Source organism: Corallococcus sp. Z5C101001 (assembly GCF_007352635.1).
Lineage (GTDB): Bacteria > Myxococcota > Myxococcia > Myxococcales > Myxococcaceae > Corallococcus > Corallococcus silvisoli.
Genome location: NZ_VKLU01000011.1, coordinates 115,344 through 230,686 on the forward strand (window position 1 = coordinate 115,344; position 115,343 = coordinate 230,686).

At 71.0% G+C, this 115,343-nt stretch carries 91 protein-coding genes (1 of these 91 only partly in view); 62 read left to right on the forward strand and 29 right to left on the reverse strand.

The window, feature by feature from the left end:
- The 8 genes in view from FOF48_RS24545 to FOF48_RS24580 are tightly spaced (at most 39 nt apart) and all read left to right on the forward strand, a layout consistent with a single transcriptional unit that may run on beyond the window.
- Positions 1-320: the 3' portion of a cytochrome c gene (locus tag FOF48_RS24545; protein ID WP_143905216.1), read on the forward strand. The gene continues 241 nt to the left of window position 1, outside the view; the window shows 320 of its 561 coding nt (coding positions 242-561); the start codon falls outside the window, past its left edge; it ends in the stop codon at positions 318-320.
- Positions 317-1,516 (forward strand): hypothetical protein, encoded by a 1,200-nt coding sequence (locus FOF48_RS24550; protein ID WP_143905217.1) that lies wholly within the window; start codon positions 317-319, stop codon positions 1,514-1,516. The genes FOF48_RS24545 and FOF48_RS24550 overlap by 4 nt, the downstream gene beginning before the upstream one ends.
- Positions 1,513-1,992: a hypothetical protein gene (locus FOF48_RS24555; RefSeq protein WP_143905218.1), complete on the forward strand. Its 480-nt coding sequence runs from the start codon at positions 1,513-1,515 to the stop codon at positions 1,990-1,992. The genes FOF48_RS24550 and FOF48_RS24555 overlap by 4 nt, the downstream gene beginning before the upstream one ends.
- Positions 1,993-2,031: 39 nt before the next feature.
- Positions 2,032-2,907 (forward strand): SCO family protein, encoded by an 876-nt coding sequence (locus tag FOF48_RS24560; RefSeq protein ID WP_143905219.1) that lies wholly within the window; start codon positions 2,032-2,034, stop codon positions 2,905-2,907.
- On the forward strand, positions 2,904-3,950 hold the full coding sequence (coxB, locus tag FOF48_RS24565) for a cytochrome c oxidase subunit II (protein ID WP_143905220.1): 1,047 nt from the start codon (positions 2,904-2,906) through the stop codon (positions 3,948-3,950). Before FOF48_RS24560 ends, coxB begins: the two co-directional genes overlap by 4 nt.
- Positions 3,934-5,610 carry a cytochrome c oxidase subunit I gene (locus FOF48_RS24570; protein WP_143905221.1) on the forward strand — a complete coding sequence of 559 codons (1,677 nt, stop codon included), beginning with the start codon at positions 3,934-3,936 and terminating at the stop codon, positions 5,608-5,610. Before coxB ends, FOF48_RS24570 begins: the two co-directional genes overlap by 17 nt.
- Positions 5,603-6,265, forward strand: a complete 663-nt coding sequence (locus tag FOF48_RS24575) for a cytochrome c oxidase subunit 3 family protein (RefSeq protein ID WP_143905222.1) — start codon at positions 5,603-5,605, stop codon at positions 6,263-6,265. The genes FOF48_RS24570 and FOF48_RS24575 overlap by 8 nt, the downstream gene beginning before the upstream one ends.
- Positions 6,266-6,275: 10 nt before the next feature.
- Positions 6,276-6,713, forward strand: coding sequence for a cytochrome C oxidase subunit IV family protein (locus tag FOF48_RS24580; protein WP_143905223.1), 438 nt, complete (start codon positions 6,276-6,278; stop codon positions 6,711-6,713).
- Between the two features lie 101 nt (positions 6,714-6,814).
- Here the strand turns inward: FOF48_RS24580 and FOF48_RS24585 are convergent, their stop codons facing one another.
- Positions 6,815-7,870 (reverse strand): DUF481 domain-containing protein, encoded by a 1,056-nt coding sequence (locus FOF48_RS24585; protein WP_143905224.1) that lies wholly within the window; start codon positions 7,868-7,870, stop codon positions 6,815-6,817.
- 169 nt (positions 7,871-8,039) lie between these two features.
- Here FOF48_RS24585 and FOF48_RS24590 point away from each other — a divergent pair, with 169 nt between their 5' ends.
- From FOF48_RS24590 to FOF48_RS24610, 5 genes are all read left to right on the forward strand, one after another.
- Positions 8,040-8,711, forward strand: a complete 672-nt coding sequence (locus FOF48_RS24590; RefSeq protein WP_143905225.1) for a hypothetical protein — start codon at positions 8,040-8,042, stop codon at positions 8,709-8,711.
- A 43-nt stretch (positions 8,712-8,754) separates the two neighbouring features.
- Positions 8,755-9,711: a GNAT family N-acetyltransferase gene (locus tag FOF48_RS24595; RefSeq protein WP_143905226.1), complete on the forward strand. Its 957-nt coding sequence runs from the start codon at positions 8,755-8,757 to the stop codon at positions 9,709-9,711.
- 129 nt (positions 9,712-9,840) lie between these two features.
- Positions 9,841-10,980: a hypothetical protein gene (locus FOF48_RS24600; RefSeq protein WP_143905227.1), complete on the forward strand. Its 1,140-nt coding sequence runs from the start codon at positions 9,841-9,843 to the stop codon at positions 10,978-10,980.
- A 10-nt stretch (positions 10,981-10,990) separates the two neighbouring features.
- Positions 10,991-11,293 (forward strand): YkgJ family cysteine cluster protein, encoded by a 303-nt coding sequence (locus FOF48_RS24605; RefSeq protein WP_143905228.1) that lies wholly within the window; start codon positions 10,991-10,993, stop codon positions 11,291-11,293.
- Complete coding sequence (locus FOF48_RS24610; RefSeq protein WP_143905229.1) at positions 11,290-12,264, forward strand: hydrolase; 975 nt, start codon at positions 11,290-11,292, stop codon at positions 12,262-12,264. Before FOF48_RS24605 ends, FOF48_RS24610 begins: the two co-directional genes overlap by 4 nt.
- Here FOF48_RS24610 and FOF48_RS24615 read toward each other — a convergent pair whose 3' ends face one another.
- Positions 12,265-12,873 (reverse strand): hypothetical protein, encoded by a 609-nt coding sequence (locus tag FOF48_RS24615; protein ID WP_143905230.1) that lies wholly within the window; start codon positions 12,871-12,873, stop codon positions 12,265-12,267.
- 1,390 nt (positions 12,874-14,263) lie between these two features.
- Here FOF48_RS24615 and FOF48_RS37585 point away from each other — a divergent pair.
- Complete coding sequence (locus FOF48_RS37585) at positions 14,264-15,361, forward strand: hypothetical protein (protein ID WP_143905231.1); 1,098 nt, start codon at positions 14,264-14,266, stop codon at positions 15,359-15,361.
- Positions 15,358-15,972: a hypothetical protein gene (locus FOF48_RS24625; RefSeq protein ID WP_255442608.1), complete on the forward strand. Its 615-nt coding sequence runs from the start codon at positions 15,358-15,360 to the stop codon at positions 15,970-15,972. Before FOF48_RS37585 ends, FOF48_RS24625 begins: the two co-directional genes overlap by 4 nt.
- Before the next feature lie 13 nt (positions 15,973-15,985).
- Here FOF48_RS24625 and FOF48_RS24630 read toward each other — a convergent pair whose 3' ends face one another.
- Positions 15,986-16,396: a response regulator gene (locus FOF48_RS24630; protein WP_143905584.1), complete on the reverse strand. Its 411-nt coding sequence runs from the start codon at positions 16,394-16,396 to the stop codon at positions 15,986-15,988.
- A gap of 290 nt (positions 16,397-16,686) precedes the next feature.
- Between FOF48_RS24630 and FOF48_RS24635 the strand changes: the two genes are divergently transcribed.
- Both FOF48_RS24635 and FOF48_RS24640 read left to right on the forward strand, forming a co-directional pair.
- Positions 16,687-18,090: a DEAD/DEAH box helicase family protein gene (locus tag FOF48_RS24635; protein ID WP_143905232.1), complete on the forward strand. Its 1,404-nt coding sequence runs from the start codon at positions 16,687-16,689 to the stop codon at positions 18,088-18,090.
- A complete protein-coding gene (locus FOF48_RS24640; protein WP_143905233.1) occupies positions 18,077-19,288 on the forward strand; it encodes a DUF790 family protein in 1,212 nt (403 codons plus the stop codon). Before FOF48_RS24635 ends, FOF48_RS24640 begins: the two co-directional genes overlap by 14 nt.
- A gap of 20 nt (positions 19,289-19,308) precedes the next feature.
- On the opposite strand, the gene FOF48_RS24645 is transcribed toward FOF48_RS24640, so the two are convergent.
- The gene (locus FOF48_RS24645; RefSeq protein ID WP_120528580.1) at positions 19,309-19,674 is read right to left on the reverse strand and encodes a helix-turn-helix transcriptional regulator; all 366 of its coding nucleotides are present in this window, start codon (positions 19,672-19,674) and stop codon (positions 19,309-19,311) included.
- Between the two features lie 129 nt (positions 19,675-19,803).
- On the opposite strand from FOF48_RS24645, the gene FOF48_RS24650 reads away from it, so the two are divergent.
- The 4 genes from FOF48_RS24650 (at position 19,804) to FOF48_RS24665 (ending at position 23,803) form a co-directional block, all read left to right on the forward strand.
- The gene (locus FOF48_RS24650) at positions 19,804-20,166 is read left to right on the forward strand and encodes a response regulator (RefSeq protein ID WP_143905234.1); all 363 of its coding nucleotides are present in this window, start codon (positions 19,804-19,806) and stop codon (positions 20,164-20,166) included.
- Positions 20,167-20,235: 69 nt separating this feature from the next.
- On the forward strand, positions 20,236-21,075 hold the full coding sequence (locus tag FOF48_RS24655; protein WP_143905235.1) for a metallophosphoesterase: 840 nt from the start codon (positions 20,236-20,238) through the stop codon (positions 21,073-21,075).
- An 83-nt stretch (positions 21,076-21,158) separates the two neighbouring features.
- The gene (locus tag FOF48_RS24660; protein ID WP_143905236.1) at positions 21,159-22,460 is read left to right on the forward strand and encodes a DUF418 domain-containing protein; all 1,302 of its coding nucleotides are present in this window, start codon (positions 21,159-21,161) and stop codon (positions 22,458-22,460) included.
- Positions 22,461-22,522: 62 nt separating this feature from the next.
- Positions 22,523-23,803 carry a DUF418 domain-containing protein gene (locus FOF48_RS24665; RefSeq protein ID WP_143905237.1) on the forward strand — a complete coding sequence of 427 codons (1,281 nt, stop codon included), beginning with the start codon at positions 22,523-22,525 and terminating at the stop codon, positions 23,801-23,803.
- 111 nt (positions 23,804-23,914) lie between these two features.
- On the opposite strand, the gene FOF48_RS24670 is transcribed toward FOF48_RS24665, so the two are convergent.
- A complete protein-coding gene (locus FOF48_RS24670; RefSeq protein ID WP_143905238.1) occupies positions 23,915-26,173 on the reverse strand; it encodes a M4 family metallopeptidase in 2,259 nt (752 codons plus the stop codon).
- A gap of 362 nt (positions 26,174-26,535) precedes the next feature.
- Here FOF48_RS24670 and FOF48_RS24675 point away from each other — a divergent pair, with 362 nt between their 5' ends.
- Entirely contained in the window at positions 26,536-27,510 is a 975-nt protein-coding gene (locus FOF48_RS24675) for an NADPH:quinone oxidoreductase family protein (RefSeq protein ID WP_143905239.1), read from the forward strand.
- A 34-nt stretch (positions 27,511-27,544) separates the two neighbouring features.
- Here FOF48_RS24675 and FOF48_RS24680 read toward each other — a convergent pair whose 3' ends face one another.
- Positions 27,545-27,961 carry a hypothetical protein gene (locus FOF48_RS24680; RefSeq protein WP_143905240.1) on the reverse strand — a complete coding sequence of 139 codons (417 nt, stop codon included), beginning with the start codon at positions 27,959-27,961 and terminating at the stop codon, positions 27,545-27,547.
- Between the two features lie 391 nt (positions 27,962-28,352).
- Here FOF48_RS24680 and FOF48_RS24685 point away from each other — a divergent pair, with 391 nt between their 5' ends.
- A complete protein-coding gene (locus FOF48_RS24685; RefSeq protein WP_143905241.1) occupies positions 28,353-31,346 on the forward strand; it encodes an amino acid adenylation domain-containing protein in 2,994 nt (997 codons plus the stop codon).
- Between the two features lie 18 nt (positions 31,347-31,364).
- Here FOF48_RS24685 and FOF48_RS24690 read toward each other — a convergent pair whose 3' ends face one another.
- On the reverse strand, positions 31,365-32,645 hold the full coding sequence (locus FOF48_RS24690; RefSeq protein WP_143905242.1) for an endonuclease/exonuclease/phosphatase family protein: 1,281 nt from the start codon (positions 32,643-32,645) through the stop codon (positions 31,365-31,367).
- A gap of 289 nt (positions 32,646-32,934) precedes the next feature.
- Here FOF48_RS24690 and FOF48_RS24695 point away from each other — a divergent pair, with 289 nt between their 5' ends.
- Together FOF48_RS24695 and FOF48_RS24700 are read left to right on the forward strand one after the other, a co-directional pair.
- The gene (locus FOF48_RS24695; protein WP_143905243.1) at positions 32,935-34,047 is read left to right on the forward strand and encodes an XdhC/CoxI family protein; all 1,113 of its coding nucleotides are present in this window, start codon (positions 32,935-32,937) and stop codon (positions 34,045-34,047) included.
- Between the two features lie 15 nt (positions 34,048-34,062).
- Positions 34,063-34,650 (forward strand): NTP transferase domain-containing protein, encoded by a 588-nt coding sequence (locus FOF48_RS24700; RefSeq protein WP_143905244.1) that lies wholly within the window; start codon positions 34,063-34,065, stop codon positions 34,648-34,650.
- Here FOF48_RS24700 and rpiA read toward each other — a convergent pair.
- From rpiA to FOF48_RS24725, 4 genes are all read right to left on the reverse strand, one after another.
- Positions 34,625-35,332: a ribose-5-phosphate isomerase RpiA gene (gene rpiA / locus FOF48_RS24705; protein ID WP_143905245.1), complete on the reverse strand. Its 708-nt coding sequence runs from the start codon at positions 35,330-35,332 to the stop codon at positions 34,625-34,627. The genes FOF48_RS24700 and rpiA overlap by 26 nt on opposite strands.
- Before the next feature lie 25 nt (positions 35,333-35,357).
- Positions 35,358-36,551, reverse strand: coding sequence for an AI-2E family transporter (locus tag FOF48_RS24710; RefSeq protein ID WP_143905246.1), 1,194 nt, complete (start codon positions 36,549-36,551; stop codon positions 35,358-35,360).
- Between the two features lie 63 nt (positions 36,552-36,614).
- Complete coding sequence (locus FOF48_RS36785) at positions 36,615-37,601, reverse strand: YgcG family protein (RefSeq protein ID WP_221938252.1); 987 nt, start codon at positions 37,599-37,601, stop codon at positions 36,615-36,617.
- Between the two features lie 196 nt (positions 37,602-37,797).
- Positions 37,798-38,424 carry a LemA family protein gene (locus tag FOF48_RS24725; protein WP_143905249.1) on the reverse strand — a complete coding sequence of 209 codons (627 nt, stop codon included), beginning with the start codon at positions 38,422-38,424 and terminating at the stop codon, positions 37,798-37,800.
- Positions 38,425-38,666: 242 nt separating this feature from the next.
- Here FOF48_RS24725 and FOF48_RS24730 point away from each other — a divergent pair, with 242 nt between their 5' ends.
- From FOF48_RS24730 to FOF48_RS24755, 6 genes are all read left to right on the forward strand, one after another.
- Entirely contained in the window at positions 38,667-39,041 is a 375-nt protein-coding gene (locus tag FOF48_RS24730; RefSeq protein ID WP_143905250.1) for a VOC family protein, read from the forward strand.
- Between the two features lie 140 nt (positions 39,042-39,181).
- On the forward strand, positions 39,182-40,834 hold the full coding sequence (locus tag FOF48_RS24735; protein WP_186002056.1) for a hypothetical protein: 1,653 nt from the start codon (positions 39,182-39,184) through the stop codon (positions 40,832-40,834).
- Positions 40,835-40,898: 64 nt separating this feature from the next.
- Complete coding sequence (locus FOF48_RS24740; RefSeq protein WP_143905251.1) at positions 40,899-41,831, forward strand: vWA domain-containing protein; 933 nt, start codon at positions 40,899-40,901, stop codon at positions 41,829-41,831.
- A complete protein-coding gene (locus FOF48_RS24745) occupies positions 41,831-42,814 on the forward strand; it encodes a VWA domain-containing protein (RefSeq protein WP_143905252.1) in 984 nt (327 codons plus the stop codon). The genes FOF48_RS24740 and FOF48_RS24745 overlap by 1 nt, the downstream gene beginning before the upstream one ends.
- 18 nt (positions 42,815-42,832) lie before the next feature.
- Positions 42,833-45,532 carry a cation-translocating P-type ATPase gene (locus tag FOF48_RS24750; RefSeq protein WP_143905253.1) on the forward strand — a complete coding sequence of 900 codons (2,700 nt, stop codon included), beginning with the start codon at positions 42,833-42,835 and terminating at the stop codon, positions 45,530-45,532.
- Positions 45,533-45,700: 168 nt separating this feature from the next.
- On the forward strand, positions 45,701-47,113 hold the full coding sequence (locus tag FOF48_RS24755; protein ID WP_143905254.1) for an L-serine ammonia-lyase: 1,413 nt from the start codon (positions 45,701-45,703) through the stop codon (positions 47,111-47,113).
- Positions 47,114-47,137: 24 nt separating this feature from the next.
- Here FOF48_RS24755 and FOF48_RS37590 read toward each other — a convergent pair whose 3' ends face one another.
- Positions 47,138-49,960 carry a tetratricopeptide repeat protein gene (locus FOF48_RS37590; protein WP_143905255.1) on the reverse strand — a complete coding sequence of 941 codons (2,823 nt, stop codon included), beginning with the start codon at positions 49,958-49,960 and terminating at the stop codon, positions 47,138-47,140.
- Positions 49,961-50,133: 173 nt separating this feature from the next.
- On the opposite strand from FOF48_RS37590, the gene FOF48_RS24765 reads away from it, so the two are divergent.
- On the forward strand, positions 50,134-51,135 hold the full coding sequence (locus FOF48_RS24765; protein WP_143905256.1) for a hypothetical protein: 1,002 nt from the start codon (positions 50,134-50,136) through the stop codon (positions 51,133-51,135).
- Between the two features lie 119 nt (positions 51,136-51,254).
- Here the strand turns inward: FOF48_RS24765 and FOF48_RS24770 are convergent, their stop codons facing one another.
- The gene (locus FOF48_RS24770; protein WP_143905257.1) at positions 51,255-52,706 is read right to left on the reverse strand and encodes a glycoside hydrolase family 6 protein; all 1,452 of its coding nucleotides are present in this window, start codon (positions 52,704-52,706) and stop codon (positions 51,255-51,257) included.
- A 154-nt stretch (positions 52,707-52,860) separates the two neighbouring features.
- The gene (locus FOF48_RS24775; RefSeq protein ID WP_143905258.1) at positions 52,861-53,832 is read right to left on the reverse strand and encodes a DUF4440 domain-containing protein; all 972 of its coding nucleotides are present in this window, start codon (positions 53,830-53,832) and stop codon (positions 52,861-52,863) included.
- 254 nt (positions 53,833-54,086) lie between these two features.
- On the opposite strand from FOF48_RS24775, the gene FOF48_RS24780 reads away from it, so the two are divergent.
- Positions 54,087-56,543, forward strand: coding sequence for an acylase (locus FOF48_RS24780; RefSeq protein WP_143905259.1), 2,457 nt, complete (start codon positions 54,087-54,089; stop codon positions 56,541-56,543).
- A 92-nt stretch (positions 56,544-56,635) separates the two neighbouring features.
- On the opposite strand, the gene FOF48_RS24785 is transcribed toward FOF48_RS24780, so the two are convergent.
- Positions 56,636-57,172 (reverse strand): YceI family protein, encoded by a 537-nt coding sequence (locus FOF48_RS24785; RefSeq protein ID WP_143905260.1) that lies wholly within the window; start codon positions 57,170-57,172, stop codon positions 56,636-56,638.
- A gap of 282 nt (positions 57,173-57,454) precedes the next feature.
- On the opposite strand from FOF48_RS24785, the gene FOF48_RS24790 reads away from it, so the two are divergent.
- The gene (locus tag FOF48_RS24790) at positions 57,455-58,189 is read left to right on the forward strand and encodes a hypothetical protein (protein WP_143905261.1); all 735 of its coding nucleotides are present in this window, start codon (positions 57,455-57,457) and stop codon (positions 58,187-58,189) included.
- A 4-nt stretch (positions 58,190-58,193) separates the two neighbouring features.
- On the opposite strand, the gene FOF48_RS24795 is transcribed toward FOF48_RS24790, so the two are convergent.
- A complete protein-coding gene (locus tag FOF48_RS24795) occupies positions 58,194-58,781 on the reverse strand; it encodes a regulatory protein RecX (protein WP_143905262.1) in 588 nt (195 codons plus the stop codon).
- 92 nt (positions 58,782-58,873) lie between these two features.
- A complete protein-coding gene (locus FOF48_RS24800; RefSeq protein ID WP_221938250.1) occupies positions 58,874-60,178 on the reverse strand; it encodes an L-dopachrome tautomerase-related protein in 1,305 nt (434 codons plus the stop codon).
- A gap of 115 nt (positions 60,179-60,293) precedes the next feature.
- Between FOF48_RS24800 and FOF48_RS24805 the strand changes: the two genes are divergently transcribed.
- From FOF48_RS24805 to FOF48_RS24835, 7 genes are all read left to right on the forward strand, one after another.
- Positions 60,294-60,734 (forward strand): YciI family protein, encoded by a 441-nt coding sequence (locus tag FOF48_RS24805; protein WP_143905263.1) that lies wholly within the window; start codon positions 60,294-60,296, stop codon positions 60,732-60,734.
- A gap of 105 nt (positions 60,735-60,839) precedes the next feature.
- Complete coding sequence (locus tag FOF48_RS24810; RefSeq protein ID WP_143905264.1) at positions 60,840-62,222, forward strand: hypothetical protein; 1,383 nt, start codon at positions 60,840-60,842, stop codon at positions 62,220-62,222.
- Positions 62,223-62,446: 224 nt separating this feature from the next.
- A complete protein-coding gene (locus FOF48_RS24815) occupies positions 62,447-63,031 on the forward strand; it encodes a 2OG-Fe(II) oxygenase (RefSeq protein ID WP_143905265.1) in 585 nt (194 codons plus the stop codon).
- 48 nt (positions 63,032-63,079) lie between these two features.
- On the forward strand, positions 63,080-63,283 hold the full coding sequence (locus FOF48_RS24820; protein ID WP_186002057.1) for a hypothetical protein: 204 nt from the start codon (positions 63,080-63,082) through the stop codon (positions 63,281-63,283).
- A 79-nt stretch (positions 63,284-63,362) separates the two neighbouring features.
- Positions 63,363-64,952, forward strand: coding sequence for an SDR family NAD(P)-dependent oxidoreductase (locus tag FOF48_RS24825; RefSeq protein WP_143905266.1), 1,590 nt, complete (start codon positions 63,363-63,365; stop codon positions 64,950-64,952).
- A gap of 223 nt (positions 64,953-65,175) precedes the next feature.
- Positions 65,176-68,919, forward strand: a complete 3,744-nt coding sequence (gene ileS, locus FOF48_RS24830) for an isoleucine--tRNA ligase (RefSeq protein ID WP_143905267.1) — start codon at positions 65,176-65,178, stop codon at positions 68,917-68,919.
- Positions 68,920-69,093: 174 nt separating this feature from the next.
- Positions 69,094-71,328, forward strand: a complete 2,235-nt coding sequence (locus FOF48_RS24835) for a TonB-dependent siderophore receptor (RefSeq protein WP_143905268.1) — start codon at positions 69,094-69,096, stop codon at positions 71,326-71,328.
- A 3-nt stretch (positions 71,329-71,331) separates the two neighbouring features.
- On the opposite strand, the gene FOF48_RS24840 is transcribed toward FOF48_RS24835, so the two are convergent.
- Genes FOF48_RS24840 through FOF48_RS24850 form a run of 3 tightly spaced genes read right to left on the reverse strand, consistent with a single transcriptional unit; the run spans position 71,332 to position 73,453 of the window.
- The gene (locus FOF48_RS24840; RefSeq protein ID WP_143905269.1) at positions 71,332-72,888 is read right to left on the reverse strand and encodes a PepSY domain-containing protein; all 1,557 of its coding nucleotides are present in this window, start codon (positions 72,886-72,888) and stop codon (positions 71,332-71,334) included.
- Positions 72,885-73,172, reverse strand: coding sequence for a hypothetical protein (locus FOF48_RS24845; protein ID WP_143905270.1), 288 nt, complete (start codon positions 73,170-73,172; stop codon positions 72,885-72,887). Before FOF48_RS24845 ends, FOF48_RS24840 begins: the two co-directional genes overlap by 4 nt.
- Positions 73,169-73,453 carry a hypothetical protein gene (locus FOF48_RS24850; RefSeq protein WP_143905271.1) on the reverse strand — a complete coding sequence of 95 codons (285 nt, stop codon included), beginning with the start codon at positions 73,451-73,453 and terminating at the stop codon, positions 73,169-73,171. Before FOF48_RS24850 ends, FOF48_RS24845 begins: the two co-directional genes overlap by 4 nt.
- Positions 73,454-73,634: 181 nt before the next feature.
- Between FOF48_RS24850 and FOF48_RS24855 the strand changes: the two genes are divergently transcribed.
- Positions 73,635-74,009, forward strand: coding sequence for a GFA family protein (locus FOF48_RS24855; protein WP_143905272.1), 375 nt, complete (start codon positions 73,635-73,637; stop codon positions 74,007-74,009).
- Positions 74,010-74,030: 21 nt separating this feature from the next.
- Here FOF48_RS24855 and FOF48_RS24860 read toward each other — a convergent pair whose 3' ends face one another.
- Positions 74,031-74,879: an oxidoreductase gene (locus FOF48_RS24860; RefSeq protein WP_143905273.1), complete on the reverse strand. Its 849-nt coding sequence runs from the start codon at positions 74,877-74,879 to the stop codon at positions 74,031-74,033.
- Positions 74,880-74,975: 96 nt separating this feature from the next.
- Between FOF48_RS24860 and FOF48_RS24865 the strand changes: the two genes are divergently transcribed.
- Entirely contained in the window at positions 74,976-75,563 is a 588-nt protein-coding gene (locus tag FOF48_RS24865) for a TetR/AcrR family transcriptional regulator (RefSeq protein ID WP_143905274.1), read from the forward strand.
- A gap of 37 nt (positions 75,564-75,600) precedes the next feature.
- On the opposite strand, the gene FOF48_RS24870 is transcribed toward FOF48_RS24865, so the two are convergent.
- Complete coding sequence (locus tag FOF48_RS24870; RefSeq protein ID WP_255442617.1) at positions 75,601-76,548, reverse strand: AraC family transcriptional regulator; 948 nt, start codon at positions 76,546-76,548, stop codon at positions 75,601-75,603.
- Between the two features lie 118 nt (positions 76,549-76,666).
- Between FOF48_RS24870 and FOF48_RS24875 the strand changes: the two genes are divergently transcribed.
- The 11 genes from FOF48_RS24875 to FOF48_RS24925 all read left to right on the forward strand — a co-directional run bounded on the left by FOF48_RS24875 (position 76,667) and on the right by FOF48_RS24925 (position 98,298).
- Positions 76,667-77,104 (forward strand): nuclear transport factor 2 family protein, encoded by a 438-nt coding sequence (locus tag FOF48_RS24875; RefSeq protein WP_143905276.1) that lies wholly within the window; start codon positions 76,667-76,669, stop codon positions 77,102-77,104.
- Positions 77,101-77,949, forward strand: a complete 849-nt coding sequence (locus tag FOF48_RS24880; RefSeq protein WP_143905277.1) for an NAD(P)H-binding protein — start codon at positions 77,101-77,103, stop codon at positions 77,947-77,949. The genes FOF48_RS24875 and FOF48_RS24880 overlap by 4 nt, the downstream gene beginning before the upstream one ends.
- A gap of 151 nt (positions 77,950-78,100) precedes the next feature.
- A complete protein-coding gene (locus FOF48_RS24885) occupies positions 78,101-79,450 on the forward strand; it encodes an MdtA/MuxA family multidrug efflux RND transporter periplasmic adaptor subunit (RefSeq protein WP_143905278.1) in 1,350 nt (449 codons plus the stop codon).
- A complete protein-coding gene (locus FOF48_RS24890; RefSeq protein ID WP_143905279.1) occupies positions 79,451-82,555 on the forward strand; it encodes a multidrug efflux RND transporter permease subunit in 3,105 nt (1,034 codons plus the stop codon).
- Entirely contained in the window at positions 82,552-85,653 is a 3,102-nt protein-coding gene (locus tag FOF48_RS24895) for an efflux RND transporter permease subunit (RefSeq protein WP_143905280.1), read from the forward strand. Before FOF48_RS24890 ends, FOF48_RS24895 begins: the two co-directional genes overlap by 4 nt.
- A gap of 18 nt (positions 85,654-85,671) precedes the next feature.
- The gene (locus FOF48_RS24900) at positions 85,672-87,114 is read left to right on the forward strand and encodes an efflux transporter outer membrane subunit (protein WP_143905281.1); all 1,443 of its coding nucleotides are present in this window, start codon (positions 85,672-85,674) and stop codon (positions 87,112-87,114) included.
- 72 nt (positions 87,115-87,186) lie between these two features.
- Positions 87,187-89,598 (forward strand): arylsulfatase, encoded by a 2,412-nt coding sequence (locus tag FOF48_RS24905; RefSeq protein ID WP_143905282.1) that lies wholly within the window; start codon positions 87,187-87,189, stop codon positions 89,596-89,598.
- Between the two features lie 107 nt (positions 89,599-89,705).
- Positions 89,706-91,589, forward strand: coding sequence for a methylmalonyl-CoA mutase family protein (locus tag FOF48_RS24910; protein WP_143905284.1), 1,884 nt, complete (start codon positions 89,706-89,708; stop codon positions 91,587-91,589).
- The gene (scpA, locus tag FOF48_RS24915) at positions 91,589-93,775 is read left to right on the forward strand and encodes a methylmalonyl-CoA mutase (RefSeq protein WP_143905286.1); all 2,187 of its coding nucleotides are present in this window, start codon (positions 91,589-91,591) and stop codon (positions 93,773-93,775) included. The genes FOF48_RS24910 and scpA overlap by 1 nt, the downstream gene beginning before the upstream one ends.
- Positions 93,772-94,755: a methylmalonyl Co-A mutase-associated GTPase MeaB gene (gene meaB / locus FOF48_RS24920; RefSeq protein ID WP_143905288.1), complete on the forward strand. Its 984-nt coding sequence runs from the start codon at positions 93,772-93,774 to the stop codon at positions 94,753-94,755. Before scpA ends, meaB begins: the two co-directional genes overlap by 4 nt.
- 75 nt (positions 94,756-94,830) lie before the next feature.
- A complete protein-coding gene (locus tag FOF48_RS24925; RefSeq protein ID WP_143905290.1) occupies positions 94,831-98,298 on the forward strand; it encodes a methylmalonyl-CoA mutase family protein in 3,468 nt (1,155 codons plus the stop codon).
- Between the two features lie 51 nt (positions 98,299-98,349).
- Here FOF48_RS24925 and FOF48_RS24930 read toward each other — a convergent pair whose 3' ends face one another.
- The 3 genes from FOF48_RS24930 to FOF48_RS24940 all read right to left on the reverse strand — a co-directional run bounded on the left by FOF48_RS24930 (position 98,350) and on the right by FOF48_RS24940 (position 101,489).
- The gene (locus FOF48_RS24930) at positions 98,350-99,066 is read right to left on the reverse strand and encodes a hypothetical protein (protein ID WP_143905292.1); all 717 of its coding nucleotides are present in this window, start codon (positions 99,064-99,066) and stop codon (positions 98,350-98,352) included.
- Complete coding sequence (locus tag FOF48_RS24935) at positions 99,060-99,923, reverse strand: hypothetical protein (protein ID WP_143905293.1); 864 nt, start codon at positions 99,921-99,923, stop codon at positions 99,060-99,062. The genes FOF48_RS24930 and FOF48_RS24935 overlap by 7 nt, the downstream gene beginning before the upstream one ends.
- A gap of 219 nt (positions 99,924-100,142) precedes the next feature.
- A complete protein-coding gene (locus tag FOF48_RS24940; protein ID WP_186002058.1) occupies positions 100,143-101,489 on the reverse strand; it encodes an alpha/beta fold hydrolase in 1,347 nt (448 codons plus the stop codon).
- Positions 101,490-101,683: 194 nt separating this feature from the next.
- Here FOF48_RS24940 and FOF48_RS24945 point away from each other — a divergent pair, with 194 nt between their 5' ends.
- Together FOF48_RS24945 and FOF48_RS24950 are read left to right on the forward strand one after the other, a co-directional pair.
- Entirely contained in the window at positions 101,684-103,357 is a 1,674-nt protein-coding gene (locus FOF48_RS24945) for a histidine kinase (protein WP_143905297.1), read from the forward strand.
- A complete protein-coding gene (locus tag FOF48_RS24950; RefSeq protein ID WP_143905299.1) occupies positions 103,354-104,046 on the forward strand; it encodes a LytTR family DNA-binding domain-containing protein in 693 nt (230 codons plus the stop codon). The genes FOF48_RS24945 and FOF48_RS24950 overlap by 4 nt, the downstream gene beginning before the upstream one ends.
- A gap of 45 nt (positions 104,047-104,091) precedes the next feature.
- Here FOF48_RS24950 and FOF48_RS24955 read toward each other — a convergent pair whose 3' ends face one another.
- On the reverse strand, positions 104,092-104,832 hold the full coding sequence (locus FOF48_RS24955) for an SDR family oxidoreductase (protein ID WP_143905301.1): 741 nt from the start codon (positions 104,830-104,832) through the stop codon (positions 104,092-104,094).
- Positions 104,833-104,991: 159 nt separating this feature from the next.
- Between FOF48_RS24955 and FOF48_RS24960 the strand changes: the two genes are divergently transcribed.
- Entirely contained in the window at positions 104,992-105,933 is a 942-nt protein-coding gene (locus FOF48_RS24960) for an AraC family transcriptional regulator (RefSeq protein ID WP_143905303.1), read from the forward strand.
- 116 nt (positions 105,934-106,049) lie between these two features.
- A complete protein-coding gene (locus FOF48_RS24965; RefSeq protein WP_143905305.1) occupies positions 106,050-106,805 on the forward strand; it encodes a hypothetical protein in 756 nt (251 codons plus the stop codon).
- A gap of 4 nt (positions 106,806-106,809) precedes the next feature.
- Here FOF48_RS24965 and FOF48_RS24970 read toward each other — a convergent pair whose 3' ends face one another.
- The gene (locus FOF48_RS24970; protein ID WP_143905307.1) at positions 106,810-107,388 is read right to left on the reverse strand and encodes a hypothetical protein; all 579 of its coding nucleotides are present in this window, start codon (positions 107,386-107,388) and stop codon (positions 106,810-106,812) included.
- A 51-nt stretch (positions 107,389-107,439) separates the two neighbouring features.
- A complete protein-coding gene (locus FOF48_RS24975) occupies positions 107,440-107,973 on the reverse strand; it encodes a hypothetical protein (protein ID WP_143905309.1) in 534 nt (177 codons plus the stop codon).
- Between the two features lie 254 nt (positions 107,974-108,227).
- Between FOF48_RS24975 and FOF48_RS24980 the strand changes: the two genes are divergently transcribed.
- Together FOF48_RS24980 and FOF48_RS24985 are read left to right on the forward strand one after the other, a co-directional pair.
- Positions 108,228-110,981, forward strand: a complete 2,754-nt coding sequence (locus FOF48_RS24980) for a pitrilysin family protein (RefSeq protein WP_143905311.1) — start codon at positions 108,228-108,230, stop codon at positions 110,979-110,981.
- A gap of 73 nt (positions 110,982-111,054) precedes the next feature.
- Complete coding sequence (locus FOF48_RS24985; RefSeq protein WP_143905313.1) at positions 111,055-111,813, forward strand: DUF1338 domain-containing protein; 759 nt, start codon at positions 111,055-111,057, stop codon at positions 111,811-111,813.
- A gap of 74 nt (positions 111,814-111,887) precedes the next feature.
- On the opposite strand, the gene FOF48_RS24990 is transcribed toward FOF48_RS24985, so the two are convergent.
- The gene (locus tag FOF48_RS24990; RefSeq protein ID WP_143905315.1) at positions 111,888-112,934 is read right to left on the reverse strand and encodes a hypothetical protein; all 1,047 of its coding nucleotides are present in this window, start codon (positions 112,932-112,934) and stop codon (positions 111,888-111,890) included.
- Positions 112,935-113,077: 143 nt separating this feature from the next.
- Between FOF48_RS24990 and FOF48_RS24995 the strand changes: the two genes are divergently transcribed.
- On the forward strand, positions 113,078-113,713 hold the full coding sequence (locus tag FOF48_RS24995; protein WP_161666017.1) for an RNA polymerase sigma factor: 636 nt from the start codon (positions 113,078-113,080) through the stop codon (positions 113,711-113,713).
- Positions 113,710-114,306 carry a hypothetical protein gene (locus tag FOF48_RS25000; RefSeq protein WP_143905319.1) on the forward strand — a complete coding sequence of 199 codons (597 nt, stop codon included), beginning with the start codon at positions 113,710-113,712 and terminating at the stop codon, positions 114,304-114,306. The genes FOF48_RS24995 and FOF48_RS25000 overlap by 4 nt, the downstream gene beginning before the upstream one ends.
- Positions 114,307-115,343: the final 1,037 nt, after the last annotated feature.

A 115,343-nucleotide genomic window follows, 5' to 3' on the forward strand; every position in this document is an offset into this window, starting at 1 on the left:
TGACGGTGGACAAGCCGCTGCTCGCCCTGGGCCAGAAGAAGTACAACATCGTCTGCTCGCAGTGCCACGGCGTGCTCGGAGACGGCAACAGCGTCGTCGCGGAGAACATGGCGCTGCGCCTGCCGCCGTCCCTGCTGGAGCTCGCGGACAAGCCGGCCGGCCACTTCTACACCGCCATCAACGAAGGCTACGGCATCATGCCGTCCTTCTCGGGTGAGCTCGACACGCGTGAGCGCTGGGCCGTCGTCGCCTACGTGCGCGCGCTGCAGGCCGCCCGCAGCACCGCCGGGGCGCAGCCCGTCCCGCAGGAGAACCGATGACTGCCATGGAGCGCTACACCGGCACGCCCAAGCTGATGGTGCCCGCGTTCGGCCTGGGCGTGGTGGGCCTCGTGCTCACCGCCGTGGGGTTCTTCATGAACCCCCAGGCCACCAGCTTCAGCTATCTGCTGGGCTTCACCTACTGGGTGGGCATCAGCGTGGCCGCCCTCATCATGCTGGCCATCTTCCACACGGCGAAGGCCAAGTGGCTCATCGTCCTGCGGCGCGCCATGGAGACCATGGCCGTCTCGGTGCCCGTCTTCGCGGTGCTCATCCTCGCCTTCATCCCCTTGATGAAGTACCTCTACCCGTGGTTCCCGGGCTCGCCCCTGGCCGCGGACATCCACGGCATCGAGGTGGAGCACCTGGCCCACAAGCAGCACGGCTACCTGTTCCCCAGCTTCTTCGTCGTCCGTCAGCTCATCTACTTTGGCGTGTGGACCTTCGTGAGCCAGCGGCTGTACGGCTGGAGCACGAAGCAGGACGAGGCGGGCGGGCTGGAGCTCACCGTGAAGCAGCGCCGCTTCTCCCCGGGCGCCCTGCCCTTCCTGGCGCTGACCATCACGTTCGCGGCCTTCGACTGGCTGATGAGCCTCACGCCGCTGTGGCAGTCCACCATCTTCGGCGTCTACTACTTCGCCGGCAGCTTCCTGGCCGCCTTCTGCATGCTGACGCTCGTCACGGTCAACGCGCAGGGCAAGGACCTGTACGGCAGCCTGGTGAAGACGCCGCACTACCACAACCTGGGCAAGCTGATGTTCGCCTTCACGGCGTTCTGGGCCTACATCGCCTTCTCCCAGTTCCTGCTGGTGTGGATCGCCAACATCCCGGAAGAGGCGCCCTGGTACGGCCTGCGCATGTTCGGAGCGTGGCGCCCCATGTCCATCGCCATCTTCCTGCTGAACTTCGTGCTGCCGTTCTTCACGCTGCTGTCACGCAAGCTGAAGGAGAAGCCCCGCCTCCTGGGGGTGGCGGCCGTCTACCTGCTTCTCATGCACGCCGTGGACCTGTATTGGCTCATCTGGCCGGCGTTCTCCGGCGAGGCCGGTCCGACGTTCCACTGGACGCTCATCACGGCCTTCGTGGGCGTGGGCGGCATCGCGGTGGGCTACGCCCTCATGAAGGCGCGCGGAAAGTACACGCTGCCGGTGAAGGACCCCTACATCGCGGAGTCCCTGAGGTACGTGCAGCCATGAAGAAGACCCAGTCCGAAGTCGAATCGCGGGTCATCGTCGGCGCGCATGGCGTGGCGGCCGAGGAAGACCACATCGTCATGGGGAAGGTCGTCGGCATCGGCGTCGGTGCCATGGTCCTCTTCTTCGCGGGCGCGGTGTGGGCCTGGCGCGTCCAGGTCGTGACGATGCAGGAGGCCCAGCCGGACGGCCCTCCGCCCCGTCCGGCCGCGGTGGGCCAGTACGAGATTGGCATCGTGAACCAGCGCCTGTTCGAACAGGACTGGCGCGCGACCGAGAAGCTGGGCGGCCAGCAGCAGGCGCTGAAGAACGGCTGGGGTGACCAGCCGGGCGTCGCGGCCCACAAGCCGCTGGAGCAGGCCATGGACCAGGTCATCACGACCGAGGCCCAGAAGGCCCGCGAGCCGGCCCCGGCGCCCACGCCGGCCCCGGAGCCCGCGCCTCACGTGGCGCCCCCGGCCCCTGCCCCGAAGAAGTAGGCTCCCCCCGCACCTCCTACCCCGAGCCGTCCTGCCCCCATGCCGTCCCACTTCCACTCCCCCTCCGCCCGCGCCCCCGGGCTCCTGGCGGCGCTCGCGCTGGTGCTCACCAGCGCCACGCCCGCGTTCGCCCTGCCGGGTGGAGGCAAGACGCCCCGCGCCATCCTGGAGGCGGACTCCGACCTGCCCCCGCCGGTGACGGGCGTGGACGTGTTGGAGCACCTGGGGGAGCCGCTCCCCCTGGAGACGCGCTTCCTGGACTCGAATGGGGACGAGGTGCGGCTGGGGACGCTGCTGTCGAAGACGCGCCCCACCCTGCTCACGCTCGTGTACTACGAGTGCCCCATGCTCTGTAACCTGGTCATCAACGAGCAGGTCCGCGTGATGCGCGAGCTGGGCCTGGAGCTGGGCAAGGACTACGAGGCCGTCACCGTCAGCATCGACCCGAAGGACACCCCGGTGCAGAGCGCCGAACGGCGGCGCAAGTACCTCCAGTCCATGGGCAAGCCGGAGACGGCCCCCTGGCATTTCCTCACCGGCACCGACGAGAACATCCACAAGCTCGCCGATGCCGTGGGCTTCAAGTACACGTATGAGCCGAGCACGAAGCAGTACGCCCACCCCGCGGTGGTCACCGTGCTCACCCCGGAGGGGAGCATCTCCCGCTACCTCTACGGCACGTCGTTCGACCGCAAGGACGTGAAGCTTTCGCTGCTGGAAGCTGCGGGCGGTCGGGTCGGGACGAGCGTCGATCGCATCGTCATGTCCTGTTTCAAGTATGACACCGCCACGCGGCGGTACGGTTTCTACATCTTTGGTTTCATCCGCCTGGGCTCCCTGGCTGTCTTCGGCGCCCTGGCCACGATGCTGATCTATTTCTGGAGGCGCGAGCTGAAGAAAGGCGCGACTACATGAGCGACCTGGCCAACCAATTCCTGTTCCTCCCGGAGCGCGCGTCCACGTTCGCGGAACGGGTCGACTTCCTGCACTACTTCGTCGTCGGCACGACGATGGTGATGTCCGCGGGCGTCGGTCTCGCGGCGCTCTTCATGTTCTTCCGCTACCGTCGGCGGGAGGCCCACCAGACGACGGAATACGTCGTGCCGGACCTGAAGACGGAGTTCCTCTTCGTCTCCGTCCCGCTGGTGTTCTTCCTGGCGTGGTTCGCCATCGGGTTCCGGGACTTCACCTGGTACACCACTCCGCCCAAGGACTCGATGGATGTCTACGTCATGGGCAAGCAGTGGATGTGGAAGTTCTCCTACCCGGAGGGCCCCAACGGCGTGAACGTGCTGCACGTGCCGGCGAACCGCCCGGTGCGCCTGCTCATCACGTCCCGCGACGTCATCCACTCCTTCTACGTCCCGTCCTTCCGCATCAAGATGGACGCGCTGCCGGGCCGCTACACGCAGGCCTGGTTCGAGGCGACGAAGCCCGGCACGTACCAGGTGCTCTGCACCGAGTACTGCGGCCTGTCGCACTCGAAGATGCTGGCGGAGGTCGTCGTGCTCGCGCCGGAGGACTACGAGAACTGGCTGAAGGAGCAGCAGCGCGGCCGCCTGCAGGACCGGCAGGACGCGCTGGCGGACACCTCGCTGGTGCCGCCCGTCGCCCGCATGGCCGAGCAGGGCCAGAAGCTGGTGGGCACGCAGGGCTGCCTCAAGTGCCACTCGGTGGACGGCTCGAAGCACATCGGCCCCACCTTCCTGGGCCTCTACGAGCGCACGGAGCGGCTCGATGACGGCCAGGAGATCCGCGTGGACGAGGCCTACATCACGCAGTCGATGATGGACCCGGGCGCGCACATCGTCGCCGGCTACCAGAACGTGATGCCGACCTACCAGGGCAAGCTCCAGGGCCCTGAGTCCGCCGCCATCGTCGAGTACATCAAGACGCTGCGCACTCCGAACGTGCGCGAGAGCGCTTCCGAGGGACCCGCCTATGACCCCATCCAGTAGCATCGCCGCGCCGGGGGCCGCCCCCGGCCATGAGGCGACCGACGACCACGGCCACCACCCGAGCTACCTGACGGACGGCACCACGGTGAAGTCGTGGCTGCTGACGGTGGACCACAAGCGCATCGGCATCATGTACATGATCTGGGTGCTGCTGTTCTTCCTGGTGGGCGGCATCTTCGCGCTGCTCATCCGGATCGAGCTGCTCACGCCCGGCCCGACCATCATGGACGCGATGACGTACAACCGCGTCTTCACGCTGCATGGCATCGTCATGATCTTCTTGTTCATGATCCCTGCCATCCCCTCCATCTTCGGCAACTTCCTGCTGCCGCTGATGCTGGGCGCCAAGGACGTGGCGTTCCCCCGGCTGAACCTGCTGTCGCTCTACGTGTACCTGGCGGGCGCGGGCTTCGCGCTCTGGGGCATGCTCAACGGCGGCCTGGACACCGGCTGGACGTTCTACACGCCGTACAGCGCGCACACGACGACCACGGTCGCGCCGGTGCTCTTCGGCGCGTTCATCATCGGGTTCAGCTCCATCCTCACGGGCATGAACTTCATCGTCACCACGCACACCATGCGGGCGCCGGGCATCACCTGGTTCAAGATGCCGCTGATGGTCTGGGCGCTCTACGCGACCAGCTGCATCCAGGTGCTGGCGACGCCGGTGATTGGCCTGCTGACGCTGCTGGTGGCGGCGGAGAACCTGTTCAGCCTGGGCATGTTCGACGTGGCCCGCGGCGGCGACCCGGTGCTCTTCCAGCACCTGTTCTGGTTCTACAGCCACCCGGCCGTGTACATCATGGTGCTGCCGGCGTTCGGCGTGATGAGCGAGATCGTCTCCGCGTTCAGCCGCAAGAACATCTTCGGCTACCGCGCGGTGGCGTACTCCTCCCTGGGCATCGCGTTCGTGGGCTTCTTCGCCTGGGGCCACCACATGTTCGTGTCCGGCCAGTCCACCTTCAACGCCGGCGTGTTCGGCGTGCTGACGATGCTGGTGGGCGTGTTCACCGCCATCAAGGTCTTCAACTGGGTGGGCACCGTCTACAAGGGCGCGGTGGAGTTCAGCACCCCGTTCGCCTACTTCTGCGGCTTCCTGTTCTTCACCGTGTTCGGCGGCATGACGGGCATCGCGGTGGGCACGGTGTCGCTGGACGTGCCGTGGCACGACACGTACTTCGTCGTGGCGCACTTCCACTTCATCATGGTGGGCGCGACGATCATGGCCTTCCTGGCCGCGCTCCACTACTGGTTCCCGAAGATGTTCGGGAAGATGTACCACGAGGGGTGGGGCCTGGTTTCCGCGGCCCTCATCATCCTGGGCTTCAACGCGACGTTCATCCCCCAGTTCCTCGTGGGCAACGCGGGCATGCCGCGCCGCTACTACGAGTACCCGGAGCGCTTCCAGGCGCTGAACGTGGCGTCCACGGCGGGCGCGTCGCTGCTCGCGTTCGGGTTCATCATCATCGCGGTGTACCTGACGTACGCGCTCATCTACGGCGAGCGCGTGGACAACCCGTGGCACAGCAAGGGCTACGAGTGGCTGACCATGTCCCCTCCGCCCACGCACAACTTCATTGGCCCGCAGCCGACGTATCCCGAGGAGCCGCACTTCTACGTGGATCCGAAGAAGGCCGAGGGCGAGGTGTCGGATGTCTAGCGCGCACGTGACGCCGGGCTCGCTGCCCGGTCCCAAGCTGGCCGCCCACTTCGCGTCGCTGGATGTCCAGAAGCACGCGGCGCGGTTGGGCATGTGGCTGTTCCTCGCCACGGAAATCCTGCTCTTCGCGGGTCTGTTCGCCTGCTACGCCTCCTACCGCTTCCTGTTCCCGGAAGCGTGGGCGGCGTCCAGCCGGAGCCTGGACCTGACGATGGGCACCATCAACACGGTGGTGCTCATCACCTCCTCGTTCACCGCCGCCATGGCGGTGCACTACGCCAAGGAGGGGAAGAACAAGATGGTGGGGCACATGTTCGTGCTCACGCTCCTGATGGCTCTGGGGTTCCTCGTCATCAAGTTCTTCGAGTACAAGCACAAGTTCCACATCGGGACGCTGCCGGGCCGGTACTACTTCTACGAAGGCATCCAGCTGCCGGGCGCGCCGCTGTACTTCACGGTGTACTTCGCCTCCACCGCGCTGCACGCGCTGCACGTCGTCATCGGCATGACGGTGCTCGCGTTCGGCACGGTGCGCGCGTACCGCGTCGGGGACTTCAACGCGAACAACTACACGCAGATCGAGCTGGGCTCCATGTACTGGCACCTGGTCGACCTGGTGTGGATCTTCCTCTTCCCGATGCTGTACCTGGTCTGAGGGTTAAGACATGGCCATCGCCAACGAATCGCATCAGGAAGAGCACAACATGCAGGAGCACCACGGCGCCGGGCGCTACGTGGTCATCTGGATCGCCCTGCTGGTGCTCACGCTCGTCACGGTCTTCACCGGCCGCATGCACCTGCCCAGCTTCGGTCTGCTGCTGGCGCTCGTCATCGCCAGCGTGAAGGGCACGCTGGTGGCGCTGTATTTCATGCACCTGTCCGAGCACCGCGGCGCGAACCGCCTGGTGTTCGGGGTGTCCATCGCCTTCGTGGTGCTGCTCATCGGCTTCACGCTGATGGACTTCGGCACCCGCTTCCGTCTGGCCAACCCCCCGGGCTCGCAGTACAGCGACCTCCAGGCGGTGGACATCGGCGCGAACAAGGCCGAGGGCCGCTCTGGCGGGCACATGGACGTCAAGCAGAAGCATGAGACGCACGAGTAGTCCGGCGTCTCACGCGGTCCCTTGAAGCACGAACGCGGCGCCCGGGATTCTTCCCTGGCGCCGCGTCGCTTTTGGACAGGACCCTCGCCGCTGCGAGACGGCTACAGCGCGACGGTCAGGTTGAAGGAGAGCGCCGTGTCGGTGGACACCTTGCCCGGGGGCGGAGAGGTGTCCGACTTCACGAGGAAGCCCACGCCCAGGGCCAGCGCGTCGGTGAGGTTCGCCATCACCTGCGTCTGGCTGCTGAAGAGCAGGCGGGACTCGGTGATGACGCTCACGAGCACCTCCGCCTCTTCCTGGAAGGTGATGTCCTTGGAGATGCCGTAGCGGAACAGGGCCCCGAAGCGCGGGCCGCCCAGGTCCACGTCCTCCAGGTCCATGCGCTCCGGGTAGTACTGGAAGCGCATTTCGCGCGCGTAGCGGAAGGCGAGGTCGGTGCGCAGCACGGACTCGCGCACGCCCAGCTTCTCGTCCCGCTTGGTGTCGAACCAGAGGATGCTGGCGCCGGCTTCACCGGAGGGCCGCGCCTCCACGCTCTTGACGTGGTCCGTGTCCACGCCCGCCAGCAGGTAGCCGCTGAGCTGCTCCGTGAAGCGGCGGTCGCCGCGCAGCTCGACGCCGGCGTTGAGGGCCACCACCTGCGACGCGGACTCGACCTCGCCCTTCAGCTGCGGGGCGCGGCTGCGGCCGTACGCGCCGTAGGCCTTCACCGAGTAGATCCAGTTGTCCGTCTTGCGCAGCGCGCTCGCGAGCCCGCTCACCGTCAGCGTGGACGCGTTGCCGGTGAGGGAGATGAGGCTCATGCCCACGCTGACGTCCCAGGTGCTGGGCTTCGCGGCGGCGGGCGCGGCGGCGGCGGCCTCGGGCGACGGCGCGATGGGGCCACGGGCCGTCACCTCGGCCAGGCGCTCAATGGCCTCCGCGAGCCGGGCGGTGGCCTCGGCGGAGCGCTCCGCGGCGAGGGCGGCGCGCTCCGCGGCGGCGGCGGCGCGCTCCGCGGCGGGAGCATCCGCGGGGAGGGGGGCGGGCGGCATCGGGGGCGCGGGCGGAGGGACGGCGGCGGCCGGAGCACGGGCGGCGGCGGCGGGCGGCGGCGGCGGTGCGGGCGGCGTCTGGGCTTGCAGCGACGAGGCGAGCAGCAGTGCGACGGGGAGCATCGGGGTTCCTTGAGGTGAAGCAGGCACGACAACGGACCTGCAAGGGAGCGTGAAAGGCCGGCTCCCTTTCCGGCACGGAACTTCTTAGCGCATGCGGGACACGGAGCGTCCTGACCTTCTACGCTCGAAATGCGGGTCCTTGTCCGGGCCCGGTACGCGAGGACCCGCCTTGAGGCCCACCCTGCTTCCCCTGCTGTGCGCGCTGTCGTCCTGGCCCACCGTCGTCCTCGCGGGCCAGACGGTCACGGCGCCGGTGGACGTGGGCGTGGGCCCGGCGGTGTTCGTGTTCTCCGGCCCCATCGCGGACGACCAGTTCCTGCACACGGGCCTGAAGCTGTCGGTGGACGCGGTGCTGGACAAGGAGTGGCTGCGCAAGAACCAGCGCGTCATCCCGCTCCGCTACCGCAAGCAGGCCAAGCAGTTGGAGGAGGTCCGCATCTCCCCGTCCATCTTCATCCCGGACTCCTTCATCATCTCCCCCAAGTGGCGGAACACGGGGATGTACGGGGTGACCTTCAAGCCGCTGGGCGTGGGGCTGCCGCTGACGTCCAGCCCGGTGCGCTTCAAGCTGGGCGTGGGGCTGGTGTTGACGTATGCGTACATCTTCTCCGACACGCTGCCAGACACGCACTTCCTGCGGCCCGGCGCGAACGTGGGCGCGGACCTGGAGTTCCAACTGGCGAAGAGCTTCCTCATCAGCGTGGGGTGGGAGTCCACCTTCTACGTGCCGCAGGAGCTGGGCGGGCTGGGGCTGCCGGACCGCGTGGGCGACGGCATCTTCCACGTGGGGCAGGCGTACCTGCAGTTCCACTTCCGCTTCCCGTACACCACGCGGTTGTAGCGCTCGCGCCGGGGCGGCTCTCGTGCCTAGCCTGCCCGGCACCATGTCCCTCGTCCTCGCCACCGACGCGCAGAAGGCGCAGCGCGACGCCGTCACCCATGCCGCGTGGGGCTCGCCCCTCAGCGTGCCGCAGTATCAGGAGCGCGAGGCGCGGCTGCGCGCGCACGCGTGGAGCCGCGAGGGCATGAACACGTGGCTGTGGCTCGCGGACGACGGCCGGGTGCTGGCGTCCTGCGAGACCTTCCACACCGACAGCTTCCTCCGGAGCGCGAACGGACAGCTGACGCCAGGGGACAGCTACGCCATCGCCAGCGTCTTCACGGAGGACCACCTGCGCGGCCGGGGGCATGCCACGCGGTTGATGGACGCCGTCGCCGCGGAGCTGGAGCGCGTGGCGCCGCGTCCGCATTCGGTGGTCCTCTTCTCCGATGTCGGGGCACCGCTGTATCGCCGGTCGGGATACCTCGAGGTGCCCGCGTGGGACTGGCACCTGGACGCCTCGGCGGCGCCGGCGAGCCGACCGGTGGAGGGCGGGATTCAAGAGACGGACGTCGCCTCGGCGCTCGCGCGGATGCGCCAGCCCGACGCGCCCTTCTTCCTGTGGCCCAGCGCCGCGCAGGTGGACTGGCACCTGGAGCGAGAGCGCATCTACGCGGAGCTGCTGGCGCGGCCCCGGCCCCGCACGTGCGGCGCGGTGGTGGGGGACTCCACCGCGCTCTGGACGATGATGGCGCGCTACGGCGAGCTGGTGGTGTTGATGCTGGATGCGCGCGACGCCTCCGCCGCGGAGGCGCTGCTCACGGAGGCGCGCCGCGTGGCGCACGAGGCGGGGCTCAAGCGCGTGGTGTGGTGGGAGGAGGCCGCGACGGCGCCCCTGCTCGCGAGCGTGCCCGGTGCCGTGCGCGTGCAGCGGGATGGCTCGCTGCCCATGCTGCGTCCCCTGCGCGCGGGCCTGCCCGCCGCCCCCGAGGTCCCCTTCCCTCGCGCCCTCTGGGTCTGAGTCCTTCCCCGGGGAACACGGAGACAGCCGCGCTTCCGGGCTGGCGCCCCACCTCCAGCCCGGTGGACACGAGGCGCGGACGCCCACCCGGATGTGTCAGGCGGCGACAGGTCCCCTAGGATGCGCGCCATGGCGGAACGAAGGCGCATCATCGAGGGCACCTGGAACTGCACATCCTGTGGCGCCAAGAGCATCCCGGCCCGACACAAGAACTGCCCCTCCTGCAACAATCCGCGGGAGCTCAGCGGCAAGGAGTCGGAGTTCGACTTCGGGGACGTGGACGCGGCCTCCGGGAAGTCCCTCCGCGAGGGCGTCACCGATGCACAGGCGCTGGAGCTGGCGGGCGCGGGTGAGGACTGGTTCTGCGCCTACTGCGGCGCGGCCAACCGGGGTGACGGCACCCGGTGCCGGCAGTGCTCCGCCGAACGGGGCTCGGATGCGAAGACGGCGGCGCGCGCGGACCTGTCCCCCCGGGCGCCTCCGAAGCCCGCGCCGAAGCCCCGGCGCCTGGGCAAGGTGGCGCTCATCGTGTTGGGCGTCTTGAGCTCGTGCTGCCTGGGGACCTGCGCGGTGGGCATCTGGGGCAACCTGAAGCATGAGTTCAAGGGCGAGGTGGTGGCGACGAGCTGGCGCCGCGCGCTGGTGCAGGAGCGCTTCACGCCAGAGACGCACACGGGCTGGAGGGACGAGCTGAGCTCCACCGCCCCGCGCATGCCGGTGAACGGCGCGGGTGAGGTGGCGGGCGTGACGAACATCCGCGACTGCGTGTCCCGGCAGCGGGGGACGCGCCGGGTGGCGGATGGCACGCAGCGCGTGTGCCGAACGAAGACGCGCAAGGTGGCCTGTGGCACCGAGGAGAAGTGCCGGCGCCGCGACAAGGGCAACGGCTTCGCCGAGGAGGTCTGCCACGACGAGACGAAGTACTGCAACGAGTCCTACGAGGACTGCTCCACGGAGACGCGCTACCGCAACGAGCCCGTCTACGCGCAGCAGTGCGCCTACGACACGTATGCGTGGAAGCCGGTGGGCACCCGAGAGCTCAAGGGCACGGAGGAGCCCCCGCGCTGGCCGGAGCTCACCGCGGGGACGAACGAGCGGGTGCGGCGCGAAGAGGACTACACCGTGCTGGTGCGCTACGAGGATGACGGGGCGAAGCAGCACGCGTTGAAGCCCACGCGCGAGGACGAGTTCCTTGCGTGGAAGAAGGGACAGGGCGTCACGCTCACCGTGACGAACCTGGGCAAGGTGGAGCAGGCTGTCCGCCGCTGACGGGAGCGACATGGAGTGCACCTGCTGTGGCGCCTGCTGCGTGGCGCCAGACATCGCCGCGCTGGACAAGCCCCTGGGGCTGAGGTGCCCGCACCTGGGCGCGGACAACCTCTGCACGGTCTACGAGCGGAGGCCGCAGGTGTGCCGGGACTACGCGGCGGACGAGGTGTGCCGCCGCATCGAGGCCCCCACGCTGGAGGAGCGCGTGCACAACTACCTGGCGCTGTTCCAGCTCACCGGGGAGGCGGAGGCCGTGCGGAAGTCCGGCTGCGCCTCCATGCGGATGGCGCGGACCCTGGGAGCACGCAAGTGAGGTTCCAACCCACCGAACCGTTCGTCCCCGCGCCGGGCCTTGGCGGCGCGCACGCGCAGACGATCTTCGCCTCGCTCGCGCGGCCCACCCATGTGCCGCCCCTGCGCCGGGAGCGGCGCGAGCTGCCGGATGGGGACTTCGTCGACCTGGACACCTTCGACGGCCCGGCGGGCGCGCCACACGTGGTGGTGCTGCACGGCCTGGAGGGTTCGTCCCAGGCGGGCTACGTCACGGAGGTGCTGAGGGGCGCGGCGAAGCGGGGCTGGGGCGCCACCGCCATCAACTTCCGCTCGTGCAGCGGGGAGCCGAACCGGCTCGCGCGGGCATACCACTCCGGGGACACGGCGGACACGCTGCTCGTGATGGCGGACGTGAGCAGGCGGCTCACCGGGCCGATGCTGGCGGTGGGGTTCTCGCTGGGCGCCAACGTGCTGTGCCGGCTGCTGGAGGAGACGGGAGCCCAGGCGCCCGTGGCCGCCGCCGCGTCCATCAGCGCGCCGTACGACCTGGACGCCTGCTGCCGGAAGCTGGACGGCGGCGGGGGCTTCCACTGGCTCTACCGTGAGCGGTTCCTGCGCACGCTCAAGCACAAGGCCCGCGCGAAGCTCCAGCGGTTCCCGGATGCGTTCGACGGAGCGCGCATGCAGGCGGCGCGCACCATCCGCGGCTATGACGACGTCGTCACCGCGCCGCTGCATGGCTTCCGGGATGCGGAGCACTACTACCGGGAGGCGTCCTCGGGGCCCCGGCTCGCGGACATCCGCCGGCCCACGCTGCTCCTGAGCTCCGCGGATGATCCGATGCTGGAGGCGCCGGTGATTCCGCCCTCCGCCCGGGACAACCCGTCCTTGAGCGTGGTGCTGACGGAGCGGGGCGGACACGTGGGCTTCGTCGCGGGCAGCGTGCGACGGCCGTACTTCTGGGCCGAGGCCCAGGCGCTCGCGTTCTTCGAGCAGGTGCTCGCCGGTTGATCAACCGAAGAAGAGCGTGAAGCCGAGCTTCGCGGACGGCCGCAGGGTCCGCATCATCCACGACTCCGTCTCCACGGGAGACAGCGAGTCGCGGAAGGGCTCATCGAGCTTCTGGAGGCTGGGGACATCCATCTCCATCAGGCTCATGCCGCCGCGCACGAAGAAGCTGATCCGCCGGGTGGCGTTGAACTCCAGGCCCAGGTGCGCACTGGCGTACGAATAGCCGACGCGCTCCATGGAGGAGGAGGGCAGCTGCGTCCGGTCCGCGAGCCGCCGGCTCAGCGTCTCCGCGCTCGCGGCCTGGGCGTGTCCGAACTCCAGCGACAGCGAGGGCGAGAACCGGCCTCGCAGCGGGAGCAGCGTGAGGCCTGCTCGCGCGGCGCCGCGCAGACCGTTGTGCGCGCCACCGATGTGCAGCCTCAGATAGGGAGACGGCCGGAAGACGCCGGAGAGCCCCGCGCCCTCGGGCATGCCCGCGTCGAGCATCAGACCGAATGGCGCGAGCCGCTCTGGGTCGCTCGTCCGGACGCGGATCTCCTGTGACTGGGCAATGGCCGTGTGCGCGGCGAAGACGATCACCGCCGCGGTGACAATGGACACCGCTCCCATGAGGCGACTCCCCGTTCCAGACATCGCGGCCACGCGCGATGAGATTTGCGAGGTACGCCGGCTCCCGAGCACGCGCTCCATGGGCTCCGGCTGTGTGTTGCTCCCCCCGACCCGCCACTCCACGCCCGCTCCTGCCCCACGTCCGGTGCTGAATGTCGCGTCGCCTTGACGCCGCCGATGGCTGGCTCACGAAGCGCCCACCGCCACGTCGTGCATCCCTGCCCGTCACTGCGTCCGTCCGGCGACCCTGACCGCGTTGCCGGACTCCCCCAACCTGCGCACTGCCCCATCCCGCCGCCCAGCCCCGTACCGCGTCCTGCTTGCTGCCTTGCTCGACCGCGCTGCCACCCCGTGCCGCGTGCTGCCCCGTCCCGCCCGTCCAACACCGTGCTGCCCTGCTGATCCGTGCTGCTCGCTGCTCCGTCCCTCCGTCTGCGCTGCGTCCGCCCTGCCCTGCTGATCCGTGTTGCCTGCTGCCCCGTCCCGCCCGTCCTGCCCCGTTCAACCGTTCTGCCCCATCCCGCCCGACCCCGTCCTGCCTCGCTGCCCCATCCCGCCCGTCCTGCTCCGTTCAACCTTGCTGCCCCGTCCCGCCCGTCCTGCCCCGCTCAACCGTGCTGCTCCATCCCGCCCGACCCCGTCCTGCCTCGCTGCCGCATCCCGCCCGTCCTGCCCCGTTCAACCGTGCTGCTCCATCCCGCCCGACCCCGTCCTGCCTTGCTGCCCCATCCCGCCCGTCCTGCCCCGCTCAACCGTGCTGCCCCGTCCCGCCCGACCTGCCCCGTTCAACCGTGCTGCTCCATCCCGCCCGACCCCGTCCTGCCTTGCTGCCCCGTCCCGCCCGTCCTGCCCCGTTCAACCGTGCTGCCCCATCCCGCCCGACCCCGTCCTGCCTTGCTGCCCCGTCCCGCCCGTCCTGCTCCGTTCAACCTTGCTGCCCCGTCCCGCCCGTCCTGCCTCGCTGCCCCGTCCCGCCCGTCCTGCCCCACTCAACCTTGCTGCCCCGTCCCGCCCGTCCTGCCTTGCTGCCCCGTCCCGCCCGTCCTGCCTTGCTGCCCCGTCCCGCCCGTCCTGCTCCGTTCAACCTTGCTGCCCCGTCCCGCCCGTCCTGCCTTGCTGCCCCGTCCCGCCCTGTTCACCACGAAGCAGTACGGCTCCCCCCCACCGACTCCGTCCCCCACCGCACTGCCCGTCCCTGCTGCCGGAGAGCCTTAGCATTCGCCGTGCCGACGCCTTTCCAGACATCATTCACCTGAAACATCAATCACTTGGCTCACTCGGTCCCTCTGAACAGGCCGGGCTGTAAGCACCGAGCCGGAAAAAACTCCTGACCCTCCGGGGCCCCGGCCTAACGTGTGACAGCCTTGTTGACGGGATGATGGAGGAACCCTTGCGCCTTCCGGTCGCCGCCGCACTGCTCAGCCTGGTCGCCTGCTCCGAATCGACCGAGGGCACCACCCCGAAGCTCGAAGGTCTCATCAATCCGCTCCAGCGGCTCGTCACCCCCGCGCGCGTGTGCAACGCGGGTGGCGGCCCGGCGGGATGGCGCCTGGAGCTCATCGGCAGTCGCTTCACCCCCGTGCCCCGCGACGCGCTCACCGACACGCCCACCGTGGAGCTGCCTCAAGTGACGCTGAGCGGTCCCAGCGACTACACGCTCCCCGCGGACCACCTGTCCTTCGCGCGCACCGAGCTCATGCGGATGGACCTGCCTACCCGCGACAGCACGCCCGCGAACACGCTGCCCCCCGGCGCCTATACCGTCGCCGTCACGAACCCCCTGGGCGGCACCGCCGAGCTCGCGGAGGGCCTGCACGTCGTGCCCCCGCCCCAACTCACGACCCTCACCGCGCCCCAGGGCTTCCACTACAGCGACGGCAGCCCGCTCATCATCGAAGGCAGCGGCTTCCGCGCGGACGCGCTGCCGCTCATCACCCTTCAGCGCGAGGGCCTGGAGGACCAGCCGCTCTTCACCCTCGCCGTCATCTCCGAGACGCGCATCGAGACCGAGGTGCCTCCCGCGACGCCCGAAGGCACCTACGCCCTCACCCTCACCAACCCCGAGGGCTGCTCCGTCACCCGTCCCCAGGCCCTCACCGTCACCTATCCGAAGCTGGGCACCGTCACGCTGGCGCCCCGGAGCGGGCCCGCGAGCAGCGACACACCCATCACCCTCACCGTGGCCGGTAACGGCGCCCCCCTGTCCCCCGGCCACCACGACGTGTACCTCGTCGCGCCCGTGAAGGCGGACCCCGGCCAGCTCGTGAACATCCCGCTGCGCGACGTGACGTTCGACTCCGCGACCCAGCTCCGCGCCACCGTGCCCACCTGCGCGGGCTTCGAGCCGCCGCCCAGCACCGACCCCACCTGCCCCAGCGGCGTCGTCCCCGGCGGTCCCTATGGCCTCGTCGTGACGGACCCCAGCGGCGCGGTGGCCCACGTGCCCGCGGCGTCCGGCTTCACCGTCTCCGGCTCACCCTCTCCATGATGAACGCCCTCGCCCTGCTCACGGTCGCGGCGCTGGCCGCCGCCCCTTCCCCTTCCAGCAAGAAGGACCGGGAGGGCCCCCTCTTCCTCGCGCCCAAGGTGGGCTTCATCAAGCCGCTCACGTCGCTCGGCGGCGACCTCTACCTGGCCGGAGAGGTGGGCTACCTCACGCCCCTGCTCCAGCGGCGCCTCGCGCTGGTGCTGGAGGTGAACTACCACCGGCCCTCCACGTCGGGGACGCTGCGCGGGCCCTCACTCAACAACCTGGGCCAGCCCGTGGAGGCCCCGTACACGCTGGCCGAGCGCGAGGTCGCCATCCAGCTGTCCGCCGTGTTCCGCTTCCCCCGCGCGCTCGGGCCGCTCACGCCCTACGTGGGCGCGGGCCCCGGCCTGTACCTGCACCGCGCGACGGTGGAGTCGTTCGACAGCACCGCGTCGGAGAGCGGCGGCGGGCTCGGGTTCCAGGCGCTCGCGGGCGCGGAGCTGCCCGTGGGCCCCGGCGGCGTCTTCCTGGAGGCGAAGTTCCACTTCGCCCCGGTGGGCTTCCTCACCACCGGCGACGTGAACGTGGGCGGGGTGCTCGCGGCCCTGGGCTACCGCCTGCGCCTGTAAGGGCCCACCGGACTCAGGCCCGCCCCACCGGCGGGCGCAACATCCGCAGCAGGTGCTGGGCCAGCAGGTCGCGCACCGCCTGGATCACCGACGCCATCAGGTGGTGCAGCGACTCCGCGGTGTCGCCGTGGGCCTCGCGCACGCGCTCCGAGCGACCGTCGAAGATGCGCAGCCGGCCGGGCACCAGCGAGATGACCGGCAGCGACGGGTGCCGCTTGCGCAGCAGCCCCAGGAACAACGGGTGGTCCTCGTCCGGGCGGCGCAGGTCCACCACCACCAGCGCGGGCTTGTTCTCCGCGATGGACGCGAAGGCGTCGTCGGGCTCGCCGGTGGCGGACACCTCCACGTCGGGCTCCGCGTCCAGGAAGCGGCTCAGCAGCGCGCGGGACGCCGCATGCGGGCTGACGACGAGGACCCGCATCAGCGCGCCCACGGCCGGAAGGGCGCGGGCCTCCACGCGAAGGGGAGCGCACGGCGGGCTGCTGCGGAGTGGGAGCACATGGGTTCAGCAGGTAACGCGCGGCCCCCCATCAAAGCAACCCGCCCCGCGTCCAGAAGGCATGCCGTGCCGCCAGGCAGTCAATCGTCCGCGCCCGTGGCTTCTTCCAGTCCCACGGGCCAGAGTGGCGCGGCGCCTTCCAACCCGCTACTTCCCTTCCCCCGCGCGCCCCCTCCCACGTCGGTTCCCCGTCCCGAGCGTCCGTCATCGAGCCCCTGACCTCCCCCCTCACCGAGCTGCACTACGACAGCGGCACGCTGGTGGCCCCGACGCTGCCCGAGGACGCGCGCCTGCACGCCCTCTTCCAGAAGGACGGACGCACGGGCGTCTTCCGGGCGCCGGCGCTGCACTACCGCGACGTGGTGATGCGCCTGCGCGAATGCGGGCTGCCCTATGAGGACCGCGCGAAGCGCTTCGAGCCGGTGGAGCTGCCGCTCACGGTCCCCATCGAGCCCTTCCCCCACCAGCGCGCGGCGCTGGACGCGTGGACGCGCGCGGGAGGCCGAGGGCTGGTGGAGCTGCCCACCGGCGCGGGCAAGACGCTGCTGGCGGTGCTGGCCATCGCGTGGGTGAAGCGGCCCACGCTGGTGGTGGTGCCCACGCTGGACCTGATGGCGCAGTGGCAGGGCGTGCTGGCGAAGCACTTCCCCGGGCCCGTGGGAATGGTGGGGGGCGGCGTCAACGACCGGCAGACGCTCACGGTGACGACGTACGACTCCGCCGCGATGCAGATGGAGTTCACCGGCAACCGCTTCGGCCTGCTCATCTGCGACGAGTGCCACCACCTGCCCGCGCCCAGCTACCGCTTCATCGCGGAGGGCACGCTCGCGCCGTACCGCCTGGGCCTCACCGCGACGCTGGAGCGCGCGGACGGCGGCGAGCGCGTGTGCGAGGAGCTGCTGGGCCCGCTGGTGCACCGCACCGGCATCGACGAGCTCCAGGGGCAGTACCTGGCGCCCTACGAGGTCCGCCGCATCGAGGTGCCGCTGACGCCCGACGAGAAGACGCGCTACGACGAGGCGCGGGGCCGCTACCTCACCTTCGTGCGCCGGCTGGGCGTGCCCCTGGCGTCGCCGGAGGGCTGGGCCCGCTTCCTCGCGCAGAGCCAGCGCAGCGACGAGGGCCGCGCGGCCTACCGCGGCTACCGCGAGCAGCGCCGCATCGCCCTCACCTCCAGCGGAAAGCTGGACGCGCTCTGGCGCATCCTCCTGGAGCACCGCGAGGACCGCGTCATCGTCTTCACCGACGACAACGAGACCGTCTACACCCTGGCCCGCAGGCTGCTCCTCCCGGCGCTCACGCACCACACGCCGCTGCCGGAGCGCAAGGCGCTGCTGGCCGCGTTCGCCAGCGCGGAGCTGCCGGTGCTGCTCACCTCGCGCGTGCTCAACGAAGGCGTGGACGTGCCGGACGCGCGCGTGGGCGTGGTGCTCAGCGGCAGCGGCAGCGTGCGTGAGCACGTGCAGCGCCTGGGCCGCATCCTGCGAAAGCGCCCCGGCAAGCGCGCCCTCCTCTACGAGGTCTGCTCCGCGCAGACGGCGGAGAGCGGCATCAGCGAGCGCAGACGGCAGCACCGCGCCTACCAGGACCCGGAGGGACCTCCCGATGCTGACGCGTGAACTGCTCGCCTCGCGCGTGCGCGAAGGCATCCTGCGGCCCTCCTTCGTCAAGACACACGACCCGTCCCTCCAGGCGCTCGCGAAGGAGCTGCTCGCGGACGCGGAGGCCCTCCGCGGCCAGAGCCGCGACGACGTGGAGGAGACCTTCAGCCTCAAGGCCGGCGCGTTCAGCCGCCCCAAGGTGGCGCGCGGGCTGGTGAAGCTGCTCCTGGACCGGCTCCTCTTCGACGAGGCCGGAGAGGGCGCCCTGGACGCGCGCTGGCGCACGCTGCTCGTGGGCTCGAAGGTGCTGCGCACGCTGCCCCCGGACACCTCGCTGGAGGCCTACGAAGCGCGCCTCACCGAGGCCCTGGGCGCGCCCCTGCCGGAGGTGCGCGAGGCGCTCTACTCGGACCTGCCCGGCAACCGGAAGCTGCTCGGCTGGGACGGCGAAGCGCTCACGCCGCAGGGCCTGCTGGACCGCTACAACCTGGCGCTCGCGCAGGGGCCGCTCCTCAACGCCCGGCGCCTCACGCTGCGCGCGCGCTCGCCGGAGCTCTTGCGCGTGCGCAAGCTTTTGCGCTGGCTGAAGTTCTGCCGCCTGGTGGCCGAGGTGCGGCGCGACGGCGAGGACTGGTCCCTGGAGGTGGAGGGCCCCGGCGCGATGCTGGCCCTCCAGAAGAAGTACGGCCTCCAGCTGGCCAGCTTCCTGTCCGTGGTGCCCATCCTGGAGCGCTGGGAGCTGTCCGCGGTGCTGGAGGACGCGCGCAAGCGCTCCACGCTCCAGCTGAGCCACGAGGATCCGCTGGTGTCCCCGCTGCCGGCCGCGCTGGGCCACGTGCCGCCGGAGGTGTCCGCGCTGGCCGACGGCTTCGAGGATGAGGCGTGGGAGCTGGACCTGACGCCCCTGCCGCGTCACACCGGCGCCGCGGGCCTGTGCGTGCCCGACCTCACCTTCCGCCACCGGAAGACAGGCCACGAGGTCGCGCTGGAGCTGTTCCACGCGTGGCACGCGGCGCCGCTGTCGCGCCGGTTGTCGGAGCTGCGCGCGCGCCCCGACGCCGGACTGCTGCTGGGCGTGGACCGCGCGCTGGCGAAGGAAGCGGCGGAGCGGCAGGTGCTGGAGGAGCACCCGCAGGTGGTGCTCTTCAACGGCTTCCCCTCCGTCCGCAAGCTGCGGGAGCGGCTGTCACGCTGGGACGGCGCGGCGCCGGCCTGAGAGCGTGGGCGCTCCGCGCTTCAGCTCCGGGGTTTGAACTGCGAGGCCAGCACGCTGAGGATGCGGATGGAGCCCCGGTCCAGCTGCTTCGCGCGGCGCAACAGCCGGCGCAGCTCCGCGGATTCGCCGTAGTCGGACGGGGGCTCCGCGGCCCACTTCACGTCCTGCGACGGCTTGAGCCCCAGCGCCTCGTCCGCGGAGATGGACAGCACCACGCACAACCGCCGGAAGGTCTGGATGCTGGGCAGCATGTGCCCGCGCTCCAGGCGCCCATAGACTTCACTCGCGATGCCGATGCGCTCCGCCACGTCCGCCTGGGTCAGGTTCAGACGGGTGCGGGCGACACGGGCCGCTCCTCCGAGCCGGGATGCGAGGGTCTTTTCCATGGGGTCGTTAACCTACCGGGTTCGCCCATGTCGATATGACTTGAGAGGTTGGCTTCCAAGAACTTCCGGGGTAGGCTTTTCGCGACACAACCTCTTGCGTCAAGCCCGTTCGGACCACCCATCGCCTTCATGCGAGAGCCCTCCACCTCCCTCCCCAGCTTCCTCTTCGTGGACGCGGATCCGCGCGCGCTCGCCGCGCTCCGGAGGCTCGCGAGGCACCTGCCGGGCGACAAGCGCTTCGCCCTGGGCGTGCGCGAAGCGGAGCGGCTGATGGGGGAAGCGGCGCCGTCCGTGGTGGTGAGCGGCTACGGCCTGCCGGATGGTGACGGGCTGTGCCTGCTCACGTGCGTGCGCGCCCGGCATCCGCGCGCCGCGTGCGCGCTGCACACCACGCACCCGCCCACGCGCGGGCTGAAGGAAGAGGGCATCACCTGGATGGACCGCGCCGCGCCGCCGCAGCAGGTGCTGGCGCTCCTGGCCTCCCTGGGCTGACCCGGCTCCGTGGCGTTCCCGTGGCGCGCGCGGTCGCGCGCGTTAAGGTAGGGCCCTGCCCCAAGCGCCATGAAGCTCTACGCCATCAGCGACCTGCACCTGCGTCACAAGGAGAACCACGAGGCGCTGGCCGCGCTCGCGCCCCGGCCGGACGACTGGCTCATCGTCGGCGGCGACGTGGGTGAGACGCTCGCGGACATGGAGCTGATGCTGCGCACGCTCACCGCGCGCTTCCGCCAGGTCGTCTGGGTGCCGGGCAACCACGAGCTGTGGACCATGCCCTCCGAACAGCCTCCGCTGAAGGGCGAGGCGCGCTACCTGCGCATGGTGGACCTGTGTCACCGCTACGGCGCGCTCACGCCGGAGGACCCCTATCCGCGCTGGCCAGGGGAAGGCCCGCACCGCGTCCTCGTCCCCATGTTCCTGGGCTACGACTACACCTTCCGCCCGGACACCGTGCCGGCGGACAAGGCGCTGGAGTGGGCGTGGGAGGACGACCTGATGTGCACGGACGAGGTCCTGCTGCATCCGGAGCCCTACCCTACCCGTCAGGCCTGGTGCCACGCGCGCGTGGAGCGCACCCGCGCGCGGCTGGAGCGGCTGCCGGAGGGCTGCTCCACCATCCTCATCAACCACTACCCGCTGCGCTACGAGCACGTGCGGCTGCCGCGCATCCCGCGCTTCTCCATCTGGTGCGGCACGCGCCTCACCGAGGACTGGCACACCCGCTACCGCGCGGAGGTGGTGGTGACGGGGCACCTGCACATGCCGGCCACCCTGTGGCGCGACGGCGTGCGCTTCGAAGAGGTCTCCCTGGGCTACCCCATGCAGTGGCGGCACCGAGGGGGACTGGAGCGCTGCCTGCGCGAGGTTCTGCCCGGCCCGGAGAAATCCGCCAGTCCTCCGTGACGTCCCGAGTCACGCGTGAGGAAAGGCCTCGCCGCACCGGGTGCGTTTGACGCTGCCGAGGGCGCGGGCATGTAGTTCCCGCCATGTCCGAGCCCTCCGCCGCCGGTCCCGTCGAGCTCTCCGAGCGCGTGCACCTGCTGGACGCCCTGCGCGGCTTCGCGCTGCTGGGCGTCTTCGTCTCCAACAGCCTCAGCTGGTTCAGCGGCCGGTCGCTCCTGCCGCGCGAAGAGGCCCAGGCGCTGGTGGCGTCCCCGCTGGAGACGACGGTCAACTCGCTCTACGCCTTCTTCGTCGACCAGAAGTTCATCACCCTCTTCTCCTTCCTCTTCGGGCTGGGCTTCGCGCTCCAGATGACCCGCGCGGAGGCGCGGGGCGCGTCCATCGTGCCGGTGTACCGGCGCCGGCTGGCGGTGCTGTTGGGCCTGGGCCTGGTGCACATGTTCGCGCTGTGGGTGGGCGACATCCTCAGCACCTACGCGCTGGTGGGCTTCGCGCTGCTGCTGTTCCGCACGCGCTCGGACCGGACGGTGCTCACCTGGGTGGCGGTGCTCTTCGTCCTGCTGCCGCTCACGCTCTCCGTGGCGCAGCGGTACGGCCCGGAGCTCCTGCACGGCAAGGAGGCCGCGGAGCAGGCCGTGAAGGCCACGCGGGAGGAGGAGGCCGCGCACCGCACGGCGTTCCTCGCCGGGCTGTCCAGTGACTCGGTGGTGACGTCGCAGCAGGCCAACGCGCGCTTCGCCTGGGAGAACCTGCCCAACCCGGGCCGCCCCATCTGGCTGTGCATCATCCTGGGCCGCTTCCTGGTGGGCCTGTGGGCCGGACGCCGCCGGCTGATGCAGGACGTGGAGCGCCACCGCAAGCTCTTCGTCCGCGTGATGGCCTGGGGGCTGGGCGTGGGGGGCGCCATCGCGACGCTGTCGCTGGTGCTCGCCCTGAGGAACAAGGGCGCGCCCGCGGGCCCCTGGGGGCAGGCCAGCCCGCCCGCGTGGATGGTGGGGATGCGCACCCTGCGCGAGGTGGGCTACCTCTGCATGGGCATGGGCTACGCGGCGGCGTTCGCGCTGCTCTTCCAGAAGGAGCGCTGGCGCAAGGTGCTGGGCGTGCTCGCCCCCGCGGGCCGCATGGCCCTGACGCTGTACCTGATGCAGTCGCTGGTGAGCGTGTGGCTCTACGACGGCTGGGGCCTGGGGCTCGTGGGCCACACGCCTCCATCGCTGACCGTGCTGCTGTGCCTGGGCGTCTTCGCGGTGCAGGTGGTCCTCAGCCACGGGTGGCTGGCGCGCTTCCGCTTCGGGCCGGTGGAGTGGCTGTGGCGCTCGCTCACCTACGGCCGCGCCCAGCCCATGCGGCTGACGCCCGCGAATCCGGCGCGCGTCGCGCATTGATCCTCGCGCCCCGGGAGGGAGACGTTTGACGGTGCCAAGACCGCCAGCGTGTAGTGCCCGGCATGTCCGAGCCCTCTTCCGCTGGCCCCATTGAACACTCCGAGCGCGTGCACCTGCTGGACGCCCTGCGCGGCTTCGCGCTGGTGGGCGTCTTCATCTCCAACAGCCTCAGCTGGTTCAACGGCCGGCTGTTCCTGCCGCGCGAAGAGGCCCTGGCGCTGGCCGCGTCTCCGCTGGAGCTCACGGTCAACTCGCTCTTCGGCCTCCTCATCGACCAGAAGTTCATCACCCTCTTCACCTTCCTCTTCGGGCTGGGCTTCGCGCTCCAGATGACCCGCGCGGAGGCGCGGGGCGCGTCCATCGTGCCGGTGTACCGGCGCCGGCTGGCGGTGCTGCTGGGCCTGGGCCTGGTGCACATGTTCGCGCTGTGGGTGGGCGACATCCTCAGCACCTACGCGCTGGTGGGCTTCATGCTGCTCGCGTTCCGCACGCGCTCGGACCGGACGGTGCTCGTCTGGGCCGCGGTGCTCCTGTTCGTGGTGCCGCCCGCCTTCACCGTCTTGCAGCGCGTGGGCACGGAGCCGTGGGACGGCCGGGAGGCCACGGAGCGCGCCCAGAAGGCCGCGCGGGAGGTGGAGGCGGCGCGACGCGCGGCGTTCCTCGCCGGCCTGTCCAGCGACTCCGTGGTGACCAGCCAGCAGGCCAACGCGCGCTACGCCTGGGACGGCATCCCCAACCCCAACCGCCCGCTGCTGCTGTCCATCGTCCTGGGCCGCTTCCTGCTGGGCCTGTGGGCCGGGCGCCGGCGGCTGCTGCAGGACGTGGAGCAGCACCGCCCGTTCCTCCGGAAGATGGCGGCCTGGGGTCTGGGGGTGGGCGGCGTCATCGGGGTCATCGTCCTGGTGCTCAACCTGCTGTACCGGGGCGTCAGCAGTCCGCCGGGGTGGCTGGCGTGGATGCGACTGCCGAAGGACGTGGGCTACCTCTTCATGGGCGCGGGCTACGCGGCGACGTTCGCGCTGCTCTTCCAGAAGGAGCGCTGGCGCAAGGTGCTGGGCGTGTTCGCGCCCGCGGGCCGCATGGCCCTGACGCTGTACCTGATGCAGTCGCTGGTGAGCGTGTGCCTGTATGACGGCTGGGGCCTGGGCCTCGTGGGCCGCACGCCTCCGTCGCTGACCGTGCTGCTGTGCCTGGGCGTCCTCGTGGCGCAGGTGCTCTTCAGCCACTGGTGGCTGGCGCGCTTCCGCTTCGGCCCGGTGGAGTGGCTGTGGCGCTCGCTCACCTACGGCCGCGTCCAGTCCCTGCGGGAGGGCCTGGCGAACCCGGTGAGCGCGGCGCACTGAGCGCGGCGTCTCGCGCGGACAAAAAAGAACCCCGGGTCCCGCGAGGAAGCGGGAGCCCGGGGTCTCAGGAGCGGAGCGCGGCGGCTTCGCCGCGCCCCACACCGTCAGGCACTACGGGACCTTGTACGAGGCCGCGAACACGGTCTTGATGTAGCCGTCCACGGTCTTGTCGACCAGGCTCGGCACACCGACGATCGTGATGTAGTACTTCCCGGCCGGGATGTTGCGCAGGATGACGCTCTCCGTCGCGCTCTCCTTCACGCCACGGCCCAGGTAGGACGTGAACGTGGGGGCGGAAGCAGCCTGCACGTACAGGTCCGCGTTGCCCTCACCCTCGCCCAGGGCGAGCGACAGGGTGTTGATGCCGGAGTCCTTCTTGTACTCGGGCACGTCGATGATGAAGGTGCGGGTGGAGCCCGGCACGCCCGACAGGTTCTCGATGCGGGTCTCGTTGCCGATGTCCTCGAAGCCACCCTTCCAGGTCACGGACAGGCTGGTGTTCGCGTAGGAGGTGAAGCCCTTGATCATCACGTACCAGATGCCCTTGGCGCCGGAGGTGGCGAAGGTGCAGGTCTCCGCGTTGCCGGACTTGTACGGACGGCAGTCGTACAGCGCGTCCGTCGGGGCGTTGGTCTTGCGGACGTAGAGGTCCGCGTCACCCGTGCCACCGGACATGGTGAAGGTCACGTCCGTGGCGCCCTCGGGGATGGTCACCGAGTAGTACACGCGGCTGCCGGAGGACCCGGAGATGCCGGTGATGGGGACGTTCTTCTCGATCGGCGTGGTCACCGGGGGAGGCACGGGCACGCCCACGCCCACGGCCTTCCACGCGTTGCCGACGTCGGCGATCTCAGCGGCGGTGAAGCCCAGCTGCGCCGCGGCCTGCTCGGAAGCCGTCTTCGCGGCCTCGAAGTTGGACGAGGCGACCAGGATGTCCGCGTTGATCTTGTAGAAGACCCGGGCGGCCTTCTCGAACCCGACGCCGTTGACGACCTGGGTCGTCTTGGCGCGCGGGTGCGTACCACCCTGGGACATCAGGTAGAACGCCAGGTTGGAGATGCCGGAGCTGTAGTGCACGTCCACGCCGGAGGAGTAGTCCGGGTAGTAGTCGAGCGAGTCCCCGTCCAGCGTGGGGTTGTTCATGTAGCGCAGGCCGTCACCCGGGATGCTCGGGGTCCAGACGTCGTCGCCGACGATCCAGGTGCCCGCGTCGATGACCTTGCCCTTGCCGTACCACTCGCAGACCGCGCCGAAGATGTCGGAGATGGACTCGTTGAGGCCACCGGACTCACCGGAGTAGGTGAGGTTGGACTCGGACGAGGTCACCGCGTGCGTCAGCTCGTGCGCCGTCACGTCCAGCGACTCGGCCAGGTTGGAGGCGTTCACGCCGTCGCCGTCGCCGTACACCATCTGGGAGCCGTCCCAGTAGGCGTTCACGTAGTTGTTGCTGTAGTGCACGTAGCTCTTCAGGACGTGGCCCGCGTTGTCGTACGAGTCGCGGCCGAAGAGGCTGTTGTAGCAGTTGTAGACCGTGCCGAGGTGGTTGTAGTTGTTGTTCACCACCGCGTCCGCGTGGGCCGGGTCACCCTCGAAGCGCGCGCGCACGCCCGTGGAGATGGTCGTGCGGTGCTGCAGGTCGTACACCTCGCGCTTCAGCGCGGAGTGGATGTGCGGAACGCGCTCGAAGACGTCGCCCGTCTTGGCGTTCACGTACACGGAGTCGTCCACCGGCGTGGTGTCCTTCAGCTCGCCCTGGACGCGAACCTCGTACGCCAGGATGAGCTCGTTGCCGGAGCGGTAGTACACCAGCTGGGGCTCGGCGTTGGTGGAGGCGCGCTCGGGAGAGCCGCGATCACCAATGGCCGCCGCGATCGCCGCGTCGGCGGCGATGGAGGCCTTCGCCTCACCCTTCAGGTCGCCACGGGCGTTCGTGTTCACCGCGAACACGGAGCCGTTGCGCGCGTGCAGGCGGACTTCCGCGTTCTGCACCAGGATGCCGTTGTGGGTGACGCCGTAACGGTAGTGGGTGTCACCGTCGAAGCCGACATAGGCCTTCTTCAGGAACAGGTCGTTCGGGTTCAGGCGGAACAGCGGAGCCACGCCCGCGAGCACCGGGGCCAGCTCGCGGGGAGCCGCGATGCCCTGGATGGCCGACGGCGCGGGAACGGCACCAAAGGAACCCGTGACGAAGGTGGGGATCGCGTCGGAGTCCGCCGCGACCACCGTCTGGCCCGCCGCCGTCAGGTTGGCGGAAGCCTTCTGGAGGTTGCTCTCCTCCTTGTTCGCGGCAGGAGCGCCATCAGTGCAAGCGCCAACCAACAGGGACAGGGCTGCGGCACCCAGAGCGCCGCGTACTCGCTTCTCGTACATTGCAATCCTCCTAAGTGGAAAGATTAGAAAACACTGTGTCACAGGAGAGGCGCGTATTTCAAGTACAGGCGAGAATTTTACGATTACATCACTTCTCAGGTTTCGAGAATATCTCGCAACTGCTTGAAATAACGGAGGAACCCACGCAGTCCGTCCGAAACGGGGTAGCCATTCAAACCTGCAAGACGGAAACTTCAGGTTTGAAGCGCTTATCGGCAGATGCGTGCAAAAGGTGAACGACGAGGAGAAATTGCCGTCTCATTTATTCCCGATCCAGGCGGGTCGCGGGCGACAGCGACACCGCAAGGGGCCCCGGGGGAGGGACGAGCGGGCTAGCGTCCCCGTCCCGGGAGGCAGCAGACATGCGCGCATTACAACTTCAGCGTCTGACAGGTCCGGAGGGGCTGGAGCAGGTGGAGCTGGCGGAGCCGGAGGCCGGGGACGGGGTGCTCATTGATGTGGTGGCGGCCGGGGTGAGCTTCCCGGATCTGCTGCTCACCCATGGCCAGTACCAGATGAAGCCGGAGGTGCCCTTCGTGCCGGGGGTGGAGGTGGCGGGCGTGGTGCGCGCCGCTCCCGCGGGGGCGCGGGTGAAGGCCGGAGACCGGGTGATGGGCTTCTCCTTCACGCTGGGCGGCTTCGCGGAGGCGTGCGTGGTGGCGCCGGAGCTGGCCTTCCCCATTCCGCCAGCGTGGAGCTTCGAGCAGGCGGCGGGCGTGGTGATGAACTACCACACGGCGCACTTCGCGCTGCACCGGCGCGGACAGCTGCGCGCGGGGGAGACCGTGGTGGTGCACGGCGCGGCGGGCGGCGTGGGCACCGCGGCGGTGCAGGTGGCGAAGGGCGCCGGGGCGCGAGTGGTGGCGGTGGTGGGCGACGCGCGCAAGGCGGAGGTGGCGACGCGCGCGGGCGCGGACGTGGTGCTGCTCGCGAAGGACTGGCCGGCGGGCGTGCGCGAGGCCACGGAGGGCCGGGGCGCGGACGTGGTGCTGGATGTGGTGGGCGGCGACGTGTTCGACAAGAGCCTCAAGGCGCTCGCGCCAGAGGGCCGGCTCCTGGTGGTGGGCTTCGCCAGCGGACAGATTCCGTCGGTGGCGGTGAACCGGCTGCTCCTGCGCAACGTGTCCGTGGTGGGCGTGGCGTGGGGCGCCTTCCTGATGCAGGCGCCCGAGCTGACGGACACCATCGCCCGGGACCTGGACGCGCTCGCGGCTCGCGGCATCGTCAACCCGGTGGTGGGCAGCGTCTTCCCTCTAGAGGACGGCGCGAAGGCGCTGCGCGAGCTGGAGTCTCGGCAGGCCGTGGGCAAGGTCGTGCTGAAGGTGAAGCCCGGCTGAGCCGGTGGCCTTGCGTCCCACCGGGACGCCCGCGTCACTCCCCGGCATCCATAAGAGGAGCGGGCGTCCCCGCCTCGCGCTCCAGCACGTCCGCGGCGCGGGCGTCGCGAGGCAGGCCGAAGCGGGCGCGCGACCCCATGAGCAGTTGCCCTGCGTAGACGCTGTCCGCCAGCGCGTCCGCGTACCGGCCATGCGCCTCGCACAGGCGGGCCCGCTCATCCACCAGACGGGCGAGGATGCGCGCCTGCTCCGGGTGGGAGAAGAGGCCGACGACGGAGCGGGCATCGAAGCGGGTGAGCGTGTCGAACTCCATGCCCAGCGCCGCGACGCACGTCTCGCGGATGCGCTCCAGGCACGCGTCCCAGGAGGCCCGCGTTCGGGCGATGTCCGGCGCCGAGCGGCCAAGCTCCCGGACGGCGTTGAGCAGGAAGGCGTAGCGGAGGGAGGGCATCCGGAGTCCCACTACAGCCCAGCCCGCCTGAATCATCCAGCGCGCCAGGGGGTACGGACCCACCCTGACGAATCAGGGAGCACCCACCTGCCCGGGCCCTGCCCGCACGTGGGCGGCACACCCCCACGGGAAAAAGACAGACACCGTCCTACCGGACAGGTGGCGGGGACCCGCATTGTTTTAAAGATATATCCAGACAGGAATAACACACACAGAGTGCGTACATCTCCCGAGGGAGACGGGGGCACGGATGACCCGATGTCTTGTGTCACGGCCTGTGCTCCGCGTGTATCAGCGCGTGGTTCCCACGTATTGCGCGGGCGCTGCCAGTCTTTAGACTTTTGATACGCGAAGCACCCACTGCGTGAGTCACTCATCCAAGGAATGCACCATGGCCCTCCCGTCCACGCTGCGCCTTCCCCCGACCGCGGAGGTCGTCTTCGGCGACACGGTGCTGAGACAACCGGAGCTGCTGCGTCGGGCCTCGCGGATCGCGCGGCGGCTGCGCACGGAGTGGAACGTGGGGCCGGGGGACCGCGTGGGGTTGGTGGTGGTCCCCGGGCCGGAGGTCATCCCGGCCATCCTGGGCATCTGGATGGCGGGGGCGGCCTACGTGCCGTTGGATCCGTTCCTGCCGGATGAGCGACTCCTGCGCATCCTGCGCGACGCGGGGCTTCGCGGGGTGGTCACCCAGCGGATGCACCGCATCTCCGTGGAGCTGCTGGAGAGCTGGCTGGGGACGCCGCTGCCCTTCCTGGAGGCGGACGCGCCCACGGACCTGATGGAGGAGGCCCCGTCGGACGTCATCGACGCGCCGCCGGACCGCCCCGCCTACCTCATCTACACCTCTGGCAGCACGGGGGAGCCCAAGGGCGTGGTGTGCACCTTCCGGGGGCTGCTCAACCTGGTCCACGGCGTGGCGCCCATCCTGGGGCTGGGGCCGGATACGCGGCACCTCCAGTTCGCCAGCATCAACTTCGACGCGTCGGTGTGGGAGGTGTTCCCCACGCTGTTCGCGGGCGGCGCCGTCGTGCAGGGCACGCGCGAGGACCTGCTGCCGGGCCGGCGCATGGCGGAGTACGTGCGGCGCCACCAGGTGACGCACCTGTGCCTGCCGCCGTCGGTGCTGGGGCAGCTGGGGCCCCACGTGGACACGCTGCCGGACGTGGCGTGCGTGGTGATGGCGGGTGAGCGCTGCCCGGCGCCGCTCGCGGAGCGCTGGCACGCGTCCGGCCGCCGCGTCTTCAACGCCTACGGCCCCACGGAAGGCACGGTCTGCGCCTCCATCCACCGGGTGACGGGGGGAGAGACGCCCGTGCCCATCGGGCAGGCGCTGCCGGGGGTGCTCCTGCGCGTGGTGGGACCGGACGGCCGGGACGTCGCGGAGGGCGCGGCGGGCGAGGTGTGGATTGGCGGCGAGGGCGTGGCGGAGGGCTACCGCGGCCAGCCGGAGCGCACCCGCGAGCGCTTCCCCACGGACGGGGACGGCGCCCGGTGGTACCGCACCGGCGACGAGGCGGTGCGCCGCGCGGACGGGGCGCTCGTGTTCCTGGGCCGGATGGACCAGCAGGTGAAGCTGCGCGGCTTCCGCATCGAGCTGGAGGCCATCGAGCATGCGCTGTACGCGTTCCCTGGCGTGGCGCAGGCCGCGGTGAAGGTCTTCGAACACACGGACGCGCAGGGCCAGACCTCCGGCCTGCTGGTGGCCTACCACAGCGTGCAGGAGGGCCACACGGTGGCGTCCGACGCGCTGCGCGCGCACCTGGGCGTGGTGCTACCGGACTACATGGTGCCGCACCGCTTCGTGGCCCTGCCGCGCCTGCCGCTCATGCCCCACCTGGGCAAGGTGGACCGGGACGCCCTGCCGCCGCCGGCGGACTGGGTGGGCGCCAGCGCGTCCGGGGCCTCGCCGTCCAGCGCCCCCGCGACGCCGCTCGAGCAGCTGTGCCGCGCCTTCGAGCGCGGCCTGCGCGCGGCCCCGGGCAGCGTCACGCCCACCACGCACTTCTTCCAGGCCGGGGGAGACTCGCTGGGCGTGGCGCACGTGCTGGCGCAGGTGGAGGAGTCCTTCGGCGTGTCGCTGCCGTCGCGCCACGTGTACTCGCACCCGACGCCGCTCGCGCTCCTGCCCTTCTGCGAGGCAGGCGCGGCTCCGTCCGAGGCGGCGCCCCGGAGCGTGCGCGCCACGCTGCTCACCGATGCGCGCTCGGCCCCCCTGTCCCTCGTGACGAGCCCGGAGATGGCGCTTCCGCGCACGCTGCTGCTCACGGGGGCGACGGGGTTCCTGGGCATCCACCTGCTGGCGGCGCTGGCGCCCCGCGTGGAGCGCGTCCACTGCCTGGTGCGGGCCCGCGACGACGCGGAGGCCGGCGCGAGGATCCGCGCCACCGCGAGGAAGTACGGCGTGCACCTGCCCTGGGGTGAAGGGCGCATCCAGGCGGTGGCGGGCGACATCACCCGGACGCGGCTGGGCATGGAGGCGTCCACGCACGACGCCCTGGCGCTCCGCTGCGACGCGGTGGTGCACTCGGCCGCGAGCATCAGCTACATCCTGCCGTACGCGGACGCGGGCCGGCCCAACGTCGCGGGCACGCAGCAGGTGCTGGCCTTCTGCGCGCACGGCCGGGTGAAGCCGCTGCACCATGTGTCGTCGCTCAGCGTGCACGGCGCGGTGGGCACGCTGCTGGGCGTGGAGGAGGTGGACGAGGACTTCGCGCTGGAGCGCTCGCTGGACCTGATGGCGTACGAGAACGGCTACACCCGGGCCAAGTGGGTCGCGGAGCGCATCGCGGCCGACGCGCGCGGCGGCGGCCTGCCGGTCAGCATCTACCGGCCGGGCTTCATCCAGGGCCACAGCCGCACCGGCATCGGCAACCCGGACGACATGCTGTGCCGGCTGCTGGTGGGCAACGCGCAGCTGGGCCTGTCGCCGGACCTGCCGGACAAGTACTGGCTGCCCGTGCCGGTGGACTACGTGGCCAGCGCCACCGCGCACCTGGTGCTCACCCAGCCGCCCGGCGGCACGTACAACCTGGCCCCCGAGCGCGAGCAGGAGCCGAGCCACAACGCCCTCTTCGACCTGCTGGGCGCGCACGGACATCCGGTGCGCCGCGTGCCGCCAGCGGTGTGGCTGCGGGAGCTGGGCCGGGTGGGGCCGGACAACGCCCTCTTCCCCCTGGTCGCGTTCCTGCGGGAGAAGGTCTACCACGGCACCCGCACGGTGCTGGAGCTGCACCACCGCACGCCGCGCGTCCGCACGGACCACACGCGCGCCGCGCTGGCCGGCACGGACCTCCAGTGCCCGGACATCGACTGCGTCCTCATTGGCCGCTACGTGAGGGACCTGTTCGCGCGTCACCGCCGCGCCCCGGCCCTCGCCGCGTAGCGGTCGGCCCCGGGGGCTTCAGCCCGAGCGGGCCGGCGGCGGAGGCTGGGGCCGCACGTCGGTGAAGCGGTAGTGGGCCACCACCGGCTGGTGGTCGGAGGACTCGGTGGAGCGGTCCACCTCGAAGAGGACGGGGGCCAGGGTGCGCGTCGCGTAGAAGTTGTCGAAGCGCTTGCCCGTGGCGTGCACCACGCCGTGGCTGTCCGGGTGCGAGGTGAGCGTGGCGCAGTCCGCGATGTCCTGGAGGCGCCACCACGCGGGGCTGCCCTTGGGCACCTGGCCCGAGCCCAGCTCCGCGCGGGCCACCTGGGGCGTCGTCAGCGAGTGGTCCGCCAGCCGCACCCGCACCGTCGTCGCGTGGCACACCGTCTCCGGCAGGTCCTGCTCCAGCGTGTGCAGCTCGTGGCGCAGGCGGGGATCCGCGATGTTGCCCACGCCCCGGTCGCCCACCGTGACGTTGTGCATGTCGTCGCCGTACCGGAGCCGGTACTCCTCGATGGTGTCCGTGTCGCTGTCCTGCTTCGGATGCAGCAGGTGCGCCACCAACCAGGAGCCGCCGCGCTTGATGGCGGTGTTGGCGTTGAAGTCGCCCAGCACCACGGCGGGGATGCCCTCGCGGCGGCGCAGGAGCGCGTTGAGCTGGCGCAGGTTGAGCGCGTTGATGGCCGAGTCGCCCAGCGCGTGGTGCAGGTTGTAGAGGTAGAGCGGGCGGCCCTCCACCGCCAGCTTCACCCACAGCACGCCCCGGTCCTCCTCCAGCTCTCCGGCGTAGCCCTGGCGGGTGATGGCGTCCTGGCGTTCGGCGTCGGTGAGGACGTAGGTGAAGTGCGCGGCGTCCTGGATGGGGTGGCGGCTCAGCCAGGCCTTGCCGTTCACCAACCGGGCGCCGTCGCCGCCGTCGTTGCCCTGGTAGGCCAGGTGGAAGCCGAAGCGGGCCGCGAGCAGCACCGACATGGGCACGCCCGCCTCCTGCAAGCCGATGACGTCCGGCATGCGGTCCTCGGCTTCCAGCTGCGTGAAGTACTCCAGCAGCGCCTCCTGGCGCTCGCCGCCCATGAGGATGTTGTAGCTCATCACCGTGAGGCCGGGTCCCCGGGGGGCGCGCGCCGACGGGTGGTGCACGATGAAGGTGCGGCCGTCGCCCAGGCGCCGCGCGCCGCGAGGCTGCGGCACGGCCTGGAAGTCCGGCACGGTAAGGGTGGGATCACGCTTCGGCAAGACGTCCTCCTGCCCACCCGGCTTGCGGCCGAGCAGGTGACCCACGGCGGGCAGGTGGTCCAGCAGTTCGGGCATCTTCATGGCGCCCTCCCCGCCCTGGGGTGCCGCTCGCACGGCGCGCCGGGCACGAAGGGGGAGCGAGGTCGGGCGTCATGCCGTCGCGCTGTGGGTTCCACCAAGCCTCCATCCAGGGGTCCTCCGCTCAAGTTCGTGGCGGTGGGCCCCGTCCGCCAGCGCCATGGAGGAGTCAGAGGCTCGACTGGACGCCTGCCCTGCGTGCGCGGGACGGGGCGAGAGCGTCTGGCTACACACAGCCGCGAGGCGAGGAATCGGCCCGGGCGTGGGCCGTGGATGCTTAGATGAACGGGCGATGAGGGAACTCGACGACATCCTGCGGGCCCAGGGGCGAGCCGCGGGGCCCATGGTGCTGGCGACGGTGGTGGCGGTGGCGGGGTCGTCGTACCGGCGCCCGGGCGCGCGCATGTTGATGGGCGGGGACGGGTGGCTCGCGGGCGGGGTGAGCGGCGGGTGCCTGGAAGGCGACCTCGTGCGCAAGGCCTTCTTCTGGACGGCGGAGGGGCCGCGCGTGCTGCGCTACGACACCACCGGTGACAACGCCGAGGACGAAGGCGGCCTGTCGTTCGCGCTCGGATGCAATGGCGTGGTGGACATCCTGCTGGAGCGCTGGGAGCCCGGCCCCGGTGACGCGCTCGGCTTCGCGGCGGAGGCCCGCCGCCGGTCGCTGCGCGCCGTCATCGCCACGGTGTACCGGGGGCCTTCGGAGGCCGTGGGCTCACGGCTGATGTTGCGCGAGGACGGCACGGAGGCGGGGACCGTCGCGGGGGCGCTGCGCGAGCCGGTGCGCGCGGCGGCGCTCGAGGTGCTGGAGGGCGGCCTGCCGTGGAGCGGCACCTGCGGAGGCGCGGAGGTGCTGGTGGAGGTGGTGGAGCCTGCGCCCCAGCTGGTGGTGTTCGGCGGTGGCTTCGATGTCGCGCCCGTGGTCGCGCGGGCGCAGGGGCTGGGCTGGCATCTCACGGTGGTGGCGGACCGGCCCGTGGAGATGCTGCGCCGGAGGTTTCCGCAGGCCCAGGCGCACGTCGCGTCCCGGGCGACCGAGGTCCTGGAGAAGGTCGCGCTGTCCGCGCGCAGCCTGGTGCTGGTGATGACGCACAGCCTGCCGCAGGACCGGGAGCTGCTGGCGCGGCTGGTGCCGCTGCCCGTGCGCTACCTGGGAGTGCTGGGGCCTCGCGCCCGGACGGAGCGCATCCTGCGGGAGCTGTCACAGGCGCCCACCTCCGCGCAGCTCGACAAGCTCCACGCGCCCATGGGGTTGGACCTGGGCGCGGAGGGCGCGGAGGAGATCGCCCTGTCCATCATCGCGGAGGTGCAGACGGTGCTGGCTGGACGCGAAGGAGGACGGCTGCGCGAGCGACAGGCCCCCATCCACGCGGATGCCATCGCGCCAGAGCGCAGGTCGGCCTGACGGAGGGCGGCGGACATGCGCGTGGCCATCGTCGTGCTCGCCGCTGGGGGCTCCTCCCGACTGGGTCAGCCCAAGCAGCTCCTGCGCCATGAGGGCACGTCCCTGGTGCGGCGCGCGGCGGAGCTGGCCCTCGCCGCGAGCCCGGTGGTGGCCGTGGTGCTCGGAGCCCGTCACGAGGAGGTCCGCGCGCGGTTGGACGGGCTCGCCGTGCGGTGCGTGGACAATCCGGACTGGGCGCTGGGACAGGGGACGTCCCTGCGCGCGGGCCTGCGCGCCCTGCCCCCGGACGTGGACGCCGCGCTCCTGATGCTCTGTGATCAGCTCCGCGTGGACGCGGCCCACCTGCGGGCCCTCATCGACACGTTCGAGAGAGAGCGCGCGCCCATCGTCGCGTCCGCCTACGCGGGCACCCGGGGCGTCCCCGCCCTCTTCTCGCGCGCCCTCTTCCCCGAACTGGAGGCCCTTCCTCCCACGGGCGGGGCGCGCGGGCTCATCGCCCGGGACCCCTCGCGCGTCGCGGAGGTCCCGCTGCCGGGGGGCGAGGAGGACGTGGACACCCCAGGGGACCTGGCGCGCCTCACGCGCTCCGGACGCGATGGGTGATGCCGTCCGGCCCGGCCACCACGAGGTCGGAGGTCAGGTGGAGGAACAGGCCATGCGCCATCACCCCGGCCCGGGACTCCAGCCGCGCGGCCAGTCCCACGGGGTCGCTGATGGGACCGAAGTCGCAGTCCAGCACCACGTTGCCCTGATCCGTGTGGAACGGCGCCCCGTCCAGCGCGGGCCGCACCACGACGCGCGCCCCCAACGACTCCAGGAACAGCGACTGCGAACGCCAGCCGAACGGCAGCACCTCCACCGGCACCGGCCACTTCGTGCCCAGCCGGGGCGACAGCTTCTGCGCGTCCACCACGATGATCTCCCGCCGGCTGGCCTGCGCCACCACCTTCTCGCGCAGCAGCGCCCCGCCCCCGCCCTTGATGAGCGACAGGTCCGGCGCCACCTCGTCCGCGCCGTCGATGGTGAGGTCCACCACCGGGTGCACATCCAACGTGGTGAGCGGCACGCCCAGCGACACGGCCAGCGCCTCGGTCGCGCGTGAGGTCGGAACGCCCACCACGTCCTTCAGCGTGCCCGCGGAGAGCAACGCCCCCAGCCGCCGCACCGCGTACGCGGCCGTGCTGCCCGACCCCAATCCCACCACCATTCCCGGCTGGATGAAGTCCACGGCGCGCTCCGCCGCCGCGCGCTTGAAGGAAGCCGAAACGCTCTCATCGGAAGTCATGGCGGGCTCGGGAAAGGGGGATGGCTCAGTGGGGCGACCCAGGATGCCCGGAGTCGGGCGGAGGCGCACGCCGCGCTTCCGTTGAAGGCGGCGCGAGTGGACCCGCCAACAGTGCCTCGTCCGCGTTCCCAGGCGCTTGGGAGGCGGTGGCCGCCGCGGCGAGGCGCCGCTCGCGGTTCCACACCTTGCGGCGCTCGCGCTGCACCTCCGTCAGGAGCACCTGCCCCGCCGCCGCCGCCGGCACCGCGAGGATGACGCCCAGGAGTCCCGCGACGGTGCCACCCACCAGGGCCACCAGCGAGATGAGCAGCGGGTTCATCTTGATGGCGCGCCGCTGCACCAGCGGGCTGAGCAGGTGCGCCTCCAGCTGCTGATAGACGATGAAGATCGCCAACGCGATGAACGCGCGCCGCGAGCCCACCGTCGCCAGCGTGGTGACGCTCACCAGCACCGCGGTGATGACGCTGCCGATGTAGGGGATGAGCCCCAGCACCATCGCCACCAGCCCCAGCGGCAGGAAGTACGGCACGCCCAGGGACAGCGACAGCAGCGCCGTGCAGGCGCCGCCCACGCTGATGATGAGCAGCGTGCCCACGAGGTAATTGCCCACGGCCTCGCGCATCCGGCCCACCACCCTGCGCACGCGGCCACGGCTGCTGGGGCGCACCCAGCCCAGGATGCTCGCGTAGAGGTCCTGGCCGAACAGCAGCCCGAACACCGCCAGCGCCAGCACCGTGATGCCCGCGCCCATCAACTCCAGGGTGGAGGACAGCACGGTGATGAGCGGCCGGGTCAGCACGCCGGGCTCCACGTTGAACCCGTTGCCTGGGTGCGCCAGCACGCCGAAGTGCTCATCCAGCCTCCGCACCCACGGGGCCCGCGCCAGCTCATCCAGGAAGCCCGGCGCCGCGGACACCAGGTTCTGGAGCTGCTCCACCAGGAGCGGCACCAGCGTGAGGACGAGCAGGGCGATGAGGCCCAGCAGCGTCAGCGCGATGAGCGCCACGCCCAACCCCCGGCGCAGGCCCCACGACTGCAACCGCCGCACGACGGGGTCCGCCGCGAGGCCCAGCAGCAGCGCCACCGCCAGCAGCGTCAGCACGGGCCCCAGGCGTTGCAGCGCGGTGCCCAGCAGCACCAGCAGCACCACCTGGGCCCCCACCGACCACACGGTCCGGGGCGGCACGTAGACGGGGAGCGCCTTGCGCGAAGCCTTCATGGCCACAAGGTAGGGAGTGCCCCCCAGGCAGGCGATGGCGCCCAGCAGGAGGACGCGCTCCTGTCAGGTGCAGGACGCTGTCCGCGCGGCCCGGGGCCCACGGAGCAGGCAGGCGGCCGGGCCTTCCAGCGCCCTACCAGGAATCACTGGCGCCGCCGCCACCGGAGGAACCTCCGCCCCCCCCCAGTCCGACGAGGACGACGAACTGGAGTCACTGCTGGAGGACGAGGAGCTGGAGCTCCAGTCCGTGGACGAGGAACCCACGCTCCAGCTCCCTCCGTCGGAGTGCCGGGCTCGCCCACCTTCGCCCAGCTGCTTCAGGCCCCTCCAGAGGATGAGCGGCGACAGGAGGATGCAGAGCGAGGGGGTCAGCAGGCTGAAGAGCAGATCGACCATTCCCGGCGGCCGGGGGAGGTCCTGGGACAGCGCGAACAGGACGCTCAGGGCCGTGCCCAGGATGCAGATGAAGCCCAGGGCCCGCCGCTGTCGCGTGATGGCGTAGCGCCCCCCGAAGAAGCCCCCCAGCATCGCACCGTACGCGAGGAGGGTGGGGACCGGAGGCGCCTGCGGAGAGAACGCGCTCACGACGAACACCGCGGGAGGCAGAACCATCACCCCGATGGTGAACGAGCGTGAGAGGCCCAGCTTGATGCGCTCGACCAGGACCATCGCCGCCACGAAGGACGTCACCGCCATGGCGAAGAAGAGCCACCGCAGGCCGTTCTCGGTCCAGGCCCCCTGGAGGCGGGACTCCTGGGCGCTGGCCTCGTCGACGTCGGGGGCCGTCCTCCGTGGATCCGTCGACACCTCGGCGCGCACGCCCGCGATGATGGCCAGCAGCGCGTCCGCCGTCCGCCCGTGGGCCAACAGCGGCCCCTGCGCGTGGAGCAGTGCCCGGGCCTCGCCGTCCGTCAGCGACGGCTCCAGCCCGTAACCCACCTCCAGGCGCGAGCGCCGGTCGCCGCGCGCGATGACGAGCAGCAGCCCGTTGTCCTTCCCCGCCTGCCCGCCCCTCCATGCACGGAAGACCGCTTCGGCGTAGTCCTCGATGGGCTGCCCCCCGTGGTGTCCACGAGCAGCACCGCCATCTGAACCTGCGTCGCGGAACGCAGGTCCACCAGCGCCTGGGCGACATGCTCCATCTCCTGAGGTGTCAGCATGCCCCGCGGATCCGTCACCGGCCGCGTGATGGCGGGCACCTGGGCCAGGACCAGCATGGGCAGCAGCAACGTCAACAAGACGGCCTTCACCATGTGGAGACCTCCGAGGACAGCGGCAGCACCGGGGGCAGCCCGCTCAGACGGACCACCCAGTTCGTGGGAAAGGAGGCCGCGGAGGCGTTGTAGCCAGCGGCCCGCTCGTCGTAGCGGCGCTGCTCCACGGCCACGCGGTTGTCCGCGCCTGACAGCTCCGCGTCGCGCTCCAGGCCGGGCGTCAGCAGGCCCAATCTCGCGCGCAGGGACTCACGGCGGTCCACCACGTTGCGCACCTGCGCACGCTGCCGCGCCACGTCCGACAGCGTGGAGGTCAGCCCGTTGCGCACCACGAGCCCCGACACGGCCATGAGCCCCACGACGGCCGCGCCCACCCACGCGCCCTTGCGCAGCCGCGCACGGCGCTGCCGTGACAACCGCTCCCGAGCCAGGGCCTCGCGCGCCTGGGCCTCGCGGCGCTTCGCCAGCGCCTCCAGCGCCTGGTCCACGTAGCGCGCGGGGATGTCCAGCTCCTCGCCAATCCGCCGCACGTCGTCCGGCGTCAGCGTGTCCGGCGCCGCGTCCTTCTGCATCAGCCTCGTGGCCGTGGCGATGAGCTCGTTGACATCGTCATAGGCGACAGCCCTGGGCGGCGCCCCATCACGCGATGCCGTGCTCAAGCGCCCGCCCCCCCGTGCTCCATCATCGCGATGTCCCCCTCTCCACGGACGTGCTTCACGGTCCGGCGCCTCTCCCCGGACCACCAAAGGGGTTCACCTCCCGGCGAAAGCCCCCGTCGCCCTGGGACGACTCCTCCCCAGCGGCTGATGGGGACGACGATATTCCATCCGACATCCTCCCGACCTGGGAGCGAAGAGCGCTCCTGGCGCACGTCCACCGACCTGGGCAGACTGCCGCGCCCATGGACAAGAAGCCCCAGACGATGCGGTCGTTCGTGAAGCTGCTGGTGACGGATGCACCGGCCTCCGTGCGCTTCTATGAAGGCCTCGGCTTTGAACGCGTCGCGTCGGAGCCCCCCATCCTCCGCCTCCAGTGGGGTGGAGAGTCGGACATCTACCTCGTCAGCCCTCCTCCTGGCCTGAAGCTGGAAGGCCGCAGGGGCATGGGCGTGCTCGTGGGTTTTCGGGCGGGCGAGGACGGCGTGGACGCGGTGGCCGCGAAGGCGGCCGCGCTGGAGGCACCCGTGGAGGGACCGACGGTCCAGCCCTGGTACACGCGGGAGATCATCGTCACCGACCCGGACGGCTACCGGCTCAACTTCATCGAGCCCGCCTGAGCCTCAGGCGGCCTCTTTCGTTCCATGCCCTCACTCTTTAAGGGGCGGGACGAACGATGGAAGCCACGCCGCTTCGCGAGGAAGCCACGCCGCTTCGTGGGTCGGGGGACGCCCCGCCGGCCCTTGATTGCCCCAACGGCTTGCGCCAGCCTGTCGCGGCCTCCGTGAGCCCACCCCGCTACTTCGTTCCCCACGCCGCCAGCCCGGTCGAAGCCGTGCCGTGCGATGCCGCCGAGGTCGTCCACGCCGTGGACGCGTTCCGCCTGGACCCCGCGTACCTGGGCGAGTCCGAGTGGTTCGTCTGCACCGACGTCGTGGGCCAGCTCCAGGTCATCCCAGGCAGCGAGCGCGCCCGCCTGCCCGCCTCCGTGCAGGCGCAGCTCGCCCTCCACGAGGTCGCCTCCGGGCGCCTGCCGCGGAGGCTGGCCGCGACGGAGCTCTACTTCTTCTCCATCGAGCTGGTGGAACACCCCGCGGACGCCGAGGGCTTCAACGACCCCGTCTACCTCTACGGCACGCTGAGCGGCCCGTGGCCCGGCCCGAACGCCCAGCGGATGAAGGGGCAGCTCACCGTGACCCGGGGCGACGTGCTCGCGGGCTTCGCGCACGCCGCCCCGGATGCCTTCCAGTACGTGAAGGACGCGGAGAGCCGCGACGCGCCCCGCGCCTACCACGCCCTCCTGCCCGGCGACCGCGCGGATCAGCTCGCGCAGGGCAAGGGACTCGTCCTCGCGTGGCCGGCCGTGGCCGCCGAGCTTCAGGCCCACAACGTGGCCAATGGCGCCCAGGTCGCGAGCGTGCTGCACGCGGTGCTCGCCCAGCTCCAGGCGGACGCGCGCGCGAACCAGGGGCCTGCGGCGCTCGCCTCGCTGGAGCTGCCCGTGCCCAGCCGCGCGATGGCCATCGCGGACCTGGAGCTGAAGGGCTACGAGGTGAAGGGCGACATCGCCACGCCGCGCCCCACCAAGGGCGGCCTCGTCGGGAAGCTCGCGGGATGGATCCAGGACACCTCGGTGCGGGTCCCCCGCGAGGCCCCCCCACCGGAGTTCCTGGAGCTCGCGCGCCGCGTCCTGCCGATGCTGCCCGGCTGGCCCACGGAGACGGAGCGCACCCTGCGCACCCACGTGCTCGCGGGCACGCAGTCCCCGAGCAGGCCCTCCTCGAACACGCTGCCCCCGGGAACGACGGCGCCCCGCGCGCCCACGCCGCCCCCGTCCCTGCCGCCGCGCCTGCAGACGCAGCCCGTGGGCTCCAGCGAATGGATGGTGGATTTCCTCGACGCGCACGACAAGCCGGGTGGCGCGCAGCCCCACATCACGCGCCTGCAGCCAAAGCCCGAGCCGCGTCCGGCCCCCAAGCCCCAGGTGGCGAAGGCCACGTGGAAGATGGACTTCGTGAAGGCCACGCCCACCCCGCCGGCCCCGACCCAATGGGAGACGTCGCCCGCCACGCCCGGCAAGCAGCCGGGCCCGAGCCAGCCGAAGCCCGAGCCGCGTCCGGCCCCCAAGCCCCAGGTGGCGAAGGCCACGTGGAAGATGGACTTCGTGAAGGCCACGCCCACCCCGCCGGCCCCGACCCAATGGGAGACGTCGCCCGCCACGCCCGGCAAGCAGCCGGGCCCGAGCCAGCCGAAGCCCGAGCCGCGTCCGGCCCCCAAGCCCCAGGTGGCGAAGGCCACGTGGAAGATGGACTTCGTGAAGGCCACGCCCACCCCGCCGGCTCCCAGCCAGCAGGAGAGGTCGCCCGCCGCGCCCGGCAAGAAGCCGGACTGGATGCGCGACTTCGAGGACTGACCCCGCCCGTTTGCGACGCTCGCATCCAGAGCGCTAGCGTTTTCACCCTCCAGAAAGGCAGGCCATGGGACACGAGAAGCCGATCGAGCCGTTTTCGGATCTCCACCGCGAAGGAGACCGCGTGCGCGCGGTGCTGATGCACGACCCCACGGTGGAAGGCCTGGACATGGCCATCTACATGGACGCGTCCGGCAGCATGCGCGACGAATACACATACAAGGCGGAGCCGCGCTCCTTCCTGGAGTGGATCCGCGGCGCGCCCATGAAGGAGCCCTCCAACCAGGTGGAGCCGCAGGTGCGGTGGATGCTGGAGTATCTGGCCACCAAGGACCGCAACGGCCTCTTGCGCGTGGCCTACTGGGCCTGCGGCACCAACGGCCGCCAGGTGGAAGCCGTGGGGGAGCTCAAGGGCACCGACGTGAAGCAGTACAAGTTCCCCGGCGCCAAGCAGTTGGGCGGCTTCACCTACCTGGAGCCCGCGCTGCGCGACTACGTGAGGTACCTGGAGGAACAGGTGAAGGTAGGCGCGAAGCGCGGCTGCGCCATCATCGTCACCGACGGCCGCCTCCATGACGCGGACGCGGTGGAGAAGTTCTCCGAGGAGATCGCGAAGAAGATCGCCTCCGGCCGCCTGCCGCGCATCAACTTCGTGCTGGTCGGCGTGGGCGACGACATCGACGAGGAGCAGCTGGAGCACATCGCCCACGCGGAGTTCCCGGGCGTGGGCCACCTGTGGTGCCACCGCATCGCCAAGGAGATCACCCAGGTGGCGGAGCTGGTCGCCGTGCTGGTGGACGAGACGATGACCGTCGCCGCTGGCGGCACCGTCTACGACGACAAGGGACAGGTGCTGAAGACCTACGAGGGCCGCCTGCCCGCGGTGCTGGAGTTCGACGTCCCCGACGGCGCGAAGAGCTTCACGCTGGAGGTGAACGGCCAGCGCTACACCCAGCCGCTGCCCGACGAAGAGCACCACGAAGACGAGGACCACCACTGATGGCCGGCCAGGAAGTCATCAACCGCCCCTTCTCCGACGTCCACCGCATGGGGAACAAGGTCATCGCGACGCTCCTGCATGACCCCACGGTGGAGGGCCTGGACGTGGCCCTCTACATGGACGGCTCCGCCAGCATGGAGAACGCCTACGGCCCGCGCGGCATCCTGGCGAAGCTCGCCCCGGTGAAGAACCAGGTCGAGCCGCAGATGCAGTGGATGCTGGAGTACCTGGCCAACAAGGACCGGGACGGCAAGGTGCGCGTGGCCTACTGGGCCTCGGGAGACGGCACCCAGCTGGAGCTGGTGGGCGACCTCACCGGTCCCCAGGCCAAGGGCTACCGCTTCCCCGGCCCCCGCTCCTACGGCAAGGCCACCGTGATGCTCCCGGTGCTGCGCGACTTCGTGGCGCACATCAAGCAGCAGGTGGGCGAAGGCGCGAAGCGCGGCCTCGCGGTCATCATCACGGACTCGCAGATCAACGACGCCCACGACGTGACGGCCTACGCCACCCAGGTGGCCAAGGAGATCGCCTCCGGCCGCCTGCCGCGCATCAACTTCGTGTTCATGGGCGTGGGCGAGCACGTGGATGAAGCGCAGATGGAGGAGATCTCCCACACCCAGTATCCGGGCGTGGGCCACCTCTGGTGCCACCGCCACGCGGACCGCATGGAGGAGATGGCGGAGCTGGTCGCCGTGCTGGTGGACGAGACGATGACCGTCGCCGCTGGCGGCACCGTCTACGACGAGCAGGGCCAGGTCCTGAAGGCCTACGAGGGCCGCCTGCCCGCGGTGCTGGAGTTCGAGGTGCCGCCGTCCTGCAAGCGCTTCACGCTGGAGGTCGCCGGGCAGCGCTACGACCAGCCCGTCCCCGAGGACCACGAGGACGAGGACTCTCACGACGAGGATGAGGACCCGGCCCCCGAGGCCTCCGCGCCTCCCTCCGCCGCCCCGTCCTCGCATTCACGCCGCGGACACCGCCACTAGGCGTCAGGAATCCCAGCCATGTCGGAGCAGAAGAAGAGCGGGTCGCGGTTCGGGTCGTTGAACATCCAGGGCCTCAAGGAGGCGCGACCCGGCGGCAACGCCGTGCAGCGCCACGTCCACGGGCCCTCGTGCGACCACGGCCACGAAGGCCCTGATCATCATGGCCACGACCACTCCGGGCACGCGCATGCGCACGGCGAGGCCCACGTGCACGGGCCCTCCTGCTCCCATGGCCACGACCACGGGCATGACCACCACGGCCATGCCCACTCCCAGCGCGTCATCCGTCCGCCGGCCTACCGTCCCGCGGAGGGAGGCGGCGCCGCGCTCCAGCTGGACCTGGAGGGCACGCTGCCGGGAGAGACGGACGACCAGGGCCGCTTCGAGCGGCTGGAGGCGGCGCTGGAGTCGCAGCGAGGCATCACCGACGTGCACCTGCGCCGTGACGCGGGCCATGCGGAGGTGTGCATCCACTACCAGCCGTCGCTGGTGAGCGCGTCGCAGCTGGTGACGCTCGCGCGGAAGACGGGGGCGCAGGTGGCCGCGCGCTACCTGCACCACACCTGGTTCGTGCGCGGGATGAGCTCCGCGGACGCGGCCCAGGTCATCGAGCACGCGGTCGCGAAGATGAAGGGCGTGCTCACCGCCAGCGTCGCGTACGCCAGCGAACGCCTGGTCATCGAATACGACAAGGAGGACCTGAAGCTTCCGGACGTGGAGGCCCGGGTGAAGGCGCTCGGGTACGGGCTGGAGGTGCCCATGGCGGGCCATGCCTGCTCGCACCATGCGCATGGCGGCGGGCTCGCGCCCCTGCTGGAGCTGCCCCTGGTGGTCGCCTCGGGCGCGCTGCTGGCGGCGGGCTTCGTCGTGGAGCACTTCGCGCTGGCGCCACCGCTTTGGGCCACGGTCCTCTGGGCGCTGTCGATGGCGAGCGGCGGCTTCTTCGCCATCCGGGGCTCGGTGCGGTCCATCGCGCAGCTGCGCATCGACATCGAGACGATGATGGTGGTGGCGGCGCTGGGCGCGGCGGTGCTCGGCGCGTGGTTCGAGGGCGCGTTCCTGCTCTTCCTCTTCAGCGCGGGCCACGCGCTGGAGCACCGGGCCATGGAGAAGGCGCGCCGCTCCATCGAAGCGCTGGGCCAGCTGCGCCCGGAGGTGGCGCGCGTGCGCCGGGGCGCGGAGGTGGTGGAGGTGCCGGTGGCGGACGTGGCGCGAGGCGAGCGCATCGTCGTGCGCCCCGGGGACCGCGTCCCGCTGGACGGCATCATCCGCGAGGGCAAGAGCTCCCTGGACCAGGCGGCCATCACCGGTGAGTCCATGCCGGTGGCGCGCAAGCCGGGCGACGAGGTGTTCTCCGGCACCATCAACTGCGAGGCGGCGCTGGAGGTGGAGGTGACGCGCCTGTCGTCGGAGTCCGTCCTGGCGCGCGTGGTGGACATGGTGGCGCAGGCGGAGGCGCAGAAGGGCCGCCGGCAGCGCTTCGCCCAGCGCCTGGAGCGCACCGTGGCGCCGCTCGTGATGGCCTCCGCCGTGGTGTTCCCCGTGGTGCTCGTGCTGACGGGCACGGACGTGAAGGAGGCGGTGCTGCGCGCGGTGGGCCTGCTGGTGGCCGCGTCGCCGTGCGCGCTCGCCATCTCCACGCCGTCCGCGGTCCTCTCCGCGGTGGCGTCCGCGGCGCGCGGCGGCGTGCTCATCAAGGGCGGCATCTACCTGGAGCTGCTCAGCGGGATCCGCGCCGTCGCCTTCGACAAGACCGGCACCCTCACCGTGGGCCGCCCCCGGCTGCTCACCACCTGGACCGCGCCGGGCGTGACGCGCGAGGAGCTGCTGGGCACCGCGGCCGGCGTGGAGGCCCTGTCCGCGCACCCGCTGGCCAAGGCCGTGGTGGACGGCGCCGCGGAGGCGCGCGTCACCGTGCCCGTGGGCCGCGACCTGGAGGCCATCCACGGCCAGGGCATCCGCGCGAGGGTGGGCGACGACGCGGTGGCCGTGGGCAGCCTGGCGCTCTTCGCGGGCGAGCCGGTTCCTCCCGAGGTCGCGGCGGAGGTGGCGCGGCTGGAGGAGGCGGGCCAGACGACGATGGTGGTGCGCCGCGCGGACCGCTACCTGGGCGTGCTGGGCATGGCGGACACGCTGCGCGGCGGCGCGCGGCAGGCGGTGCAGGCGCTCAAGGCGGGCGGCATCGAGCGCACGGTGATGCTGTCCGGTGACAACGCGCGCGTGGCGCGGTCCATCGCGCAGCAGGTGGGCCTGGACGAGGCGAAGGCGCCGCTGATGCCCGTGGAGAAGGTGGCGGCGGTGAAGGACCTGGGCCGCACGCACGCGGTGGCCATGGTGGGCGACGGCGTCAACGACGCGCCCGCGCTGGCCGCCGCCGCGGTGGGCGTGGCCATGGGCGGCGCCGGCAGTGACGCGGCGCTGGAGACCGCGGACGTGGTGCTGATGAGCGACGACCTGGCGAAGCTGCCCTTCGCGCTGGAGCTGTCCAAGCGGGCCACCGCCGTGATGAAGCAGAACCTGGTCATCGCGCTGGGCGTCAGCGCGGTGCTCGTCGTCGCGGCCGTGCTGGGCCTCACGAAGATCAGCCAGGCCGTGGTGCTCCACGAGGGCAGCACGCTGCTCGTCGTCTTCAACGGCCTGCGCCTGCTCGCCTTCCGGCCGAGCACGACCGCCACGCCGCCCCAGCCCGCCACCGGCCCGCAGCCCGCGGCCGGTTAGCCAGCTCGCGTCATGCTTGGGATGGCAACTTCCCCCACGCACGGAGGAGTGAGCGCACGCGCGACGTGTCGTCTTGTGGCCGGCATGACGTGAAGTGGATGCATGCAGTGCGTCGTCAACGGGGTGGCACATGCGGCGCGCGGTGGACATGGCATGGTGGGTGCCGCCATGCCTGTCAGCGTCTTCGACCTCTTCAAGATTGGAATCGGTCCCTCCAGTTCGCACACGGTGGGGCCGATGCGCGCGGCCCGCACCTTCGCGGCGGGGCTGTCGGACGCGGGGCTCCTGGAGCGCGTGACGCGGCTCAAGGTGGAGCTGTTCGGCTCGCTGGGCGCGACGGGCAAGGGGCACGGCAGCGACAAGGCCGTGCTGCTGGGCCTGCGGGGTGACACGCCCGAGGACGTGGACGTGGAGTTGGTGCCGTCGATTGTCGCGCACTGGCGCGCGGAGGGGCGCGTGTCGCTGCTCCAGCGGCTGGTGATCCCCTTCCGCGACGGCGAGCACCTGGTGATGCACAAGCGCAAGGTGCTGCCGTACCACCCCAATGGCATGCGCTTCACCGCGTTCGGCGAGGGCGCGGAGCCGCTGGTCTGCCGCGTCTACTACTCGGTGGGCGGCGGCTTCGTGGTGGATGAGCAGGCGGTGGCGGGGACGGATCCGCTGCGCGCGGAGGCCACCGCCCTGCCCCTGCCCTTCAAGTCCGCGGCGGACCTGCTCGCGCACTGCGAGCGGGAGCGGCAGCCCATCAGCACGGTGATGCTGCGCAATGAGTTGACGTGGCGGAGCGAGGAGGACATCCGCGCGGGGCTCTTGCGCATCTGGGGCGTGATGCAGGCGTGCGTGACGCGCGGGTGCACCACGCCCGGCATCCTCCCGGGGGGCCTGAAGGTGGAGCGGCGGGCGGCGGCGATGTACCAGCGGCTCATCAGCCGGCCGGAGGCGGGGCTCACCAACCCGCTGACGGTGCTGGACTGGGTGAACCTGTACGCGCTCGCGGTGAACGAGGAGAACGCGGCGGGCGGGCGCGTCGTCACCGCGCCCACCAATGGCGCGGCGGGCATCATCCCCGCGGTGCTGCACTACTACTGGCGCTTCGTGCCAGGGGCGAACGCGGACGGCGTGGTGAGGTTCCTGCTCACGGCCGGCGCCATTGGCGCGCTCTACAAGGAGAACGCGTCCATCAGCGGCGCGGAGGTGGGGTGCCAGGGGGAGGTGGGCAGCGCGTGCTCCATGGCGGCGGGGGCGCTCGCGGAGGTGCTGGGTGGCACGCCGCTCCAGGTGGAGAACGCGGCGGAGATCGCCATGGAGCACAACCTGGGGCTCACGTGCGACCCCATTGGCGGGCTGGTGCAGGTGCCCTGCATCGAGCGCAACGCGATGGCGTCCGTGAAGGCCATCAACGCCGTGCGCATGGCGCTGTCCGGCGACGGCAAGCACTTCGTCAGCCTGGACAAGGTCATCAAGACGATGCGCGACACCGGCCGCGACATGAAGGACAAGTACAAGGAGACCGCGCGCGGAGGCCTCGCGGTCAACGTCCTGGAGGTCGCGAACCTCAGCGTCGGCCTGCCCGAGTGCTGAGGCCCCCAACGCCCCGCTGACGCCCTACCGCTTGCGCTTGCCCCCGCGCACCGCCGACGCGGGCACCGCCTTCGCCGGGCGCTCGGGCCGGGCCTGGAGCCAGGCCTCCACCTCCTTCGCCTGCGACGCGCGCCCCGCGGACGTGAAGCGCGCGAGCGCCTGAGACGCCGCGCCGCGCGCGTCCTCCTGTTCGCCTTCCTTCCACAAGGCCTGCGCCAGCGCGAAGCCGGACTCGCCCAGCGAGTCCTCCTGCGCGTCCTTGAACGCCAGCGCCTGCCGCAGCGGGGCGATCGCGTCGCGCGCGCGGCCCAGCCCCAGGAGCGCCTGCCCCACGCCATCCAGCGAGTACTGGAGCAGCTCGTCGTCCGGACCCAGCTTCGCCTGCTTCACCGCCAGCGCCTCCTCGTAGTCCTTCAGCGCCTCCGGGTAGCGCTTGAGCGCGAGCAGGCTCATGCCCTCTTCATCCAGCGCCTCCGCCAGCTTCACGCTCGCGGGCCCCAGCAGCGTGCGGTGCAGGGACACGGACACGCGCGCGTGCTCCAGGGCCCCGGTGAAGTCCCGCTGCTCCCGCAGCGCCATGGACAGCGCCTGGTGCCGCCGCGCGGTGTCCAGGTGCACGGGCCCCATCGCCTTCTCCGTCTGGAGGAGCGCGTCCTTCAGCACCGTCACCGCCTGCGCGGCCTTGCCGGTCTCCAAGAGCGTGCGCCCCAGCGTGAACGTCACCCGCGCCCGCTTCGGGTGGCCCTCCGGCAGCGCCTTCGCGAGCAGCCCCGAGGCCTGCTCCAGCAGCTTCAGCGCCTCGTCCGGATCGTCCTGCATCAGCGCGAGGTTGGCCTCGTTCACCTTGAGGTCGCTCTCCAGCACCGCGTCTCCCCCCACGCGCTTCAGCGTCGCCTCGCCCAGCCGGCCCCAGCGCCGCGCGAGCGGGTACTGCGCCTGCTCTCCGTCCACGTAGAGCAGCTTGTTCATCACCAACACCGCCAGCCGGTCCGCCCGGCCCGCCTCGGCGTCATAGACGGCCTGCTCCAGCACCTCGCCGCCCGCGGCCTTGTCTCCCAGCACCGCCCGCGCCCACCCCAGGTGGTAGCGCAGCTCCGCCATCAGCGGCAGGTAGCCCGTGGCCAGCACGCGCGCTTCCACCTGCCGCGCCAGCTCCAGCGCCTTGGGCATCCGGCTCGTGTCGATGCGCGCCTTCACCTCCGCCAGCTGCCCCTCCAGCGCGTCCAGCTCCGCGCGCTTCACGGGGTCCGCCGGCCGGGGCTGGAGCTCCGCCAGGGACTCCACGTCCGCGCAGTCGCCCGGGGCCGGCAGCGCGTAGGCCGCGTCCAGCGACTTGTCCACCAGCGCCACGTCCGCGGTCTCCAGCGTGGCCACCAGCGCGCCCAGGTCCTTGCGCCGCCGCTCCAGGCACACGAAGCGCTGGGACAGCAGCGCCTCCGTCTGCACCGCTCGCACTCGCGTGTCCTCGCACGCCAGCGTGTGCTGCTTCGCCCACTCCGCGCCGTAGTCATCCAGCACGTCGCCCACCCGGCGCGCCATGTCCTGCGCCACCGGGTTCTTCGTGGCCAGGAAGGCCTGCGTCACCCTCTCGCGAGCGTCCTGCCCCCAGCGCTCCGCCACCAGTCCCTGCGCGCCTTCGCAGACCTTCGTGCGCGACCACGCCACCCCGCCCGCCACGCCCAGCACCACCGTGGCCGCCACCGCCGCGCCCGCGCGCCGCCGCGCCAGCGCCCGCCGCTCCCGCTGCCCCAGCACCGTCAGCAGCTCCGCCATGGAGCGGAACCGGTCCCTCGGCTCCAGCGACAGGCCCTTCATCAGCGCGCGGCGCACCCACGCCGGCACCTTCGATTCGCGCGGCGGCTCCTGGATGGGCGACAGCGGCAGCACCTGCGCCACCGCGGCCTCCGTCACGCCCGGCTCGTCGTCGGGCCCACCCCGGGGCCGCAGCTGCGAGGCCACCCGCGACAGCTCGTCCGGGTCGAAGGGGCGGATGCCATACAGCGCGCGGTACAGCGCCGCGCAGAAGCTGAACTGGTCGGAGCGCGAGTCCAACAGCTCGCCCCGGAACTGCTCCGGGGACATATAGGCCGGCGTGCCCATCACCAGGCCCGCCTGCGTCAGCTGCGAGTTGAGCGGCGAGTCGTCCCCCGCCACCGGCCGCGTGCGCTCGCCGTCCCCCTCCTCGTCGTCGTCCACCTCGCCCATGGGCCGCGCGAGCCCGAAGTCCGTGACGTAGACGCGCCCGTCCCGGCCCACCAGCACGTTGGCCGGCTTGAAGTCGCGGTGCACCAGCCCCGCCACGTGGGCCGCCTCCAGCCCCCGGCCCGCCGCCAGGTACTTGTCCAGCAGCTCCTGCCACGTCCGCGCCTTCGCCTTCGTCCAGTCCCGCAGCGTGCCGCCGTCCACCAGCGCCATCGCCACGTAGATCTGCTCGTCCCACTGCCCTACCTCGAAGACCGGGATGACGTTGGGGTGGGAGATGCGCGCCATGGCCTGCGCCTCGCGCAAGAGCCGCGCCCGCCCCAGCTCCAGGTCCTCGTGGCCGCCCTTCACGCGCAGCAGCTTCAGCGCCACCTTGCGGTCCAGGTCCGGATCATACGCGGCGTACACCACCCCCATCCCGCCCTGCCCCAGCACCTTCAGCGGCAGGAAGCGGCCCACCTGCCGCGAGGAGAGCCGCGGCGACTCGGCCCCCGCCCCGCCGCGCGAGGGCGTGGACTCCCCACCCCCACGTCCCGTCGCGGGCGCGCTGCCTCGGCCTGTACCGTACGATTCGCGCGACGTTGAAACGCGCGGCGCGGAGCCCGGCGCCGAAGGCCCGTCGTCCCTGTCATTCCGGTTCGCCATGGGTCCAGTGTACCCCTCATTCCAGGATTCCATGGTTCTTCGGCCTGGCGGCCTGCCCGGTTGCGTCTGAAATCGCGCGCTCCCGTCAGATCCTGTAATCCGGAAGCAACCTCCGAAGTCCGCCGCGGATAATGGGGGGAGTCAAAAGACCCGGCAGTGACAGGAGACCCCCCATGGCCTTCAACATCGGCTCCAGGATTGATTCGGTCATGGCCCGGATCCGCCAGGCGCAGGAACAGGCCCGCGCGGAGATGGCCGCCGCCGCCCAGTCCGTGAAGGAGCCCCTGCTGGACGCGCCGGACGCCAAGCCGCTCAACGCCGCGGAGGGCCGGTACCTGGACTCCTTCCAGGAGGAGCGCGCGAAGAAGATGGGGATGCCGGAGCTGGCCGCGCCGCCGCCCGCGGGCACCGCCCCCGCCACCGCGGTCCCCGTCAACGAGGCGACGGAGGCCCAGAAGGACAAGGGCTGGAAGGCGCCCCAGACGACCGTGGCCCAGACGAGCAAGAAGGGCTGCGCGGAGGCCACCCTCACCTACCTGGAGCAGTCCAGCAGCGACGACGAGGTCCCGCTGAGCCAGCAGGAGGCCCGCGAGAAGGTGCGCAACAAGGCGGACACGCTGGCCACGTCGGAGACGGCGGGCGTGAAGGACCGCGTGGAGGTGAACCTGGACGACGGCGCGACCCCGGATGAGATGGGCGCCGTCCTGGGCTCCATGGGCATCAAGGTCACGGACGGCTCCGCCGAGGTCGACACCGACGCGCTGAGCGGAGCCCTGAAGAACGGCCAGATGGCGCTGGCGCTGGTGGACTCCAACGCCCTGCTCAACACGACCCTGGCGCCGGGCGAACAGCCGAAGGAGGGGGGCGAGCTGCACTGGCTCACCATCGACGGCGTGAACCCGGGCAAGACGGACAGCACCGACGACGACCTCTACCGCGTGCGCGACTCCGTCAACGGCGCCTACTGGGTGAAGGCCAGCGACCTGAAGAAGAGCGTCGCGGAGGCCCAGGAGCAGCACGGCAGCGGCGGCGTGATGACGGTGCAGAAGGACGGCACCGCCAAGACGACGGAGCAGCGCGAGGCCCTGGCCCGCGAGAACCTGGAGCACACCGGCCCGCTCGGCAAGGGCAACGGCGGCGCCAGCCGGCGCCTCAGCGTGGGCGAGTCCAGCTAGCTCCCACGCCGTCCCCGCGGCCCCCGACGCCTTCTCCCAGCCTCGCGCCGGGGGAAGGCGTCTGTCGTTTCCACGCCCGGCCCGGTGGGACGGGCCCGGGCGGGTTCAGGGCACGGGGCTCAAATCCCGTCGATGAGCCGGTAGGCCAGGTCCGGGCTGAACTGCCCGGCGGGCGTGCCCGGGGCGGTGCCGCACTGCCCATCCGAGTCCCCCGGCACCTTCACCCACAGGAGCAGCTCCGCGCCGCCGCCCGTCTGCGAGGGCGTGCCCAGCTTGCGTCCACCCGGGTTGCACCACTCGCCATTGGAGCCGTTGCCGTTGCGGCTGGTGTCCACGACGTACTGCCGCGTGTAGCCGTAGCGGCTGGAGAGCGCGGCGTTCACCGCGTTGCCGTACGTCGCGGTCTCCGCGGTGGGGTAGAAGTTGGACACGTTGAGGGCGAAGCCGCGCACGTTGCGCACGCCCGCGGACTCCAGGCGCTGCGCCATCGCGTCGGCGCCAATCCAGCGCGCGTTGCCGCCGTCCAGGTACGTCCAGGTGTTGGGCGCGCGGTCTCGCAGCTGCTCGGAGGCGTAGCGCAGCAGGCCCAGCCGCGTCGTGCGCTCGGCGTCGTTGGGGAGGCAGTCCAGCTGCGCGACGGCGTCCGGCTCCACGATGACGACCGCGGGCCGGTCGCCCAGGCCTTGCGCGAAGGCGGCGATCCAGGCGCGGTACGCGTCCGGGCTGCCCGCCCCACCACCGGAGTGGCTGCCGCAGTCTCGGCCGGGGATGTTGTAGGCCACCAGCACCGGCAGCTTGTCCGCCGCGTCCGCCGCGCCGACGAAGCTGGACACCGCCTGGGTGATGTCCCCGCTCCAGTTGCCGAACCAGCGCGCCATCGGCTTCGTGGCGATGGACGTGTTGATGCGCGCCGCGCGGCCGTCGCCCCCGTTGGCGCGCACCCACGCGGCCGGGTTGGAGTTGGGGTCCACGTAGAACCCGCTCGTCATCGCCACCGGACCGGAGCCGGAGCCGCCGTCCGTGGTGAGCGAGATGTCATCCAGCCGCACGGTGACGGCGTTGGCGCGGCCCCCCAACTGGAACGTCACCTGCCCCTGGCCGGTGGACAGCGAGGACGTGAACGGGATGGAGAAGCGCCGCGACGTGCCATCCAACGTGAAGCCCTGGTTCAGCGTGGACGCATAGGGCGACACCTCCTGCTGCACCGTCGCGCGCGCGGTGACGCTGGCGCTCGCGGTGGCGGTGAACGCCAGCGTGTACGTCCTGCCCGCGGTGAGCGTCAGGCCGCTCTGCCCGACGATGGCGTCCCAGGGGTTGGCCGTGTTCGCCGCCACGTCCACGCGCCATTGGTTGTTCTCCACCCAGGACTGCGTGGCGGCGTTGTTCCACCACGGCGCCGTCATCCCGGAGTTGAAGGCGCCGTTGACGAGCAGCTCGGTGAGCGCCGCTTCCTGCGCCGTCATGACCGGAGCCTCTTCGGACACGGAGGGCGCGGAGGGACCGCAGGCCGCGAGCACGAGCAGCGGGACGAACGGAAGCGACAGCCGACGAAACAAGCCTGGTGAACGCATGAAGAGGACTCCTCACGACCGGGGGAGGTTCATTCATGCGGAGCACCCGCCAGGGATACAAGACTAAACAGCTATTTCATCAATTAACGGAATTTTACCACGACCGTCCCGGCGAGGGGCCCGCCGTGCGCGCCGGGCCCTCGTCGGGTGAGGCTCACGGGCCCTGGGGGCCGGGGCTGGCGTTGCCGCCGTCGGTGACGTAGCGCCACTGTCCATCCGCCTGCCGGCGCCAGATGGTGAGGTACTTGATGTGGTCCACCGCCGACGGGCCCTGCTCGCTCTTCTCGGAGTAGGCGGCACGCCCCACCGTGTACGCGAGGTCCCCGGAGCCGGCCGCGTCCCCGAGCACCGGCTCCCAGCGCAGGTCGACCTTGTCGATGGTGAACGGCGCATACGCCTTCGCGATGGCGCCGTGGCCGAAGATGCCGGCGGACCCGATGAGCAGCACCGCGTCCTCGGCGGCATAGGAGGCGAAGGCCTTGCCCATGCCCTCCTGGATGGACTGGGTGGAGAAGGCGATGTCCGCGGCCTTCGCCTCTTCCAGCACCGCGGCGGGCGCCAGCGCGCGAGGCGCCGCGGCCGGCAGCGTGGACGAGGGCGTGAAGCCCGCGGGCGGCGTCATCGGCGTCTTGTCCGCGTTGCGCACCGCCGCCGCCACGCGCCACTGCCCGTCCGGCTGCCGCTTCCACGTGGTGATGTAGCGCCCGGTGGGCCGCACCGACGTGCCGCCTGACTCCACCGACGCGTTGCCCAGCGAGTAGCCCAACGTCCCGTCCGCGCTCACGTCCCAGCGCACGGGCGTCCAGCGCACCTTGCCCTCGGCCTCCAGCGGATGCGCGGCGAGCCACGCGCGGATGGCCTCCTTGCCCCGCTGGGCGTACACGCCGTCCACCAGCAGCACCGCGTCGTCCGCGACGAACTCCGCGAACGCCTGCGCGGAGCCCACCTTCTCCGCCGCGTCGGACATGGCCTGGTCGGCGGCCCGCAGCCCCGCGCGCGCATCCTCCAACGACTGCCGCGCCATGCCCGTACCGACCTCCGCGCCCGGCCCGGAGCCCTTCGCTCCACCGCACCCCGTGGCTCCCAGTGCCGCGACGACAAGCGCACCCGCGAACATCCGTTTCATGTCCTGGTTTCCTTTCCTTCAGACACCGGGCCCATGCGCCGTGGCCAACCGGGCTCCCGGATGGCCCCAAGCCATACACGCAATCAAAGAAGTCCGCTCGCCTCCGGAAAAGCCCCGCGAGCCCCCAAGGTCGCGACTGAAACACCCTCCTGTCTCGCCGCCCTCGCGCGTCCCACGGGGGACGGCGCGATCCAGGAATGATGCGTTTCTACAATTAGGAGGGAATTTCTCACCACCGTGAAAGGAACCCCTCGATGCATGGACGTGCTGGAAGGACCCGGGGCGGCCGGCTGCTCCCGCTGACGGCGCTGCTGCTGGCCACCGCCTGTGAGCCGCGCGCCGCGACGCCCGCGACGCAGGCCCCGGAGGGCCCCGTGGCGTCGGTGAAGCTGGGCGCGGGCAGCCTCTCCGCCACCGTGCGGAGGACGGCGCACGGCATCCCCCACGTGCTGGCGGACGACTTCGCCGGCCTGGGTTACGGCTACGGCTACGCGTTCGCGCAGGACAACCTCTGCGAGCTGGCGGACGTGCTGGTGACGGTGAACGCGGAGCGCGCCCGCTACTTCGGGCCGGACGCCACGTACCTGTCGGCCCTGGGCGGCAACCTCAACAACCTGAAGAGCGACTTCTTCTACCAGTCCGTCCTGGACGACGGCACCGTGGACGCCCTGCTGGCGAAGCCCCCGCCCCTGGGCCCCTCCCAGGATGCGCGCGAGCTGGTGCGCGGCTTCGCGGCGGGCATCAACCGCTACCTGCGCGACACCGGCGTGGACGCGCTGCCGGACGCGCGCTGCCGGGGCGCCGCCTGGGTGCGGCCCATCACCGAGCACGACCTGTACCTGCGCTACTACCAGCTGAGCCTCTTCGCCAGCTCCGGCTTCTTCCTGGACGCGCTGGTGGACGCGAAGCCCCCCACCCTGCTGCCGGACGGCACGCTGCCCCTGCCGCTGCCCGTGCCCGCGACCCTGGACCGCGACGTCTTCCCGCGCTCCGAATCGCTGGGCCTGGGCAGCAACGCCTTCGGCCTGGGCAGCGAGGCGACTCGCAACGGCAAGGGCATGCTGCTGGCCAACCCGCACTTCCCCTGGGAGGGTTCGGAGCGCTTCTACCAGGCGCACCTCACCGTGCCGGGCAAGCTCAACGTCAGCGGCGCCAGCCTCCTGGGCGTGCCCGCCATCCTCATCGGGCACAACGAGACGCTGGCCTGGAGCCACACCGTCTCCACCGCGTACCGCTTCACCCCGTTCGAGCTGAAGCTCGTCCCGGGCTTCCCCACGAAGTACCTGTACGACGGACAGGTTCGGGAGATGACCACCCGCACGGTGACGGTGCGGGCGCGCGAGGCGGACGGCACGCTCACGTCCCGCCAGCACACGTTCTACCGCACGCACCTGGGCCCGATGATGGAGTACCCCTCCGGCCTGATGACCTGGAACGGGCTCACGGGCTACGCGTTCCATGACGCCAACGCCACCAACCTGCGCGTGCTGGACACCTTCTTCGCCATGGACCGCGCGACGAGCGTGGAGGAGCTGCGCCTGGCGCAGAACACCTGGCAGGGCATCCCGTGGGTGAACACCCTCGCCGCGGACTCCCAGGGCCACGCGTCCTACGCGGACATGGGCGTCGTGCCCCACGTCACCGACGACAAGCTCCTGCGCTGCGTGCTGTCTCCCATCCCGCTGCTCGTCCTCCAGACCGCGGGGCTGCCGGTGCTGGACGGCTCGCGCTCCGACTGCGCCGTGGGCACCGACGCGGACGCGGTGGAGCCGGGCATCTTCGGCCCGGGCCGCCTGCCACGCCTGACACGCGCCGACTACGTGACCAACTCCAACGACAGCTACTGGCTGCCCAACCCCGCCCAGCCCCTCACCGGCTTCCCGCGCATCCTGGGCGGGGAGAAGAACGTGCGCAGCCTGCGCACCCGCATGGGCCTGAAGATGGTGCAGGGCCGCCTGTCCGGCACCGACGGCCTGGAGGGCCAGCGCTTCACGCTGGAGCAGCTGCAGGCCGTGACGTTCAACAACCGCGTCCTGTCCGGAGAGCTGCTGCGCGACGCAGCGGTGGCGCTGTGCCGCCGCACGCCCTTCGTGCTGATGCCGGACCTCACCTTCGAGGACCTGCGCCCCGCCTGCCCCGTGCTGGCCGCGTGGGACCTGAAGGGCAACCTGGACAGCCGGGGCGAGCTGCTCTGGCGCGTGTTCATCTTCAGCGTGGTGGGCGTCACGGGCGGGCCGTACCTGGTCCCCTTCAACGCGAACGACCCCGTCAACACGCCCCGCACGCTCAACACCCTGAACCCGCAGGTGGCCCAGTCCCTGGGCACCGCCATCCGCACCCTGCGCGCCCGCGGCATCGCGCTGGACGCGACGACGGGCTCCGTGCAGGGCAAGCGCAAGAACGGCGTCTTCCATCCCATCCACGGCTGCAGCCATGAAGAGGGCTGCTTCAACCAGATTGGCAACCAGCTCCTGCCGGACAACACCTACGAGCCCGTCCTGGGCTCCAGCTTCGTCATGGCCGTGTCCTTCACCGACGCGGGCCCCGTGGCGAAGTCCGTCCTCACCTACTCCCAGTCCACCAACGCGGCCTCGCCCTGGTTCGCGGACCAGACGGCCCTGTTCTCCCAGAAGCAGTGGGTGGACATGCGCTTCACGGAGGCGGAGATCGCCAGCGACCCGGCGCTGACCGTCACGCGACTGCAGGAGTAGTCAAAGCCAGACAGGGGAGAGTCCCCGAAGGGTCCGGTCCTTCGCGCGCACGCCGGAGGGCCGGACCCGCCGCTTCACGGGTGTCTGGGTTTTCAGCCCTGCGCGGGCGTGGCCTGGATGTCCAGCTCCACGTCCACCTTCTCGCCAATGAGCCAGCCCCCGTTGTCGAGCGCCTTGTTCCACTGGATGCCGAAGTCGGAGCGCTGGAGCGACGTGCGCGCCGAATAGAGCAGCCGCGTCTGCCCCCAGGGGTCCCGGGTGGTGGACAGGTAGCGCGCCTCCAGCAGCACGGGCCGCGTCACCCGGCGCAGCGTCAGCTCTCCCTGGAGCTGGAAGCCCGTGGCCCCCACCGGGTGCGACTGGCTGGCCTTGAACGTGAGGTGCGGGATCGCCTCCGCGTCCAGGAACTCCGGTGAGCGCAGGTGCGCGTCACGCTCGGGATTTCCGGTGTAGATGCTGGCGGCCTCCACCCGCACGTCCACTTCACCTTGCGTGGGGGTTCGCGGGTCCACCCGCAGGGTGCCGGACACCCGCTCGAAGCGCCCGTGGACGCGGGCCACCACCATGTGACGGGCAATGAAGAGCACGGCCGAATGCGCCGGATCGATGGTCCAGAGAGGCAGGGGCATGGATGGGGGCTCGTGGGGGAGTACGAGGGGGGAACGACCGCACGGGAAAGTATCAATGCCATCACAAATTGACACGCCTCAATCCATTCCCAGACGCTCCGTACGGGCCAGCAAGCCCCTCGATAAACGCACTTCCTGAGGTCTCAAGAATCGCTCGGTGTTTGGTTGATAAGGATTGTCAGGCCAATCCCCGAAAGGCAGACTTCACTGCGGGTGAACACGACACATTCTCCCTCGGCGCATGACGTGCCTGGGCGGTGTCCCCACCCGGAGGAGTCCATCGTGAAGGTCCTGCATTGGAGCGTGGCGGCAGTGATGTGGTTCGCCGTGGGCTGTGGGAGCGTGGCGGAGGAGGCGCCCCCCGTGGAGTCGCTGGCCACGCAGGAGTCGGGGCTGCGAGCCTGTACGTCGTCGCTCGACTGCGTCTCCGGCTGTACGTGCACCAGCAACCAGTGCGTCTCGGCTTTCGGTCCGCCGCCGCCCGCGGGCTACTGCGACACGGCGCCCGTGCGCGCCTGCACCACGGGAGCGGACTGCCTCTCCGGCTGCAACTGCGTGGGCAACGTCTGCGTCGACAACGGGTTCAGCCCTCCGAAGAACTGCCTGTTGGCGCCGCCGGACGCCTATGAGAACGACAACGCGCACACCTCCGCCTCGTCGTATCCGGGCTCGCCGCAGCTCAACCACTCGTTCCACGTCCAGAACGACGTGGACTGGGTGCTGGTGGCCACGCCGGTGAACCAGGTGATGACGGTGGAGACCTACAACCTGCGCAACGGCCCCACGATGCGCGTGGACATCTACGCGTACACCTACGCCACCCGCACGCTGGGCCAGCTCCTGGCGTCCACCCAGACGACGGTGTGCTCGCAAATCACCCCGTCGTGCCAGATGTACCGGACCACGGCCAACGTCGTGGCGGGCGGCGTCTACGCGGTGAAGGTGACGGACCTGCGCGGCGTCCCGGCGGGGAGCGACTGGCGCCCCACCGCCATGTATGACCTGAAGATGTACTGAGCCTTCAGCGGCGGGGCGGCGCGTCGTCCGCCGTCCCGTCGACGATGCGCTTCGCGATGGCGAAGGAGAAGCCCGCGCGCGCGAGCGCCGCCAGGTCCTTCTGGCGGTGGTCCGCGCGCGTGCTGGGGTCCCGCCGGAAGGGGCCCAGCCGCTTCTTGCGCGCCCAGATGAGGGCGGCGGCGTCCTCGGACACGTCCTGGGTGGCCTCCGCCAGCTTCTCCTGCACCAGCTCCGGCGCCACGCCCTTCATCCGCAGCTTCTGGGTGATGACCCGCGCGCTGCGGCCCGACGCGCGCAGCGAGTGCACGCGCGTCTCCGCGTAGGTCCGGTCGTTGATGAGGCCGTTGCGGATGAGCTTCTCCGCCAGCGCGTCCACCCACCCCATCGCCTCCGAGCGGTCGCCGCCATGGAACTTCACGGACCGGTCCACCCTGCGCGCCAGCACGCGCTTGAGCTGGCTCACCGTGGCCGCGTACCGCTTGAGGTAGTGCAGCGCGGCGTTCTCCAGGTAGCGCGGCGACACCTTCCGGGGCGGCTTCGGCTTGCGGGGCTCCCGGCGGCGCTCGGCGTCCCTGTCGGTTGGATCATCCATGGCGGGACAGCTCTACCACCCGGGTCCGACCCATGGGGATGCGTCGGCTCCCCCACCGGCACGTCGCGCCAGGGCCCGGCCGGCCGCACGCCCTACCCCGCGGGCGAGCGCACCGTGGGAGGGGGCTCCTTGGGGATGCGCACCAGCAGGTAGGGAGGCTCGCGTCGGTCCTTCCCGCCGTTGAAGTCCGGCAGCCGGTTCCACTGGCCCAGCGTCACGTAGACATAGCGGGCGTCGACGAAGATGCCGTCGGGCCAGATGAAGCGCGGGTCGTACGCCAGCCGCTCGAAGGTGCCGTCCGGCGAGCGGCGCAGGATGGCGTCGTGCTCGAAGTCGGTGGTGTAGAGGCGGTCCTGCGCGTCCTCCGCCAGGCCGTCCGCGGCGCCCTTCTCCCCCTCGTCGCGCACGTTGGCGGCCAGCTGCACGTCGGAGGCGGCGGGGTTCGCCAGCACGTCCGTGGGGATGCTGTAGAGGCGGTGGCTGCTCAGGGGCGAGTAGTACAGCCGCCGCCCACCCTCGCCCAGCGCGACCCCGTCCACGCCGCCCACGGGGAACGTGGGGTGCTTCGCGTCGTAGGTGAGCGCGCGCCCCTCCAGCATCGTGAGGAAGCCCGGGTCGGGCTGGGTGGACGGGTGCGTGGCCAGGACGCGCCGCTGCCTACCGGAGGCCAGGTCCACCACCACGAGCGCGGGCGAGGTGCCGAAGGAGGAGTCGGCCACGTAGGCCGTTCCCTTCGCGCCGTGCCCCAGGTCCACGCGCAGGTCGTTCATGTGGCTGTCGGGGCGCAGCACGGGCGGCTTCAACGTCACGCTGGCGAAGACCTCGTTGGTCCGAGGGTCGATGCCGACGACCTTCGCGCCGCCCTCCGGGATGTCGTGGCCCTTGCGCTTGCCATCGTCGATGACCCACAGGCGGCCCAGGCGGTCCGTCGTCATGCCGTGCACCGACAGCAGGCGCTTCTCCGGAGGCGCGTCCGACGGCAGGCTCATGGCCTCGGACGGATAGGGCACGAGCCGCCCGTCCTTCAGCTCCGCCAGGGTGGCGCTCGCGTGGTCGTCCGCATGCCGAGGGAAGCCCACGAAGACGCGGCCCTCCGGCGTCACCGCGATGCCGGACGGGCCCGGCCCCTCCATCCGCGCCAGCACCTCCACGGAGCCCGCAGGCGCCGTCCCAGGGTCGGTGGCGTCGGGCTGGGCGTGGGCCGGGCCTCCCGCCACCCCCGCGAGCACGGCGACCATCGGGACCAGGGAGGTGGCGAACCAGGGCACGGGAGGCTCCTTCGCGGGGTTGGGGGTGAGCGTGGACACAGGGAAGACCGGACGCGCCCTGCCCCCCTGCGTCATCGTGTGCACCTCCGCCCCCAGCGCCCACCCCTCCCGGCGGGCGGGCCACCTCACGACGACCCGTTCCCCACCGGACGCCGGCGCCCGAAAGTGGTGGCCCCCGTCGATTCACGGCACGGTGATTCGTCGCGCGGACAGAACCACGAACCGCCCCCACCTGGAGCCCCCCATGCGATTCATCATCCTCCCCCGCCCGTCCACCCCGGAGCCCACGCCCGCTCCGGCCGACGCGCCCTTCGACGAGGCCGTCTTCATCGCGCAGATGAAATACAACGAGGAGATGCACCAGGCGGGCGTGCTGGTCGCCTCCGAAGGGCTCAGCCACGCCTCGGGCGGCGCGCACATCGTCTTCAAGGACGGGAAGTCCACCGTGAAGGACGGCCCCTACACCGAGACGAAGGAGCTCATCGGCGGCTTCTATGTGCTGGAGGTCGAATCCAAGGAGGAGGCCATCGCGTGGGCCCGCCGCTACCCGGGCGGCATGGGCAACGACGATGTGCTGGAGGTCCGCCCCCTCACCGGGAGCGAGGACCTTCCTCCCGAACTGCTGACGCTCATCACGAAGGCGGCCCCCACCTGGAGCCAGACCTTCAACAAGAAGACGTCGTGACAAAGACGTCGCGACAAGCCGTCGTCACGTGTCCGTGACACAGGGCATTTCCGTTGTTGTCAGTGGGTCATGCTATGCGGCGCTTCCCCTTCCAGGAGGCTTCACATGGATTTCCGTACCCTTGGTTTCACTTGTTTCATGGCCCTGGCCGCGCCCGCGTGCGGCCCCACCACCGCCCCCGTGGAGCCGCCCGTCGAGGACACGACGGGCACCACCACGGCCGCCGCGACGGCGGAGCGGCTCTACGCGACGGAGGCGTCGCTCAACCTGAGCTTCGAGACGCTGGGCACCTTCGAGACGCGCAACGGTGTGCGCGCGCTCATCCTGCACGCCACGGCGAACCGCTACCTGAGCCATGTGTTCAGCTACGTGCCGGATGACGCCTTTGGCGAGGCGAACATCATCAGCGAGCGTCGGCTGGAGGTGGTGCTGCCGGAGGGCTATGAGCTCAACTCGGTGCTGTCCGGCCTGCCGCTGTTCGTGACGGTGGACACCTTCACCGGCACGCCCACGCACTACACGGCGCGCATCGAGGTGTCCCCGCGCTTCTATGACTTCCGGGGCTCCAGCTCGGTGTGGGTGGAGGAGGCCGTCACGCCCCGCTACGTGGTGGGCGGCAACGAGCCGCTCGTGTATCGCGGGAGCGTGGACGTGGCCGCCACGTCGCTCAGCGTGACGGCGCCGGACGGCGCGCCCACGGTGTCTCGCGTGGACGCGGACACCTTCCAGATTGACTGGCGCTACCCGGCGCTGCACCAGGCCATCGACCCGCACACCACGCCGCTCACCTTCACGGCGACGCTCGACAACGGCACCACGGTGCAGAAGACGGGCCGCCTGGTCGCGCGCGTCACCAGCCTGGCGCTCACCACCGGGGATGCGTACGACGTCTGGCCGACGCCCAACTGCCAGCCCGCCGTCTACGACTGCGTGCAGAACAAGCCCGCTGGCACGACGGACTTCGCCTCGTGTGGCACCTACCGTGAGGTGTCGCGCTGCATGTACGTCACCAACGCGTGCACCGTGGGGCAGCCCCAGCCGCTGTCGCTGACGTCCATCGACGCGTCCTCGCTGGAGCCCGCGCGGCTGACGTGGAACACCGGCTCCAACAACGGCGCGTGGCACGGCCTGTCGCCCATCACGGCGTTCCGCACGCCGTCGTGCCCGGCCTCGCCTCCCACCATCCAGGGCGTGGTCCAGAAGGTGGCGGAGCAGGACCAGGGGTTCCCGGAGCCCTCGTACGGCACGTACACCAACCGCGCGGGCCTGACGCAGAGCATCCTCTTCACGAACAACTACTACGGCGACGGCACCGCGCTGCTCCAGGCGATTGATGCCTACGCCGGTGGCGGCGACATCCAGGCGTGGCTCTACACGGGGAGCGTGTCGTGCCACAACTGCCACGAGTTCGACACGCGCGCCATCCTCTACTACCCGGCCACGCGCAAGGTCGTCGTGCTCAACGGGTACTACGGCTACGACTCCTGATTGAGCCAGGGCGGATGAAGCAGGCCAGCGCCCCGGGCTCCCCGGGGCGCATGGCCCGCGAGCCCGGGGGCCCTATCCAAAATCCGGCCGCTGCGTCACTGTGAGGCGGCTTCGGTCTCATCGAGCCCGTTCACCCGAGGGAGACGGGCTCGACGGTGGCGGAACCGAGGCCTCGTTCCCTCGGATTTTCCAGGCCAGGACACGGCCCTCGGAGGCTCCACGCGATGCGCATCCTGCCCCATCCCGATGAGGCGCTCGGCACGGTCAACCCGCTCATCATCACCGTGGAGCACCTGCTCAGCGGCGAGGAATGCGGCGCGCTGATTGAGCGGATCGAGCGCGCGGGACCGACGGCGGCGCCCATCACCACGTCGAGGGGCTTCGAGATGCGGCCCGACATCCGGAACAACAGCCGGGTGATGTTCGACGACGTGGCGCTGGCGACGACATTGTTCGAACGCATCCTCCCCCACGTGCCGCGCCGCCTGGAGCGCGAGTGGGAGCTGTGCGGGGCGAACGAGCGGCTCCGCTGCTACCGCTATGAAGCAGGCCAGTACTTCGCGCCGCACTTCGACGGCGCCTTCGTGCGCAGCCCCGACGAGCGCAGCCTGCTGACCTTCATGGTCTACTTGAACGACTGCCCGCATGGAGGCGCGACGAACTTCTTCGCCTCCGGGCACTCCGTGACGCCGAAGGCAGGCGCCGCGCTGCTCTTCAATCACCACCTGCTCCACGAGGGCGCGGAGGTCACGGCGGGGCTCAAATACGCGCTTCGCTCCGACCTCATGTATCGGCGCATGGGCGCCTGAGGGCGGACCGCCCGTCGCATCCGTCGCGAGCGATACATCCCGGTGGGCGTGGCCAACAGCCCCTTCGTGGCGCGGGTGGACGGAGCGACACACGGCGCGACCACGGCCTTCCTGCCGAGACAGCGGCCGCGGTGGTCGCTGGGCGTCATCGCCGCCAACGCCGTGGTGCTGGCATACGGCTTCGCGGACGCGCCCCTCCGCCGCGTCCCCCGGGCGCGCGAGGTGACGCCGCGCCGGCTGGGCCCGGGCTGAGCCGGCCTGCCCGCCCGCCCCCCGAGCCCACGGCAGGCACGCCTTTCCCTGGAGCGCCCGGGAGGATAAGCACCGGGGCGTGAAGAACTCCGCCGTCGAGAACCTCCCACCGCCGTCACAGGACCCCGCCCTCCCCCCTGACATCCGCGAGGAGGACGTGCGCCGCGCCACGGCGCTGCTGAACACCCTGGCCGAACACCGCGTGCTGCTCCGCCGCATCCCGGAGGAGGACCACCACGCGCTCCTGGCCGCCGCGAGCCGGCTCATCCACCCGGACAAGGCCGCCAAGGCCCGGCTGGCGAACGCGCTCAAGAAGGAGCGCAAGGACCAGCAGCGCGCGAACGACCGCGCCGTGCGCTCCGGCACGGAGATCCGCATGCTGCGCAAGGCCCCCGTGCTCACGCTGCCCATGCTGCCGCCACCGCCGCCGCAGGAGACGCCGGAGCGGCTGCTGGAGGTGCCGCGCAAGTGCTACGTGTGCAAGGCGGAGTTCCGCAAGCTGCACTTCTTCTACGACGCGATGTGCGTCGCCTGCGGGGACCTGAACTACGCGCGGCGCACCCAGCGCGCGGACCTCACCGGCCAGGTGGCGCTCATCACCGGCGCGCGGGTGAAGATTGGCTTCCAGGCCTCGCTGATGCTGCTGCGCTCGGGCGCGCGGGTCATCGCCACCACGCGCTTCCCCCAGGATGCCGTGCAGCGCTACGCGCGCGAGCCGGACTTCACGGACTGGTCCCACCGCCTGCACGTGCACGGCCTGGACTTGAGACACGCGCCCAGCGTGGAGCTGTTCGCCCGCTACATCGAACAGACGCACGAGCGGCTGGACATCCTCATCAACAACGCGGCGCAGACGGTGCGCCGCCCGCCGGGCTTCTACCAGCACCTGCTGGAGGGCGAGCTGCGCGACCTGAACACGCTGCCCCCGCAGGTGCGCCCGCTGCTGTCGGGGCACGCGGCGTGCGTCGCGGCGCTCCGTCCCGCCCTGGGCTCGGGCGACGCGGGTGACGCGGGCACGTCCCTGCCCGTCGCCACGTGGCGCAGCAGCGACCCCGCGTTGGGCATCCACTCGTCCGCGGCGCTGTCGCTGCTCCCCTACGCGATGGAGCAGGAGGGCGACACGCGCGCGCTCTTCCCGGAAGGCCGGCTGGACGCGGACCTCCAGCAGGTGGACCTGCGGACCACCAACTCCTGGCGCCTGCGGCTGTCGGAGGTGCGCACCGCGGAGATGCTGGAGGTGCACCTGGTGAACGCGGTGGCGCCCTTCATCCTCTGCGGGAAGCTCAAGCCGCTGATGCTGAAGGACCGCTCGCGGCCGGGCCACATCGTCAACGTGTCCGCGATGGAGGGCAGCTTCTCGCGCTGGACCAAGACGGACAAGCACCCGCACACCAACATGGCCAAGGCCGCGCTGAACATGATGACGCTGACGTCCGCGCCGGACTACGCGCGGGACAACCTCTTCATGAACGCGGTGGACACCGGCTGGGTCACGGACGAGGACCCCGCCCTCCACGCCGAGCGCAAGGTGCAGGAGCTGGACTTCCAGCCCCCGCTGGACATCGTGGACGGGGCCGCGCGCGTCGTCGACCCCGTCATCACCTCCGTGAACACCGGCGAGTGCGTCTGGGGCAACTTCTTCAAGGACTACCGCCCCACCGACTGGTGACCCCCGCCCCGGGCGCGGGTCTCGCCGCGCCCGACCCCGCCGGGACGGCTGAAGGGGGCCCCAGCAAGGGGACGGGCCCCCCGGGAGCCACCCGGGGTCATCCGCCTGCGCGGAATTGCATGGATTTCAGCTTAGGCGAATCTGTCCGCCGCCGAGCGAGGGAGGTCGCAAGGGCCTGGATTCACTGCCAGCGGGCCGGTCCGGTGGTATCAAGCACGCCACCATGTCTGAAAAGCCTTCGCCCCTGTTCGACGCGGTCCCCGTGGAGATGGACTTCCCGGCCGAGGAGCGCCGCATCCTGGCCTTCTGGAAGGAACGCGGCATCTTCGAGAAGTCGCTCAAGGCGAACGAGGGCGCCAAGAGCTTCGTCTTCTACGAAGGCCCGCCCACCGCGAACGGCCTGCCCCACAACGGCCACGTCCTCACGCGCGTCATCAAGGACCTGTTCCCCCGCTACCAGACCATGCGGGGCCACTACGTGCCGCGCAAGGCGGGCTGGGACACGCACGGCCTGCCGGTGGAGGTGGAGGTCGAGAAGGAGCTGCGCATCCACGGCAAGGCGGAGATCGAGCGCTACGGCGTGGAGCCGTTCACCGAGCGCTGCATCGAGTCCGTCTTCCGCTACACCGCCGAGTGGGAGCGGCTGACCCAGCGCATCGGCTTCTGGGTGGACCTCAACGAGGCGTACGTCACCTATCACCGCGGCTTCGTGCAGAGCGTGTGGTGGGCGCTCTCCGAGCTGTTCAAGAAGGGCCTGCTGTACCAGGGCCACAAGGTGGTGTGGTGGTGGCCGCGCGGCGGCACCGCGCTGTCCGCCGCGGAGGTGGGCCTGGGCTACAAGACGGTGGACGACCCCAGCGTCTACGTGGCCTTCCCGCTGCGCGACGCACCGGACACGGCGCTCCTCATCTGGACGACGACGCCCTGGACGCTGCCGTCCAACATGTACGCGGCCGTCAACCCGTCCGTGGACTACGTCACCGTGGACGCGGGGGACCGCAAGCTCATCCTCGCCGCGGCGCTGCGCGAGGAGCTGGCGAAGAAGCTGAAGAAGGACCTGCCGGTGCTGGCCACGCAGAAGGGCAGCGAGCTCGTCGGCAAGCGCTACACGCCGCCCTTCGACACGTACTTCGCCAAGGACGCGGACACCACGCTGCCCCTCAAGGACGGCGGCTCGGACACGGTGGGCTGGCGCGTGATTCCGGCGGACTTCGTCACGCTGGACAGCGGCACCGGCATCGTCCACACCGCGCCCGCCTTCGGCGAGGACGACTACAAGGCCTACCGCAAGGACAGCCAGCGCTTCCAGAACCCCGACGCGCTGGAGATGCGCTGCGCGGTGAAGCCGGACGGCACCTTCTCCGACGAGGTGCCGCTCGTCACCGGCCGCTTCGTGAAGGACGCGGACAAGGACCTGCAGCGCAACCTGAAGGAGCGCGGGCTGCTCATCCACACGGAGCAGTACCGCCACGAGTACCCCTTCTGCTGGCGCGCGGACGAGGACCCCCTCATCCAGTACGCCCGCCCCGCCTGGTACATCCGCACCACCTCCGTCATCGAGCAGGCCAAGGCGAACAACCAGCAGGTCAACTGGGTCCCGGAGAACATCAAGGACGGCCGCTTCGGCGACTTCCTGGCCAACAACGTGGACTGGGCCCTGTCGCGCGAGCGCTACTGGGGCACGCCGCTGCCCTTGTGGATCCACTCGGAGACCGGTGAGACGGAGGCCGTGGCGTCCATCGCGGAGCTGCGCCAGAAGCCGGGCAACAACGTGGCCGCGGTGGAGGCGGAGCTGAAGGCCTTCCTCGCCGGCAAGCCGCACGAGTCCAACGCGGAGCACCTGCTGGTCCACAAGCCGTGGATCGACAAGGTCACCTACGAGAAGCCCGGCGCGGGCGGCCGGTTCCAGCGCGTCCCCGAAGTGGTGGACGTGTGGTTCGACTCCGGCTGCATGCCCTTCGCGCAGTGGGGCTTCCCGCACGCGGAGGGCTCGCAGGAGATCTTCAACCGCGCGTTCCCGGCGGACTTCATCTCCGAGGCCATCGACCAGACGCGCGGCTGGTTCTATTCGCTGCTGATGGTCAGCACGCTGCTCTTCGACGAGGAGACGCAGAAGCGCATGGGCCTGTCGCCCCGGCGCGAATGGCCCATGCCGTACAAGAGCTGCATCGTGCTGGGCCACGTCTCCGACAAGGAAGGCAAGAAGGAGTCCAAGTCCAAGGGCAACTACACCCCGCCGGAGATCATCCTGGACGAGGTGCGCATGGACTTCGCGGTGCTCACCGCCACGGAGGCCGGCGTCCCCGCGGAGCCCGGCGTGGCGCTCATCGCGCGCGAGGACCTGGAGGGCCTGGACACGCAGGAGGGCGCCAGGGTGCAGCTCTTCCGCCCGGACCGGCCGGACGCGCCCATCACCGTGACGGTGAAGGTGCACAAGAAGCTCAAGCGCCGCGTGGTGCTGCTGGCGCCGCAGGAGCTTCAGCAATTGGACGTGAAGCCGTCCGCGCGCGGCGTGGACGTGATGCCGGTGGAGGTGCCCCGGCTGGCCGCGACGGAGCGCGTGGTGCTCAAGGACCCCGCCACCAAGGCCCCGGGCGCGGACGCGTTCCGCTGGTTCTTCTACGCGGCGAGCCCCACCTGGTCCAACACCCGCCACTCGCTGGCGAACGTGCGGCTGTTGCAGAAGGACTTCCAGGTCAAGCTGCGCAACGTCTACTCGTTCTTCACCATCTACGCGAACATCGACGGCTTCAACCCGGCGAAGGGCAACGCGGCCGCCACCGAGGCGCCGTGGCTGGCCATCCGCAAGAGCCAGGGCTGGCGCGAGGTGAAGGCCCGGCCCGTGCTGGACCGGTGGATCCTCTCCGAGGTGCAGCTCACCCTGCGGGACGTGTCCAAGGCCCTGGACACGTATCAGGTGTACGACGCGGCCCAGCGGATGGTGGCGTTGGTAGACGCGCTGTCCAACTGGTACCTGCGCCGCAGCCGCGAGCGCTTCTGGGCGCCGGGCTTCGAGCAGGACAAGGCCGACGCGTACTTCACGCTCTACGAGGCCCTCACCACCCTCACCGCGCTGTCCGCGCCCTTCATCCCGTTCTTCGCGGACGAGATGTGGGGCAACCTGGTGGGCAAGCCGTGGCCCACCACGCAGCCGGAGAGCGTGCACCTGGCGCGCTTCCCGGACGTGGACTCAAGCCTCATCGACGAGGGTCTGGCCGCGGAGATGGGCGCGGTGCGCGAGCTGGTGTCGCTGGGCCTCAAGGTCCGCACGGACAACCGGCTCAAGGTGCGCCAGCCGCTCTCGCGCGCGGACGTCATCCTGTCGCGCCGCGAGCTGACGGAGCGCGTGGCGGTGTACCAGGCGCTCATCTCCGACGAGCTGAACGTGCACACCGTGAAGCTGGTGGAGCCGGGCAGCCCGGAGGCGGACGTGGTGCGCTACCGCGTGCGCCCCAACCTGCGCGCCATGGGCAGCCGGCTGGGCCCCAAGCTCGCGCCGGTGCGCAAGGCGTTCGACGCGGGCGACGGCCGCGCGCTGCACCACGAGCTGCTCCAGACGGGCAAGGTGGTCCTCGACGTGGGCGGCGAGCGGATGGTCTTCCCCGCCGAGGAGCTGGAGACGCTGGTGGAGGCGCAGCCCGGCTACGCCGCCGCGGGCGCGGGCGTGGGCGTGGTCGTGCTCCACACCCAGCTCACCGACGCATTGGTGGACGAGGGCCTGGTGCGCGAGCTGCTGGCGCGCGTGCAGGGCGCCCGCAAGGACATGAACCTGGGCTACACCGACCGCATCCGCCTCTGGGCGGACGGCGATGACCGGGTGAAGCGCGTCATCGAAGCGGCCCGCGAGGAGATCGCCCGCGAGACGCTGGCCTCCGAGATCCACGTGGGCCCCCAGGGCCTCACCGGGACCGAAGAGGAAGCCAGCCTCAACGGCCTGCCCGCGCGGCTTCGCGTCGAGCGCGCCTGAGCCGCCGACGCTCCGGGTAACACCATACCCGGGGCGTCAAATACAGACATCGGGTGTGAGCCAGGGAATGACCGGGAGGGTGTGCACGCCTCCCGGAGCACTCCTGTCTTGCCGCGTCAGAGGGGGCGTGTTACGCGACGGGCCTCTCCTTTGATTTCGCAAATCATTCTCAATATGCCCACCCTGCCCCGAAGCCGCGCGCGTCGCCTCGTCCCGGGGGCGCTGCTTGGCGCCTCGTTCACCGTCCTCGCTTCCCCTGCGCTGGCACAGGAGCCCGCCGCGCCGTCGGAGTCCCCGCCCGCCCCGGTCCAGGCGTCGCCCGTGGAGGTCCCGGCTCCCGCCCCGGTGGCCTCGGAGCCGGAGGAGTCCTTCACGCTGCCCGCGGTGAGCGTGGAGGCGGAGCGCGAGCGGGCCACCGGCCCGGTGAAGGGCTACACCGCGCGCCGCAGCGCCAGCGGCACGAAGACGGACACCGCGCTGGGTGAGACGCCGCAGTCGGTGTCGGTGGTGGGCCGGGCGCAGATGGATGCGCAGCAGGCGCAGTCCGTGGTGGAGGCCACGCGCTACACGCCGGGCGTGCGCTCGGAGACCTTCGGCGCGGATCCGCGCAACGACTGGTTCCTGGTGCGCGGCTTCACGGCGCAGGAGGGCGGCTACTTCCTGGACGGGCTCCAACTGTACTCCAGCAGCTTCGCCACCTGGCGCCTCGAGCCCTTCGGCCTGGAGCGCGTGGAGGCCGTGCGCGGCCCCGCCTCCGTGCTCTACGGCGGCACGTCGCCGGGAGGCCTGCTCAACATGGTGGGCAAGCGTCCGCCCACGGACGGGCCGGTGCGGCACGTGGAGGTGGGCGGCAACTCGTTCGCCAACGGCTACGCGGCGGTGGACCTGGGCGGCGCCATCGACGACGGCAACCACTGGCGCTACCGGGTGACGGCGCTGGCGCGCGGCGGCGGCACGCAGGTGGACGACACCGACAACAACCGGCTCTTCCTGGCGCCGGCCCTCACCTGGGCGCCCACGGAGCGCACGTCGCTCACGCTCCACGGCAGCGTCCTGGCGGACCGCACGCAGGGCCAGAACTTCCTGCCCTACGTGGGCACGGTGGTGGACGCGCCGTATGGCCGCATCCCCACCGACCTCTTCACCAGCGACAAGAGCCTGGACCACTTCCAGCGCGACCAGGCGTGGGCGGGCTACGAGTTCTCCCACCGCTTCGACGACACCTTCACCGTGCGGCAGAACCTGCGCTACGCCCACCTGAACCTGGACTTCCAGACGCTCTACGGCGTGGGCTACCAGGGCGACCCCGCGGATGCGCTGCTGGCCCGGGGCAACTTCGTCACCCGGCCGAGCGCGAACCTCTTCACCGTGGACACGCAGGGCGAGGCCCGCTTCACCACCGGCCCCGTGCACCACAAGGTGCTGGTCGGCGTGGACTTCAAGCACTACCGGCTGGACGACGACCAGGGCTACGAGGCGGGTGCGCCGCTGGACCTGTTGAACCCCGTGCGCGGCGACTACACGCCCACGACGGCGCGGTACGCGCAGAACCGCGCCACGCAGGACCAGCTGGGCGTCTACCTCCAGGACCAGCTGCGCTTCGGCGAGCGGCTGAACCTGGTGGTGAGCGGGCGCCATGACTGGGTGGGACTGGACGTCCAGAACACGCTGCTCCCCACGGCCAACTACAACGGCAGCGAGGGCGCCTTCAGCGGACGCGCGGGGCTGCTCTACCGCTTCGACAACGGCATCGCGCCGTACGTCAGCGTCTCGAACTCGTTCACCCCGGTGGCGGGGACGAAGACGGACGGCTCGCTGTTCAAGCCGGAGACGGGCCAGCAGGTGGAGGCGGGCGTGAAGTTCCAGCCGGACACCCTGCCCGTGCTGGTGGGACTCTCCCTCTTCGAGCTGAAGCGCAAGAACTTCATCACCACGGACGGCGCCTTCAACCAGCTCCAGATTGGCGAGGTCCGCTCGCGCGGCCTCGAGGTGGAGGCCAACGCCACGCTGCTGCGCGAGCTGAGCCTCATCGGCTCCGCGTCGCTGTACTCGCTGGAGATCACCGAAGGGGCGGACTTCGAGCTCGGCAAGCGGCCGGTGGGCGTGCCGGAGGTGCTGGCGTCGCTGTGGCTGGACTACACGTTCCAGGACGGGGCGCTGCGCGGCTTCGGCGCGGCGGCGGGCGTGCGCGGCGTGGGGGCTTCGTTCGCGGACCGGGACAACTTGTTGGAGGTGCCGGGCTTCACGCTGGTGGACGTGGGCGTGCACTACGAGCGCGGCCCGTGGCGCGCGGCCATCAACGCCGCCAACGTCGCGGACAAGACCTACGTGTCCTCGTGCAGCTCCGCGACTGCGTGCTTCTACGGCGAGCGCCGCAAGGCCTCCGCGACCGTCGGCTACACCTGGTAGCCGTCACGCGCCGACGAAGGGCCCTTCCGGTGCATCTCCGCCTGGAAGGGCCTGCGCGTGCTTCCTTCCGCGCAGGCCCCACGCGAGGCCACCGCAGCCCAGGGCCAGCGCGCACAGCAACGCCTCCGCCAGGAACACGGGCGGCAGGCCCCGCGCCAGCGCCGTGAACAGGTTCACGTCCCGCAGCGCCGCGTCCGCCACCACCACCCCGCCGAACAGCGCCGCGGCCCCCGCGCACAGCGCGCTCCCCACTCGCCGTGAGGAGCCCCGCGGGACGAGCGCGAGGACCACCGCGAGCGCCCACGCGCCCAGGAACAGACCGAACTCCCAGTCGCCCCGACGCGCCAGCGTCCACGGCAGCGCGCGGTTCGCGGCGCAGTAGACCGCCGCTCCGAACACGAGCCCGGCCGACACGCCCACCGTCAACCGCTCCAGGACCCGGTTTCCCAGGCGCGTGCGCAGCGGGTCGCGGCGCTCCAGCCAGACCAGGTTCCCCGTGACGAGCACCACGCACATCGCCAGCGCCAGCAGCGCGTAGAGCGGCTTCGTCAGCGCCTCCGCGTACCGGCCCGCGTGCAGGTCGAAGAAGATCCGCTCGACGGTGAAGCCCGGCGTCCGGGACTCGACGCTCGACCCGAAGGCCTCGCCGTTCACGCTGTCCACGTACGCGAAGTGGTCCGGCCCCAGCGGCGACAGCTGGAAGTAGACGCCGGCCCAGGCGCCCGCATCCCCGTACTCGTGAAGCTCCACGTAGCGGGGCGTCCCCTCCGCGCCGGGCACCGACGCCCGCGCTCGGGCCACCACCGCGTCCAGCGACAGCATGGGCGCCTCGCGCCCGGTGGCCTCCCGCACGGGCTGCGTGTAACCACGCAGCCTTGTCACCCGGTCCGCCTGCCCCCGGTACACGGTGCTCCCGAAGCCCTGCGACGCCAGCCCCGCCAGACACAGCACCGCGCCCGACCACGCGAGCATCGCGGTGAACGGCAGCCCGAAGACGCCCAGCACCTTGTGCGCATCCGACGCGGAGAAGCGCGGCCTCGCCGTGGGCCGGAAGCGCCACCACTGCGCCCGCAGGTCCTTCAGGTGGATCCACAGGCCGCTCACCAGCGCCACCAGCAGCGCGACCGCCACCACGCCCGTGAACTCCATCCCCCAGGGCAGCCGGTAGAAGAAGTGCATCCAGTACAGCTCACTCGCCAGCCGGCTGCGCTCCACCAGCGCCGTGCCCGTGAGCGGATCCAACCACACCACGCGCATCCCCGTCGGCTCGAAGAGATACGCGGTGATGAACCGCGTCTCCCCGTGCGTGAGCAGCCCCACGTGCGAACCTCGCGGCAGCGGCCCCTGCTCCTTCACCCGCGCGAGCATCGCGTCGAAGGACGGCGGTGACTCCGAAGGCGGCGCGACGTGCAGCGCCGGCTCCTGCCAGACCTCCAGCTCCTCGCGGAACATCGCGAAGACGCCGCAGAAGAAGATGACGAACAGGAAGAGGCTGGCGACGACGCCCGCCCACGCATGCAGGTCGAACTGGATGCGGAACGTCCGGGCGGACAGCTTCATGCCGGGCCTCGCAGGGCCAGCGCGACCGCCACCGGCACCACCACCGCCAGACACACGCCCCAGGCCACCCGGCCGCTCCTCGCCAGCGGCAACGTGCACGCGAGCAGCACCCACACCGGCAACACCCCGTGGAAGCCCAGCGCGAACGCCCAGGGCCCCGGCACGGGCAGGTAGGCCATCACCGCCGCGCCCACCGCGAGCGCGGCCAACGGCGCGCCCAGCACCGCCGCCAACGTCCGCGCGACGGAGTGGTTCGCCGCCTTGTCCCCAGAACCCGCGCTCATCGCCCCACGCCCAGCAGCACCAGCGGCAGGAGCCCCAGGCCCCCGCTCACCCACGCGACCGCATGCGCCCGCGCCGGCCGGGGCGCCAGCACCAACACCAGCACCGAAGCCGACGCCATCGCGAACACCGTCCACACCAGCAGCCCCGCCACCGGCCCGAACCCCCTCAGGCAGCACCCCAGCGACGCCAGCCCCGGCACCGCCGCGAGCCACCGCCCACCTCCACCGCCCAGCCACGACACCGCCGACACGCAGAAGGCCAGCGCGGCAAGACTCAACATCACGGACACCCGATGGCCCCGTTCCCTGGCCCAGATTTGAGAATGATTTGCATCCTCATCAGAGCATCCACCCCTGTCAAGGCAAGCGGATGGGGCCCGTGCTCCGGGTGTGGGCCCCCTGGCACGGACACGGCGGCCCTCTCTGGTTTTACAGGATGCCTGCGTCCTGCATGATGACGGGATGAACGAAGCCACGCCCCTGAAGGGAAGCTGTCACTGCGGTGCGACGAAGTTCGAGGTGGCGGCACCGCCCCGGGAGCTCACCCGGTGCAACTGCACGTTCTGCTCCAAGCGCGGCGTGCTCTGGGCCTACTACCCGCTGGAGCAGGTGACGTTCACCCGCCGCGAACACGTGGGTGTGTACGACCGCAACGCGCCGGTCGTCCACCACCACTGCCAGACGTGTGGCTGCGGCACGTGGTCGGACATCCCCGTCTGGGAGGACAACGCCGCCGTGCCCGGGAAGTTCAAGGTGGGCCTCAACGCGCGCCTGTTCGAGGACTTCAACCTGGACGCCGTGCGCGTCACGTTCGTGGACGGGCGCAACCTCTGGTGACGCCCGCCCGTACGGGCCGCGCTACTTCGCGAAGTCGGTGGACAGCGACAGGTGCTTCCACCGCGCGTCCGCCGCCTTGAGCGCATCCAGCTTCTCCTCCGCCAGCCCGAACGCGTCGCTGCCCAGCACCAGGTGCAGCGGCGGGGACTCCAGCGCGGCCACCTGGAGCAGCACCTGGGCCGCGCGGGCCGGATCTCCCGGCTCCTTCCCCGTCCGTGAGCGCAGGGCCTGCGCGACGGCGCCGACGGTGGGCGCGTACTCCGGCCGGAAGTCCGCGATGGTCATGGACGCCCCGGCCCAGTCCGTGCGGAAGCCGCCCGGCTCCAGCACCGTCACCTTCACGCCGAAGGGGGCCGTCTCCTTGGCCAACACCTCGGAGAAGCCCCCCACCGCCCACTTGGCGGCCTGATACGCGCCCAGCCCCGGCGTGGACAGGCGGCCTCCAATAGAGGAGACCTGGATGATGTGCCCGGAGCGCTGCTCGCGGAGCACCGGCAGCGCCGCGCGCGTCACGTTCATCACCCCGAACAGGTTGGTGTCGAGTTGCGAGCGGAAGTCCTCGTCCGTCACCTGCTCGATGGGCGCGAGGCCGCCGTAGCCCGCGTTGTTCACCACCACGTCCAGGCGCCCGAACGCCTCCACCGCCGCCCTCACCGCCGCCCGCGCCTGCTCGGGGTTCGTCACGTCCAGGGCCACCGCGCGGACGCGGTCGCCGTAGCGCTCCACCAACGAGGACAGCTGCTCCGGCTTGCGCGCCGTGGCCACCAGCCGGTGCCCGGCCGCCAGCACGGCCTCCGCGAAGCTGCGTCCCAGACCTCGGGAGGAGCCGGTGATGAGCCAGACGCGGGAGCTTTCAGGGGACGCACTCATGGCGGGAATCCTTTCAACTAACTGGTTGGTTACATGGATATAAAGGCCCTGTTCGCGGGGTGCAACCCGGAGTGGGCTGGGGCATGGTGGAAAGGTATGGCTGGAGACGCCCAGAAGACCCGGCAGCGCTTGTTGGAGGCAGCCGCGGCGGAGTTCTCGGAGCAGGGCATCGCGGGCGCGCGCGTGGACCGCATCGCGGCGGCGGCGGGCTGCAACAAGGCGCTCATCTATTCCTACTTCGGCAGCAAGGAGCAGCTGTTCGACGCCGTGTTCGAAGCGCACGTGGCGGAGGTGGCGCGCGAGACGCCCATCGACGCGGCGGACCTGCCCGCCTACGTGGGGCGGCTGTTCGACGGCTTCCAGGCCCGGCCGCAGGTGCTGCGCCTGGCCACGTGGTACGAGTTGGAGCACGGCCCCACCGTGGACATCCCGGAGGCGGTCGCGCGCAGCAACCAGCACAAGGTGGCCGCCATCGCGAAGGCCCAGAAGGAGGGGCTGGTGTCGAAGCAATTCGCGGCGGACGAGCTGCTGGCGCTGGTGCTGGCGCTCGCCAAGACGTGGGCCTTCCCGCTGTCCTACTGCGCCACGGCCACCCCACCCACGCCCGCCGAGCTCCGCCGGCGCAGGCGCTCCGTCGTGGAGGCGGTGCGCCTGCTGGTGACTCCCGTCAGCGCCCCGCCTTGAGGCCCCGCATGACCTTTCGCCTTCCCTCCAACGCGGGTCACCACTCTCTGGTAGGGAGGATCCGCCCCGGTTCACCGTCCGAGGGAGCACGCCGATACGCGCCGGGGCCCACGCCCCAGCGGCGCTTGAAGGCCTTGCTGAAGGCGGGCGCGCTTTCATAGCCGGCGCGCTCGGCGATGGCGTCCAGGCTGTCGGTGGATTCACGCAGCCAGCGCGCGGCGCGGATCATCCGCCAGTTGGCCAGGTAGTGCAGGGGCGTCTCGCCCACCAGCGCGTGGAAGCGAGCCGCGAACCCGGAGCGCGACACGCCCACGGACCGAGCCAGCCGCTCCACCGTCCAGGGAGTGCCGGGCTGTTCGTGCATCAGCGAGAGCGCGCTCCCGATGGCGGGATCCGCCAGCGCCTTCCATCCCGCCTGCTTCGCGCCTCCCAGCGAGGTCTGCGCCCGCAGCGCGTGGACGAGCAGCACGTCCGCCAGCCGGCCCAGCACCAGCGCGCTCCCCGCCCCCGGCGTCGCGGTCTCCGCGGTGATGAGCTGCACGGTGGCGGCGAGCGAGGGCGTCCCCTGCCCCTCCTGCGTGGACAGGCGGATGATGGAGGGGAAGGTCCGCAGCAGGGGATGCAGGGGATCCGGGCCGAACTGGAAGCAGCCGGTGATGAGCGTGGTGAGCGGCCCCGTGCCGCCCAACCGTGAAGCGGGCGCGCGCGGCGGCTGCGATGAAACGAAGTCGCTCGCGACGGGGTTGCGGCGGCTGCCGTCATCCAACACATGCGCGGGCGCGCGGGGCAGCAGCACCACGTCTCCGGCGGACAGGAACACCGGCTTCGCCTTGCCCTCCACCTGGAGGCGCAAGCCCCCGCGCGCCACCACGTAGAAGGACGCGTTGGCCTTGCGAGGCAGGCGCAGCGCCCAGGGCGCGCCCAGCTCGAGGCGGCCGAAGAGCAGCGTCTTGAACCGCAGCGTCTCCAACACGTCGGAGACCACGTCTGTCTTTTCGTCCGGAGGCCTTGGACTCCAAGACAGTTCTTTTGGACGCGGTGACATGGAGCGTCCATAACGGGCGGCCTATTCCTGGTCCATCACCTCTTGCTGGAGGCCGCACATGGACCGCACCACCCCTTCCCCGGACCTGGCCCGGCTGATGGACGCGCACCTCGCGCTCATCGCCACGGACGTCGAGCGCTGGCTGACCCTGTTCGCCGAGGACGCCGTCGTCGAGTTCCCCTACGCCCCCTCGCTCGGCGGGCCGGCGCGGCTGGAAGGACTCCAGGCCATCCGCGCCTACTTCGCGCCCATCACGAAGCACTTCCAGAACCTCACCTTCACGAACGCCCAGCGCTACCCGGGCGAGGAGCCGACGACGGGCTGGCTGGAGGTGCACGGCACCGCGACGCTGCAACCTGGAGACATCCCCTATGAACAGGACTACGTGATGCGCCTCCAGGTGCGCGAGGGCCGCATCGTGCACTACCGCGAATACTGGAACCCGCTGGCCGCGCCCCGGGGCACCTTCGAGCGCTTCACCCGGGAGCGCGCATGAAGCGCATCCTCGTCATTGGCGCCGCCGGCAACACGGGGCACCCCATCACGGAGGGACTCACGGCGGAGGGCTTCACGGTCCGCACCGCCACTCGGGACGCCCGGCCTCCCGGAGGCGCCGCCGAGCACGCGCGCTTCGACTGGGCGGACCCCACCACGCACGAGGCCGCGCTGGAAGGCGTGAACCGGATGTATGTACTGGCCCCGGCCCTGGTGGAGGACCCGTCCGTCCTCATGGTTCCCTTCCTGGAGCGCGCGCTGCGCAGGGGCGTGCGGCGCGTCGTCCTGCTCTCCTCCTCCGCCGTTCCGGAGGCGGGCCCGGGACTGGGGCAGGTGCACCACTTCCTGCGCCAGCACGCGCCGGAGTGGAGCGTGTTGCAGCCCTCGTGGTTCATGCAGAACTTCATCCACCCGCGCCACCACTGGGCGGCCGGCCTCCAACGCGACGGCACGCTGGTGACAGCCACCGGCGACGGCCGCATCGGGTTCGTGGACGCGGCGGACATCGCGGCGGTGGGCATCCGGGCGCTCGCGGATGACGCCTCCCATGACACCGCGCACGTCATCACCGGCCCCCAGGCGCTGAGCTACGACGACGTCGCGGCCATCCTGTCCCGGGTGTGGAACCGTCCCATCCGGCACGCGCGCGCGAGCCCCGAAGAGGCCCTGCGGCACCTGCGGGATGCCGGCATGCCGGACACCTACGCGCGCCTGCTGACGATGCTCGACGGGCTCATCCACGACGGAGCCGAGGACCGCGTGACGGACACGGTGTCGCGCATCACGGGACATTCCCCGCGCGACTTCGAGTCCTTCGTCCGAGCGCACCGCCCCGTCTGGCGTTGAGCCGCTCCGCCCACCTCCGCCCACGCGCGGATGTCCGCTGGAGGGCATGGCCCCTTCCCTTTGGGCGGGTTGAGGGTGCTCACACCCAGGCGCACGTTGGGATCCCCGATCCTCCGGGTCCTCCACGGCGGGTTCCCCGGCGGTCCTTCTCATGAGCACGCCCCCACCTACCGATACGGACTCCCCTCCCGAGGCGCCGTCGCCGTCCGACGGTGAGGCCCCACCCGGCCCCGCACCGGACGACCAGGAACCGCCCCGTCACCGGCGGCCCCGCTGGGGCTGGCTGTTGCTGCTGGTGGGACTCGTCCTCCTCGCCGTCGTCATCGCACGACGGCTGCACCGCCCCCACCCCGCCCCCGGAGCCACGGCGGCGGGGGGGCCAGGCGGCGCGGATGGCGGCGCGGGCGGACGCGGCCCCCAGCCCGTGGTGACGGCCCGGGCGACGACGCGCGACGTGCCGGTGTCCATCGTCGGCCTGGGCGCCGTGACCCCCACCGACTCCGTCACGGTGCATTCGCGGGTGGACGGACAGCTCATGCGCGTGGCCTTCAAGGAGGGCCAGTTCGTCAACGCGGGTGACCTCCTGGCGGAGCTCGACCCCCGCCCCTTCCAGACCCAGCTGGAGCAGGTCCAGGGCCAGCTCATTCGCGACGAGGCGCTGCTGGCGAACGCCCGGCTGGACCTGCGCCGCTACACCATCCTGGTGGAGCAGGACTCCGTCGCGGTCCAGCAGCTCGACACCCAGCGCGCCCTCGTGCGCCAGTACGAGGGCACCGTGGTGGCGGACCGGGGCGCGGTCGCCGCCGCCAAGCTCAACCTCGTCTACACGCGCATCACCTCACCCGTCGCCGGCCGCGTGGGCCTCCGGCTCGTCGACCCCGGCAACATCGTCCACGCCGCGGACACGAACGGCATCGTCGTCGTCAACACCCTGCAACCCATCACGGTGATCTTCTCCATCCCGGAGGACAACGTGCCGCAGGTGATGACGAAGCTGGACACGCACCAGCCCCTCGTCGTCCAGGCCTATGACCGCACCGCCCAGCGCCTCCTGGCCACCGGCACGCTGCTCACCGTGGACAATCAGATCGACCCCAACACCGGCACCGTGCGGCTGAGGGCGACGTTCCCCAACCGCGACTCGCGGCTGTTCCCCCAGCAGTTCGTCAACGCGCGGTTGATCATCGACACGCTGCACGGCGCCACCATCGTCCCCACCGCCGCGCTCCAGCACGGGGTGCAGGGGACGTTCGTCTACGTCGCGGAGGCCAACAACACCGTCAGCCAGCGCGCGGTGACGACCGGCCCCGCGGACGGCGACGACACCGTCGTCACCCAGGGCCTGCGGCCCGGCGAAGCGGTGGTGGTGGAGGGGGCCGACCAGCTCACCAACGGCGCCCACATCCGGCTCCAGCGCGCCCTGACCTCCGGGCCCGGCGTGGGGGGCAGCGGGGCGGGGGCACCGGACGGCGGCGCCGGGGCCACGGACGGAGGACGCTGAATGTCCGAACCCTTCATCCTGCGGCCCATCGCGACGTCGCTGCTGATGCTGGCCCTGCTGCTGGGCGGCGTGCTGTCGTACCGCCTGCTGCCCGTCTCCGCGCTGCCGGAGGTGGACTACCCCACCATCCAGGTCCTCACCTTCCAGCCGGGCGCCAGCCCGGACGTGGTGGCCTCCGGCGTCACCGCGCCCCTGGAGCGGCAGTTCGGGCAGATGCCCGGCCTCAACCAGATGACGTCGTCCAGCTCCAGCGGCGCGTCCGTCATCACGCTCCAGTTCACGCTCCAGATGAGCCTGGACATCGCGGAGCAGCAGGTCCAGGCCGCCATCAACGCCGCCAACAACCTGCTGCCCACGGACCTGCCCAACCCGCCCATCTACAACAAGGTCAACCCCGCGGACACGCCGGTCATCACCCTGGCCCTCACCTCCGACACCGTGCCCCTCACCCAGGTGGAGGACCTGGCGGACACGCGCGTCGCGCAGAAGCTCTCCCAGCTCCCCGGCGTCGGGCTCGTGAGCATCAGCGGCGGTCAGCGCCCCGCCGTGCGCATCCAGGCCAACGGGCTGGCGCTGGCCGCGCGCGGCCTCACGATGGAGGACGTCCGCACCGCGGTCGCCGCCGCCAACGTGAACAGCCCCAAGGGCGGCTTCGACGGTCCCCGTCAGGCGTACACCATCAACGCCAACGACCAGCGCCTGTCGAGCAAGGAGTACGCCCCGCTCATCATCGCCTACCGCGACAGCGCCCCCGTGCGGCTGTCCGACGTGGCGCACGTCTTCGACGGCGCGGAGAACGTGCGGCAGGCCGCCTGGGCCGGGACCACGCCCGCGGTCATCCTCAACGTGCAGCGCCAGCCCGGCGCGAACGTCATCGCCGTCGTGAACAGCGTCCGCAAGCTGCTGCCCCAGCTGCAGTCCACCCTGCCCGCGACGGTGAAGGTGGCCGTGCTCAGCGACCGCACCACCACCATCCGCGCCTCCGTGAGCGACGTGCAGCACGACCTGATGTTCTCCGTCGCGCTCGTCGTGCTCGTCATCTTCGTCTTCCTGCGCAACGCCTCCGCCACCTTCATCCCCAGCATCGCCGTGCCCCTGTCCCTGGTGGGCACCTTCGCCGCGATGTCGCTCCTGGGCTTCTCCCTCAACAACCTGACCCTGATGGCGCTCACCATCGCCGCGGGCTTCGTCGTCGACGACGCCATCGTGATGATCGAGAACATCAGCCGCTACATCGAAGGCGACATGCCGCCCATGGAGGCCGCGCTCAAGGGCTCCAAGCAGATCGGCTTCACCATCATCTCCCTCACGGTGTCGCTCATCGCCGTGCTCATCCCCCTGCTCTTCATGGGGGACGTGGTGGGGCGCCTGTTCCGCGAGTTCGCCATCACCCTGGCCGTGACCATCCTGCTGTCCGCGGTCGTGTCCCTGACCCTCACCCCCATGCTCTGCTCGCGGCTCCTGCGCCGCCACCGGCCGGAAGAGGCCAACCGCTTCGAGCGCGTCGTGGGCGGCGCGTTCGACCGCCTGGTCGGCCGCTACGACGTCGCGCTGACGTGGGTGCTGGGCCACCGCGCGCTGACGATGCTCATCGCCGGCGTGACGCTCCTGCTCACCGCGCTGCTCCTCTACACCATCCCCAAGGGCTTCTTCCCCGTCCAGGACACCGGCGTGCTCCAGGGCATCTCCCTGGCGCCCCAGTCCATCTCCTTCCCCGCCATGGCCGAGCGCCAGCAGGCCCTGGCCCGGGTGGTGTTGGAGGACCCGGCCGTGGAGGGGCTGTCGTCGTTCATCGGCGTGGACGGCACCAACACCACGCCCAACAGCGGCCGGATGCTCATCACGCTCAAGCCGCTGTCGGACCGCGACGCCTCCGCCACGGAGATCATCCGCCGCCTCCAGCCCGCGCTGAACGGCGTGCCCGGCATCTCCCTGTCCCTGTCGCCCGTGCAGGACCTCACGCTGGACAGCCGCGTGAGCCGCACCCAGTACCAGTACAGCCTCAGCTCCCCGGACACCGCGGAGCTGGAGTCCTGGACGAACCAGCTCGTCACCCGCCTGCGCACGCAGCACGAGCTGACGGACGTCTCCAGCGACATGCAGAACGGCGGCCTGCGGCTCAACATCACCCTGGACCGGGACACCGCCGCGCGCCTGGGCATCACGCCCCAGCAGATCGACGACGCCCTCTACGACGCCTTCGGCCAGCGGCAGGTGTCCACCATCTTCACCCAGCTCAACCAGTACCGCGTGGTGCTGGAGGTGCAGCCCTCGCTCCAGCGCGTGGACACCGCCCTGCGCTCCGTCTACCTCCAGTCCGCCAGCGGAGGCGCCGTGCCCCTGTCCACCATCGTCCAGGTGAAGCCGGGGATGGGGCCGCTCAGCGTCAACCGGCAGGACCAGTTCCCCGTCGCCATCGTCTCCTTCAACCCCGCGCCGGACGTGTCCCTGTCCCAGGCGGTGAGCGCATTCGACGGGGTGCGAAAGAAGCTCCAGATCCCCCCCTCCGTGCAGACCGCCTTCGAGGGCACCGCGCGCACGTTCCAGGACTCACTCACCAACGAGGGCTTCCTCGTGCTGGCGGCCGTCGTGGCCGTCTACCTGGTGCTCGGCGTGCTGTATGAGTCCTACGTCCACCCGCTCACCATCCTGTCCACGCTGCCGTCCGCGGCCATGGGCGCGCTGCTGGCGCTGCGGGTGTGCGGGCTGGAGCTGGGGATGATCGCCCTCATCGGCATCATCCTGCTCATCGGCATCGTGATGAAGAACGCCATCATGATGATCGACTTCGCGCTGGAGGCCGAGCGCCTGGAGGGCAAGGCCCCCCGCGACGCCATCCACGAGGCGTGCCTGCTGCGCTTCCGCCCCATCCTGATGACCACGATGGCGTCCATGCTGGGCGCCGTGCCCCTGGCGCTCGGTGGGGGCATTGGCGCGGAGCTGCGTCAGCCCCTGGGCATCGCCATCATCGGCGGGTTGATGGTCAGCCAGCTGCTGACGCTCTTCACCACCCCCGTCATCTACCTGGGCTTCGCCGGGCTGTCGCGCAGGCTCCAGCACCTGCGGCACCGCTCCGCCCCTGTCCCGCCGCGGAGCCCGGCGTGAACCCGTCCGCGCTCTTCATCCGGCGCCCCGTCGCCACCTCGCTGCTGGCGCTGGGGATCGCGCTCGTGGGGGCGCTCTCCTTCAAGATCCTCCCCGTCGCGCCGCTGCCCCAGGTGGAGTTCCCCACCATCAGCGTGCAGGCGGCCCTGCCGGGCGCGAGCCCGGAGATCATGGCCACGTCGGTCGCCACGCCGCTGGAGCGGCAGCTGGGCCGCATCGCGGGCATCACCCAGATGACGTCGTCCAGCAACCTGGGCGCCACGAGCATCGTCGTGCAGTTCGACCTGTCGCGAAACATCGACGGGGCGGCGCGCGACGTCCAGGCCGCCATCAACGCCGCCCGGGGCAACCTGCCCACGAACCTGCCCAACAACCCCACCTACCGGAAGGTGAACCCCGCGGACGCGCCCATCATGCTGCTGGCGCTCACGTCGCCCAACCGGGGGCGCGGCAAGCTCTACGACCTGGCGTCCACCATCCTCCAGCAGCAGGTGTCCCAGGTGACGGGCGTGGGGCAGGTGCTGGTGGGCGGCGGCGCGCTGCCCGCGGTGCGCGCGGAGGTGAACCCCACCGCGCTGGAGAAGTACGGCCTGGGGCTGGACGCGGTCCGCACCGTGCTGGGCGCGCAGAACTCCAACCGCCCCAAGGGCCAGCTCGTGGACGGCCCCCGGGCCTACCTGCTCACCGCCGACGACCAGATCGTCCGCGCGGAGCAGTACCGGCCGCTCATCCTCGGCTACTCCAACGGCGCCGCGGTGCGGCTCCAGGACGTCGCCAACGTCACCGACGACAACGTGGAGGACGTGCACAGCCTGGGGCTCGCCAACGGCAAGGAGGCCATCATCCTCATCATCTTCAAGGAGCCGGGGGCCAACGTCATCGACACGGTGGACGCGCTCCAGGCGAGGCTCCCCGCGTTCCAGGCCATCCTCCCGGCGGACGTGGACCTGACGGTGATGATGGACCGCACCACCACCATCCGCGCGGCGCTGCGGGACGTGGAGATGACGCTCCTGATGTCCATCGGCCTGGTCATCCTGGTGGTGTTCGCCTTCCTGGGCAACCTGCGCGCCACGCTCATCCCCAGCGTCGCCGTGCCGCTGTCGCTGCTGGGCACCTTCGCGATCATGAAGCTGCTCGGCTTCAGCCTGGACAACCTGTCGATGATGGCCCTCACCATCTCCACCGGCTTCGTGGTGGATGACGCCATCGTCGTGCTGGAGGACATCGAACGGCACATCGAGGAGGGCCTGCCGCCCATGGAGGCGGCGCTGCGCGGCGCGCGCGAGGTCGGCTTCACCGTGCTGTCGATGAGCATCTCCCTCATCGCCGTCTTCATCCCCCTGCTCCTCATGCAGGGCATCGTGGGCCGGCTGTTCCGCGAGTTCGCCGTCACGCTGTCGGTGGCCATCCTGATGTCCCTGGTGGTGTCCCTCACCGTGACCCCCACCATGTGCGCGCTGCTGCTGCGGCCCAAGGCGCCCCGGCGCTCGCGCTCCTCCTTCCACCCCTTCGCGCGGTTGAACGCGGGCTATGCGCGCAGCCTGTCGTGGTCGCTGGGACACCCGGCGCTGCTCTTGCTGCTCACGCTCGTCGCCATCGCGCTCAGCGGATACCTGTTCGTCGTCATCCCCAAGGGGTTCTTTCCGCAGCAGGACACCGGCCGGCTCACCGCCAGCGTCCAGGCGGAGCAGGACATCTCCTTCGCGGCGATGCGCCAGAAGTTCACGACCTACGTGAACCTCATCAACGAGGACCCGGCCGTCCAGGCGGTGGCGGGCTCCATTGGCGGCTCCGGCCCCAGCGGCTCATCGAACGCGGGCACGCTCTTCATCACGCTCAAGCCGCTGGAGGAGCGCAAGCTGTCCGCGGACGCCGTCATCGCGCGGCTGCGCGGAAAGCTGATGGTCGTGCCGGGCGCCACGGTGTACCTGCAGTCCGCGCAGGACCTGGTGATTGGCGGGCGGCAGGGCAACGCGCAGTACCAGTACACCCTGTCCTCGGACACGCTGCCCGTGCTGAATGAGTGGGCGCCGCGCGTGCTGGAGCGGCTGAAGCAGGTCCCCGGCATGCTGGACGTCAACAGCGACCAGCGCGACCACGGGTTGGAGACCAACGTCGTCATCGACTACGACACCGCGGGCCGCTTCGGCCTCACCGCGGCGCAGATCGACAGCGTGCTGTACGACGCCTTCGGTCAGCGGCAGGTGTCCACGATGTACACCAGCAGCAACCAGTACCACGTGGTGATGATCGTCCTGAAGGACTTCTGGCAGCGGCCGGAGAGCCTGCGCGACATCTACGTGACGAGCGCGAGCGGGGTGCAGGTGCCCCTGTCGGCGTTCGCGAGCTTCGTGCCCGCGAGCACGCTGCTGTCCGTCAACCACCAGGGCCAGTTCCCCTCCGCGACGGTGTCCTTCAACCTGGGGCTGGGAACCTCCCTGGGGCCCGTCGTCACCCAGATTGGCGCGGCCGTGCGCGACATGGGCCTGCCCTCCACGGTGCAGGGCAGCTTCAGCGGCACGGCCCAGGCGTTCCAGGCCTCGCTCGCCTCCGAACCCCTCCTCATCGCCGCGGCCCTCTTCGCCGTCTACATCGTGCTGGGCATCCTCTACGAGAGCCTCATCCACCCCATCACCATCCTGTCCACGCTGCCTTCCGCGGGCGTGGGGGCGCTGCTGGCCCTGCTGCTGTTCAACCTGGACCTGTCCATCATCGCCCTCATCGGCATCATCCTGCTCATCGGCATCGTGAAGAAGAACGCCATCATGATGATCGACTTCGCGCTGGTGTCGGAGCGCGAGGGACACCTGGGCTCGCGCGACGCCATCTTCCACGCCGCCCAGCTGCGCCTGCGCCCCATCCTGATGACCACGATGGCGGCGCTGCTGGGCGCGCTGCCGCTGGCCATGGGCACCGGCGTGGGCTCCGAGCTGCGCCGGCCGCTGGGCATCGCCATCGCCGGGGGGCTGTGCCTGAGCCAGCTGCTCACGCTCTACACCACCCCGGTCATCTACATGACCCTGGACCGCCTGGGCCGCCGCGCACGCGAGTGGCGCGCGCGCCGCTTCGCGCCCCGCAGGCCCGGACGGGCTTGAGGCCAGGACACGGAGCCGATGATGCGCCTTCGCTTCCACGCCGTTTCCATCCTGGCCCTGGGGCTGCTGACCGGGTGCCCCGTGGGCCCCAACTACAAGCGGCCCACGGCCCCGGTGCCCACGCGTTTCAAGGAGGCCGCGGAGGGCTGGAAGCCCGCGCAGCCCAATGACAGACACGACCGGGGGCCCTGGTGGAAGCGGTTCGGGGACCCGGAGCTGGACGCGCTGGAGGAGAAGGTCGCGCGCGCCAACCAGACGGTGGCCAGCTACGAGGCCGCCTACCGCCGGGCCCGGGCCATGGTGGCGGAGGCCCGCGCGTCGCTGTTCCCCACGCTGGGGGCCTCGGGCTCGGTGACGCGGTCGAAGGGCGCCGGCCTCACCACCGCCGCGCCCGGCGTCGGAAACCCGGCGACCAGCACCGTGGGCAACATCTACGACCTGGCCCTGGACGCGACGTGGGAGCCGGACCTCTGGGGCGGCGTGCGCCGCCAGGTCTCCGGGGCGAAGGCGTCCGCCCAGGCCGCCGGCTCCGACCTGGACAACGCGAAGCTGTCCGCCCAGGGGACGCTCGCGCAGAGCTACTTCCAGCTGCGCGCGCTGGACACGGCCCAGCGGCTGCTGGACGACGCGGTCATCGGCTACCAGAAGTCCCTCCAGCTCACCCTGAACCGCTACGCGCAGGGCGTGGCCGCGCGGGCGGACGTCCTCCAGGCCCAGACCCAGCTGGCCCTGGCCCGGTCGTCCGCGACGCAGAATGAGATCGCCCGGGCCACCTACGAGCACGCCATCGCGGTCCTCGTGGGAGAGCCCGCGTCCAGCTTCTCCATCCCGCGGGTGCCGCTGACCGCGACGCCGCCGCCCCTGCCGCTGGAGCTGCCCTCCACGCTCCTGGAGCGCCGTCCGGACATCGCCGCCGCCGAGCGCCGGGCCGCCGCCGCGAACGAGCAGATTGGCGTCGCCATCTCCGCGTGGTTCCCCTCCCTCAACCTGAGCGCGTCCGGAGGCTTCGTCAGCACCACCCTGTCGAAGTGGCTGACGGCGCCCCACCTGGTCTGGTCGCTGGGGCCGCAGCTGGTGGCGACCCTCTTCGACGGCGGCCTTCGCGCCGCGCAGACGGAGGACGCGCGCGCGGCCTACGACCAGAGCGTCGCCACCTACCGGGCCACCGTGCTGGCCGCGTTCCAGGACGTGGAGGACAACCTCGTGTCGCTGCGCGTGCTGGAGCAGCAGGTCGTCATCCAACAGGAGGCGGTCAGCTACGCGCGGCAGACCTTGGAGGTCGTGCTGAACCAGTACAAGGCGGGCACGGCGACGTACCTGCAGGTCATCACCGCGCAGACCACGCTCTACTCCTCCGAGCAGACGCTGGCGAACATCGCCGGACAGCGCATGGTGTCCGCGGTCGGGCTCATCAAGGCGCTGGGCGGGGACTGGCACACGCCCCCTCCCAAGGCCGACTGAGCCCTCCGGCCGTCTGATGTCCGGGTGGACAGTTCCCTCCATCTTCCTTCGGAACGAACTCCGGAGGGGCAGATGAGCAAGAGTCCACGCAAGAAGGGCAACGGCGACGGCGCGAAGGCGGGCCCGGTGAAGACCTACCGGGAAGGGGAGCGCTTCCCGGGCCGGATTGGCAGGACCTGGCAGGAGTCCGAGCCCGCCTTCCCCATGCCGCCCACCGCGCCCAAGGACGCGCCCAACATCCTCTACGTCATCCTGGACGACGTGGGCTTCGGCTGGTGCGAACCCTTTGGCGGGCTCATCCGCACGCCGCACATGATGAAGCTGGCCCAGCAGGGCCTGCGCTACACCCACTTCACCACCACGGCGCTCTGCTCACCCACGCGCTCGTGCCTCATCACCGGCCGCAACCACCACTCCGTGGGCATGGCCAACATCACCGAGCTGGCCACCGGCTTCCCCGGCTACAACGGCCGCCAGCCGCAGGACAAGGCCGGCGTGCCCGCCATGCTCCATCAGCATGGTTACACCAGCTACTGCATTGGCAAATGGCACAACACCCCGTCGGAGGAGACGACCATCGCCGGGCCCTATGACCGGTGGCCCACGGGCCCCGTCTTCGGCTTCGACCGCTTCTATGGCTTCCTGGGCGGGGACTGCGACCAGTGGAACCCGAAGCTCTTCCTGGACCGCGAGGCCGTGGATCCGCCGCGCACGCCGGAGGAGGGCTACCACCTGTCCGAGGACCTGGTGGACCGCGCCATCAGCTGGATCTCCCAGCACCACTCCTCGGACCCGGCGAAGCCCTGGCTGACGTGGCTGGCGCTGGGGTGCGCGCACGCTCCGCACCACGTCGCGCCGGAGTGGGCGGACCGCTACAAGGGCCGGTTCGACATGGGCTGGGACGCGTACCGGGAGCAGACGCTCGCGCGGCAGAAGGAGCTGGGCATCCTCCCCCGGGACGCGAAGCTCGCGCCCATGCTGGAGGGCGTCCCGAAGTGGGACACCCTCACCGCGGACCAGAAGCGCCTGTACACGCGGATGGCGGAGCTCTACGCCGGCTTCATCGAGCACGCCGACGCGCAGCTGGGCCGGCTGATGGAGTTCCTGGAGCGGACGGGCCAGCTCGACAACACGCTCGTCTTCGTCTTCATCGGGGACAACGGCTCCTCGGGCGAGGGCACGCTGACGGGCATCTTCAATGAGCAGTCCGTGGCGAACAACGCCACGGAGACGGTGGAGCAGAACCTGGCGCGGCTGGAGCAGTTCGGCCAGCCCGGCTCCTACAACCACTACCCGGTGGGCTGGGCCCTCGCGGGCAACGCGCCGTTCCAGCTCTGCAAGCAGTACACGCACTTCGGCGGCGTGCGGAACCCGCTCATCGTCCACTGGCCGCGCGGCATCCAGGCGAAGGGCGAGCTGCGCACGCAGTACCACCACGTCATCGACATCGTCCCCACCATCCTGGAGGCGATCGGCGTGGAGGCTCCGCGCTTCATCAACACCGTGCAGCAGGAGCCCATCGAAGGCTTCGGCATGACGTATTCGTTCAACGACGCGAAGGCGCCGTCCAACCACGTCACGCAGTACTACGAGATGCTGGGCAACCGCGGCCTGTACCACGACGGCTGGAAGATCGTGACGTACCACGGGCGCAAGCCGTGGGAGAACGCGGCGAAGTGGGGCTTCGACGAGGACCACTGGGAGCTCTACAACCTCCACGAGGACCCCACCGAATCCAATGACCTGATGAAGGGACGGGACCGGGCCAACCTGGACGACCCGATGGTGAAGAAGCTCATCGAGCTGGTCGGCATGTGGTGGGCGGAGGCCGGGCGCTACCAGGTGCTGCCCCTGGATGACCGCTTCCAGGTCCGCGCGCTGGGGCGGCAGGGCCTCTACACGCAGCGCGAGCGGCTGACCTATTACGAGGGCGCCGTGCGCATCCAGGAGTTCGCGGGACCGGACACCAAGAACCGCTCCTGGGAGATGACCGCGGAGGTGGAGGTGCCCGCGGGCGAGGCCCAGGGGCCCATCGTCGCGCTCGGCGGCGCGTCCGCGGGGTGGACGCTCTACCTCCAGAAGGGCGTGCCGGTGTTCTGCTACAACTTCCCCGGGCCTGAATACACCTACCTCCGGGGCAAGGCGGCGCTGACGCCCGGCAGGCACCGCCTGCGCTACGAGTTCGAGAAGACCGGCCCCGAGCCCTTCGGCGCGGGCGGCACCGGGCGCCTCTTCGTGGACGGGAAGAAGGTGGCGGAGGGGAAGATTCCGAGGACCGTGTCCGTGGGGTACTCCATGGACGAGACCTTCGACGTGGGCTGGGACAAGGGCACGGCGGTGAGCCCCGAGTACCCCTCCAACGCCCGGTTCAACGGCCGCGTCCTCCGCGTGGACTTCGACCTCAAGCCGGACTTCCACCCGGACCTCCAGGACCCCGCGAAGTCGGCGGAGGCGCGCTTCCAACACGAGATGCTGCGGCAGTAGGCACACGACGCGGTGCGTCCGCCCGGGGACACCGGGCGGGCGCACGCACGCAGGCCCCATCAGCCTTCCATTGCTCCCGGGCGGGCATTGCGCCTATGGGAGGAGCCATGGCTGACGTGCCTCGTCACATCGCAACGGAGTTCCCGCCGCCTTCCGTCGAGGACTGGCGCCGGCTCGTGGACAAGGACCTGAAGGGCAAGCCCTTCACCGTGCTCCAGTCGCCCCTGGAAGGCGGCCTGTCCCTCCAGCCCCTCTACACGCCCCAGGACGCCCCGGCGCCCTCCGAACCGCCCGGCGTCGCGCCCTACGTGCGCGGCACCCAGCCCCTGGGCCACACCGAGGGTGGTTGGACGGTGTGCCAGGAGTACGCCGGGCCCGACGTGGCCGGCACCGCCGAAGCGCTCCGCGACGACCTGGAGCGCGGCGCGCAGGGCGCCTGGCTGCTCCTGGACGCGCCCCACGGCATCGAGGTGAAGGACCCGGCCACGCTGGAGCGCCTGCTCGCGCACGTGCCGCTGGACCGCACGCCGGTGCACCTGGAGCCCACCCGGGACGTGCTCGCGCCCGCGTCGCTCCTGCTCCAGGTCGCCCGGAGCCGGGGCGTGTCCCCCGGAGCGCTGAAGGGCAGCCTGGGCATCGACCCCATCGCGGCCCTGGCGCGGCACGGCGCCGCGAAGGTGGACGTGGCCCGGACGCTGGCGGAGGCCGCGCCGCGGGTGAAGTCGCTGCTCGCGGACGCGCCGGGCCTGCGCGCGCTGCTGGTGTCGTCGCGCCCCTGGGCGGACGCGGGCGCCACCTCCGTGCATGAGCTGGCGTGGACGCTCGCCACCGGCGTGGAGGTCCTGCGCGAGCTGGAGCGCGCGGACGTGGCGCCGGGAGACGCGGCGCGCTCGATGCAGTTCGCCCTGTCCGTGGGCGGCCAGTTCTTCCCGGAGATCGCCCGGCTGCGCGCGGCGCGGCTGCTCTGGTCCAAGGTCGTCGCCGCTTGCGGTGGCGCGCCGGAGTCGCAGGCCATGGCGCTGCACGCGCGCACCGCCAGCGCCACCAAGACGCGGCGCGACCCGTGGGTGAACATCCTGCGCGCCACCGCGGAGTCCTTCGCCGCCGTGGTCGCGGGCGCGGACAGCGTGAGCACCGCCCCCTTCGACGAGCCCCTGGGCACGCCCGACGAGCAGGGCCGGCGCCTCGCGCGCAACACGCAGCTCATCCTGCGCGACGAGTCCAGCCTCAACCGCGTCGCGGATCCGGCGGGCGGCAGCTACTACCTGGAGCAGCTCACCGGCGACATCGCGCGCGCGGCCTGGGCGGAGCTGCAGCGCATCGAGGCGCTGGGCGGCATCTCCCGCGCCATCGCGCAGGGCGACGTGGCCCGCGTCCTCACCGAGACGCGCACCGCCCGCGACAAGGCCGTGCGCACCCGCAAGCTGCCCATCGTGGGCGTCAGCGAGTTCCCCCACCTGGGCGAGGCCACCGTGCAGCGCGAGGCCCACCCCGCGGCGCTCGCGCAAGAGGCGGGCGCTGTCACGCCGCCGCGCCCCGTCCGCGCGGCGGAGTCCTTCGAGTCCCTGCGCGACGCGAGCGACCGCTACCACGCCGCGCACGGCGCCCGGCCCCGCGCCTTCATGGCGAACCTGGGCACCGTGGCGGAGCACACCGCGCGCTCCACGTGGATCTCCAACGTGCTCGCGGTGGGCGGCATCGAAGCCGACGAGCACCGGGGCTTCGCGGACGCCACCGCCGCCGCGGAGCTGTTCGCGAAGGCGGGCACGTCGCTCGCCGTCCTCTCCGGTCCGGACTCGCTCTACCCGGAGCAGGTGCCCGCGCTCGTCGCGGCCCTGAAGGCGAAGGGCGCGCGCACGGTCGCCGTCGCGGGCCGCCCCGGTGAACACGAGGCCGCCTTCCGCGCGGCCGGCGTGGACCTCTTCCTCTACGCGGGAGCGGACCTGTTCCAGCTCCTGAAGACGCTGCACCAGCAGCTCGGAGTGGCCTGATGCGCCCCACCGTTCCGGACTTCTCCCGCGTCGCCTTCGACGCCCCTGAAACCCAGACGCCCGCGGCCGTGCGCGACACGCAGCGCGCGCACGCGAGCGAGGCCACGCGCGGCGCCGAGCGCTGGGACACGCCCGAGGGCATCCCGGTCAAGCCGCTCTACACGCACGAGGACCTGGAGGGAGTGGAGCACCTGGGCTCGCTGCCGGGCCTGCCGCCGTTCGTGCGCGGCCCCTACTCCACCATGTACGTGCAGCAGCCGTGGACGGTGCGCCAGTACGCGGGCTTCTCCACGGCGGAGGCGTCCAACGCCTTCTACCGCCGCAACCTCGCGGCCGGGCAGAAGGGCCTGTCCATCGCGTTCGACCTGGCCACCCACCGGGGCTACGACAGCGACCACCCGCGCGTCGCGGGCGACGTGGGCATGGCGGGCGTCGCCATCGACTCCATCAAGGACATGCGCATCCTGTTCGACCGCATCCCGCTCGACCAGATGAGCGTGTCCATGACGATGAACGGGGCCGTGCTCCCCGTGCTCGCGCTCTACGTGGTCGCGGCCGAGGAGCAGGGCGTGAAGCCCGAACAGCTCAGCGGGACCATCCAGAACGACATCCTCAAGGAGTTCATGGTCCGCAACACGTACATCTATCCGCCCGGTCCTTCGATGCGCATCATCGGGGACATCTTCAAGTTCACGGCGGAGCGGATGCCGCGCTTCAACAGCATCAGCATCAGCGGCTACCACATGCAGGAGGCCGGCGCGACGCAGGACCTGGAGCTGGGCTACACGCTCGCGGACGGCGTGGAGTACGTGCGCGCGGGCCTCGCCGCGGGACTGGGCGTGGACGCGTTCGCCCCGCGCCTGTCGTTCTTCTGGGCCATCGGGATGAACTTCTTCATGGAGGTGGCCAAGATGCGCGCGGCCCGCCTCCTCTGGGCCCGCCTCATCAAGGGCTTCCAGCCCAAGAGCGACAAGAGCCTGGCGCTGCGCACCCACTGCCAGACGTCCGGCTGGAGCCTCACCGCGCAGGACGTCTACAACAACGTCGTGCGCACCTGCGTGGAGGCCATGGCCGCGACGCAGGGCCACACCCAGAGCCTGCACACCAACTCGCTGGACGAGGCCATCGCGCTGCCCACCGACTTCAGCGCGCGCATCGCCCGCAACACGCAGCTCTATCTCCAGTTGGAGAGCGGCACCACGCGCGTCATCGACCCGTGGGGCGGCAGCTACTACGTGGAGCGCCTCACCCACGAGCTGGCGCAGAAGGCCTGGGGCCACATCCAGGAGGTGGAGGCGCTGGGCGGCATGACCCAGGCCATTGAAGCGGGCCTGCCCAAGCTGCGCATTGAAGAGGCCGCCGCGCGCACCCAGGCGCGCATCGACTCCGGGCGCCAGGCCATCATCGGCGTGAACAAGTACCCGCCGGAGCGCGAGGACCGCATCGAGATCCTCAAGGTGGACAACTCCGCCGTGCGCGAGGCGCAGATCGCCCGCCTGCGCGAGCTGCGCGCGGAGCGCGACGCGGACGAGGTGCGCCGCCGCCTGGACGCGCTCACCGAAGCGGGCCGGCGCAACGAGGGCAACCTGCTGGCGCTGGCCATCGACGCGGCGCGGGCGAAGGCGACCGTGGGAGAGATCAGCGACGCGCTGGAGAAGGTCTTCGGGCGCTACGAGGCCACCGTGCGCGGCGTGACGGGAGTGTATTCGGCGGAGGCCGGCGGGGCGCGGGGCATCGCGGAGGCGCGGGCGAAGGCGGACGACTTCCTCGCGCGCTTCGGGCGCCGGCCGCGCATCCTCATCGCGAAGATGGGCCAGGACGGCCACGACCGCGGCCAGAAGGTCATCGCCACGGCGTTCGCGGACCTGGGCTTCGACGTGGACATCGGCCCGCTGTTCCAGACGCCGGAGGAGTCCGCGCGACAGGGCGTGGAGAACGACGTGCACATCGTGGGCGCCAGCTCCCTCGCCGCGGGCCACCTCACGCTGGTGCCGCAGCTCAAGGCCGCCCTCAAGGCGCTGGGCCGCGAGGACATCATGGTCGTGGTGGGCGGCGTCATCCCGCCCCAGGACTACGACGCCCTGCGCGCCGCGGGCGCCGCCGCCATCTTCGGCCCGGGCACCGTCATCGCGAAGGCCGCCATCGAGCTGCTCGACAAGCTGGCCGCCGCGCAGGAGGAGGCGTGAAGCCGCTTCCCGCGGACACCTACGTCGAGGGCGTCCGCGCGGGAGACCGGGCGCTGCTCGCCCGCGCCATCACCCTGGTGGAGAGCGAGCACCCGCGCCACGCGGCGCTCGCGCAGGAGGTGCTGACGAAGCTGCTGCCCCACACCGGCAAGAGCCGCCGCGTGGGCATCAGCGGCGTGCCGGGCGTGGGCAAGAGCACCTTCATCGACGCGCTGGGCATGCACCTGGTGGGCGGCGGACAGAAGGTCGCGGTGCTCGCCATCGACCCATCCAGCAGCGTGTCCGGCGGCAGCATCCTGGGTGACAAGACGCGCATGTACCGGCTGGCGCGAGAGCCGGCCGCGTACATCCGCCCCAGCCCCTCCAGCGGCACGCTGGGCGGCGTCGCGCGCAAGACGCGGGAGACGCTGCTGCTCTGCGAGGCCGCGGGCTTCGACGTGGTGCTGGTGGAGACGGTGGGCGTGGGCCAGTCCGAGACCGTGGTCGCGGACATGGTGGACTTCTACCTGGTGCTGATGCTCGCGGGCGCCGGCGACGAGCTGCAGGGCATCAAGCGCGGCATCCTGGAAGTCGCGGACATGGTGGCCATCAACAAGGCGGACGGCGACAACCTGCCCCGCGCCACCCGGGCCCGCGCGGAGTACCGCGCCGCGCTGCACCTGATGCGCCCTGGCGCGGAGCCGGTGGTCACCACGTGCAGCGCCATGGAGGGAACGGGCATCGACACGCTGTGGACCTCCGTGGAGTCCGTCATCGCCCAGCGCGCGGCGTCCGGTGAGCTCCAGCAGCGCCGGACGCAGCAGCAGGTGGGCTGGATGTGGGCCATGGTGCACGACGGCCTGCGAGCGGCCCTGCGAGCGCACCCCGAGGTGGCCGCCCTCGTGCCCGTGCTGGAGCGGGACGTACGCGAAGGGCGCGCGACGCCGACGTCGGCCGCACTGGCTGTGCTGGGCGCGTTCCTGCCGCGAACACAGCCCTGACAAGGCGCGTCGTCCAAAGGGCAACGCCTGTCTCAATCGCTTGCCGGGCCCGCACCGCACTCCTAGTGTACGCCCGTGCGACACCCCCATCCGAACACCGCTCCCCAGCCGTACCGGCCCCGCCACCACGTCCGCATCGTCACGGCCGCCAGCCTCTTCGACGGACACGACGCGGCCATCAACGTGATGCGCCGCCTGATGCAGGCCTCCGGCGCGGAGATCATCCACCTGGGCCACAACCGCTCCGTGGCGGAGATCGTGGACTGCGCCATCCAGGAGGACGCCCAGGGCATCGCCCTCACGTCCTACCAGGGCGGCCACGTCGAGTACTTGAAGTACATGATCGACCTGCTGCGCGAGCGCGGCGCGAACATCAAGGTGTTCGCCGGCGGCGGCGGCACCATCCTCCCCACGGAGATCGAGGAGCTGCACCAGTACGGCGTCGCGCGCATCTATTCCCCGGACGACGGCCGCTCCATGGGCCTCCAGGGGATGATCGACGACCTCATCTCGCAATGTGACTTCGAGATCCGCCCCGCGGAGTTCAAGGGCCTGCTGAAGCAGCCGCTGCCCCGCGAGCCCGAGCGCATCGCGTCGCTCATCACCATCGCGGAGAACTTCGCGGACGCGGGGGAAGCGCTGCGCACCGCGCTCAAGGACGCCAGCGTGGACGCCCCCCGGGTGCCCGTGCTGGGCATCACCGGTACGGGCGGCGCGGGCAAGTCCAGCCTGGTGGACGAGCTGGTGCGCCGCTTCCTGGCGGACTTCCCGGACAAGACGCTCGCGGTCCTCTCCGTGGATCCGTCCAAGCGCAAGTCCGGCGGCGCGCTCCTGGGCGACCGCATCCGCATGAACGCCATCGACAACCCGCGCGTCTACATGCGCTCGATGGCCACCCGTCAGAGCAACCTGGCCCTGTCCCGGCACGTCGCCCACTCCATCGAGGTCTGCAAGGCGGCGGGCTTCGACCTCATCGTGGTGGAGACCTCCGGCATCGGCCAGTCGGACACGGAGATCACCGAGCACTCGGACGTGGCGCTCTACGTGATGACCGCCGAGTACGGCGCGGCGACGCAGCTCGAGAAGATCGACATGCTCGACTTCGCGGACGTCATCGCCATCAACAAGTTCGACAAGCGCGGGTCGCTGGACGCGCTGCGCGACGTGCGCAAGCAGTGGAAGCGCAACCACAACGCCTTCACGCTGCCCGAGGACGTGGTGCCCGTGTACGGCACCATCGCGTCGCAGTTCAACGACCCGGGCATGAACACGCTCTACCGGGCGCTCATCGACGCGCTGGTGAAGAAGACGGGCGCGACGCTCGAGAGCAAGTTCTCCCTCACGCCCGGCATGAGCGAGAAGAAGTGGATCATCCCCCCGGACCGCACGCGCTACCTGGCGGAGATCGTCGAAGCGTGTGAGTCCTACGACGGCTTCGTGCGCGCCCAGGCCGCCATCGCCCGGCGCATGTACCAGCTGCACGGCACCATCCAGGCCCTGCGCCAGAACGTGGGGAAGAAGAAGCTGGAGATCGTCGAGCCGAAGGACGCCGCCGACGTGGTGCAGGTGACGGAGCGCGTGGAGGGCGAGCCCGCGTACCTGGGTGACCTGGTGGCGCTGTACCAGGACCTGGAGAGCCGCCTGCACGCGGACTGCCGGCGCCTGCTGGCCGAGTGGCCCGCGACGAAGAAGCGCTACGCCGCGTCCAAGTACCAGTTCCAGGTGCGCGACAAGGTCATCGAGCTGGACCTCATCTCGGAGACGCTCTCCCACCTGCGCGTGCCGAAGATCTCCCTGCCGAAGTATGAGGACTGGGGGGACATCCTGACGTGGCTGCTGCGGGAGAACGCGCCGGGCGCCTTCCCGTTCACCGCGGGCGTCTTCCCGCTCAAGCGCGAGGGCGAGGACCCCGCGCGCATGTTCGCGGGCGAGGGCGGCCCGGAGCGCACCAACAAGCGCTTCCACTATGTATCGCGCGGCCTGCCGGCGAAGCGCCTGTCCACGGCGTTCGACTCGGTGACGCTGTACGGCGAGGACCCGGACCACCGGCCGGACATCTACGGCAAGGTGGGCAACTCGGGGGTGTCCATCGCGAACGTGGACGACGCGAAGAAGCTCTACTCCGGCTTCGACCTGGCGGACCCGTCCACCTCCGTGTCCATGACCATCAACGGCCCGGCGCCCATGCTGCTGGGCTTCTTCCTCAACGCCGCGGTGGACCAGCAGTGCGAGAAGTGGATCCGCGCGAACGGGAAGGTGGAGGAGGTCGAGCAGAAGATTGAAGCCCTCTACCGGGAGCGCGGCCTGCCGCGTCCGCGCTACCAGGGGGAGCTGCCGCAGGGCAACGACGGGCTGGGGCTGCTGCTGCTGGGCGTGTCCGGCGACGAGGTGCTGCCGGCGGACGTCTACGCGAAGATCCGCGCGTCCACGCTCCAGGCGGTGCGCGGCACGGTGCAGGCGGACATCCTCAAGGAGGACCAGGCGCAGAACACCTGCATCTTCTCCACGGAGTTCGCCCTGCGGGTGATGGGCGACATCCAGCAGTACTTCATCGACCAGAAGGTGCGGAACTTCTACTCGGTGTCGATTTCCGGGTACCACATCGCGGAGGCCGGGGCGAACCCCATCTCCCAGCTGGCCTTCACGCTGGCCAACGGCTTCACCTTCGTCGAGTACTACCTGTCGCGCGGGATGCACATCGACGACTTCGCGCCGAACCTGTCGTTCTTCTTCTCCAACGGCATGGACCCCGAGTACGCGGTGCTGGGGCGCGTGGCCCGCCGCATCTGGGCCAAGGCCATCCGGGACAAGTACGGCGGCAACGACCGGTCGCAGAAGCTGAAGTACCACATCCAGACGTCGGGCCGGTCCCTGCACGCGCAGGAGATCGCCTTCAACGACATCCGGACCACGCTGCAGGCGCTGCTGGCGCTCAACGACAACTGCAATTCGTTGCACACGAACGCCTACGACGAGGCCATCACCACGCCCACGGAGGAGAGCGTGCGGCGCGCGCTGGCCATCCAGCTGGTCATCAACAAGGAGTTCGGCCTGTCGAAGAACGAGAACCCGAACCAGGGCTCGTTCATCATCGAGGAGCTGACGGACCTGGTGGAGGCGGCGGTGCTGACGGAGTTCCGCGCCATCTCCGAGCGCGGCGGCGTGCTGGGCGCGATGGAGCGGATGTACCAGCGCTCCAAGATCCAGGAGGAGTCGCTCTACTACGAGATGCAGAAGCACGACGGGACGCTGCCCATCGTGGGCGTGAACACCTTCCTGGACCCGAAGGGCTCGCCCACGGTGACGCCGCCGGAGGTGATTCGCGCGACGAAGGAGGAGAAGGACTACGCCATCACCGCGCGCGACGCCTTCTGGAAGCGCAACGCGAAGACGGCGCCCGCCGCGCTGGAGGCGGTGCGCCGCGCGGCGCTGGACAACGGCAACGTGTTCGGCGCGCTGATGGACGCGTGCAAGGTGTGCACGCTGGGCCAGCTGTCCCGCGCGCTGTACGAGGTGGGCGGGCAGTACCGCCGCAACATGTGATGCCAGCGCCACGGTCCCGGGCAGGTGTCCCGGGACCGCGGCGGAGGTGCATCAGGGGGCCAGCACGTCGAACCAGCAGGCGGAGGCCCCTAGCGCGACGGTGGAGGACGTCCACAGGTCGATGCCGTAGGTGCCTGAGGTCGGCGCCATGAAGGTCCGCACCCAGCGTGGGCCCACGCGCGCGAGGTCCCCCGGGTACCGTCCGCCCTGCGCGTCCATGAAGGCCGCGTTCAGCTGAATCTGCGACGGGTGCTCCTTCCATTCACACGCGAACTGGTAGCGCTGCCCGGCTGTGGCTTCGAAGGAGAGGACATCATGGTCCGAGGTATCTCCGATGAAGACAGACACCGCCTGTGACAGGCCCGTCAGCGGTGTCGCCGTGGCCAGCGTGTCCCCGTGGTCGTCCGGGCCCAGGTCCTCGAACTGGAGGGTGTAGTGGCCTACCACCCAGCGCGCGGGCACGGCCGGATCCAGGTCCACGTGCACGAAGTGCGTGGCCTGGGACGCCCTGAAGGCCGTCGTGCTCATGTCACCGCCCTGGAGATAGCTGAAGTCACTCCCCGGCGCGGCGTTCCGGAGCCGGCAGCGCTTGTCCCCGTCGATGGTGCACGACACCCGGTAGAAGTGACCGGCCACGACGCCCAGGGAGAAGATGTCCTTGTCCGTGGGGACCTCCATCCTCGCGTCCACGGACGTCGTGCCGGGCGGAAGCACCGTGGCGGTCTCCACGGAGTCCCCGTGGTCCTCCGCGCCCAGGTCCTTCAACACGACCGTGTAGGGCTGAGGGGGGAATCGAGCGGGTTGCTCCGGATGGAGGCGTACATCACGCCACCGGGTGACTTGAAGGCCGTGGCGCCCTGGGTCTCCCTGAAGCCGAGGCCGTCCACGGAGGCATGGAGCTCCTGAAGGGAGTCGATGAAAGCCAGCTCCCAGGACTGCGAGGGAAAGACACCGTCGAGGAGATAGACATGCCCCTGGACGGTCTCGACCGAGAACAGGTCCCGTTCGCCAGCGTGTTCTCCGGTCCCCGTCAGGGGCTGCTCCGAGGGCGTCCAGGACTGCGCGGTGCTGATCAGGTCGCCGTAGTCGTCCAGGCCCATGTCCACGAACCGGAAGCGGAAGGGCAGCTGGGTCGGCACGGTGACTTGAGAGACCGCCACGGTGTGGACCGCGCCCGCCTTGAGCCCCGACCAATGCCAAGACCGCGCAAAGGGGTCGATGCCAGAGAAGCGCTGATCGACGTGGTCCATGGCTTTTCCCTGGGCGTCCCGCAGGTCCAGGACGTAGCCCTCCATGCCGGCCTCGACGATGAAGTCGTAATGGTGCCCGGCCTGGGCGACGAAGGCGAACCGGAGCGGGGCCTCCGGACCTCCTCTGGGAACGGAGTGGACCTCCGTCGCGGACGGCGTCAGCAGGGTGTGGCCCTCCGGAATGACGGGCGGCGGCTCTTCCGTCGACCCGGCGTCGGTCCCTGCGTCCGGCTCGGGGCCGGTGCCGGCGTCGGTCCCCGCGTCGACGGTCATGCCCGCGTCAGGCGTCGGGTCGTCCTTGGAATCACAAGCGCTCAGCGCGAACAGACAGGCGCCGAGCACGAAGGCGGACAGCGGGCGTTTCAACATCGACATGGAATGGGCTGCCCCTCGAAGGACTCCCGCCCTGTTCGACAGGCGGGAGGTCCCTCCACGCTCTTCGACTTATCGCTCAGGAAGAAACGGCCCCTGCATCCAACCACGCGAGAAACGCATCGCCGCATCATTGTTGCAGCATGACGGGTACCGGGAGCCAGAGCGCGACCGCGAGGTCTCAGCCTGTCTCCCGACCGTGTCCGGAGCGAACAGTCGACCTCAGCGCTTCGCCTCGATCCGCAGGCGCTCGTCGCGAAGCGTCTCGCCCTTCATGAAGGCCTTCATCCGCTCGAGGATGCGGGGGTCCGACTGGAAGAGGCCGTCATGTCCCGCCCCCTCGAGCACCAGGTGCACGGCCTGGGAGAGTCCGGGGCGCAGTGACTCCGCGTTGTCCGGGCTCGTGCGTCCATCCAAGGTGCCGCTGATGAGGAGCACCGGCACCGCGGCCTTCAGCGGCCCGCGGAAGGACTCGCCGAGGTCGCTCACACCGGCCACATCCCCCGCCCGCAGGGGGCCTGGGTTGACGCTGCCGCCGAGCAGCGCCCTCGACGCCTCCCTCTTGATGAGGGCGTAACGCGCCGGGCTCACGCCAGAAGCCGCATCCATGGCGAGCGGCATCGGTCGCAGCACCCCATCACGCAGCATGCCGGCGAAGGGCACCATCGGCGTGTAGTCTCCGGCCTCCAGCGCCGGGAGCAGGGCGAGGAAGCGCCGGAAGATGGCGGGGTCTCTCAGGGACTCGAAGGTGGCGCACTGAAGGTCGAAGGGGCTGACCTTCCAGGTGTGGCGCTCCCCGTTTTCCGGATCCGTGAACTCAACGACGCGAGGCTCGCGACGCAGCGACTTCAACAGCTTCGCCAGCCGCGCTTTCAGGCCCGGTCCGCGCTCACCCTCGGCGCGCAGCACGGCCGCCCAGCGGTCGAGCAGCGCCTCCGCGTGCGCGGGCCGCTTCCAGGTGTCGTCCGGTCCCTCGACGCCCGCGAGGATGATGCGGTCCACCTGCTGTGGGTGGCGCCGCAGGTAGGCGAGGCCCAGGTGGGTGCCGTAGCTGATACCCCAGAGGTTGAGCTTCGGTGCGCCCAGCGCCTTGCGCAGCACCTCCAGGTCTTCGGCGCTCTCCATCGTGGTGTACGCGCCCAGGTCCACGCCCGCCGCCGTCCAGGTCCGGCTCGCCTCGGCGGCGGCCTTCTTCACCGTGGCGCTGAGCAACGCCTCGTCCATGGGCTGCTCGAGCGGGACAGCCCAGCGCTGCACCAGCTCGGGATGAGCATTCGACTCGCCGGTGCCGCGCTGGTCCAGCGCGATGACATCGGCCACCTCGCGCAGGGCGAGGAACAGCTCGAAGCGGCCATGGCGCGCGGTATCGATGCCGGAGCCGCCCGGGCCCCCGGACAGGTACACGATGGGTGCCGCGGGCGACGGGTTCGTACTCTTGAAACGCACGAAGCGCAGGGTCAGGCCCGGGCCCTCGGGCCGAGCGTGACGCAGGGGCACGGTGAGGGTGCCCTGCTCGGCGTGAACGGCGCGGCCGTCGCGGGCCTGGAAGGTGTGAGGCTGCAGTTCCAAACCCTGAGCCTGGGCAAGAGACAGCGGAAGACCGAGGGCAAGCAGGAGCACGACGCGCATGGAGTTCCTTCGAGAAGGGATTCAACGAGGAGGATGCGGTGGCCAGCACGGCGCGTGGGGTTCCGGTCGCCCAACGTCTCGCGGCGTCGCCGGAGTGCGCGTGGGGCGGCGCCGGGCTGCGTATGCTGAGGCCCATGATGTCCTCCGCCCTCTTCGCGGGATGCTTCGCGCTCTCGCTCGCCGCCTCGGCCGCGCTGCCCTCGGCGCGGCAGGGACAGGTGCAGGTGAACACGGAGGATCTCCCCCCGGAGGTCGCGCTCTCCGGAGACGCACGGGGCTGGCGCACGGTGGCGGCCAACCAGGTGAACGAAGGGACGGGCCCTTATTGGCTGCGCACCCAGGTGGACGTGCCTCCGCGTGAAGCCGGAGCCCCGACGCCTGCCCTCGCCTTGTCGGTGCTCGGGTCATGGGAGGTCTGGTGGGACGGCAGGCCCCTGGGCCGCAACGGACGGGTGGGGCGGACGCCCTCGGAGGAGGTACCAGGACGCGTCGATGCCCTGCTCCCGCTCCCGCCCGAGTCCAGCGCGACCGGCCCTCACGTGTTGACGATGCGCATCTCCGCGCACCGGCTCGGCTTCCAGCCCACGGGCACCCTCCACCACCTGCAGGCGGGCGAGGCCGCGTCCCTCGCTCGGGTGCGGATGCTCGGCCTGGCGCCAGCCCTTTCCGCGCTGGGCGCACTGGTGCTGATGGGGCTCTACCACCTCGCGCGCGTGCGGCCCGCTCACGGCGGGCTCGCCACGCTCCTGCTCGGCGTGCTGTGCCTCGCCGCCGCGGCGCTCGTCCTGCTGGAGGCGTGGCGCGGGCTCGCCAACTATCCCTATCCACAACACGCGGTGCGGCTGCGACTGCAGGCGGCGGCCATGCTGGCGGTGGCGGCGCTGCTGCCAGCGACCGTGCACGCGGCCTTCGGCGAGCCACGCCGCTGGCTGCGGTGGGTGGGACTCGGACTGGGGCTGCTCTCGCTCGCCTTCGTTCCGGGCTTCGATGGCAAGAACAGCATCGCGCTCGGGGCGTCGCTCGTCGTCTCCACGGCGCTCGCCGTGCGCGCGTGGCGTCGAGGGGAACCGGGGGGGGCCCTGGGCGCGCTGGCGGGGCTCGGCTTCGCCGGGACGCTCTTCGCCGAGCGCGGCTTCTTCCTCGCCCTCGGAGGGCTCTTGCTCTGTCTCACGGCGATCCATGCCCGGCGGCAGCGCCGTCAGCAGGAGCGGTTTGAGAGTGCGACGCGCGCCGCGGAGCGCCTGCAACTGGAGCTGCTCAAGCGCAGCCTGCAGCCGCACTTCCTGATGAACACACTGGGCGCGCTGAGTGAGTGGGTGGAGACGGAGCCCGCGCAGGCCGTGCGCTTCATCGAGGCCCTGGGCGCGGCGTACCGGCACCTGCTCGCCGTCTCCGGTGAGCGCACCATTCCGCTCGCTCGCGAGTTGGAGCTGTGCCGCGCCCACCTGGAGGTCATGGGCTGCCGACAGGGCACGGCCTTCCACCTGGAGACCGAGGGCGTGGACCTGGAGGCCCCCGTCCCCCCTGCCCTGCTGCACACGCTGCTGGAGAACGCCTTCAGCCACAACCGCTACGTCTCGCCCCACACCTTCCGGCTCGAAGGCAGCCTGATCGCCGAGGGCGCGCGGCCACGTCGGCGCTATGTCTTCCTCGCGCCGGTGGGCACGGGCCCGCGCCAGGGTGGCGGTGAAGGCACCGGCGCGCGCTACCTGCGTGCGCGCCTGGAGGAGGCCTTCCCCGGTGCGTGGCGGCTCGAGGATGGACCGACGGCCGCGGGGTGGATGACGCGGGTGGAGGTGCCGGCGTGAGGCTGCTCATCGTGGAAGACGAGCCGCTGGCGGCGCGCCGTCTCGCCCGGCTGTGCGAGCAACAACTGGGACCGGACACCCCGCGCCCGCGCGTCTGCGCGAGTCTGGACGAGGCTCGCGAGCTGCTGGCGGAGCACACCGTGGACGTGCTGCTGCTGGACCTGAACCTCTCGGGCGAGGACGGCTTCGCGCTGCTCGCTGAGGCGGCCGCGGGCGCATTCCAGACGGTGGTGGTCTCCGCGAACACCGACCAGGCGCTGCGCGCCTTCGAACTGGGGGTGCTGGACTTCGTCCCCAAGCCCTACACGCCGGAGCGGCTCGCCCTCGCGCTCACCCGCGTGGGAAGCCGCTCGGCCATTGCCTTGCGCTCCCTCGCGGTGAGGAAGGGCGGAGGCGTGGTCCTCGTGCCCCTGGACTCCGTCGCGTACATCCAGGGCGCTGGCGACTACGCCGAGCTGGTCCTGCGCGGAGGTGGCACCGAGCTGAGCGAGAAGAGCCTGGAGCGGCTCGAGCAGCTGCTGCCCACCGACTTCCTCCGCATCCATCGCTCGTATCTCGTCCGCGTGACGGATATCCGCGAGCTCGTCGCCTCGGAGGGCTCGCGCACCGGGGTGGAGCTGAGGGACGGCACCCGGCTGCCGGTGGGCCGCAGCCGGCTGGGAGCGCTGCGCAAGCGACTGGAGGCGTAGGCCACGGTCATTCCGTGTCGGGCGCGCTGTTGAAAGGCGTGGCGCTCAGTACGGACTGGAGGTGGGGCGGATGATGATTTCACTCACATCCACGTCCGCGGGTTGGCTGATGGCGTACGCGATGGACCGCGCGATGGCCTCCGCCGGAATCGCCCCCTTCCTGAAGTCACGCATCACCTCGCGCGCCTCCGAGTCGCTGATGCTCTCCGCCAGCTCCGACACGGTGACCCCCGGTGAAATCACCGTGACCCGGATGTCCGCGCCCACCTCCTGGCGCAGTCCTTCGGAGAGGGCCAGCACCGCGAACTTCGTGGCGCAGTAGACGGCCGCCGTCGGGCTCACCGCGTGCCCGCCAATGGACGACAGGTTGATGAACTGCCCCGAATTCTGGCGCTTCATCACCGGCAGCCCCGCCGCGATGCCATGCAGCACGCCCCGGATGTTCACGTCGATCATCCGGTTCCACTCGTCCACCTTCAGCTGGTCCAGCCGTGACAGCGGCATCACGCCCGCGTTGTTGATGAGCACGTCCAGCCGCCCGTACTGCTTCAGCGTGAAGTCCACGAAGGCCTCCATGTCCTCGCGCTTCGTCACGTCCAGCGCGCGGAAGCACGCCTGTGCGCCCTTCGCCTTCAGCTCCCCGGCCAGCGCCTCCAGCCGGTCGGTCCGGCGCGCGCCCAGCACCACCTTCGCGCCCTGCTGGGCGAGCAGGCGGGCCGTCGCCTCGCCAATGCCGCTGCTCGCTCCGGTGATGGCCACCACCTTGCCCTGGATATTCGTCGTCATGGGTCGGTCCTCTCTCTGGAAGGGCCTGGTGCGAAGACCGCGCCAGGCATGGACCCACCCTCTCAAGCCGCGCCACGGAGGCGGTATCCGGATGCTCGCGGACCCTTGCCCATTCCTCCACGAGCACCCCAGGCCCGCTGGGATTAAGACAGGGAGCGCATGCCGACCGCCCACCCAGACTCCGGCCCGGGACCCCACCTGTCGTCGCTGGTGGCGCTGATGGAGCGCCACGTCCCCACGGACGGGCTCCACACCACCGCCATTCCCCGCGTCGTGCTCATCCGCGCGTCGACGCCGACCCTGCCGCTGCACACGTTGCACGAACCCGCGCTGTGCATCGTGGCGCAGGGCCGCAAGCAGGTGCTCCTGGGTGAAGAGCTGTATGTCTATGGACCGGACCAGTGCCTGGTCGCGTCCGTGGACCTGCCCGTCACGGGACAGGTGGTGGAGGCCACCCCCTCCGCGCCCTACCTCTGCTTCCGGCTGGACCTGGAGCCCGGGCAGTTGGGCAGCCTGATGATGGAGGCGGAGCTGGACGCGCCCGGCGCCGAGGACGGGGTCCGCGGACTGGCCCTGGGTCCGGTGGGCGCGCCCCTGCTGGACGCGACGGTGCGGCTCCTGCGGCTGCTGGACACGCCGCGCGACATCCCCGTGCTGGCGCCGCTCGTCATCCGCGAGATCCTCTACCGCCTGCTGGCAGGGGAGAACTCCGAACGGCTGAGGCGCATCGCCGTCGCCGACAGCCGCCGGGACTCCGTCACCCGGGCCATCCACTGGCTCAAGGAGCACTACGCCGCGCCCCTGCGCATCGAGCGGCTGGCGCGCGCCGTCCACATGAGCCCATCCGCGCTCCACCACCACTTCAAGTCCGTCACGGCGATGAGCCCGCTGCAGTACCAGAAGCAGCTGAGGCTCCAGGAGGCCCGCCGGCTGATGCTGGCGCAGGCCATGGACGCGGCGATGGCCGGCCACTCCGTCGGCTATGAGAGCCCCTCCCAGTTCAGCCGCGAGTACCGCCGGATGTTCGGAGCCCCACCCTCGCGCGACATCGCGCGGCTGCGGGGAGAAGCGTTGGGCACAGCGCCCATGCTCCTGCGCTAGGTCCACGGCCCCCCGGGGCCATGGCGCGCGCCTCGCGCCATCTCCAGCTTGTCGCCTCCTTCCGCGCCCTGGAATCCGCCATCGCGCTGGAAGGCATGCCCCACGGGGAGGCCACGATGTCTTCTGCTGAAGACGTGAACTGGGGACTGCGACACACCGCGGAGCTGCTCACCGCCGAGGAGTTGGAGCGACTGGCCCGAGAGGACCCGCCCCGCCACCCCGCCCTGCCCGCTCCCGGCAGCGTCGTGGGGTTCCTGCGGACACACCTGGTCCGCATCGCCGGCGGCCCGGACAGACCTCCCTCCCGCCGCGGCATCCAGGAAACGGTGAGCAGCGCGCTCCAGACACTGAAGGGCCCCTCGCCCCAGCTCTTCCTCGTCCAGCTGCGGGAGCGGCTCGCCTTCGAGCAGACCCGCGCGCGGCTCCACGCGTGCCTCCTCGAGAAGACCCGTGCCGAGGGCGGCTACCCCGGAGGCCCCACCCCGGCGCGGCTCGTGGAGCTTCACCTCCAGGAGATGGAGCACCTGAACCTCGTCCGCGAGTGCATCCACCGGCTCGGTGGGAGCGCCCCCGCGCTGACGACCTCCGAGGATGACACGGGCCCGCGGCTCCAAGGGCTGCTCCAGGTCGCGGAGCAACCGGGCGCCACGCTGCAGGACGCGCTGCGCGCCGTCCTGGTGTCGGAGATCATCAACCACACAGGCTGGGCACTGCTCGTGGAGCTGACGCAGGAGCTGGGACCCGCCGACATGGTGGACGCCTTCCGCGAAGTCCTCCGGGCGGAGACGCTGCACCTGGGCGAGGTGACGGAGTGGGTCGCGAACCTGCCGGACGAGGCCCGCGCCCAGGAGGCGCTGGCGTCCAACGGCTGAGCGCTCAGCGCCGGGCGGGCCGCCTCCGCGCGACCCGCTCGCGGACCGCGTCGATGAAGGGCGCCTTGTCCGCGCTCCCCTTCACGCCCTCGAAGTCCATCTCCAGGTTCTCGGCGATGGCCCGCAGGTACTCCAGACAGGGCTCGTCGTCGGGAGCCTTGCCTTCGACGAACAGTGGGTGGCAGGTGGGGCAGTAGTTGACCACCCAGACGCGCTCGTCCGGCGGAATCTCCAGGGAGACGGCGCTGCCGTCGCCCATGTCCTCGTCGAAGGACTCGATGCGCCAGATGCCGGTGGCGTCGTCATCGTCCATCAGCAGTTGCCGGTAGTTGAGGCTGGGGACGAACTCCCACTCTCCCCAATCATAGCCAAAGGGCCGCGTCTCCGTGCGCCGGGCGCGCCCCCGAGCGTCCTCGAAGGCATCCGCGTCCTCCGGAGCCTCGCCGCTGGCGAAGAAGAACAGGTCCAGGATGGCCTGGTCTTCGCCAATGCCTTCCTGCTCGCACTCCTCGCCGTCCTTCTCACCACACGCGTACGAGCCGGGAGGACCGCAGACACTGCATCGATAGTCGTGGACGCCCATGGCCAGATGCTAGCAGCCCTCGCATCCCTGTCTCGCCGTGTCACTCCCGTGTCACTCCGAGGTCGACACCGGCCACACCTCGAAGGTGCACGTCAGCTCGCCGCCGTCCGCGTAACGGTAGTGGAAGCGGCCCTCCGCGGACGACTCCGTCACCTCTTCCAGGAGCACCGAGCCCTCCACCGGCACCCCGGGCGAGGAGAGATAGCCGGCCGCCCCGCCGATGTTCCCCACCCACCGCAGCACCAGCGACGACTCCTCGGGCACGAGCTGCCCCTGCCGGGAGGAGAGCTTCACGGTCCGGTCCTCCCGTACCCGAGCCCCCTCCACCAGATGGATGTCCACGCCAAAGCCCTCCAGGGCCGGCGTGTCCTCCGGCGTGTAGTGCAGCGCGATGAACGTGTCCGGCGGCCCGCCCTGATCGAACCCAAGGTGCACCACCGAAGAGCGCTCCTCGATGGGCCATTTCACGCGCCGTCCCAGGTGGGTGCCCGTGCATTCCCCCCAGGCCGTGGGGATGTAGTCGCAGGAGGAGACACAGAGAGCGAAGGCCAGCAGCAGCAGGGTGCGCGGCGTCGGGCGGGACATGCTCCCCATCCTAGCCGGAGGCGCGGACCTCGCGAGGGCCGCCCTCCTCCGAGCCCTGGGGGAGAGGTGACGACGGACGAGCCGCGGTGCTATGTACCCGGGCGCTGTCTGTCGTTGCGGGTCCCGCCTGCCCCGTCAGACGTTGTCTCCCCTCCGTCGCGGCCTTCTTCATCCATTCATTCATTTCCCGCCCGGGGGGAGGCGTGGGGCACGGGCCCCGCGTGGGCTGCCTCCGGGTTCGTACCTGGAGTCGTATGTCTTTCCTGTTGGGTTCCATCCGCTGGCCACGTCTGGCCCTCGGTGCCGTGACCGCGCTGTCCCTCACCCTGGGTGGGTGCACCACCCTGCCGGCGCGCGGGCAGGTCGTCATGCGCGACGTGTCCTTCCCCCTGCGCGACTTCCGGATGCCCTCCGGACTGCGGGTGGTGGTGGAGCGCGACGCGCGCTCCCCGGTGGTGGCGGTCGTCGCGGTGGTGGGCGCGGGCGGCTCCAGCGACCCCAGCGGCAAGGAGGGGCTGGCGCACCTGGTGGAGCACCTGGCCTTCCGCGCGCGTCCCGCCAACGGCGCGTCGGTGATGACGCGGCTGGAGGCCTCCGGCGCGGGGCACTTCAACGCCTCCACCAGCCTGGACTTCACGGCCTACGAGACGCTGGCCCCCCGCGAGGCGCTGGCCACGCTGGTGAAGCTGGAGGGTGAGCGGCTGTCCTCGCCCATCGCCAACATCTCCCCGGAGGTGTTCGCGGTGGAGCGCGAGGTGGTGCGCAACGAGCTGCGCCAGCGCAACGAGACGGGCTACGTGGGACAGGTGTTCAGCTGGGTGCACGCGGCGTCCTTCCCCGCCGGGGACCCGTACTCCCGGCCCGTGGTGGGCTCGCACGAGTCGCTGACCGCGCTCACGCTGGGGGATGCGCAGCGCTTCGCGCGCGCGCACTACCGCCCGGAGAACGTCACCCTGGTCATCTCCGGGGACGTGGACCTGGAGGCGGTGGCGAACGTGCTCCAGCAGAACCTGCCGCCCGCGTGGGCGGGCACCGGCGCCCCGCTCGCCCCGGACCGGCGCATGGCCGCGCAGCCCTCGGAGCCCCCCGCCGCCCCGGCGACGAAGACGCTGCCGGTGTTCACCGCGGCGGTGCCGTCGCCGGAGCTGTACCTGTCGTGGGTGCTGCCGCGCGCCTTCGACGAAGCGAGCGCCGTGCACGACTTCGTGGAGGCGAGCCTGGATGACAACCTCTGGGCGTCGATGCGCAACGACGGTGACATCGCGGGCATCTCCACGGGTCTGGTGCCCGGCACGCGCGCGTCGCTGCTCATCGTGCGGGTGCAGCTGTCGCGCGGGGACCACCCGGAGCGCACGGCGGAGAAGGTGTTGGACCAGGTGCACAAGGCCTGGAGCCAGGACATCGAAGCCGGCGGCGTGCTGGGCCAGGAGTTCAGCTTCCAGGCCCTGCGCAGGCAGGTGGTGACGGGCATGGTGCTGGAGTCCGAGCGGCTCCTGGCGCGCACGAAGAGCCGCGCGCTGCTCACCCACTTCACCACGGACGTGCGCTCGTACACGCGCTCGCAGATGGCGCTGGTGGGCCTGGGCGGCAGCAAGGTGACGGACTTCGCCTACCAGTGGCTCCAGCGCAACCGGGCGCACGCCATCCTCGTGCGGCCCGGGGAGAGCGGCATCCCGGGGATGAGCGTCAACGTGGCGACGGTCGCCCTGGGGGGGCCTGGGGTGGAGGGCGGTCAGCGCATCACCCCGTCGATGCTCACGGCCACCACCGGCCCGCTGCAGGTGCTGAAGCTGGACAACGGCTTGGAGGTGCTGCTCGCGCCCCGCCCGGGACTCCCGGTGGTGCGGATGGCCGCGGCGATGGCCGGTGGGACGGCGCATGGGGCGAAGCCGGGCGTGGGAGAGCTGGCGAGGAAGGGGGCCTTCCGTGAGTCGTTCTTCGAGGGCAACCCGAGCGACTGGGGTCTGCACAGGCGCTCCAGCACCTCGCTGGACCACGTGCGCGTGGACCTGGCGGGCACGGCGGGCAACGTGGGCAACATGCTGGCGATGCTCTCCGAGGACCTGGCCACCACCCGCACGTCGGAGGCCCAGGTGCGCTTCCTGCGCGAGCAGGTCCTGCCCTGGTACGCGGCGGTGGACACGCGCCCGGAGGTGGTGGCGCAGCGCGAGCTGATGCACGCGCTCTATGGCACCCACCCCTACGCCAGCGATGCCACGAGCGCCCAGCTGGCGCAGGTGTCGTGGTCCGAGGCGCAGGCGTGGCTGGAGGACGTCTACCGCCCCGGCAACACGGTGGTGGTGGTGGCGGGTGAGTTCGACGTGAAGGAGGTCGAGGCCCTGGCGCGCAAGTACCTGGGCGGCTGGAGCCGGGGCAAGCCGCAGCCCGTGGCGGTGCCGCCCGCGCCGGCCCTGCCCCCCGCGTCGCCGCGCGTGAGCACGCTCTTCACCGCGCGCCCGGGGGCCACCCAGGGCCAGGTGCGGATGGCCTGCCGGCTGCCCACGGCCACGCCGGAGCTGGAGGCGCGCTACGCGCTGATGGCGGAGCTGCTGGAGGTGAAGGCCTACCAGCAGACGCGCTCCGGGACGGGGGCCTCCTACGGCTTCGGGGCCACGCCCTGGATTGGCCGGGGTGGAGCGGCGCATCTGGAGATGGATGGCAACCTGGACGCGCAGCGGCTCCAGGAGGGCGTGGGGGCGCTGCGCGCGACGCTGGCGGCGCTCGCGAAGCAGGTCCCCGCGGAGAACCTGGAGCAGGCCCGGGGGCGCATCCTCGCGCAGCAGGCCGTGTCGTTCATTGGCACGGATGCGTGGGTGGGGGCGCTGCTGCAGGCGCGCGTTCGGGGCTTCCCGGTGGAAGCGGTGGCCCAGCGCCCCGCGCACCTCCAGGCGGTGACGGCGGAGGCGCTGCAGCAGGAGTTCGCGGGGTGCCTCCAGCGCCTCGTGGTGAGCGTCACCGGCGACGAGGCCCCCAGCCGCGCCGCGCTCCAGGCGGTGTCGGTGCCGTAGCCGAAAGCCGCTCCCGGCCGGGCCGAGGTGGATGTCCCTGCCGGCCGGGGGCGAGCGACGTACACTGGCGCGCATGACGACCTCCGCTTCCGACGCCTCGCGGCTCCTGGACCTGCTGTGGGAGCGCTACGCCTCCGAAGTCCCCTTCGCGCGCACCTTCGTGACCTTGTCGGGGGGACACTTCCGCAATGACCACGTCGCGTTCCGCACGCTGGCGCGGCCCGGGGGAGGCATCGCGCTGTTCTCGCGCGTGTTCGAGCGGTTCGGATGGCGTCCGGCCGGCTCCTACACGTTCCCGGACGCGCACCTGTCCGCCATCTACCTGGCCCACCCGGACGGGCTGCCGCGCGTCTTCCTCTCCGAATTGAAGTCGGAGGAGCTGTCGCCGCGCGCCCGCGAGCTGCTCGCCGCGCTTCCGGCGGATCCGCCGCCGCCAGATGACGTGGAGGCGCTCGCGGCCTGGTTCGCGGCGCCCATGCCTCCGGACGAGTCCACGCTGCTGGAGCTGGAGCGTGAGACGCAGTACGGCGCGTGGCTGCTGGCGTTCGGCCGCAAGGTGAATCACTTCACCGGCGCGGTGGACGACGTGGAGGCGTGGCAGCGGCGGATGCGTGAAGCGGGCGTGCCCATGAAGACAGACATTGAAGGCGCGCCCGGCACGTCCCTTCGACAGACGGCCACGCACGCGGCCCCCCTTCCCCTGGTGCTCCGGGGGGGTGGCACGCGCACGTGGCCGTATGCGTACTTCGAGATCGCCCAGCGCTCGGGAGGATTCGACGGGTTCCTGGGGCCGCAGGCCCGTGCGCTGTTCGACATGACGAAGCGGAGCTGAGGCTCGCGGCCCGGGGGAGGGGTTCTCGGGGGAGGGGTCATGCCCCCGGACCGCGACGCCTCGTGAAGCTGAAGCTAGTGACGGCCGCCGCCACGCTCGCAGCGGTTGGGCAGGCTCACCGCCGCGCCGTCGAGCGTGCCATCGCCGCACTCCGGACCGAAGGTGAGCACGTGGCTCTCCCCGTCCGCGGTGGCGCGCGTGAGCGAGCCCCCCGTGGGCCAGGGGCACACGTCGCGCGGAGGCCGGACGATGCCCGCCAGCGTGACGGTGCCCTGCGAACCGTCGAGCGCCGTCTCCGTATAGGAGCCGTCGATGGTGCGCACTGGCGGCGTGTCCGTGGAGAACGCGACGGACAGCGAGCCCTCCAACCGCACTGACTTCACCACCGCGCCGGAGGCATCCGTGCGCGTGCGCGTCACGTCCGCCTGCGTGCTCTTGTTGCGGGGCGGGGCCCCGTCCACCAGCTCGGAGGTGGACGACGTGGTGCCCTTCACGGTGGAGACTTCGCCGTCGGAGTTGGTGCTGGAGACCTCGAAGATGACGGTCTGGTTCTGCGTCACCGCGCCCGTGCAGTCCTCGGACGCTTCGTATGCATTCACGATGTCCACGGTGCCGCTGGAGGGACCGCCCGGGCCCTTTCCACCCGGCCCCCCGGCGGCTCCGCCGTCGAAGGACTGGCCCCGCACCTGCGAACCCGCTCCGTCCTGCGGAGGCGCGCCGCCGCCCGGGGGAGGCTGGCCGCCGCCACCGGGGCCTCCGGGGCCTCCAGGACCACCGGGGCCGCCCCGTCCGCCGCCAGGGCGCGTGGGGGCCGCGCAGTCGGTCCACTCCAGGTGCACGGTGGCAGGCAGGCTCTTGCCACACACCTCCACGGTGGTGATGTCGGGGCTCGCGTCACAGTGAAAGCCTTCCACGGCCTGGGGGCGCATCTTGTCCAGGCCGTGCAGGAGGCTGGACACCTCCACCGCGTCGCTCGAATCCGAGGTGGCTTCCACGGCCTGGGACACATCCGACGTGGCGTCCGTGCTCGCGGTCTGCGAGCTGCCGCAGCCGACCGTCATGGTGCCCACCACCAGCGCGACTGCCCCCAGCCATTGACTGCCCCAGTTCCAGTGCCTCATGTGTGCGTGCTCCCTTTTCATCCGGTGCCCGGCCGCTGTCCGTCTGCCTCCGTGAGACGAAATGAATTTCCGCCGTGTTCCCGGCGGCGAATTTCCCGGCGCTTTTTGAGCGCGCACCCGGGACGGCTAGAGTGCCGCCGACCGTGACCGACGAGCTGCGCGCACTCATCCTCGAAGCCCAGGACGGCAGCGTGCGTGCCTTCGAGCTGCTCGTGGCGTCGCACCTGCCCCGGGTGCGCCGCTTCGCGCGGGCCTTCGCCGCGTCGGACGCGGACGTGGATGACCTGGCGCAGGAGGCGCTGGTGAAGGTCTACAAGAGCCTGCGCTCGTTCCGCTTCCAGTCCGCGTTCCAGACGTGGCTCTATACGGTGGTGCGCAACGCGTTCTACGACGCCACGCGCAGCCGCGCCGGTCGTGAGCGCTCCCGGGAAGAGCCGCTGGAGCAGGAGCACGCGAAGGCACCGTCGGGCGCCGAGTCCGCGGATGAAGGCCTGATGCGCGCCCAGGAGCGGGACCGCCTGTGGCGGGCCCTGCGGGCGCTGCCGGCGGAGTTCCGCACGGCGGTGGTGCTCTTCGACGTGGAAGGCCACAGCTATGAAGAGGTGGCGGACATCGAAGGCGTGCCCGTGGGCACGGTGAAGTCGCGCCTGTCGCGCGGCCGGGCGCATTTGAAGGCCCTGCTGGCGGGGGGCCAGGGCCCTGAATCGTCGGACGATGAAGCGCCGGCGGGAACATCTGGCCAGGACATTTCGTCGCATGTCGCAAGGAGCAGGAAATGAGTGAGCCCGAGGAGAGCGAGGACCGCGCCCTGCGCGAGCGTCTGGCGGCGCTGCGCGACGACGCGCCCGGGCCCGACTTCCAGGCCCTGCTCCACCGGCGGTTGGTGGAGGCCGGTCCGCCCACACCGGCGCCAGGGTGGGATGCGGTGCGGGCCTTCTGGCGGCGCCGGGCCCCCGTGCTCTGGCCGGCGGTGGGGATCGCGGCGGGCGTGGCCACCTTCCTGGTGCTGGGCGCGGTGCGAGGCCCGGCCGTCACCGGGCCGGACGTCCCGGCGGTGGCCGAGTTGGAGCGGCCCGGGACGCAGGTGCCGGTGAGCAAGGTCGCGGTCATCAAGCTGGACTTCACGGCGGACGTCGCCGTGGAGCAGGCGGACTTCCAGGTGAGCCTGCCGGAGGGGCTGTCCTTCTGGGCGGATGGGGAGGAGCTGCCGCTGCGCTCCTTCCAGTGGACACAGGCGCTGAACGCGGGCAGCAACGTGATTCCCGTCGCGGTGCGCGGACAGCGGCCGGGGCGGTATCTGGTGACGGCCCTGGCGCGCGCGGGCGACCAGCGCATCGAGCACGACGTGGTGCTGGAGGTCACGGGCGGATGAGGACCTGGCTCTCGACACCGGCGCTCGCCGCCTTCCTGTGGCTGGGAGGTGGCATCGCGCACGCGCAACAAGCGCCAGCACCCGCGCCGACAGAGGCAGTGAGGCCGCCTGATGCCACGCGGCCTTCTGAAGCCACGCGGCCCGCTGATGCCGCGAGGCCGCCTGAAGCCGCCGTGCCTCCGCCCCCGGCGGGCTCGCAGCCTGCGCACGTGCGCAGTTCGCACACGGTGGACGTCATCGCACCGGGCGAACAGGTGGACACCATCCTGGGGCGCATGAAGGCGGAGCGCCCCGCGCCTCCGCCGCGAGGCGACACGGTCCGTCCACCCCCGGGTCCGGATTCACGAGGCCCCTCGGGCGACCGCGGACAGGAGGGTCGGCCCAATGCGCCACGCCCCCCGGGCGATGACGGCCACGTGCGCTCGCCGTCACCGAGGACCGACGGCGCACGGCCGCCGCCCAACCCGCAACCGCCTCCCAATCAGCAACCGCGTCGCTGAGTCACCCAGAGGGCGCGGACCGGAAGTCCGCGAGACTTCTTGAACAGCGCGGATGGCCGACGGGAATTGGAATGGGCCGGTACAACAACTTCGATGCGCCAATCAGATGCAGCGGCTGCGAGCGCCTGGAGACCGTGTGCTTTCAGGCACGCATCGGCATCTTGGACTTGAGTGACTTCGTCCCAGGTGACGTCGTCTGGGGACGCGCCCACAACATGAGACGCCCTGTGATTGGGCCTGATTCGCAAGCCGTGGGACGCGACGTCTGGGCATACGGGCTGGGGAGCTGTCCAAGCTGCGAGGCGGAGTTGTGGGCGGTGGTCGAGGTGCGAGACGGGCGCTTCGCCCGAGTCGAGCTGACCCCGAAGCCGGAGAATCCCCATGACTGGGGGCAACTGATACCCAGCTAGGCACTGCCCGCACCGGGTTACCAGGGATGGCGTCGAGCCACGGGGTCCAGCAGGCTCCACTGCGCGCCGCGAGCCATGCGCCAGGGGCCGAAGCGCCTCGCGCGGATCTCGCTCCCGCTCCCGGAAT

Bases quoted from the DNA above. Each gene is read 5' to 3' on its own strand.
- FOF48_RS24975 (WP_143905309.1), bottom strand. From the start codon at position 107,973: ATGTCCCGCCCGACGCCGCGCACCCTGCTGCTGCTGGCCTTCGCTCTC.
- FOF48_RS24785 (WP_143905260.1), bottom strand. From the start codon at position 57,172: ATGCCCCTGCCTCTCTGGACCATCGATCCGGCGCATTCGGCCGTGCTC.
- FOF48_RS24970 (WP_143905307.1), bottom strand. From the start codon at position 107,388: ATGGGCGTCCACGACTATCGATGCAGTGTCTGCGGTCCTCCCGGCTCG.
- FOF48_RS24640 (WP_143905233.1), top strand. From the start codon at position 18,077: ATGCTGACGCGTGAACTGCTCGCCTCGCGCGTGCGCGAAGGCATCCTG.
- FOF48_RS24770 (WP_143905257.1), bottom strand. From the start codon at position 52,706: ATGCGTTCACCAGGCTTGTTTCGTCGGCTGTCGCTTCCGTTCGTCCCG.
- FOF48_RS24680 (WP_143905240.1), bottom strand. From the start codon at position 27,961: ATGCCCTCCCTCCGCTACGCCTTCCTGCTCAACGCCGTCCGGGAGCTT.
- FOF48_RS24615 (WP_143905230.1), bottom strand. From the start codon at position 12,873: ATGGGAGCGGTGTCCATTGTCACCGCGGCGGTGATCGTCTTCGCCGCG.
- FOF48_RS24865 (WP_143905274.1), top strand. From the start codon at position 74,976: ATGGCTGGAGACGCCCAGAAGACCCGGCAGCGCTTGTTGGAGGCAGCC.
- FOF48_RS24885 (WP_143905278.1), top strand. From the start codon at position 78,101: ATGAGCACGCCCCCACCTACCGATACGGACTCCCCTCCCGAGGCGCCG.
- FOF48_RS24645 (WP_120528580.1), bottom strand. From the start codon at position 19,674: ATGGAAAAGACCCTCGCATCCCGGCTCGGAGGAGCGGCCCGTGTCGCC.
- FOF48_RS24990 (WP_143905315.1), bottom strand. From the start codon at position 112,934: ATGAGGCACTGGAACTGGGGCAGTCAATGGCTGGGGGCAGTCGCGCTG.
- rpiA (WP_143905245.1), bottom strand. From the start codon at position 35,332: ATGACTTCCGATGAGAGCGTTTCGGCTTCCTTCAAGCGCGCGGCGGCG.
- FOF48_RS24795 (WP_143905262.1), bottom strand. From the start codon at position 58,781: ATGGATGATCCAACCGACAGGGACGCCGAGCGCCGCCGGGAGCCCCGC.
- FOF48_RS24605 (WP_143905228.1), top strand. From the start codon at position 10,991: ATGGAGTGCACCTGCTGTGGCGCCTGCTGCGTGGCGCCAGACATCGCC.
- FOF48_RS24835 (WP_143905268.1), top strand. From the start codon at position 69,094: ATGCCCACCCTGCCCCGAAGCCGCGCGCGTCGCCTCGTCCCGGGGGCG.
- FOF48_RS24660 (WP_143905236.1), top strand. From the start codon at position 21,159: ATGTCCGAGCCCTCCGCCGCCGGTCCCGTCGAGCTCTCCGAGCGCGTG.
- FOF48_RS24935 (WP_143905293.1), bottom strand. From the start codon at position 99,923: ATGTCGATGTTGAAACGCCCGCTGTCCGCCTTCGTGCTCGGCGCCTGT.
- FOF48_RS24560 (WP_143905219.1), top strand. From the start codon at position 2,032: ATGCCGTCCCACTTCCACTCCCCCTCCGCCCGCGCCCCCGGGCTCCTG.
- coxB (WP_143905220.1), top strand. From the start codon at position 2,904: ATGAGCGACCTGGCCAACCAATTCCTGTTCCTCCCGGAGCGCGCGTCC.
- FOF48_RS24550 (WP_143905217.1), top strand. From the start codon at position 317: ATGACTGCCATGGAGCGCTACACCGGCACGCCCAAGCTGATGGTGCCC.
- FOF48_RS24840 (WP_143905269.1), bottom strand. From the start codon at position 72,888: ATGAAGCTGTCCGCCCGGACGTTCCGCATCCAGTTCGACCTGCATGCG.
- FOF48_RS24740 (WP_143905251.1), top strand. From the start codon at position 40,899: ATGGGACACGAGAAGCCGATCGAGCCGTTTTCGGATCTCCACCGCGAA.
- FOF48_RS24855 (WP_143905272.1), top strand. From the start codon at position 73,635: ATGAACGAAGCCACGCCCCTGAAGGGAAGCTGTCACTGCGGTGCGACG.
- FOF48_RS24815 (WP_143905265.1), top strand. From the start codon at position 62,447: ATGCGCATCCTGCCCCATCCCGATGAGGCGCTCGGCACGGTCAACCCG.
- FOF48_RS24575 (WP_143905222.1), top strand. From the start codon at position 5,603: ATGTCTAGCGCGCACGTGACGCCGGGCTCGCTGCCCGGTCCCAAGCTG.
- FOF48_RS24600 (WP_143905227.1), top strand. From the start codon at position 9,841: ATGGCGGAACGAAGGCGCATCATCGAGGGCACCTGGAACTGCACATCC.
- FOF48_RS24675 (WP_143905239.1), top strand. From the start codon at position 26,536: ATGCGCGCATTACAACTTCAGCGTCTGACAGGTCCGGAGGGGCTGGAG.
- FOF48_RS24845 (WP_143905270.1), bottom strand. From the start codon at position 73,172: ATGAGCGCGGGTTCTGGGGACAAGGCGGCGAACCACTCCGTCGCGCGG.
- FOF48_RS24695 (WP_143905243.1), top strand. From the start codon at position 32,935: ATGAGGGAACTCGACGACATCCTGCGGGCCCAGGGGCGAGCCGCGGGG.
- FOF48_RS24805 (WP_143905263.1), top strand. From the start codon at position 60,294: ATGCGATTCATCATCCTCCCCCGCCCGTCCACCCCGGAGCCCACGCCC.
- FOF48_RS24685 (WP_143905241.1), top strand. From the start codon at position 28,353: ATGGCCCTCCCGTCCACGCTGCGCCTTCCCCCGACCGCGGAGGTCGTC.
- FOF48_RS24690 (WP_143905242.1), bottom strand. From the start codon at position 32,645: ATGAAGATGCCCGAACTGCTGGACCACCTGCCCGCCGTGGGTCACCTG.
- FOF48_RS24755 (WP_143905254.1), top strand. From the start codon at position 45,701: ATGCCTGTCAGCGTCTTCGACCTCTTCAAGATTGGAATCGGTCCCTCC.
- FOF48_RS24650 (WP_143905234.1), top strand. From the start codon at position 19,804: ATGCGAGAGCCCTCCACCTCCCTCCCCAGCTTCCTCTTCGTGGACGCG.
- FOF48_RS24670 (WP_143905238.1), bottom strand. From the start codon at position 26,173: ATGTACGAGAAGCGAGTACGCGGCGCTCTGGGTGCCGCAGCCCTGTCC.
- FOF48_RS24700 (WP_143905244.1), top strand. From the start codon at position 34,063: ATGCGCGTGGCCATCGTCGTGCTCGCCGCTGGGGGCTCCTCCCGACTG.
- FOF48_RS24745 (WP_143905252.1), top strand. From the start codon at position 41,831: ATGGCCGGCCAGGAAGTCATCAACCGCCCCTTCTCCGACGTCCACCGC.
- FOF48_RS24985 (WP_143905313.1), top strand. From the start codon at position 111,055: ATGACGACCTCCGCTTCCGACGCCTCGCGGCTCCTGGACCTGCTGTGG.
- FOF48_RS24625 (WP_255442608.1), top strand. From the start codon at position 15,358: ATGATGAACGCCCTCGCCCTGCTCACGGTCGCGGCGCTGGCCGCCGCC.
- FOF48_RS24955 (WP_143905301.1), bottom strand. From the start codon at position 104,832: ATGACGACGAATATCCAGGGCAAGGTGGTGGCCATCACCGGAGCGAGC.
- FOF48_RS24900 (WP_143905281.1), top strand. From the start codon at position 85,672: ATGATGCGCCTTCGCTTCCACGCCGTTTCCATCCTGGCCCTGGGGCTG.
- FOF48_RS24965 (WP_143905305.1), top strand. From the start codon at position 106,050: ATGTCTTCTGCTGAAGACGTGAACTGGGGACTGCGACACACCGCGGAG.
- ileS (WP_143905267.1), top strand. From the start codon at position 65,176: ATGTCTGAAAAGCCTTCGCCCCTGTTCGACGCGGTCCCCGTGGAGATG.
- FOF48_RS24980 (WP_143905311.1), top strand. From the start codon at position 108,228: ATGTCTTTCCTGTTGGGTTCCATCCGCTGGCCACGTCTGGCCCTCGGT.
- FOF48_RS24710 (WP_143905246.1), bottom strand. From the start codon at position 36,551: ATGAAGGCTTCGCGCAAGGCGCTCCCCGTCTACGTGCCGCCCCGGACC.
- FOF48_RS24765 (WP_143905256.1), top strand. From the start codon at position 50,134: ATGGCCTTCAACATCGGCTCCAGGATTGATTCGGTCATGGCCCGGATC.
- FOF48_RS24655 (WP_143905235.1), top strand. From the start codon at position 20,236: ATGAAGCTCTACGCCATCAGCGACCTGCACCTGCGTCACAAGGAGAAC.
- FOF48_RS25000 (WP_143905319.1), top strand. From the start codon at position 113,710: ATGAGTGAGCCCGAGGAGAGCGAGGACCGCGCCCTGCGCGAGCGTCTG.
- FOF48_RS24880 (WP_143905277.1), top strand. From the start codon at position 77,101: ATGAAGCGCATCCTCGTCATTGGCGCCGCCGGCAACACGGGGCACCCC.
- FOF48_RS24945 (WP_143905297.1), top strand. From the start codon at position 101,684: ATGATGTCCTCCGCCCTCTTCGCGGGATGCTTCGCGCTCTCGCTCGCC.
- FOF48_RS24570 (WP_143905221.1), top strand. From the start codon at position 3,934: ATGACCCCATCCAGTAGCATCGCCGCGCCGGGGGCCGCCCCCGGCCAT.
- FOF48_RS24875 (WP_143905276.1), top strand. From the start codon at position 76,667: ATGGACCGCACCACCCCTTCCCCGGACCTGGCCCGGCTGATGGACGCG.
- FOF48_RS24780 (WP_143905259.1), top strand. From the start codon at position 54,087: ATGCATGGACGTGCTGGAAGGACCCGGGGCGGCCGGCTGCTCCCGCTG.
- FOF48_RS24810 (WP_143905264.1), top strand. From the start codon at position 60,840: ATGGATTTCCGTACCCTTGGTTTCACTTGTTTCATGGCCCTGGCCGCG.
- FOF48_RS24585 (WP_143905224.1), bottom strand. From the start codon at position 7,870: ATGCTCCCCGTCGCACTGCTGCTCGCCTCGTCGCTGCAAGCCCAGACG.
- FOF48_RS24750 (WP_143905253.1), top strand. From the start codon at position 42,833: ATGTCGGAGCAGAAGAAGAGCGGGTCGCGGTTCGGGTCGTTGAACATC.
- scpA (WP_143905286.1), top strand. From the start codon at position 91,589: ATGCGCCCCACCGTTCCGGACTTCTCCCGCGTCGCCTTCGACGCCCCT.
- FOF48_RS24595 (WP_143905226.1), top strand. From the start codon at position 8,755: ATGTCCCTCGTCCTCGCCACCGACGCGCAGAAGGCGCAGCGCGACGCC.
- FOF48_RS24775 (WP_143905258.1), bottom strand. From the start codon at position 53,832: ATGAAACGGATGTTCGCGGGTGCGCTTGTCGTCGCGGCACTGGGAGCC.
- FOF48_RS24730 (WP_143905250.1), top strand. From the start codon at position 38,667: ATGGACAAGAAGCCCCAGACGATGCGGTCGTTCGTGAAGCTGCTGGTG.
- FOF48_RS24665 (WP_143905237.1), top strand. From the start codon at position 22,523: ATGTCCGAGCCCTCTTCCGCTGGCCCCATTGAACACTCCGAGCGCGTG.
- FOF48_RS37590 (WP_143905255.1), bottom strand. From the start codon at position 49,960: ATGGCGAACCGGAATGACAGGGACGACGGGCCTTCGGCGCCGGGCTCC.
- FOF48_RS24555 (WP_143905218.1), top strand. From the start codon at position 1,513: ATGAAGAAGACCCAGTCCGAAGTCGAATCGCGGGTCATCGTCGGCGCG.
- FOF48_RS24905 (WP_143905282.1), top strand. From the start codon at position 87,187: ATGAGCAAGAGTCCACGCAAGAAGGGCAACGGCGACGGCGCGAAGGCG.
- FOF48_RS24860 (WP_143905273.1), bottom strand. From the start codon at position 74,879: ATGAGTGCGTCCCCTGAAAGCTCCCGCGTCTGGCTCATCACCGGCTCC.
- FOF48_RS24910 (WP_143905284.1), top strand. From the start codon at position 89,706: ATGGCTGACGTGCCTCGTCACATCGCAACGGAGTTCCCGCCGCCTTCC.
- FOF48_RS24850 (WP_143905271.1), bottom strand. From the start codon at position 73,453: ATGTTGAGTCTTGCCGCGCTGGCCTTCTGCGTGTCGGCGGTGTCGTGG.
- FOF48_RS24960 (WP_143905303.1), top strand. From the start codon at position 104,992: ATGCCGACCGCCCACCCAGACTCCGGCCCGGGACCCCACCTGTCGTCG.
- FOF48_RS24580 (WP_143905223.1), top strand. From the start codon at position 6,276: ATGGCCATCGCCAACGAATCGCATCAGGAAGAGCACAACATGCAGGAG.
- FOF48_RS24890 (WP_143905279.1), top strand. From the start codon at position 79,451: ATGTCCGAACCCTTCATCCTGCGGCCCATCGCGACGTCGCTGCTGATG.